104 protein-coding genes (2 of these 104 cut by a window edge) are annotated in these 112,103 nt (G+C 66.6%); 53 read left to right on the forward strand and 51 right to left on the reverse strand.

Translation table 11 applies throughout. The features are described from left to right. The 3 genes from glyS to HCU64_RS12000 all read left to right on the forward strand — a co-directional run. Positions 1–1,984, forward strand: partial view of a glycine--tRNA ligase subunit beta gene (gene glyS, locus HCU64_RS11990; RefSeq protein WP_233384124.1) — the 3' portion only. 221 nt of this gene lie to the left of the window's left edge; 1,984 of the gene's 2,205 nt are visible here — the last part of the coding sequence; its start codon lies beyond the left edge, outside the window; it ends in the stop codon at positions 1,982–1,984. 123 nt (positions 1,985–2,107) lie between these two features. Further along, on the forward strand, positions 2,108–3,301 hold the full coding sequence (locus HCU64_RS11995; RefSeq protein WP_233384125.1) for a L,D-transpeptidase family protein: 1,194 nt from the start codon (positions 2,108–2,110) through the stop codon (positions 3,299–3,301). Between the two features lie 190 nt (positions 3,302–3,491). After that, positions 3,492–4,391, forward strand: a complete 900-nt coding sequence (locus tag HCU64_RS12000) for an MBL fold metallo-hydrolase (protein ID WP_233384126.1) — start codon at positions 3,492–3,494, stop codon at positions 4,389–4,391. 87 nt (positions 4,392–4,478) lie between these two features. Here the strand turns inward: HCU64_RS12000 and HCU64_RS12005 are convergent, their stop codons facing one another. Together HCU64_RS12005 and HCU64_RS12010 are read right to left on the reverse strand one after the other, a co-directional pair. After that, entirely contained in the window at positions 4,479–6,605 is a 2,127-nt protein-coding gene (locus tag HCU64_RS12005) for a protein-disulfide reductase DsbD family protein (protein WP_233384127.1), read from the reverse strand. An 81-nt stretch (positions 6,606–6,686) separates the two neighbouring features. Next, a complete protein-coding gene (locus HCU64_RS12010) occupies positions 6,687–8,567 on the reverse strand; it encodes an AsmA family protein (protein WP_233384128.1) in 1,881 nt (626 codons plus the stop codon). Positions 8,568–8,858: 291 nt separating this feature from the next. Between HCU64_RS12010 and HCU64_RS12015 the strand changes: the two genes are divergently transcribed. From HCU64_RS12015 to HCU64_RS12025, 3 genes are all read left to right on the forward strand, one after another. Continuing rightward, the gene (locus tag HCU64_RS12015; protein ID WP_233384129.1) at positions 8,859–9,593 is read left to right on the forward strand and encodes a CoA transferase subunit A; all 735 of its coding nucleotides are present in this window, start codon (positions 8,859–8,861) and stop codon (positions 9,591–9,593) included. A gap of 206 nt (positions 9,594–9,799) precedes the next feature. After that, positions 9,800–10,459 carry a 3-oxoacid CoA-transferase subunit B gene (locus tag HCU64_RS12020; protein ID WP_233384130.1) on the forward strand — a complete coding sequence of 220 codons (660 nt, stop codon included), beginning with the start codon at positions 9,800–9,802 and terminating at the stop codon, positions 10,457–10,459. Positions 10,460–10,606: 147 nt separating this feature from the next. Next, on the forward strand, positions 10,607–11,014 hold the full coding sequence (locus tag HCU64_RS12025; RefSeq protein WP_233384132.1) for a hypothetical protein: 408 nt from the start codon (positions 10,607–10,609) through the stop codon (positions 11,012–11,014). Between the two features lie 69 nt (positions 11,015–11,083). On the opposite strand, the gene HCU64_RS12030 is transcribed toward HCU64_RS12025, so the two are convergent. Together HCU64_RS12030 and HCU64_RS12035 are read right to left on the reverse strand one after the other, a co-directional pair. Then, positions 11,084–11,911: an alpha/beta fold hydrolase gene (locus HCU64_RS12030; protein WP_233384291.1), complete on the reverse strand. Its 828-nt coding sequence runs from the start codon at positions 11,909–11,911 to the stop codon at positions 11,084–11,086. A 73-nt stretch (positions 11,912–11,984) separates the two neighbouring features. Further along, entirely contained in the window at positions 11,985–12,731 is a 747-nt protein-coding gene (locus tag HCU64_RS12035; protein WP_233384293.1) for a trypsin-like peptidase domain-containing protein, read from the reverse strand. 599 nt (positions 12,732–13,330) lie between these two features. On the opposite strand from HCU64_RS12035, the gene HCU64_RS12040 reads away from it, so the two are divergent. From HCU64_RS12040 to HCU64_RS12105, 14 genes are all read left to right on the forward strand, one after another. Then, positions 13,331–15,208, forward strand: a complete 1,878-nt coding sequence (locus HCU64_RS12040) for a methanol/ethanol family PQQ-dependent dehydrogenase (protein WP_233384134.1) — start codon at positions 13,331–13,333, stop codon at positions 15,206–15,208. A gap of 146 nt (positions 15,209–15,354) precedes the next feature. Next, positions 15,355–16,272 (forward strand): methanol oxidation system protein MoxJ, encoded by a 918-nt coding sequence (moxJ, locus tag HCU64_RS12045; RefSeq protein WP_233384295.1) that lies wholly within the window; start codon positions 15,355–15,357, stop codon positions 16,270–16,272. 91 nt (positions 16,273–16,363) lie between these two features. Beyond that, complete coding sequence (gene moxG, locus HCU64_RS12050; protein WP_233384136.1) at positions 16,364–16,966, forward strand: cytochrome c(L), periplasmic; 603 nt, start codon at positions 16,364–16,366, stop codon at positions 16,964–16,966. An 84-nt stretch (positions 16,967–17,050) separates the two neighbouring features. Continuing rightward, positions 17,051–17,341, forward strand: a complete 291-nt coding sequence (locus HCU64_RS12055; protein ID WP_233384138.1) for a methanol dehydrogenase [cytochrome c] subunit — start codon at positions 17,051–17,053, stop codon at positions 17,339–17,341. Between the two features lie 151 nt (positions 17,342–17,492). After that, positions 17,493–18,524 (forward strand): AAA family ATPase, encoded by a 1,032-nt coding sequence (locus HCU64_RS12060; RefSeq protein WP_233384139.1) that lies wholly within the window; start codon positions 17,493–17,495, stop codon positions 18,522–18,524. Next, positions 18,521–19,366, forward strand: coding sequence for a DUF58 domain-containing protein (locus HCU64_RS12065; RefSeq protein WP_233384140.1), 846 nt, complete (start codon positions 18,521–18,523; stop codon positions 19,364–19,366). The genes HCU64_RS12060 and HCU64_RS12065 overlap by 4 nt, the downstream gene beginning before the upstream one ends. Beyond that, entirely contained in the window at positions 19,366–20,307 is a 942-nt protein-coding gene (locus HCU64_RS12070; RefSeq protein ID WP_233384141.1) for a nonribosomal peptide synthetase MxaA, read from the forward strand. Before HCU64_RS12065 ends, HCU64_RS12070 begins: the two co-directional genes overlap by 1 nt. A 4-nt stretch (positions 20,308–20,311) precedes the next feature. After that, positions 20,312–21,370 carry a vWA domain-containing protein gene (locus tag HCU64_RS12075; RefSeq protein WP_233384142.1) on the forward strand — a complete coding sequence of 353 codons (1,059 nt, stop codon included), beginning with the start codon at positions 20,312–20,314 and terminating at the stop codon, positions 21,368–21,370. After that, positions 21,367–21,993 (forward strand): MxaK protein, encoded by a 627-nt coding sequence (locus HCU64_RS12080; RefSeq protein ID WP_233384143.1) that lies wholly within the window; start codon positions 21,367–21,369, stop codon positions 21,991–21,993. The genes HCU64_RS12075 and HCU64_RS12080 overlap by 4 nt, the downstream gene beginning before the upstream one ends. Then, complete coding sequence (locus HCU64_RS12085; protein WP_233384144.1) at positions 21,990–22,991, forward strand: vWA domain-containing protein; 1,002 nt, start codon at positions 21,990–21,992, stop codon at positions 22,989–22,991. The genes HCU64_RS12080 and HCU64_RS12085 overlap by 4 nt, the downstream gene beginning before the upstream one ends. A gap of 3 nt (positions 22,992–22,994) precedes the next feature. Continuing rightward, a complete protein-coding gene (locus HCU64_RS12090) occupies positions 22,995–23,540 on the forward strand; it encodes an SRPBCC family protein (RefSeq protein WP_233384145.1) in 546 nt (181 codons plus the stop codon). A gap of 152 nt (positions 23,541–23,692) precedes the next feature. Next, complete coding sequence (locus HCU64_RS12095; protein ID WP_442785948.1) at positions 23,693–24,652, forward strand: YVTN family beta-propeller repeat protein; 960 nt, start codon at positions 23,693–23,695, stop codon at positions 24,650–24,652. Next, complete coding sequence (locus HCU64_RS12100) at positions 24,649–25,170, forward strand: hypothetical protein (protein WP_233384147.1); 522 nt, start codon at positions 24,649–24,651, stop codon at positions 25,168–25,170. Before HCU64_RS12095 ends, HCU64_RS12100 begins: the two co-directional genes overlap by 4 nt. A 47-nt stretch (positions 25,171–25,217) precedes the next feature. Next, a complete protein-coding gene (locus HCU64_RS12105; protein ID WP_233384298.1) occupies positions 25,218–25,880 on the forward strand; it encodes a response regulator in 663 nt (220 codons plus the stop codon). 43 nt (positions 25,881–25,923) lie between these two features. On the opposite strand, the gene hisN is transcribed toward HCU64_RS12105, so the two are convergent. From hisN to HCU64_RS12130, 5 genes are all read right to left on the reverse strand, one after another. Next, complete coding sequence (gene hisN / locus HCU64_RS12110) at positions 25,924–26,715, reverse strand: histidinol-phosphatase (RefSeq protein WP_233384148.1); 792 nt, start codon at positions 26,713–26,715, stop codon at positions 25,924–25,926. Between the two features lie 113 nt (positions 26,716–26,828). Continuing rightward, complete coding sequence (locus HCU64_RS12115) at positions 26,829–27,254, reverse strand: SufE family protein (protein ID WP_233384149.1); 426 nt, start codon at positions 27,252–27,254, stop codon at positions 26,829–26,831. An 80-nt stretch (positions 27,255–27,334) separates the two neighbouring features. Next, positions 27,335–28,384 (reverse strand): PAS domain S-box protein, encoded by a 1,050-nt coding sequence (locus HCU64_RS12120; protein WP_233384150.1) that lies wholly within the window; start codon positions 28,382–28,384, stop codon positions 27,335–27,337. 182 nt (positions 28,385–28,566) lie between these two features. Continuing rightward, on the reverse strand, positions 28,567–30,045 hold the full coding sequence (zwf, locus tag HCU64_RS12125) for a glucose-6-phosphate dehydrogenase (protein ID WP_233384151.1): 1,479 nt from the start codon (positions 30,043–30,045) through the stop codon (positions 28,567–28,569). Between the two features lie 139 nt (positions 30,046–30,184). Beyond that, positions 30,185–31,012 (reverse strand): SDR family NAD(P)-dependent oxidoreductase, encoded by an 828-nt coding sequence (locus HCU64_RS12130; RefSeq protein ID WP_233384152.1) that lies wholly within the window; start codon positions 31,010–31,012, stop codon positions 30,185–30,187. A gap of 254 nt (positions 31,013–31,266) precedes the next feature. Between HCU64_RS12130 and HCU64_RS12135 the strand changes: the two genes are divergently transcribed. Together HCU64_RS12135 and HCU64_RS12140 are read left to right on the forward strand one after the other, a co-directional pair. Then, a complete protein-coding gene (locus tag HCU64_RS12135) occupies positions 31,267–32,895 on the forward strand; it encodes a L,D-transpeptidase family protein (RefSeq protein ID WP_233384153.1) in 1,629 nt (542 codons plus the stop codon). 202 nt (positions 32,896–33,097) lie between these two features. Then, positions 33,098–34,033: a peptidylprolyl isomerase gene (locus HCU64_RS12140; protein WP_233384154.1), complete on the forward strand. Its 936-nt coding sequence runs from the start codon at positions 33,098–33,100 to the stop codon at positions 34,031–34,033. A gap of 178 nt (positions 34,034–34,211) precedes the next feature. Here the strand turns inward: HCU64_RS12140 and HCU64_RS12145 are convergent, their stop codons facing one another. The 4 genes from HCU64_RS12145 to HCU64_RS12160 form a co-directional block, all read right to left on the reverse strand. Next, positions 34,212–34,898, reverse strand: a complete 687-nt coding sequence (locus HCU64_RS12145) for a DsbA family protein (protein WP_233384156.1) — start codon at positions 34,896–34,898, stop codon at positions 34,212–34,214. Between the two features lie 50 nt (positions 34,899–34,948). Continuing rightward, on the reverse strand, positions 34,949–36,259 hold the full coding sequence (locus HCU64_RS12150; RefSeq protein WP_233384157.1) for an AmpG family muropeptide MFS transporter: 1,311 nt from the start codon (positions 36,257–36,259) through the stop codon (positions 34,949–34,951). A 73-nt stretch (positions 36,260–36,332) separates the two neighbouring features. Continuing rightward, positions 36,333–36,929, reverse strand: a complete 597-nt coding sequence (locus tag HCU64_RS12155; protein WP_233384158.1) for a PadR family transcriptional regulator — start codon at positions 36,927–36,929, stop codon at positions 36,333–36,335. 150 nt (positions 36,930–37,079) lie between these two features. Beyond that, on the reverse strand, positions 37,080–40,499 hold the full coding sequence (locus HCU64_RS12160; protein ID WP_233384159.1) for an acyl-[ACP]--phospholipid O-acyltransferase: 3,420 nt from the start codon (positions 40,497–40,499) through the stop codon (positions 37,080–37,082). A 335-nt stretch (positions 40,500–40,834) separates the two neighbouring features. On the opposite strand from HCU64_RS12160, the gene HCU64_RS12165 reads away from it, so the two are divergent. The 5 genes from HCU64_RS12165 (at position 40,835) to HCU64_RS12185 (ending at position 44,068) form a co-directional block, all read left to right on the forward strand. Further along, the gene (locus tag HCU64_RS12165) at positions 40,835–41,392 is read left to right on the forward strand and encodes a TetR/AcrR family transcriptional regulator (RefSeq protein ID WP_233384299.1); all 558 of its coding nucleotides are present in this window, start codon (positions 40,835–40,837) and stop codon (positions 41,390–41,392) included. A gap of 66 nt (positions 41,393–41,458) precedes the next feature. Beyond that, positions 41,459–41,902: a MarR family transcriptional regulator gene (locus HCU64_RS12170; RefSeq protein ID WP_233384160.1), complete on the forward strand. Its 444-nt coding sequence runs from the start codon at positions 41,459–41,461 to the stop codon at positions 41,900–41,902. Between the two features lie 27 nt (positions 41,903–41,929). Beyond that, positions 41,930–42,493 carry an isochorismatase family protein gene (locus HCU64_RS12175; RefSeq protein WP_233384161.1) on the forward strand — a complete coding sequence of 188 codons (564 nt, stop codon included), beginning with the start codon at positions 41,930–41,932 and terminating at the stop codon, positions 42,491–42,493. A 1-nt stretch (position 42,494) separates the two neighbouring features. Continuing rightward, positions 42,495–42,824, forward strand: coding sequence for a hypothetical protein (locus HCU64_RS12180; RefSeq protein ID WP_233384162.1), 330 nt, complete (start codon positions 42,495–42,497; stop codon positions 42,822–42,824). After that, positions 42,821–44,068: an MFS transporter gene (locus HCU64_RS12185; protein WP_233384164.1), complete on the forward strand. Its 1,248-nt coding sequence runs from the start codon at positions 42,821–42,823 to the stop codon at positions 44,066–44,068. The genes HCU64_RS12180 and HCU64_RS12185 overlap by 4 nt, the downstream gene beginning before the upstream one ends. Before the next feature lie 3 nt (positions 44,069–44,071). Here HCU64_RS12185 and HCU64_RS12190 read toward each other — a convergent pair whose 3' ends face one another. Then, the gene (locus HCU64_RS12190; RefSeq protein ID WP_233384165.1) at positions 44,072–45,094 is read right to left on the reverse strand and encodes a gamma carbonic anhydrase family protein; all 1,023 of its coding nucleotides are present in this window, start codon (positions 45,092–45,094) and stop codon (positions 44,072–44,074) included. Between the two features lie 107 nt (positions 45,095–45,201). Between HCU64_RS12190 and HCU64_RS12195 the strand changes: the two genes are divergently transcribed. Further along, entirely contained in the window at positions 45,202–45,672 is a 471-nt protein-coding gene (locus HCU64_RS12195) for a molybdenum cofactor biosynthesis protein MoaE (protein ID WP_233384167.1), read from the forward strand. A 63-nt stretch (positions 45,673–45,735) separates the two neighbouring features. Then, positions 45,736–46,902: an AI-2E family transporter gene (locus tag HCU64_RS12200; RefSeq protein ID WP_233384168.1), complete on the forward strand. Its 1,167-nt coding sequence runs from the start codon at positions 45,736–45,738 to the stop codon at positions 46,900–46,902. Between the two features lie 103 nt (positions 46,903–47,005). Here HCU64_RS12200 and HCU64_RS12205 read toward each other — a convergent pair whose 3' ends face one another. Continuing rightward, positions 47,006–48,226, reverse strand: coding sequence for an LL-diaminopimelate aminotransferase (locus HCU64_RS12205; protein ID WP_233384170.1), 1,221 nt, complete (start codon positions 48,224–48,226; stop codon positions 47,006–47,008). A gap of 158 nt (positions 48,227–48,384) precedes the next feature. Beyond that, a complete protein-coding gene (locus tag HCU64_RS12210) occupies positions 48,385–48,741 on the reverse strand; it encodes a hypothetical protein (RefSeq protein WP_233384172.1) in 357 nt (118 codons plus the stop codon). A gap of 137 nt (positions 48,742–48,878) precedes the next feature. Between HCU64_RS12210 and HCU64_RS12215 the strand changes: the two genes are divergently transcribed. Further along, on the forward strand, positions 48,879–50,681 hold the full coding sequence (locus HCU64_RS12215; RefSeq protein WP_233384173.1) for a PHA/PHB synthase family protein: 1,803 nt from the start codon (positions 48,879–48,881) through the stop codon (positions 50,679–50,681). Positions 50,682–51,112: 431 nt separating this feature from the next. Here the strand turns inward: HCU64_RS12215 and HCU64_RS12220 are convergent, their stop codons facing one another. Together HCU64_RS12220 and hmpA are read right to left on the reverse strand one after the other, a co-directional pair. Next, positions 51,113–51,778: a GntR family transcriptional regulator gene (locus HCU64_RS12220; protein ID WP_233384175.1), complete on the reverse strand. Its 666-nt coding sequence runs from the start codon at positions 51,776–51,778 to the stop codon at positions 51,113–51,115. A 185-nt stretch (positions 51,779–51,963) separates the two neighbouring features. Beyond that, on the reverse strand, positions 51,964–53,205 hold the full coding sequence (gene hmpA / locus HCU64_RS12225) for an NO-inducible flavohemoprotein (protein WP_233384177.1): 1,242 nt from the start codon (positions 53,203–53,205) through the stop codon (positions 51,964–51,966). Between the two features lie 93 nt (positions 53,206–53,298). Between hmpA and HCU64_RS12230 the strand changes: the two genes are divergently transcribed. Next, positions 53,299–53,754, forward strand: a complete 456-nt coding sequence (locus HCU64_RS12230) for an Rrf2 family transcriptional regulator (RefSeq protein ID WP_233384179.1) — start codon at positions 53,299–53,301, stop codon at positions 53,752–53,754. 52 nt (positions 53,755–53,806) lie between these two features. On the opposite strand, the gene HCU64_RS12235 is transcribed toward HCU64_RS12230, so the two are convergent. Both HCU64_RS12235 and HCU64_RS12240 read right to left on the reverse strand, forming a co-directional pair. After that, on the reverse strand, positions 53,807–54,544 hold the full coding sequence (locus HCU64_RS12235) for a cysteine hydrolase family protein (protein WP_233384181.1): 738 nt from the start codon (positions 54,542–54,544) through the stop codon (positions 53,807–53,809). 71 nt (positions 54,545–54,615) lie between these two features. Next, on the reverse strand, positions 54,616–55,182 hold the full coding sequence (locus HCU64_RS12240) for a TetR/AcrR family transcriptional regulator (protein ID WP_233384183.1): 567 nt from the start codon (positions 55,180–55,182) through the stop codon (positions 54,616–54,618). 370 nt (positions 55,183–55,552) lie between these two features. Between HCU64_RS12240 and HCU64_RS12245 the strand changes: the two genes are divergently transcribed. Then, positions 55,553–55,978 carry an organic hydroperoxide resistance protein gene (locus tag HCU64_RS12245; RefSeq protein WP_233384184.1) on the forward strand — a complete coding sequence of 142 codons (426 nt, stop codon included), beginning with the start codon at positions 55,553–55,555 and terminating at the stop codon, positions 55,976–55,978. Between the two features lie 76 nt (positions 55,979–56,054). Here the strand turns inward: HCU64_RS12245 and HCU64_RS12250 are convergent, their stop codons facing one another. The 3 genes from HCU64_RS12250 to HCU64_RS12260 form a co-directional block, all read right to left on the reverse strand. Then, on the reverse strand, positions 56,055–57,590 hold the full coding sequence (locus HCU64_RS12250) for an aspartate ammonia-lyase (protein WP_233384186.1): 1,536 nt from the start codon (positions 57,588–57,590) through the stop codon (positions 56,055–56,057). A gap of 112 nt (positions 57,591–57,702) precedes the next feature. Then, positions 57,703–58,590: a dihydrodipicolinate synthase family protein gene (locus HCU64_RS12255; RefSeq protein WP_233384188.1), complete on the reverse strand. Its 888-nt coding sequence runs from the start codon at positions 58,588–58,590 to the stop codon at positions 57,703–57,705. Beyond that, a complete protein-coding gene (locus tag HCU64_RS12260) occupies positions 58,590–59,303 on the reverse strand; it encodes an RlmE family RNA methyltransferase (RefSeq protein ID WP_233384189.1) in 714 nt (237 codons plus the stop codon). Before HCU64_RS12260 ends, HCU64_RS12255 begins: the two co-directional genes overlap by 1 nt. A 218-nt stretch (positions 59,304–59,521) precedes the next feature. On the opposite strand from HCU64_RS12260, the gene HCU64_RS12265 reads away from it, so the two are divergent. The 3 genes from HCU64_RS12265 (at position 59,522) to HCU64_RS12275 (ending at position 62,139) form a co-directional block, all read left to right on the forward strand. Further along, positions 59,522–60,688 (forward strand): multidrug effflux MFS transporter, encoded by a 1,167-nt coding sequence (locus HCU64_RS12265; RefSeq protein ID WP_325169970.1) that lies wholly within the window; start codon positions 59,522–59,524, stop codon positions 60,686–60,688. A 176-nt stretch (positions 60,689–60,864) separates the two neighbouring features. Continuing rightward, positions 60,865–61,539, forward strand: coding sequence for a metal ABC transporter permease (locus HCU64_RS12270; RefSeq protein WP_233384191.1), 675 nt, complete (start codon positions 60,865–60,867; stop codon positions 61,537–61,539). Positions 61,540–61,626: 87 nt separating this feature from the next. Further along, complete coding sequence (locus tag HCU64_RS12275; RefSeq protein WP_233384192.1) at positions 61,627–62,139, forward strand: DoxX family protein; 513 nt, start codon at positions 61,627–61,629, stop codon at positions 62,137–62,139. On the opposite strand, the gene HCU64_RS12280 is transcribed toward HCU64_RS12275, so the two are convergent. Then, a complete protein-coding gene (locus HCU64_RS12280; protein ID WP_233384193.1) occupies positions 62,096–63,568 on the reverse strand; it encodes an MFS transporter in 1,473 nt (490 codons plus the stop codon). The two genes, HCU64_RS12275 and HCU64_RS12280, sit on opposite strands and share 44 nt — an antisense overlap. A gap of 260 nt (positions 63,569–63,828) precedes the next feature. Here HCU64_RS12280 and HCU64_RS12285 point away from each other — a divergent pair, with 260 nt between their 5' ends. Continuing rightward, positions 63,829–64,716, forward strand: coding sequence for a DUF3313 domain-containing protein (locus HCU64_RS12285; RefSeq protein WP_233384194.1), 888 nt, complete (start codon positions 63,829–63,831; stop codon positions 64,714–64,716). Between the two features lie 231 nt (positions 64,717–64,947). After that, positions 64,948–66,438, forward strand: coding sequence for an IMP dehydrogenase (gene guaB / locus HCU64_RS12290; RefSeq protein WP_233384195.1), 1,491 nt, complete (start codon positions 64,948–64,950; stop codon positions 66,436–66,438). Between the two features lie 56 nt (positions 66,439–66,494). On the opposite strand, the gene HCU64_RS12295 is transcribed toward guaB, so the two are convergent. Then, positions 66,495–66,758 (reverse strand): hypothetical protein, encoded by a 264-nt coding sequence (locus HCU64_RS12295; protein ID WP_267922297.1) that lies wholly within the window; start codon positions 66,756–66,758, stop codon positions 66,495–66,497. A 399-nt stretch (positions 66,759–67,157) separates the two neighbouring features. Here HCU64_RS12295 and panE point away from each other — a divergent pair, with 399 nt between their 5' ends. Both panE and HCU64_RS12305 read left to right on the forward strand, forming a co-directional pair. Then, entirely contained in the window at positions 67,158–68,102 is a 945-nt protein-coding gene (gene panE, locus HCU64_RS12300; protein WP_233384196.1) for a 2-dehydropantoate 2-reductase, read from the forward strand. Between the two features lie 243 nt (positions 68,103–68,345). Further along, positions 68,346–68,630, forward strand: coding sequence for a hypothetical protein (locus HCU64_RS12305; RefSeq protein ID WP_233384197.1), 285 nt, complete (start codon positions 68,346–68,348; stop codon positions 68,628–68,630). A 10-nt stretch (positions 68,631–68,640) separates the two neighbouring features. Here the strand turns inward: HCU64_RS12305 and HCU64_RS12310 are convergent, their stop codons facing one another. After that, complete coding sequence (locus tag HCU64_RS12310; protein ID WP_233384198.1) at positions 68,641–68,829, reverse strand: hypothetical protein; 189 nt, start codon at positions 68,827–68,829, stop codon at positions 68,641–68,643. 162 nt (positions 68,830–68,991) lie between these two features. On the opposite strand from HCU64_RS12310, the gene HCU64_RS12315 reads away from it, so the two are divergent. After that, positions 68,992–70,293 (forward strand): RsmB/NOP family class I SAM-dependent RNA methyltransferase, encoded by a 1,302-nt coding sequence (locus tag HCU64_RS12315; RefSeq protein ID WP_233384302.1) that lies wholly within the window; start codon positions 68,992–68,994, stop codon positions 70,291–70,293. A 138-nt stretch (positions 70,294–70,431) separates the two neighbouring features. After that, entirely contained in the window at positions 70,432–71,508 is a 1,077-nt protein-coding gene (locus HCU64_RS12320; RefSeq protein ID WP_233384200.1) for an alpha/beta hydrolase, read from the forward strand. Between the two features lie 131 nt (positions 71,509–71,639). Here HCU64_RS12320 and HCU64_RS12325 read toward each other — a convergent pair whose 3' ends face one another. The 12 genes from HCU64_RS12325 to coxB all read right to left on the reverse strand — a co-directional run bounded on the left by HCU64_RS12325 (position 71,640) and on the right by coxB (position 82,067). Next, positions 71,640–71,870, reverse strand: coding sequence for a hypothetical protein (locus HCU64_RS12325; RefSeq protein ID WP_233384201.1), 231 nt, complete (start codon positions 71,868–71,870; stop codon positions 71,640–71,642). Positions 71,871–72,081: 211 nt separating this feature from the next. Further along, positions 72,082–73,374, reverse strand: coding sequence for a M16 family metallopeptidase (locus tag HCU64_RS12330; RefSeq protein ID WP_233384202.1), 1,293 nt, complete (start codon positions 73,372–73,374; stop codon positions 72,082–72,084). A gap of 7 nt (positions 73,375–73,381) precedes the next feature. After that, positions 73,382–74,794 carry a threonine synthase gene (gene thrC / locus HCU64_RS12335; protein WP_233384203.1) on the reverse strand — a complete coding sequence of 471 codons (1,413 nt, stop codon included), beginning with the start codon at positions 74,792–74,794 and terminating at the stop codon, positions 73,382–73,384. A gap of 57 nt (positions 74,795–74,851) precedes the next feature. Beyond that, positions 74,852–75,268: a DUF4864 domain-containing protein gene (locus HCU64_RS12340; RefSeq protein ID WP_233384204.1), complete on the reverse strand. Its 417-nt coding sequence runs from the start codon at positions 75,266–75,268 to the stop codon at positions 74,852–74,854. Between the two features lie 98 nt (positions 75,269–75,366). Next, positions 75,367–76,125 (reverse strand): SURF1 family protein, encoded by a 759-nt coding sequence (locus HCU64_RS12345; protein ID WP_233384205.1) that lies wholly within the window; start codon positions 76,123–76,125, stop codon positions 75,367–75,369. Next, positions 76,122–76,493 (reverse strand): DUF983 domain-containing protein, encoded by a 372-nt coding sequence (locus HCU64_RS12350; RefSeq protein ID WP_233384206.1) that lies wholly within the window; start codon positions 76,491–76,493, stop codon positions 76,122–76,124. Before HCU64_RS12350 ends, HCU64_RS12345 begins: the two co-directional genes overlap by 4 nt. Before the next feature lie 127 nt (positions 76,494–76,620). Continuing rightward, positions 76,621–77,484: a cytochrome c oxidase subunit 3 gene (locus HCU64_RS12355; protein WP_233384207.1), complete on the reverse strand. Its 864-nt coding sequence runs from the start codon at positions 77,482–77,484 to the stop codon at positions 76,621–76,623. Between the two features lie 158 nt (positions 77,485–77,642). Next, entirely contained in the window at positions 77,643–78,233 is a 591-nt protein-coding gene (locus tag HCU64_RS12360; protein ID WP_233384209.1) for a cytochrome c oxidase assembly protein, read from the reverse strand. Further along, on the reverse strand, positions 78,230–78,394 hold the full coding sequence (locus HCU64_RS12365) for a hypothetical protein (protein WP_233384210.1): 165 nt from the start codon (positions 78,392–78,394) through the stop codon (positions 78,230–78,232). The genes HCU64_RS12360 and HCU64_RS12365 overlap by 4 nt, the downstream gene beginning before the upstream one ends. A gap of 6 nt (positions 78,395–78,400) precedes the next feature. Further along, positions 78,401–79,357, reverse strand: a complete 957-nt coding sequence (locus tag HCU64_RS12370) for a heme o synthase (protein WP_233384211.1) — start codon at positions 79,355–79,357, stop codon at positions 78,401–78,403. Between the two features lie 169 nt (positions 79,358–79,526). Then, complete coding sequence (gene ctaD / locus HCU64_RS12375; RefSeq protein WP_233384212.1) at positions 79,527–81,152, reverse strand: cytochrome c oxidase subunit I; 1,626 nt, start codon at positions 81,150–81,152, stop codon at positions 79,527–79,529. Positions 81,153–81,230: 78 nt separating this feature from the next. Continuing rightward, positions 81,231–82,067 (reverse strand): cytochrome c oxidase subunit II, encoded by an 837-nt coding sequence (gene coxB, locus HCU64_RS12380; protein WP_233384213.1) that lies wholly within the window; start codon positions 82,065–82,067, stop codon positions 81,231–81,233. Between the two features lie 284 nt (positions 82,068–82,351). Between coxB and fdhD the strand changes: the two genes are divergently transcribed. Next, a complete protein-coding gene (gene fdhD / locus HCU64_RS12385) occupies positions 82,352–83,212 on the forward strand; it encodes a formate dehydrogenase accessory sulfurtransferase FdhD (protein WP_233384214.1) in 861 nt (286 codons plus the stop codon). 73 nt (positions 83,213–83,285) lie between these two features. Here the strand turns inward: fdhD and HCU64_RS12390 are convergent, their stop codons facing one another. Further along, positions 83,286–84,530 (reverse strand): hypothetical protein, encoded by a 1,245-nt coding sequence (locus HCU64_RS12390; protein ID WP_233384215.1) that lies wholly within the window; start codon positions 84,528–84,530, stop codon positions 83,286–83,288. 633 nt (positions 84,531–85,163) lie between these two features. On the opposite strand from HCU64_RS12390, the gene gltB reads away from it, so the two are divergent. After that, positions 85,164–89,864 (forward strand): glutamate synthase large subunit, encoded by a 4,701-nt coding sequence (gltB, locus tag HCU64_RS12395; protein WP_233384216.1) that lies wholly within the window; start codon positions 85,164–85,166, stop codon positions 89,862–89,864. Positions 89,865–89,958: 94 nt separating this feature from the next. After that, a complete protein-coding gene (locus tag HCU64_RS12400; protein ID WP_233384217.1) occupies positions 89,959–91,392 on the forward strand; it encodes a glutamate synthase subunit beta in 1,434 nt (477 codons plus the stop codon). A gap of 55 nt (positions 91,393–91,447) precedes the next feature. On the opposite strand, the gene HCU64_RS12405 is transcribed toward HCU64_RS12400, so the two are convergent. The 3 genes from HCU64_RS12405 to HCU64_RS12415 form a co-directional block, all read right to left on the reverse strand. Then, on the reverse strand, positions 91,448–91,654 hold the full coding sequence (locus tag HCU64_RS12405; RefSeq protein WP_233384218.1) for a hypothetical protein: 207 nt from the start codon (positions 91,652–91,654) through the stop codon (positions 91,448–91,450). A gap of 280 nt (positions 91,655–91,934) precedes the next feature. Beyond that, the gene (locus tag HCU64_RS12410) at positions 91,935–93,302 is read right to left on the reverse strand and encodes an SGNH/GDSL hydrolase family protein (protein ID WP_233384220.1); all 1,368 of its coding nucleotides are present in this window, start codon (positions 93,300–93,302) and stop codon (positions 91,935–91,937) included. Between the two features lie 168 nt (positions 93,303–93,470). Further along, positions 93,471–94,154, reverse strand: a complete 684-nt coding sequence (locus HCU64_RS12415) for a GntR family transcriptional regulator (protein WP_233384221.1) — start codon at positions 94,152–94,154, stop codon at positions 93,471–93,473. Positions 94,155–94,513: 359 nt separating this feature from the next. Between HCU64_RS12415 and frc (HCU64_RS12420) the strand changes: the two genes are divergently transcribed. Together frc (HCU64_RS12420) and HCU64_RS12425 are read left to right on the forward strand one after the other, a co-directional pair. Next, complete coding sequence (frc, locus tag HCU64_RS12420; protein ID WP_233384222.1) at positions 94,514–95,794, forward strand: formyl-CoA transferase; 1,281 nt, start codon at positions 94,514–94,516, stop codon at positions 95,792–95,794. A 140-nt stretch (positions 95,795–95,934) separates the two neighbouring features. Next, on the forward strand, positions 95,935–96,120 hold the full coding sequence (locus HCU64_RS12425) for a hypothetical protein (protein ID WP_233384223.1): 186 nt from the start codon (positions 95,935–95,937) through the stop codon (positions 96,118–96,120). 34 nt (positions 96,121–96,154) lie between these two features. Here HCU64_RS12425 and HCU64_RS12430 read toward each other — a convergent pair whose 3' ends face one another. The 4 genes from HCU64_RS12430 to HCU64_RS12445 all read right to left on the reverse strand — a co-directional run bounded on the left by HCU64_RS12430 (position 96,155) and on the right by HCU64_RS12445 (position 99,182). Further along, on the reverse strand, positions 96,155–96,316 hold the full coding sequence (locus tag HCU64_RS12430) for a hypothetical protein (RefSeq protein WP_233384224.1): 162 nt from the start codon (positions 96,314–96,316) through the stop codon (positions 96,155–96,157). A 182-nt stretch (positions 96,317–96,498) separates the two neighbouring features. After that, positions 96,499–98,271: a zeta toxin family protein gene (locus tag HCU64_RS12435; RefSeq protein WP_233384225.1), complete on the reverse strand. Its 1,773-nt coding sequence runs from the start codon at positions 98,269–98,271 to the stop codon at positions 96,499–96,501. Between the two features lie 30 nt (positions 98,272–98,301). Beyond that, positions 98,302–98,628, reverse strand: coding sequence for a hypothetical protein (locus HCU64_RS12440; RefSeq protein ID WP_233384226.1), 327 nt, complete (start codon positions 98,626–98,628; stop codon positions 98,302–98,304). Beyond that, complete coding sequence (locus HCU64_RS12445) at positions 98,625–99,182, reverse strand: CBS domain-containing protein (RefSeq protein WP_233384227.1); 558 nt, start codon at positions 99,180–99,182, stop codon at positions 98,625–98,627. Before HCU64_RS12445 ends, HCU64_RS12440 begins: the two co-directional genes overlap by 4 nt. Positions 99,183–99,436: 254 nt before the next feature. Between HCU64_RS12445 and oxlT (HCU64_RS12450) the strand changes: the two genes are divergently transcribed. The 4 genes from oxlT (HCU64_RS12450) (at position 99,437) to HCU64_RS12465 (ending at position 105,069) form a co-directional block, all read left to right on the forward strand. Continuing rightward, positions 99,437–100,720: an oxalate/formate MFS antiporter gene (gene oxlT / locus HCU64_RS12450; RefSeq protein ID WP_233384229.1), complete on the forward strand. Its 1,284-nt coding sequence runs from the start codon at positions 99,437–99,439 to the stop codon at positions 100,718–100,720. A gap of 295 nt (positions 100,721–101,015) precedes the next feature. Then, positions 101,016–102,344, forward strand: a complete 1,329-nt coding sequence (gene oxlT / locus HCU64_RS12455) for an oxalate/formate MFS antiporter (protein ID WP_267922298.1) — start codon at positions 101,016–101,018, stop codon at positions 102,342–102,344. Positions 102,345–102,519: 175 nt separating this feature from the next. Continuing rightward, positions 102,520–104,259 carry an oxalyl-CoA decarboxylase gene (oxc, locus tag HCU64_RS12460; protein ID WP_233384230.1) on the forward strand — a complete coding sequence of 580 codons (1,740 nt, stop codon included), beginning with the start codon at positions 102,520–102,522 and terminating at the stop codon, positions 104,257–104,259. An 87-nt stretch (positions 104,260–104,346) separates the two neighbouring features. Then, complete coding sequence (locus HCU64_RS12465) at positions 104,347–105,069, forward strand: alpha/beta hydrolase (protein ID WP_233384231.1); 723 nt, start codon at positions 104,347–104,349, stop codon at positions 105,067–105,069. 4 nt (positions 105,070–105,073) lie between these two features. On the opposite strand, the gene HCU64_RS12470 is transcribed toward HCU64_RS12465, so the two are convergent. From HCU64_RS12470 to HCU64_RS12480, 3 genes are all read right to left on the reverse strand, one after another. Further along, the gene (locus HCU64_RS12470; protein ID WP_233384232.1) at positions 105,074–106,255 is read right to left on the reverse strand and encodes an HPP family protein; all 1,182 of its coding nucleotides are present in this window, start codon (positions 106,253–106,255) and stop codon (positions 105,074–105,076) included. Positions 106,256–106,513: 258 nt separating this feature from the next. After that, positions 106,514–107,764 (reverse strand): formyl-CoA transferase, encoded by a 1,251-nt coding sequence (gene frc, locus HCU64_RS12475; RefSeq protein WP_233384233.1) that lies wholly within the window; start codon positions 107,762–107,764, stop codon positions 106,514–106,516. A gap of 84 nt (positions 107,765–107,848) precedes the next feature. Continuing rightward, a complete protein-coding gene (locus HCU64_RS12480; RefSeq protein WP_233384234.1) occupies positions 107,849–108,289 on the reverse strand; it encodes a PAS domain-containing protein in 441 nt (146 codons plus the stop codon). 256 nt (positions 108,290–108,545) lie between these two features. Between HCU64_RS12480 and HCU64_RS12485 the strand changes: the two genes are divergently transcribed. Continuing rightward, positions 108,546–108,989: an OsmC family protein gene (locus HCU64_RS12485; RefSeq protein ID WP_233384235.1), complete on the forward strand. Its 444-nt coding sequence runs from the start codon at positions 108,546–108,548 to the stop codon at positions 108,987–108,989. A 16-nt stretch (positions 108,990–109,005) separates the two neighbouring features. Further along, complete coding sequence (locus HCU64_RS12490; protein ID WP_233384236.1) at positions 109,006–109,368, forward strand: YybH family protein; 363 nt, start codon at positions 109,006–109,008, stop codon at positions 109,366–109,368. Positions 109,369–109,375: 7 nt separating this feature from the next. Here HCU64_RS12490 and HCU64_RS12495 read toward each other — a convergent pair whose 3' ends face one another. After that, complete coding sequence (locus HCU64_RS12495) at positions 109,376–110,614, reverse strand: lytic murein transglycosylase (RefSeq protein ID WP_233384238.1); 1,239 nt, start codon at positions 110,612–110,614, stop codon at positions 109,376–109,378. 11 nt (positions 110,615–110,625) lie between these two features. Further along, complete coding sequence (galE, locus tag HCU64_RS12500; protein ID WP_233384239.1) at positions 110,626–111,618, reverse strand: UDP-glucose 4-epimerase GalE; 993 nt, start codon at positions 111,616–111,618, stop codon at positions 110,626–110,628. A 211-nt stretch (positions 111,619–111,829) separates the two neighbouring features. Between galE and HCU64_RS12505 the strand changes: the two genes are divergently transcribed. Then, positions 111,830–112,103: the start of a UTP--glucose-1-phosphate uridylyltransferase gene (locus HCU64_RS12505; protein WP_233384240.1), read on the forward strand. It continues 587 nt past the right edge of the window; only the first 274 of its 861 coding nucleotides appear in the window; its start codon is at positions 111,830–111,832; its stop codon lies off the right edge, out of view.

Below are 112,103 nucleotides of genomic sequence, written 5' to 3' on the forward strand. Positions count from 1 at the left end.
GGTCGGCGCGCCAGATGCCGCCGTTCAGGGCTTTTTGCGCGGCGCAGGGCTCACCAGCCTCGACCAGGCGACGACGATCACCGACCCGAAGAAGGGCGAGTTCTACCTTGCCGTGATCGAACGCCCCGGCCGCGAGACGCTCGACGTGCTCGCCGAGATCCTGCCGGCAATCATCAAGAGCTTCCCCTGGCCGAAATCCATGCGCTGGGGGGCGGCCTCGGCACAGCCCGGCGCCCTGCGCTGGGTGCGGCCTCTGCAATCCATCGTCGCAACCTTCGGCCCCGAGACCGAGACGCCGGAAGTCGTTCCCTTCGAGGTCGACGGCATCAAGGCCGGCACGCTGACCCGCGGCCACCGCTTCCTGGCGCCCGAGGCCTTCGAGGTGCGCCGCTTCGACGATTACGTGCAGGCGCTGGAGCGGGCCAAGGTCGTGCTCGATGCCGACCGGCGCAAGGACATCATCCTGCACGATGCCAAGGACCTTGCCTTCGCCCGCGGGCTCGACCTTGTCGAGGACGAGGGGCTGCTGGAAGAGGTCGCCGGACTGGTCGAATGGCCAGTGGTGCTGATGGGCTCGTTCGACGAGGCGTTCCTGGACATCCCGGCCGAGGCGATCCGCGCCACCATCCGCGCCAACCAGAAATGCTTCGTGCTGCGCAAGTCCGGCTCGGACGCGCTGGCCCCGGCCTTCCTGCTGGTCTCGAACCTCGTCGCCACGGATGGCGGCCTCGCCATCACCGCCGGCAACGAGCGCGTGGTGCGCGCGCGGCTCTCGGACGCAAAGTTCTTCTGGGAGACCGACAAGGCCATCAGGCTGGAGAGCCGGCTCTCGAAACTCGACACGATCGTCTTCCACGAGAAGCTCGGCACCCAGGGCGAGCGCGTGAAACGCATCGCAGCACTCGCCAAGGAACTCGCGCCGCTGGTCGAGGCCGATCCGACCCTTGCCGAGCGCGCCGCAAACCTCGCCAAGGCCGATCTCGTCACCGAGATGGTCGGCGAGTTTCCGGAGCTGCAGGGCCTGATGGGGCGCAAATACGCCGCGCTCCAGGGCGAGCCGGAAAGCGTCGCAGCGGCCATCGAGGAGCACTACAAGCCTGTCGGCCCCTCCGACCGCGTACCGACCGACCCGGTCTCCATTGCGGTGGCGCTGGCCGACAAGCTCGACACATTGGTGGGCTTCTGGGCCATAAACGAGAAGCCGACGGGGAGCAAAGACCCATATGCGCTGCGGCGTGCGGCGCTGGGTGTGATCCGCTCGCTGATCGAGCGGTCGCTGCGCCTGTCGCTCGGCGGCATCGTCGCGCGCCAGTTCGCCATCGCCGAGCGGCGCGGTTCTCCGGAATCTTCGTCAGCCGGCGATGAGGAGCTCGGCGCCTCCGGCTTTCACTTCTCGGGCGTCGTCGAGACGGAGGGACAGGCCGCGAACAGCCCCCTGGCACAGCGGGTCTCGGACCTGCTCGCCTTCTTCGCCGACCGTCTCAAAGTCTATCTCCGCGACCAGGGCGCCCGTCACGACCTGATCGACGCCGTCTTCGCCCTGCCCGGCCAGGACGACCTGCTGATGGTGGTCCGCCGGGTCGAGGCGCTGGGCCAGTTCCTCGGCACCGATGACGGAAAGAACCTGCTCGCGGGGGTCAAGCGCGCCTCGAACATCCTGCGCATCGAGGAGAAGAAGGACGGCCGCGCCTACGAGGCCGAGCCGGATGCCGCGCTCATCGCCTCCTCCGGTCAACCGGAGGAGCAGGCCCTCGCGCAGGCCTTGACGGTGGCGCGGGCCGACGCCTCGGCCGCCGTCGCATCGGAGGATTTTGCGGGCGCGATGCGGGTGTTGTCGCGTCTGCGGGCGCCCGTGGACGCCTTCTTCGACAAGGTCACGGTCAACGCCGACGATCCGGCCGTGCGGGCAAACCGCTTGGCGCTGCTCAACGCGCTGCGCGCCGCCACGCGCGAAGTCGCGGACTTTTCGCGCATCGAGGGCTGAACTCACCGGCCCTCCACAGCCGATTCCGACCCCTCAAATCCGCCTCAAAGCGCGGCCATTCATAGGAAGCTCCGCCCTCACCTCGCGAAGCCCGCGTGATTCGCGTCTGTCCCATGGCGGTGCATGCGACCTTTGAGCCGGATCTCCCTCAGCCTTCGACCACTTCTCCGCCTCCTCGCCGTCACGCTCTGCCTCGGCGGCGCGGCGCGAGCGCAGGCAGACAAGGCGTCGGCTCCGATTCCGGCGCCGACCCTCGCGCTCATCAAGGCGAAGGGCAGCAGCGCCGAGGCACCGATCCTGATCCGGGCCTACAAGAAGGAATCCGAGATCGAGCTCTGGAAGCGGGCAGGCAACGGTCGCTTCGTCTTCGTGAAGACCTACCCGATCTGCCGCTGGTCCGGTCAGCTCGGACCGAAGACCAAGAACGGCGACCGGCAGACGCCGGAAGGGTTCTACACCGTGGCCAAGAGCCAGATGAACCCGAACTCGCACTACTACCTGTCCTTCGACGTCGGCTATCCCAACGCCTTCGACAAGGCGCACGGCTATACCGGCTCGGCAGTGATGGTTCACGGCATCTGCTCGTCGATGGGCTGCTTCGCCATGACCGACGCCGTGGCGGGCGAACTGTTCGCGGTGGCACGCGAGGCCTTCGCCGGCGGCCAGACGGCGTTCCAATTCCAGTCCTTCCCGTTCCGGATGACCGCCGCCAACATGGCGCGCTACCGGAGCGACACGAACATCGCCTTCTGGCGCCAGCTCAAGGAAGGATCGGACCGCTTCGAGGCCACCGGTCAGGAGCCGGTCGTGGCGGTGGCCGCCGGCCGTTACGCCTTCGCGCCGCTGAAGGACAAGGACCAGGAGGCGCTGGCCAGCGCGCGGGTGAAGGAGGAGGCTGCGCATGTCGCGCATCTCGTCGAGGACGGCGCAGCCGCCATCCGCACCACCTATTCCGATGGAGGCCAGCACCCGTTCTGGGCGGCTCTGATCAACCGGGGCGTGCCCGTGGGTGAAGTCAGCCGGCCCGAGGCCCTGGCCTATGCGGGGCAGGAGGTCGTCCTGATCCCGGCGCGCCGCAAGCCGCCGCCGATTCTGCCTCTGCCGGAGGCGGTCTGGAGCGTCGCCATCGGCCCGGGCGCCCCGCTATCGAGCATCCGCACCCTCGGCTTCGTTCCGCCTCAGGACCGGCCGCCGGCCCGCATAAGCTTCGATCTGGTCACCGGTTTCAGCGCCGGCCTGCCGCAGCTCGCCTTGGATGACGGGCTCTCGGCACCCACATTCCGTCGAGTCACCGCTGATGCCGTTGCCCAATGGTGACACGACACAGGAATCGAGGTGATGAATCCTGGTGCAGTGTGCGGGCACGCACACGGACCGGAATGGCCGCCGACTATCTCTTCTCTATAGATACTCCACAAAGGCACCGGCTCTCGTGGCCGCAGTTGAACCCATGTCGACGCGTCGGAAAGCGCTCGCCGCAAACGGTCGGAGCGACTGGTACACACGCATGAAAGAGACGAGCTCCGTATCGGACGGCGCGCTCACCCTGCGTTTCTGGGGTGTGCGCGGCTCCACGCCGGTCAGCGGATCGGAATTCGTCGAGTTCGGCGGCAATACGCCATGCCTGGAGATTCGCTGCGGCGATCGCCTGTTCGTGATCGACGCCGGCTCGGGCATCGGCCCCTTCGGCCGCGCCAATGCCGAGACCCTGCCACAGGAGATCGATCTCCTGTTCAGCCACCTGCATCTCGATCACACCGCCGGCCTGCCGTTCTTCAAGCCCGCCGTGTTCGATCAGAACCGCACGATCCATACCTATTGCGGCAACCTCGACGGGGCCTGCGCCGGCGAGGCGCTCGGACGCCTCTTCTCGCCGCCGCTCTTTCCGGTCGAGCTCAGCGTGCTCCCCTGCAGCATGGAGCATCACGGCTTCAAGGCCGGCGAGTCGCTGACCTTCGCCGATGGCTCGCGTGTCGACACGATCCTGCTGAACCATCCGCAGGGCTCGGTCGGCTATCGCTTCGAGCATGGCGGCAAACGGCTATGCGTGATCAGCGACATCGAGCATTCCGATCCGTGGCCGGACACGGCTCTGCTCGAATTTGTCCGGGACGCCGACCTCATCGTCTATGACGGCATGTTCACCGAGGGTGAGTATTGCCGCTGCGCCGGCTGGGGCCATTCCACCTGGCAGAAGGGCGTCGAGCTGGCACGGGCCGCCAACGCCAAGGCGCTGGCCATCATCCACCTTCACCCGGCCCACACCGATGCGCAGCTTCGGCAGGTCGAGGCGGACATGCAGGCCGTGATGCCGGCCTCCTTCATCGCCCGCGAGCGCCAGAGCATCGACGTCGGCGCGGCGATGACCTCGGCGCGGCCGCAGCTCGCCCTGGCACTGACCGCCTGAGCCGCTCCGCCTGCTCACAGGCGTTTGGCGTTGAGATCGAGGTGACGGCGGCCTCGATCGTCCCGCGGCTTGGCCCGCTATACGCCGCTACCGCTGCGCCAATCCCGGCCGCTTCCCGATCTCCGACAGCACGATCCCCTCGGTGAGGATCTGCGGCAGCACCACCGCCTCCGCCTTGCCGCGGTAGACGAGATAGAGCGGCACGCCGCTGCGGCCGTAGCGCTCGAGAAGCGCGGTGATCTCGGGGTTCTGGTTGGTCCAGTCTCCGCGCAGCAGGGCGACGTCGTTGGCGCGGAAAGCCTGCCGGACCGGGTCGCGAGACAGCGTGGTGCGCTCGTTGATCTGGCAGGTGATGCACCAGGCGGCCGTCATGTCGACGAAGACGGTGCGGCCGTCGCTGCGCAAGCCGTCGAGCCGCGCCTGCGTGAACGGCTCGAACCCGTCCGCCGTGACCGTCGCGCCGGCCCGGGCGCGATCCGCGTCGAGGGCGACGACGAGGCCCGCCGTCGCCACCAGGGCCGCGAGCGCCGCCGCGCGGGCGAGGCCGCCGCTCCAGCCCCCGGAGGAGCGGGCACGCTCCCAGGCCCAGGCCGCAAAGCCGACGAGCACGAGGCCCGAGAGGCCCGCGAGCAGGCCGTTCGGCCCGACCTGCTGGGCCAGCACCCAGACCAGCCAAGCCACGGTGGCGTAGACGGGGAAGGCGAGGACGCCCTTGAGCGTGTCCATCCAGGCGCCGGGGCGTGGCATCAGCCGCAGCGCGCCCGGCCACAGGGTCAGCATCAGGAAGGGCAGCGCGAGACCAAGACCGAGGCTCGCGAAGACGACGAGCCCCACGGCCGGCGGCTGCGTCAGCGCGAAACCGACCGCCGCGCCCATGAACGGCGCCGTGCAGGGGGTCGCCACCAGCGTCGCCAGGACACCGGTGAAGAACGAGCCCTGGTACCCGGCACGCCGGGTCAGACCGTCGCCAAGTCCGGCAATGCCGCCCCCGAGATGGACGACACCCGACAGGCTGAGCCCCATGGCCAGGAGACCGTAGGCGAGCAGGGCCACCACGATCGGCGATTGCAGCTGGAAGCCCCAGCCAAGGGTCGCGCCGCCGCCCTTCAGCGCGATCAGCAGGCCGGCGAGGGCGAGGAAGCTCGCAAGCACGCCCGCCGTGTAGGCGAGGCCGTGGATGCGCACGCGGCGCGTCGACTCGCCGGCCTGCTTCACCAGGCTCAGCACCTTGATCGAGAGCACCGGGAAGACGCACGGCATCAGGTTCAGGACCAGACCGCCGAGCAGCGCGAGCCCGGCCGCGCTCCAGAGGGTCAGCGTCTCCTCGGGTGCCGTTGCCGGCACGGGCGCTGGCTCCGGCGTGGCCGCCGCAGCGGGGGCCGCTGCCGGCGCTTCGCCGATGGCGAAGGCGCGCCGTGTGCCGTTCTCGCTGAAGGCGAGCACGCCTGGCAGCTCCGCGGGCGCAGCAGCGGGGTCTGAGGGTTTCAGCGCGAGATGCAGGCCCTTGTCGTCGACCGTCAGCGTCTGCGCGGCGGCATTGTCGAGGACCGTCTCGCCGTAAGGGAAGAAGGCGGCGTCGCTCACCGCACCCGCCGTCAGGCCGGCATGGTCGAGATGCAGCACCAGCCCGTCGCCCTCGCGAGTCAGGCGCGACGGCCAGGGCGAGGGCTGCGGCAGCGCCGCGCGGGCCTCGGCGAAGAGGCCTGCCTGGGCCGGATCCGGCGAGGGCGTCGTGCCCGGCTCGGCGACCGGCAGGTCGAGGGCGAGATCGGAGGAGCCCGGGATGCAGATCTCCTCGCAGACGAGGTAGGAGAGCTTGCCCTTGAGATGCAGCGGCTGGCCGGCGGGACTCTCCTTCGGCACGCTGAGCGGCATGAGCAGCGTGACCTCGCCCTCGTAGCCGTAGTTCATCAGGGTCTGGACCGGCAGACGCTCCGGCACCGGCCAGTCGATGGCGCCGATGGCGACGCCGGGCGGCAGCACCCAGGCCATCTCGGGCGGCAGGCCGGAATCGCCGGGATTGCGCCAGTAGACGTGCCAGCCCGGCTTCATCGCCATGTGGATGCCGACCGTCACCGTCGTGCCCGGCGCGACGGTCGCGGTCTCGGCGACGAGGCTGGCCCGCACGAGGTCTTTCGGCTGCTTCGGCACGAGCGCGCCGGCCTCGGTGAGGCCGGCCAACAGAAGGACGAGCGCCGCCAGAGTCCGCATCATCACTCTTACCTACTCGACCTTGCTCATCCGGCGCACGTCTTCCCTACGCCCCCCGGCGCCGGAGGGTTACGCGCGAAAAGGTCACGGCGCGTAGGCGCGCACCTGCGTAGGCAGGCCGGGAACCGCCGACGGAGCCGCGCGCACCAGCGCCGCGAGCGGATCGGCAGCCTCGGCCTGGGCGCCGGCATGCACCGCAATGGCGCTCCAGGGACCGGTGATCTCGAAGAAGGTGGGCACCGTCAGCGGATCCGGGTCCGCCGTGCCCTTGCGCGGCAACAGGGCGGCACGCGCCAGGATCGTCCGCTCGGGCAGCGAGACGCGGCCGATCAGGCGCGCCGCCAGCACCCGCGAGGTCAGGCCGCCCTCCTCGATCTCGCCGACGCCGTCGGTGAATGCGACCGAGGCGGTGGCGCGGTCGAAGGCTGTGCGGCCGTTGCGGCGGGCCAGCGCACCCTGCGCCAGGGCGCCCCCGCGATGAATCACGTCGGAGAGGTCGAGCCCGGCAATGGTGCCGCCATCGATCGCGGCGGCGGCGCGGCCGGTCAGCCGGCGCACAAGGCTGGCGGCGTCGCGGCCGCGCCCGTCGAAAGCGAAGCTGCCCTGCGTCGCCCCGAGCATCCAGCCAGACTCACCGAGGTCGACCAGCAAGCTGCCGAGGTCCAGCCCGTCGAACACGCCCTGCGTCTTCAGCTCGATCTCGTCGCTGGCGCCTCCCTCCGCTTTGGAGAGCGCGAGGCGGCCCTTCATCGATCCGCCGTGCAGATTCGCCCGGCCCAGCGTCACGTCGATGCCATCAGCCCGCACGATCACGCTGGAGGCGAGGTTCTCGAACACGAGCGGCCCGAGCCGGGCACTGCCGCCCGACAGCCGCAGGTCGAGGTCGCCCCCGGTCAGTGGCCCGAGCGCCAGCGGATGCCGGCTCCAGCCGTCGTCGCCGTCGAGGCCGGTGACGCGCAGCAGGCCGCCGAGGACCGGCGCGAGGTTGATCTCCGGCGCGTCGAGCGTCGCGCGGATCGAGGGACGGCGGCCGCTCATCTCAGCAGATCCCGCGCCTTCGAGTACGGTGCTGCCGGCAGCGACCCGCATCGCGGGCATCCTGACGCCGTCCTTTGACGCCTCGAAGCTGCCTTCGATCGAGAACGCCTCCAACAGGGGCGACAGGCCGACATCGCCGCCGATCCAAGCAAGCGTCTCGGGCAGCGAGCGGGTCTCCAGCCTGCCCTGACCCGAGAGGGCCATGTCCTGCAGGCGTCCGTTGCCATCCGCGCTGAGCGAGCCGGCCGGCCATGTCAGGGACACGGTGAACGGCGTCTCGCGGCCGGCGACGAGATCGACCGGGCGCAGCGAGGTGAGCTGGATGCGCGCAGAGGCGCCGTTCCAGGTCAGGCTGCCGGAGACCGAGGCCTCGGCGCTCCAGAGCGGCCAGGACAGGGCGAGGTCGACGTCGCTCGCCCGCTCTGGCCGCCCGTCGCGCGGGTCATGGCCGCTCATCGTGGAATGGCTGAGGATGATCCGGCGCGGATGCGGGACGTCGCCGCCGGACAGGTTCTCGGCGATGCGTTTCGCCGGCCCGGCCCAGCGGGCGTCAGCGTCGTTCTCCGGCAGCATCACATGCGCGCCGTCGAGGCTGAGCGAGACCACCTCGGCGCGGCCGAGGAGCAGCGCGGCGAGGCTGAGCTGCACCGTCAGGCTGCCGCCCTCGGAAAGCGCCGCGCCGTCTGGCCCGCCGGCTGTCAGCCGCACGTCCGAGAAGCCGATCCGAGGCAGCGGCAGCAGCGAGACCTCGGTCCGGCCGCGGGCAGTGAGCCCGATGCCGTAGGCCTCGCGCAGCCCCCGGTCGACGAAGGCCGCCGCGCTCGGCAGGTCGAGGAGCCACGGCACGCAGCCGCCGGCCAGCGCGCAGAGCGCGAGGCCGATCGCGGCAGCCGGGCCGAACGACTTCAGGATACGGCGCGGCGTCATGGCACTCCGTAAAGGGCGCACGATGGCGTGAACGGTCCGGTGGGACCGGCGGAATGCCATCGAGCCGGTTTCGAGACGGCGCTCGACACAGATCCCTACCGGGTTCCGAGCGACGTGTCTCTTCGCTGCTGTCCCCGAGAGCCGTGTCTTCACAGCGTCCTGAGGTTCAGGCATGCCGCGTCCTCACGCGCAAATGCGTCGCAGGTTTGACGAGACCCGTGCTGCGGTGCACATCAGGCACGCGCCCGCCTCATCGCGATGGGGCGGCCGGATCTTTCGAGGACGGTGTCGATGAAGAAGGTATATCCCGATCCGAAGGCGTCGCTCGAAGGCCTCCTGCGCGACGGGATGACGATCATGGCCGGCGGTTTCGGCCTGTGCGGCATCCCCGACGAGCTGATCGCCGCGATCCAGGCTTCAGGCGTCAAGGATCTCACCGTCGTGTCGAACAATGCCGGCATCGACGGCGTCGGCCTCGGCAAGCTGCTCGAGACCCGTCAGGTCAAGAAGATGATCTCGTCCTATGTCGGCGAGAACAAGGAGTTCGCCCGCCAATTCCTCGGCGGCGAGCTCGAGATCGAGTTCAATCCGCAGGGCACGCTGGCCGAGCGCATCCGCGCCGGCGGCGCCGGCATCCCGGCCTTCTATACAAAGACCGGCTACGGCACGCAGGTCGCCGAGGGCAAGGAGACCAAGGAGTTCGATGGGCATCACTATGTGATGGAGCGCGGGCTCTTCGCCGATCTCGCCATCGTCCACGCCTGGAAGGGCGATACCGAGGGTAACCTCGTCTATCGAAAGACCGCGCGAAACTTCAATCCGATGATGGCGACCGCCGCCACGGTGACGGTGGCACAGGTCGAGCACCTGGTTCAGCCGGGCGAACTCGACGCGGATCACATCCACACGCCGGGCATCTTCATCAAGCGCATCATCCACGTGCCGGTGCGCGAGAAGCGGATCGAGCAGCGTACCGTGCGCAAGCGCGGCGACGCTGCTGCTGCGGCTGGTGGCGGAACGCATTGAAGGATCAATCGTCATTCCGGGGCTCGCCAAAGGCGAGAACCCGGAATCCAGAACCGCTTCTCGTGCCGGATGTTACGGGACGCCGCGGCTTCTCTGGACAACATTGGCGGTTCTGGATTCCGGGTTCCGCTGCGCGGCCCCGGAATGACAGGGCCGGATCTCAACCAGCCCGGACTCGATGAAGTTTTACGGGAAGGAGCAAGACGATGGCCTGGACCCGTGAACAGATGGCGGAGCGCGCCGCCAAGGAGCTGAAAGACGGCTTCTACGTGAATCTCGGCATCGGCATTCCGACGTTGGTGTCGAACTACATCCCCGACGGCATGACCGTGCAGCTCCAGTCGGAGAACGGCATGCTCGGCATGGGTCCCTTCCCCTACGAGGGCGAAGAGGACCCGGACCTGATCAATGCCGGCAAGCAGACCATCACGGCGCTGCCGACCACGAGCTACTTCACCTCGGCCGATTCCTTCGGGATGATCCGCGGTGGGCACATCAACCTGTCGATCCTCGGCGCCATGCAGGTCGCGGAGAACGGCGACCTCGCCAACTGGATGATCCCCGGCAAGATGGTGAAGGGCATGGGCGGCGCCATGGACCTCGTGGCCGGCGTCAAGAAGGTCGTCGTGGTGATGGAGCACGTCGCCAAGAACAAGGACGGCTCCGAGTCGGCCAAGCTCCTGAAGTCCTGCGACCTGCCGCTCACCGGTACCCGCGTCGTCGACATGGTGATCACCGATCTCGGGGTCTTCACCATCGACAAAGAGGGGAATGGCGGCATGACGCTGGTCGAGCTCGCCGACGGCGTCACCGAGGACGAGATCAAGGGCAAGACCGAGGGCGCCTACGCCGTCGCCCTGCGCTGAGGCCGGCGTCCCGACCCAGGACGATCCGGGACAGCCGCGTCCCGGCATGGCTAAGCAGGCATTAAGCCGACTCGGGCCATTGTTTCGAATACCGGAAGGGCGCCGCACGAGCGCCTCCCGCCAGTGTTCGAGACGAGGGTGTTGCGTATGCGTAGTTCGGCGGCGACGGACAACGTCATTCCCTTTCGCCGGCCGGCCGGCCTGATGGCGAATGCGGCCCGCTCCGCGGAGAGCGTGGCACTCGGAGCCCGCGGCCGCGAGCGCGCCCACCAGCGCAGCCTGATGGACGCGGTCTATGCCACCGGTACCATGATGATCGCCGCCGACGAGCGCGACACCAAGCTCGTCGCCTCCCGCCTGCAGGTTTACGGCTTCCTCACCATCGAAGAGATCGCCGAGGACGGCACCGCCCGCCGCCTGCGGCCCTCCGAGGCCATCCGCGCCCGCGCCGAACGCCCCTGGCGGCTCAGCAAGGCGTCCTATGGCGCCGGCCTCTCGGTGACGATCCCCTCGGCGGACGACTTCCTGTTCGAAACGTCCGGCCTGCCGGCCTGAATTCCGGCAGCGGATACGCGCGCAGACCGACGCGACCGGGCCGTTCGATCACGAAGGTGATCCGGCCGATCAGCCCAGGAACGCGCGCAGCTCCGCCAGAACCTCGTCGGGCCGCTCCTCCTGCAGAGTGTGTCCGCAATCGAGCGCGCGACCTGAGACGTCGCGGGCCTTCTCGCGCCAGGTTTCGAGGACGTCATAGGTTTGCCCGACCGTGCCCCTGGCGCCCCAGAGGGCCAGGAGCGGCGCCTCGATCCGCTTGTCGGCGTCCTCGGCATCGTGCTCGAGGTCGATCTCGGCTGCGGCGCGGTAATCCTCGCAGATCGCGTGGATCGCACCCTCGCTGGTGTAGCAGCGCAGATATTCGGCGAAGAGCTCCGGCGGCGTCGAGCCTGGCGTCTTCGACTGCCCATCGATATGCGTGCGCAGAAAGAATTCCGGATCCGCCGCGATCAGCTTTTCCGGCAATGGCGCCGGCTGGATCAGGAAGAACCACCAGAAATAGCGTGTCGCGAACGCCTTGTCGGTGAGGGCGTACATCGTCGCCGTCGGCGCGATGTCGAACACCGCCAGCCGCTCCACCGCCCCCGCGTGATCGAGCGCCAGACGATGGGCGACCCGGCCGCCGCGATCATGCCCGACGACGGCGAAGCGCCCGTGGCCGAGGCTGCTCATCACCGCTACGGCATCCGCGGCCATGGCGCGTTTGGAATAGGCCGCGTGTCGCTCGCCACCGGGCGGTTTCTGCGAGTCGCCGTAGCCGCGCAGATCCATCGCCACCACTTTGTGCCGCTCGGCGAGGCGCGGGGCGATCCGCCCCCAGGTGGCGTGGGTCTGAGGGTGACCATGCATCAGCAGCAGCGGCGGCCCCGAGCCACCGAGCGAGACGCGGATGCGCATGCCCGCAGCATCGATGTCGTGCAGCGCGAAGCCGGGCAGGAACGGGTCGGATTCGGGCAAGCGCAGTCCCCCGTCAGCGGGTCACGCGGCTCGTGCCGGCGATCGCCGTGATCTCCTGGCGGATGGCTTTGAGCAACTCGCCCTCGAACAGCAAGGCCGAGCCATAGTGGAACTCGATGTCGAAGGGCCGGCGCGAATTCATCGAGAGAGAGGCGCTCTGCATCGCGAGCAGCCGGCCAGTCGGATCGAACAGGCCGGACCCGGAGCCTCCGAAGCCGTCGTTGCAATCGTGACGGACACGGCGGATCTCGTCCTCGCTCGGGGGATCGATCTGGCGAATGGAGCAGTTTTCGATGCTGCTCGGCCCGCGATAGTTCTCGTGGCCGCCTGGCGACACCATCACCACGGGCCGATCGCCGGCTCCGGCGGCCAGATCCGAGGCATCGGGCACCGGCTGCGGGACGGCACCCTCCGCCGGCTTGGCGAGGCGCAGCAACGCCCAGTCGTCGGTGATGTGGAGCGATCGCGCATCCGGCGGCGTGCCGAGGCGAAGGCTGCCCGATTCGAAATCGTGGTTGCGGCCGGAGATCTGGAAGAAGCAGTCGGCGACCTCGCGGGTCGTCTCCATCCGCCGGTTGCGAAAATTGTGCGCATTCAGCACCACGAGGGACGGATCACCGATCAGCCAGGCCGCTGCGGCCTTTTGCGGCACCCCGTCCGGGCGCCGGCAATACAGGACTCCGGCGCCGGGATAGCGCCCGTTATCGGCACCCGTCATGTCGCGGCGGCCGTCATGCGGATAGAGCGCCGCCAGCGCCATTCCGCAACCGAGCAGGCCTGCCGCCCCGGCCGCGCCGAGGGTTCCGACCGGACCCGCGAAATATGGTGTCCTGTCGACCATGTTGCGCAGCGGTACGGCGATCCGCAGACGAATCCAAATCCTTCGGAGTAAATCCGGCCCAGACATCGCGCCGCAACGTAAAATACTGCGCACGCGAAGATGTCGTGACGGCTCATGACTTCGCCGTCCGTCCGGCCGTTCGCCCATCGGCCCCTCTCCAAGAACGACCGGGCGACCCGGCGCCGGCTGCTGCCCTCAAGTGGTGCGACGGAGCCGGCGAACCGTCAAGCACTGCCTCTCTCGATAGGGAGGTTACGCAATGCCCATGTTTCGAATGCCAATTCTTCCTGCCTACAAATGTCGAACTTTCTAAAGACTTTTGTCGAGGGTGCTGCCTAGAAATAACAGGACGAGAGGCAGTAATAAGTATCTCATAAGACTTAGCTAGATATATCTCGATCTTATTGACCGAGGTTAATCGGCGAAGTTGCATTGAGATCTGCTTCCGGCCCTTGAGGGAAATAGCCACGCATGACCGCGAGGTCGAAAGACGCGGCGGACAGGCTAGGAGACGCAGGATGAGCAGACTCTTAAGTTCGGTTTCTCTGTTGGCGGTGATGGCGCTCGCGCCGATCGCCGTGTCGAGCATCGCGGCCGCGGCCGACGACAAGCTCGTCGAGCTCTCGAAGAGCAATGACAACTGGGTGATGCCCGGCAAGAACTACGACTCGAACAACTACAGCGAATTGAAGCAGATCAATAAGAGCAACGTGAAGAACCTCCGGGTGTCCTGGACGTTCTCGACCGGCCTGCTGAATGGTCACGAGGGTGCGCCGCTCGTCGTCGACGGCAAGATGTACATCCACACCTCGTTCCCGAACTATACCTTCGCCCTCGGCCTCGACGATCCGGGCCACATCCTGTGGCAGGATAAGCCGAAGCAGAACCCGGCCGCCCGCGCCGTGGCCTGCTGTGACCTCGTCAACCGCGGCCTCGCCTACTACCCGGGCGACGGCAAGAGCCCGGCTCTGATCCTCAAGACCCAGCTCGACGGCCACGTCGTGGCGCTCAACGCGCAGACCGGCGAGACCGTGTGGAAGGTCGAGAACTCCGACATCAAGGTCGGTTCGACCCTGACGATCGCTCCCTACGTCGTGAAGGACAAGGTGATCGTGGGTTCCTCGGGCGCCGAGCTCGGCGTGCGCGGCTACCTCACCGCCTACGACGTGAAGACCGGTGCCCAGGTCTGGCGCGCCTACGCCACGGGTCCGGACAAGGACCTGCTGCTCGCCGACGACTTCAACGTCAAGAACGCACATTACGGCCAGAAGGGCCTCGGCACCGCGACCTGGGAAGGCGACGCCTGGAAGATCGGCGGCGGCACCAACTGGGGTTGGTATGCCTACGATCCGGGCACCAACATGATCTACTTCGGCACCGGCAACCCGGCGCCGTGGAACGAGACCATGCGTCCGGGTGACAACAAGTGGACCATGACCATCTTCGGTCGTGACGCCGACACGGGCGAGGCCCATTTCGGCTACCAGAAGACCCCGCACGACGAGTGGGACTATGCCGGCGTCAACGTGATGATGCTGTCCGAGCAGAAGGACAAGGACGGGAAGATGAGGAAGCTCCTCACCCACCCGGACCGCAACGGCATCGTCTACACCCTCGACCGGACCGACGGCTCGCTGGTCTCGGCCAACAAGATCGACGACACCGTCAACGTGTTCAAGTCGGTCGATCTGAAGACGGGCACCCCGGTGCGCGATCCGGAATACGGCACCCGGATGGACCACCTCGCCAAGGACATCTGTCCGTCGGCGATGGGCTATCACAACCAGGGTCACGACTCCTACGACCCGAAGCGTGAAGCCTTCTTCATGGGCATCAACCACATCTGCATGGACTGGGAGCCCTTCATGCTTCCGTACCGCGCAGGTCAGTTCTTCGTCGGTGCGACGCTGAACATGTATCCGGGCCCGAAGGGTGACCGCCAGAACTACGAAGGACTTGGCCAGATCAAGAGCTACAACGCGATCACGGGCAAGTTCAACTGGGAGAAGATGGAGCGGTTCGCCGTGTGGGGCGGTACGACGGCAACCGCCGGCGACCTCGTCCTCTACGGAACGCTGGACGGCTACATCAAGGCGCGTGACTCCGACAACGGCGACCTTCTCTGGAAGTTCAAGCTGCCGTCGGGCGCGATCGGCTACCCGATCACCTACACCCACAAGGGTGATCAGTACGTCGCCATCAACTACGGCGTCGGTGGCTGGCCGGGCGTCGGCCTGGTGTTCGATCTGCAGGATCCGACCGCCGGTCTCGGCGCGGTCGGCGCCTTCAAGAAGCTCGCCAACTACACCCAGATGGGTGGCGGCGTGGTGGTGTTCTCGCTCAACGGCAAGGGTCCCTACGACGACCCGAACGTCGGCGAGTTCGTCTCCAAGTAAGTCGACCTGACGATGAGGCTCCGCCGGTCATCCGACCGGCGGAGCCTCCCACGCGGAACGGCATGAACGACGGCTCAGGGAGCGCCATCCCGGCCCGCGCGCCGAACCTCACAACACGATCTTTCGAGGAAACGGGTTTCACAGCCATGCGGCTCGTCACCGGACGACATCTCGCGGCGGTTTCCGCTGCGGCCCTTCTCGCCCTCGCCTCGGGCGCCGCCTTCGCGGCCGGCGAGTCCGAGTCCCAGGTTCCTCCATCGGAGAGCGCGGCGCCCGCCAAGACCGCGGATGCGGTGCCGGCCGATCCGTCGATCCTGCGCATCTGCGCATCCGAGAAGCAGGCTCCGCTCTCGATGAAGGACGGCTCCGGCCTCGAGAACAAGATCGCCGCCGCGGTGGCCGAGGGCATGGGCCGCAAGCCGGTCTTCGTCTGGAACGCCAAGCCGGCGATCTATCTGGTCCGCGACGGGCTCGAGAAGAAGCTCTGCGACGTCGTCGTCGGCCTCGACAGCGACGATCCGCGGGTCCTCACCACCAAGCCCTATTACCGCAGCGGCTACGTCTTCATCACCCGCGCCGACAAGGACCTCGACATCAAGTCCTGGACCGATCCGCGCCTGAAGACGGTGGACCACATGGTGGTCGGCTTCGGCACGCCCGGCGAGGCGATGCTCAAGGACATCGGCCGCTACGAAGAGGACATGGCCTATCTCTACTCGCTGGTGAACTTCCGCGCGGCGCGGAACCAGTACACGCAGATCGATTCCGGCCGCATGGTCAGCGAAGTCGCCAACAACAAGGCCGACGTCGCCGTGGCCTTCGCCCCCGATGTCGGCCGCTACGTCAAGGATTCCACGACGAAGCTGCGCATGACGCTGGTGCCCGACGATACCGTGCGCAGCGACGGCCAGAAGATGCCCCAGAGCTTCGATCAGTCGATGGGCGTGCGGAAGGGCGACGAGGCCCTGCGCGACGCACTCGATGCCGGCATCGCGAAGGCGAAGCCCAAGATCGAGGCGATCCTGAAGGACGAGGGCGTGCCGACCGCGCCGGTCTCGAACTGACGGCTCCCAGGCCCACCAAAACCCGTTTCCGCGGCACCCGCTCGAGGCGCGCGATCGCCCCGGCCCGCCAAAACCGCACCATGGATGGACGATGATCAGGTCAGTGAAAGTTACTGCGTACGCGCTTCTCAGTTCGGTTCTGCTGTCTTCTCTTGCAACCTCCGCCCTGGCTCAGCCGCAGGCAGGCCCGTCGACGACCGGTGTCGAGTTTCGGAACACCATCACCGGCGAGATCATGAAGACCGACGAAGGCAAGCCGGGCGGGCGCGACTCGGAAGGCATCAAGACCTTCCTGCAGACCGGCGTGAACAAGTACATCGACGACAAGTCCTGCCTGAGGAACGGCGAGAGCCTGTATCTCACCTCTTGTTCGGGCTGCCACGGCCACCTGGCCGAAGGAAAAGTCGGGCCGGGCCTCAACGATAATTACTGGACCTATCCGTCCAACACGACCGATGTCGGCCTGTTCTCGACGATCTGGGGCGGCGCCAACGGGATGATGGGTCCGCATAACGAGGACCTTAACCCCGAAGAGGCGCTGCAGGTCATCACCTGGATCCGGCACCTCTATACTGGTCCGGCTCAAGATGCCGTCTGGCTCACTGCCGACCAGAAGAAGAATTACAAGCCCTACAAGGAGGGCCAACACTTCTCGAAGGACGAGAAAGGCCAGTGCAAACCGCTGGAAGAGTAATCGTTCTCGACAAGCATGCCGTCAACAGGAGCGGCGAATAAGCGGCTGCAGAGCCGCGATGTGGGAAGAGACGGAGGAGTGATCATGCGGACATTCGTTTACGCTGCGGCCCTCGTGGTCGGCTCGACGCTGGCTCTGCCGGCGGTCGCCTATGACGGCCAGAAGTGCAAGGCGCCGGGCAATTGCTGGGAGCCGAAGCCCGGCTTCCCGGACAAGGTCGCGGGTTCGAAATACGACCCCAAGCACGACCCGAAGGAGATCGCCAAGCAGGCCGAGTCCATCAAGCAGATGGAAGAGCGCAACAAGGCGCGCGTCGAGCACGCCAAGAAGACCGGCAAGTTCGAGTACGACGTCAGCAAGCTCTCAGCGAACTGATCGGACTTCAATCGGCGTCGCGCGGTCCCGGCTTCGCGACGCCAATTCGGCACTGGACGGCCATCGGCACGAACGCGTCGCGACGGCTCCGACGCACGACGCGCGTGGTCCGAAGGAGCATGTGGCGCAAGGCGCCCAAGGTTCAGAACAAATGAACACCATTCGCCACGGCGACGCGATGCTCACCGATTGGCGCGAGGCCGCCTCCCGCTTCCAGAGCGAGGTCGGCAAGGCGGTCGTCGGTCAGGAACGGGCCGTGCGGCTCGTCACCATCGCGATCTTCGCGCGCGGCCACGTGCTCCTTGAAGGCGATGTCGGCGTTGGCAAGACCACCTTGCTGCGGGCCGTGGCCCGAGTGCTCGGAGGCGCCTACGAGCGCGTCGAGGGCACGGTCGACATGATGCCCTCCGACCTGATCTACCACACCTATCTCGCCGATGACGGGCGCCCACGTGTCGAGCCCGGCCCGGTGCTGCGCAAGGCCGAGGACCTGTCGGTCTTCTTCTTCAACGAGATCAACCGCGCCCGGCCCCAGGTGCACTCGCTGCTGCTGCGCCTCATGGCCGAGCGCAGCCTCACCGCGTTCAATCGCGAGTACCACTTCCCCGATCTTCAGGTCTTCGCCGACCGCAACCGGGTCGAGCGCGAGGAGACCTTCGAGCTGCCCGCCGCCGCCCGCGACCGCTTCCTCATGGAAATCGGCATGGAAGCGCCGCGCGATTCCAAGGCGCGGCGCGATCTGGTCTTCGATCCGCGCTTCCACGACACCGACACACTGATCGAGGGTCTTCAGCAGGGCGTGATCGATCACGCGGCCGTCGGCGGCATCGCGAAGGCCATCCAGCACACGATCCAGGCCAGCCCCGAGATCGAGGCCTACGTCGTCTCGCTCTGGGAGGCGCTGGTGCGGCCTGCCGAAGCCGGTATCCGCCTGCCAGGCGTCGACATGGCCGCGCTCATAAAGGGCGGCGCCTCTCCGCGCGGCCTCGCCTTCCTGGTGCGTGCCGCCCGCGTACGCGCTTGGCTGGAGGGTCGCGACTTCCTGGTGCCAGAAGACATTCGCGACATCTTCCCCGAGGTAATGGCCCATCGCGTCTTCCTCGAGCCGGTCTACGAGATGCGCCGCGAGACCATCGTGCCCGGGCTCATCCGCGCCGTGTTCGAGACGGTACCGGCACCGTGAAAACCGGCGAGATCGTCTATCTCCCGCGCTGGCGGCCGGGCGGCAGCAGGGTCGGCGCCCATCGCAGCCGCGATGCCGGCGGCCTCGGCACCTTTCGGGACCAGGTGTCGTTTCTGCGCCTGCCCGATGCGCGCCGCATCGACATCCGCGCAACCCTGCGCGACCCGTTCGAGGGCACCTACGTCCGCCGTTTCGAGACGCGCACCGCCATCGAGGTCTGGGCGCTCGTCGACCTCTCGGCCTCCATGCGCTTCGAGGGCGAAGCCAGCCGCGCCGAGCTCGTCGCCGACCTCTGCATGGGCCTCGCCGATTCCGCGACACGCATCGGCGACGCCTTCGGGCTGATCGGCTGCGACGACCGCATCCGCGAGGACGTCGTCCTGCCGGCGACCCGGCAGAGGGGGCTCGCCACCGAGCGCGCCGCAGGGCTCACGGAGGTCGACTTTCGCGGCGGCAGCGCCCGCGGCCTCGTCGACGCCGCCACCCGCCTCGCCGGCCGGCCGAAACTGATCTTCGTGATCTCGGATTTCCGCTGGCCCGAGCCACTGATCGAGGAGGTGTTTTCGGGTCTCGCCCTGCACGACGTCGTACCGGTGCTGCTCGCCGACCGGGCCGAGGACGAAAACCTGCCCAGCTTCGGCCTGATGGAATTCGACGACCTCGAAGGCGGCGGCCGGCGCATGGTGTTCATGCGCCCGAGCCTGCGCCGGCGCTGGCACGCGCGCGAACGCGCCCGGCTCGACACCCTGCGCCGCATCGCCTCGGCCTATGGCAGGCCGCCGTTCCGGCTCGAAGGGCGGTTCGATGCCGAGGCGCTGAGCCGCCATCTGATGGCGACGTGATGCGGCGCCTCGCTCACTTCGCCATCCTCGCGGCCCTCCTCCTGGTCGCGCTGCCCGGTGCTGCCCTGGCCCAGGTCCGCTCGGTCGAGATCCGCGCGCCGCGCGCCTTCGGCTATTTCGTCGGCGACCTCCTGCGCGTCCAGGTCGACGTGCTGGTGGACGAAGGCTTCGCCGTGCAGGCCGCCTCGCTGCCGCAACCCGGGCCCGTGACCTATTGGCTCGACCTGCGCAGTATCACCACGGAGAGCACGGCGCAGGGCGACGCGCGGCGCATCCGCCTGAACCTCGTCTATCAATCCTTCTATGCGGCGCTCGACGCGCGCGCGCTCGAGATCCCGGCTTTCACCCTCACCGTGGCCAATGAGCGCCCGGAGGGCGCCACCACCGCGAAGGCGCAGGTGCCGGCCTGGTCGATCAACGTCTCGCCCCTGCGCGAGGTGCAGCCGCCCTCCCGCGAGGACCCGCTCGACTACATGCGACCGGATGGCCGGGCATCAGCACTCGACATCGAGCCGCCCCTGCGCTGGGCCGGGACCTTCGCCGTCTTGGCGCTGCTGGCACTCGTCCTACTCGCCCGCGACAGGGCCTGGGCGCCGTTCGGCCGGCGACGGGGCCGGTCTTTCGCCGGGGTCCGGCGGACCCTGCGACGTCTCGCGGCCCGCCCCGACCATGATGCCGCCTACCGCGAAGCCTTGATCGCGCTCCATCGCGGTCTCGACGAGACCGACGGGCGGCGCGTGCTGGCCGACGACCTGCCCGCCTTCCTCGAGCGGCACCCCGGCTTCCGCGGGCAGGAGGGAACTCTGGCGCGCTTCTTCACCGCCTCCCGCCTCGCCTTTTTCGGCCGCGAGACCGCGGCTGCCCGCAGCCAGTGGCCTTTCGCGGAGGCGGAAGCTGCCGCGAAGAACCTCGCCGCGGCCGAGCGGACGGCGCGGGACTGACGCGATGACCTTGCTCTCCCGCCTCGGTGCGACGCTCCCGCAGATCCTCTGGCTGCTGCCGCTGGCGCTCCTGCCGCTCGTCGTCTCCAGCCAACGCAGGACCCTCGTCTCGGCCATCGCCGCCGCCCCCGCCGACGCCCTGTCGCGGACGATCGGCTGGGCGCTGAGGCTCGCCGGCATCGTCGCGATCGGCGGCCTGATCCTGGCTTTGTCCGGTCCCTACCGCTCCGGTGAAACCATCACGCGCACCGGGATCGGCGCCCAGATCTCGATGCTGATCGACCGCTCTGGCTCGATGAACGAGACCTTCGCCGGCAAACAGCCTTCGGGCGCCGAGGAATCCAAGGCGGCGGCCTCGCGCCGACTGCTCGCCGACTTCGTCGGCAGCCGGGCGCACGACCAGTTCGCGGTGACCGCCTTCTCGACCTCGCCGATGCTCGTCGTGCCGATGACCGACCGCCACGACGCCGTGCGCGCCGCCATCGCCGCCATCGACCGGCCGGGCCTCGACTACACCAATGTCGCCCGCGGGCTCGGCATGGCGCTGCCGCAATTCGGCGCCGGAGCCGCGCAGGTCTCGCGCGTGGTGCTGCTCGTCTCGGACGGCGCGGCCGTGATCGATCCCAAGATCCAGGGGCCGTTGCGGGCCGAGTTCGCCAAGATCCACCCCAATCTCTACTGGCTGTTCCTGCGGACCAAGGGCTCACCCTCGATCTACGACAAGCCCGCCGGCGAGGACACGCCGCAGGCGGCGCCCGAGCGCCATCTCGATCTGTTCTTCAAGAGCCTCGGCGTGCCCTATCGCGCCTTCGAGGCGGAGGGTCCGGAACAGGTCGCCGAAGCGATCCGCCAGATCGAGAGCCTGGAGCGCGACCCGATCCCCTATACGGAGCAGCGTCCGCGACGGGACCTGACGCCGTGGGCCTATGCTCTGGCGATGGCCGGGCTGCTCGTGCTGGTGGCGGGCAAGCTCCTGGAGGCGGATCTGCAGGGCGGCAGCCGAGCCGCGGCCGGGCGGACGGCGCCGGACGATGCCGCCGACGAGCGGAGGCTGGCCGCATGAGCTCAGGCCCCCTCGCCCTCTCCGGCTCCGCGCCGCTCGCCCGCCTGGGCGCGCTCTTCGCCAGCGGGCTGCGCCGCCTTCGGCCGTCTCTTCTCCTCGCCTTGCCGATCCTCCTCGCGCTCGCCGCCCTCGCCTGCGCCGGGCTCGCCTGGCGCACGGCGCAGGCGAACTGCGCCATCGCGGATCTCGCCGGCAACCGGGACGTCGCGGTCTCCACCGAGGCGCCCTCCCCCATCCTGGTCGCCCGCATCCTGTTCCTCGCCCGCCGCGACCGGCTGGAGGAGGCGGAGACGCTCGTCCAGACCCTCGAACGGCGCGACGAGGCGGACGGCTCGGCCCGCGCCCGCTATGCCATGGCGAATTCGCGCTTGCGCCAGGCCTTCGGCCATCTCTCGCGCAACGACATCGACCCGGCCGGCCCCCTCGTCATCCTCGCCCGCCAGGACTACCGGCGCGCGCTGCAGGCCCGGCCCGATTTCTGGGACGCCAAGTACAATCTCGACGTCGCCTCCCGGCTGATCCGCGACTTCCCGGATTTCGACCGCAAGCACGGCGACGACCTCAAGGCCGAACCGAAGAAGATCTGGACGGACATCCCCGGCCAGCCGCGGGGGGCGCCGTGAACCGGTTCCTCACCCGCAATTTTCGCGACCGGCGCCTGCAGGCGCTCGCCGCGGCGCTGCTGCTGCTCGCGATGACCTTCGTGGTGAGCACGGTGACGCTCACCCGGAACATGGTCGACGTGCTCGCGGTGGTCGACATCACCGGCAGCATGAACGTGCGGGACTACAAGCGCCCGGACGGCACTCCCACGAGCCGTCTCGAGACCGCCAAGGCGGCCCTGCGCGATCTGGTGACCCGCCTGCCATGCGGCTCGCGGCTGGCGCTGGGCATCTTCACCGAGCGCCGGCCCTTCCTGCTCTTCACCCCGATCGAGGTCTGCCGCGACTTCTCGCCCCTCGACGGCGCCCTCGACGCGCTCGACTGGCGCATGGCCTGGGAGGGCGACAGCAGGATCTCGGCCGGCTTCTACCGCGCCATCGAGATGGCGGCCGGCCTCGGCACCGACCTGATCTTCATCTCGGACGGCCACGAGGCCCCGCCGCCGCCGAGCACCGGCGGCGCGGGCTTCGAAGGCAAGCCCGGCGCCGTTCGCGGCCTGATCGTCGGAGCCGGAGGCTACGGCCTGTCGCAGATCCCGAAATTCGACGATCGCGGCCGCGAGACGGGTTTTTACGGCGAGACCGATGTCCAGCAGGAGAACCGGTTCGGCCCGCCGCCGGCCGACGCCGAGAGCCGTCCGGGCTACGAACCGCGAAACGCCCCTTTCGGCGCAACGGCTGCACACGGCACCGAGCACCTCTCCTCCGTGCGCGAGCCGTATCTGAGAAAGCTCGCCGGCGAGACCGGCCTCGCCTACGCGCATCTCGAAGGCCCCGGTGGCCTGTTCGCGCCAGTGATGCAGGCGGCCACGCCCAGGCCGATGCCCGGAAGCTTCGACCTGCGCCCCCTGCTCGGCAGCGCCGCCCTGGCGCTGCTTCTCGCCGTCTACGCCGTGCCGCCGCTCCGTGCGCGGCTTAGGCGTCGCGGCACCCCTGCCCAGAGATGGAAGAAGGCCTGATACATGTTTCGTGCGACCCTGCGTTTCGCGTGTCCCGCCCTGTTCGCCCTCACGGCGACGGCTGCCCTCGCTCACGGACCGACGCCGCAGAAGATCGACCAGTCGGTCTCTATCAAGGCCAAGCCGGACGCGGTCTGGAAGGTCGTTGGCGATTTCGGAGGCATCAAGAATTGGCATCCCGACCTTGAGAAGAGCGTCGGTGAGGGCGGAAACAAGGAAGGCGGCAGCCGCACGCTGACCTTCAAGAGCGGCGGCGTGCTCAAGGAAGGCCTCGACGAGTGGAAAGCCGACGGCTTCACCTATTCCTACCGCTCGGGCGATCCGGACTTGAAGGCGCTGCCGGTCTCCTCGTACTCGGCGACGATCACCGTGACCCCCGAGGGCGATGGCTCGAAGGTCGAGTGGATGGGACGCTTCTACCGCGGCGACACCGGCAACGAGCCGCCGGACAACCTCTCCGACGCCGCCGGCAGGGAGGCGATGAACAAGTTCTTCGCCGACGGCCTCAAGGGCCTGAAGGCCAAGATCGAGGGCGCGGCGACGCAATGAGACCTGCCCGGATGGAGGGCGATGGACAAGGCGCCAGTCTCTTCCCCCTCTCCACGTGCGCGGGGAGAGGGCTGGATGCATCGCGTCGTAAGTCCGGCACACCGAGACGAAACCGGAGCGGCGATAAGGGGGGTCGTGGATCCGTGCGCTCCGTGTGGTTGGGCTTGATCCTGACCGGCCTACTCCACGCTTCGAGCGCCCCCGCCTTCGCAGCATCGGTCTTCGTCGCGAGCCAGGAGGCCGGCCAACTCGCCCGCATCGAGACCGACGCAAACGCCGTCACCGCGACGATCGACGTCCAGGCGGGACCGGCGGCAGCCGCGACGGACGCGCAAGGCCGGATCTACCTCTCTCACCCGGACCACCACGCGATCACGATTGTCGATGGCGGTACGAACCGAGTGCTGAAGCGCCTGCCCTATGCGGGCCAGCCCTTCGGCATCGCTGCCGATCCAGACGGCCGCGTCGTCTATGTCGGCGATTGGAAGGCCGGTCACGTGGCACGGCTCTCCACCGAGACCGGTGCCATCGAGGCCACCGTTGCAGTCGGCAAGGACCCGGCGAATCTGGTCATCGATCGGGGCGGCCGGCTCTGGGTCGCCGACCGTGAGAGCCACCAGATCAGCGTGGTCGACGGGGCGCGAATGGAGCGGATCGCCACGATCCCCGTCGGCGAAGCCCCATTCGCCCTCGGCCTCAGCCCGTCGCAGGACCGGCTCTACGTGGCCAATGTGCGCAGCAACGATCTCAGCGTGATCGACACGGCCAAGCTGAAGCTTCTCTCCACCGTGCCCGTCGGCGCGATGCCCTACGGCGTGGCGACGAGCGCCGACGGCAGCCGCATCCTCGTCACGAACCAGCATGCGAGCACGGTCTCGGTGATTGACGCCGCGAGCCTGACGCTCGCCGGCACCGTGAAGGTGGGGCGCTATCCGGAGGGCGTCGTCGTCAGCGGGGGAAACGCCTACGTCGCCAACTGGTTCTCCGAGGACGTTTCGGTCATCGATCTGGCCAGCCTCACAGAGCGCGCCCGGATCCATGTCGGAGAGGGCCCGCGCTATCTCGCCGTAGCCACCGGCAACCGGTCCCGGCACAGCGAGGCCGTGCCATGAACCGCCCCGCGGTTCTTCCACTCGCCGTCCTGTTCGCCCTCGGCGGCTGCGGTGGCAAGGACGAGGATCAGGCGAAGACCGAGGAGCAGTCGGTCGTCGCCACGCAGTCTGACGCAGATATCCCTGCTTGGCTTTCACCGACCGATGCGATGGATACGGGCCGTTGGCTCGCGAGCCGTGAAGCCGGCCGCGCTCTGCCGAACGATGACGCCGCGAGCGCGCAGATGCGGCGCAGCCTCGGCCGGGCGCAGTCCTTCTTCATCGAGGATCCGAGAATGATCGCCAACCGGACGGTTCAGCTCGGCCAAATGCTCGGCGAGGCAGGCAAGACCGAGCGCTACGAGGATCTGCTCGAGGGCCTCACCCGCGTCGCGCAGGGCGCCAAAGGCCGCCAACTCTATGGCGAGATGTGCCAGCACTACTTCAACACCCGCAAGCAGGGCGACGAACCCGCGGCCGCCTTCGCCAAGCTCTCGGAGCGCTACGGCGCGCAGCGCGATGGGGAGACCAAACCGTGAGGGCCGTCGAGCGTAGCACGCGACCTCGGCGCGAGGCTGCCGGCGACGTGAAATCGCCTGGCAACGTCCTGCTCATCGACGATCATCCCGTCGTGCTGGGCGGCTTCCGCCGTGTTGTCGAGGACCTCGCCGACGATCTCGGCATTGGCCAGATCCACGAGGCGACGGACATCGTCTCCGGCTATCGCAGCTTCCACAAGCTGCGTCCCGACCTCGTGGTGTCGGATCTCAGCTTCCAGGACCGGGATCTGTCAGGGCTGTCGCTGGTCCGGCGGATGCGCGCCTTGGAGCCGGACGTACGCATCCTCGCCTTCAGCATGCACGACGATCCTGTCGTGGTTTCGCGGGCGCTCGAATGCGGCGCGCTCGGCTACGTCCTCAAGGATGCGCCGACCGCGACCGTGATCGAGGCCTTCGAGACGGTGCGGGCCGGCCGCGGCTATCTCGAACATCGCCTGGCGACCAGCGTAGCCATGCTCAACATGCGCGGCCATGGCCCGACACTCGGCACGCTCAATGCCCGCGAGTTGCAGATCCTATCGCTGCTGAGCAAGGGGAAGTCCTACCGCGTCATCGCCGACAACCTGTCGGTGAGTTATCGGACCGTGATCAGTGCCTGCTCGAGCATGCGACAGAAGCTCGGCGTACGCACGCTCGCGGAGCTGATCCACGTTGCCGTTTCGCGCAACAAGCTCGATGTAGGGACCTGACGGCTGCCGCTTCACCACGCTCTCGAGCATGGCTGGCAACTCGTCAGGGGTTCAGCATCGCCAGCGCCTGCTCGTGCAGCCTGCGGTCACCAGCGGCGACGATACGGCCGCCGCCCGTCGCGGGACCGCCGTCCCAGGCAGTGACAACGCCGCCGGCACCCTCGACAATCGGGATCAAGGCGACGATGTCGTAGGGCTGCAGGCCGGCCTCGACCACGAGGTCGATTTGGCCGGCGGCGAGCATGCAATAGGCGTAGCAATCGGCGCCGTAGCGCGACATCTTCACCGCTGCCTCGACCTGAAGGAAACGCTCGCGCTCCTCGCCTTCCGCGAAGAGGCGCGGATCCGTCGTCGCCAGGATCGCGTCGGCGAGCTTTTCCGTGCGCCGGGTGCGTAGCTTGCGCTCGCCCTTCGCCGTCCTGATCGTGGCGCTGCCGCCATCCCCCAGAAAGCGTTCGCCGAGATAGGGCTGGTGCATGAGGCCACGCACCGCCGCGCCGTTGCGGGTCAGGCCGATCAACGTGCCCCAGGTCGGCAGGCCCGAGATGAAGGCCCGGGTTCCGTCGATCGGATCGAGCACCCAGACGCATTCGGCATCGGTCTGCTCCGAGCCGAACTCCTCGCCGAGGATGCCGTGGGTGGGAAAGGTCGCGCGGATCATCCGGCGCATGGCGACTTCGGCCGCGCGGTCGGCCTCGGTCACCGGATCGAAGCCGCGACCCGAGCCGATCGCCTTGTCATCCATGCCGAAATGCGCGCGGAAAAACGGCAGGATCGCCGCGCCCGATTGCGTGGCGAGATCCTCCATGAACCGGGCGAGATCGACGACGCTCATGCAAGGCTCATCGGTAAGGCTTCGCGGCAGGCTGACGAGCCTGATCGTGGGGGCCGACGAAGGCGACTTCGGCAGCGCAGGTCAAGCCGCCGAGCCGAAAATTCGCCGATCCCTCACCCTGCAGCCAAGCGTCGTGCGTCGTGCTGGATGCGCGCCACCATGGCGCGGACGCCGTTCGATCGCTTCGAGGTGACATGGGCACCGAAATCGAGCTGCCGGAAGATGTCGAGCCCATCGGTCTCGGCCGCGTCTTGTGGCGTCTTGCCCTGATAGAGCGCCACCATCAGGGCGACGAAGCCTCGCACGATGCTGGAATCGCTGTCTCCGCGCAGCGCCAGACGGGGCTCCGGGGCGGTCTCGTCCAGACCGACGTCCAGCCAAACTTGGCTCTCGCAACCGTGGACCCGATTTTCCTCGCTGTGCAGCGCATCGGGCAGAGCGTCCATCTCGCGGCCGAGCTCGATGATGTAGCCGTAGCGTTGCTCCCAATCCTCGATCAGATCGAAATTCTCGACGATGTCGGCAATAGGCGGCAGCATGGAGGGCGTGGGACTCTTTGGAAGCGGATATCGGGCCGATATTGGCGCTCAGGACACGGGACGCGACCGGCGCGCTTGGGTCAACCGGGACCGGGCGCCCGAGCCTCGGGCAGTTGCAGCTCAAGGGGATGGGCGCGCGTGGCGTCCCCGCTTACCGCGATCTCGGCTTGAGCCGCGTAAGCCGCGATCAGACGCGGCCCGAGCTTCGGCACACCGGGCCGGCCGGCCGCGGCGGCCTCGCCATGCCCGGAAACGATCGAGAGCCCGACCGGCTCACCGAAGCCCGCGACGATGGTAATGGCCACGCTGCAGGTGACCGCATCCGTCGTGGCGTCGAGGCACTCCGCCACCACCTCGGCGACAATCATTCCAAGCGCGTTGGCAGTGCGCGGCTCGACGACGCTGGTCCCGCTCCCGTCGACCGTGACGCCGATGCGCCCGGCCCGGCGCAGCTGGCCGAGGCCAGAGGCGAGGCGGTGCAGATAGTCGCGCAGGTCGATCGAAGCGATGTGAGGCGCCTCGTGCAGGTGCTGCTGCACCAGCGCGATGGCGCGCACGCGCTGGCCCAGCGCATCGAAACTGCCGCGGCAGGGCTCCGGCGCGGCGCGGCCATAGAGGCCGATCAGGCTCACCATGACCTGCAGATTGTTGCGGACCCGATGGTAGATCTCGGCGAGAAGCGTCTCCTTCTCGACCAGTGCAGCCTCTGCATGGTCCTCGGCATTCTTGCGGTCGGTAATGTCGAAGCAGGAGCCGAGATAGCCAGTGAAGCGCCCGTCCTCCGTAACCGGCCGAGCGGTGTCGAGCAGCCATCGATAGGCGCCGTCGTGACGGCGCAGGCGGAACTCCACGCTGAACGGCTCTCGCGCCCTGAATGCCTCGGAGACGATTTTTGCGTGGCGCTCGAAATCGTCCGGGTGGAGTCCACGGCGCCAGCCGTCACCCAGTTCCTCCTCCAAGGGACGACCTGTGAACTGCAGCCAGCGCTCGTTGTGGTGGAGTGCCCGACCTTGATCGTCCGAGCGCCACATCATCTGAGGCACGAAGTCGGCAAAGCGGCGGAAATCGTCGCCCAGCCCCTGTGGCGGGTCGTGATCCGGCCTGTCCGTCGAGGGTCTGTCCGAATCCATGCCTGCCGTTCGATCCGCCACTCTGTCCCGGCCTGCCCTCATCGAATCTGGACACGCGGCGGTCAACGTGTCGTCCGTAGGGGCGTTCCGGGGGAAAAGGTCAATGTCTTGTGCTGTTGTAGACAGACTTGTTCACGCCGTACCGGGAAGGCCGGTCATCGCGTCGTGCAAGCGATGCCCCATCAGCGTATCTCCTCGTGCCATGTCCGCCCATCACGCTCGATCAGGGCGATCGCGGCGGTCGGTCCCCAGGAGCCTGCCGCGTAAGGGCGCGGCGGCTCCGGGCGGTCGGCCCAGGCCTGCAGTAGCTTGTCGGCCCATTCCCAGGCAGCCTCGACCTCGTCGCGACGCATGAACAGCGTTTGGTTGCCGCGCACCACGTCCATCAGCAGGCGTTCGTAGGCGTCGGGATAGCGCTGCTTGAAGGTCTCCTCGAAGGAGATGTCGAGATCGGTCGGCCGCAGCCGCATGCCGCCCGGACCCGGATCCTTCGTCATCACCTCGAGCTTCATGCCCTCCTCCGGCTGGAGCCGGATGACGAGGCGGTTCGGATCGCGCCCAAAGGCTTCATCGGGAAAGATCGAGAAGGGGGAGGCGCGAAACTGCACCACGATCTCGGAATGCTTGCTCGGCAGGCGCTTGCCAGTCCGCAGGTAGAACGGCACGCCGGCCCAGCGGGCAGACCTGATTTCGAGCTTCAACGCGACGAAGGTCTCGGTGCGGCTCGTCGTCTCGCCGCCGAGATCGGCCTGGTAGCTCGGCACGCCCCTCCCGGCCACCGCACCGGCCGCGTATTGGCCGCGTACCGTCACGGCCTGGACCTCGGCCGGCGTGATAGGCTTGAGGGCGCGCAGGACCTTCAGCTTCTCGTCCCGCACCGAATCGGCGTTGAGGGAGAGCGGGCTCTCCATGGCGGTCAGGCAGAGCAACTGCAGCAGATGGTTCTGCACCATGTCGCGCAGCGCGCCGGAGGTGTCGTAGTATCCGCCGCGGCCTTCGACGCCGACGGTCTCGCCCACCGTGATCTGGACGTGATCGATGACGTCGGCGTTCCAGAGGCGCTCGAAGATCGTGTTGGCGAAGCGGAGCGCCAACAGGTTCTGGACCGTCTCCTTGCCGAGATAGTGGTCAATGCGGAAGATCTGCCCCTCGGGAAAGACCGCTCCCACGGCATCGTTGATGGCTTTGGCCGATTTCAGGTCCTTGCCGATCGGCTTCTCCAGGACGACGCGGGTCTTTTCGCCCACGAGGCCGCAGCGTTCGATGTTGCGGCAGATCGCTCCGTAGAGATCGGGGGAGGTGGCGAGATAGAACGGCCGGATCTGGTCGGGGCGCTCGTCGAGCAGCGCCTTGAGCGCGTCCCAACCATCCGTGCCCAGCGCATCGACCGCGACGTAGTAGAGATGGTCGAGGAAGCTCGCGAGCGCGGCCTCGTCGAGATGGCTCGGCGGGATGAACTCGCGCAGGGCCTCGCGGGAACGGTCGCGAAACTCCTCCCTCGAGAGTTCCGAGCGCGAGGCGCCGATGATGCGGCTGCTGCCGGGGATCTGGCCGTCGCGGAAGCGGTAATACAGCGCCGGCAGGAGCTTGCGGCGTGTCAGATCGCCCGTGGCGCCGAACACCACGTAGTCGAAGGAGGCGACGGGGATGATGGTGGCCAAGGGCTCTTTCTCCCGCTTCAGTCGAAGGGCCGCCTCGTCCGACGGCATCGCGCCGGACGCAAGGCGCCGGCGCGTCGGTCGAGCGGCCTGATGCAAGTGCATCGCCAGCCGCAGGCGCCAGGATGGGCCGTGCCGGCGATCACCTCATATGCCGAGCGAAGGCCTCGGCGAAACCCGGGTGCCAGCGCGACAGGGCCGGACGGTTCTCGATGACGTCGCCGGCCGCCCAGGCGATGCGGCGGCGATCCTGCTCCGGGCTCGTCTCGTTGTCGGGGCACAGGATGTAGAAATCGCCGCGCGCCATGCGCTCCAGCATGAAGGACACCGTCTCCTCCGGCGTCCAGGCGCCCTCGGGCTTTTCCGAGACGCCGCGCGCACGGGTCAGGCCGGTATAGACGAAGCCGGGGATCAGAAGATGAGCGCTGACCGGCGCGCCGCTGTGGCGCAGCTCGTGGGCGAGCGCCTCGGTCACGACCTTCACGCCGGCCTTCGAGACGTTGTAGGGCGCGTTGCCAGGCGGCGTGGTGATGCCCTGCTTCGAGCCGCTGACGATGATCGCGGCGGGCCGGTTCGCCGCGATCATCCCCGGCGCGAATGCGCGGATGCCGTCGACGACACCGAACAGGTTCGTGTCGATGATGCGCCGCCATGTTCCCGCGTCCGACAACAAATGACCGCCTGCCTCGATGCCGGCATTCAGCATCAGCACGGCTGGGGCACCATCGCGCGCGGCTTCCGACGCGAGAGCCTTCAACGCAGATTCGTCACCGACATCGGTAGGACAGGCCCGGGCGTCGGCCCCGGAGGCGGCGAGCGCGGCGCATGCGCTCTCCAGTGGCTCTCCGGGAAGGTCGGCGAGAACCAGCCGCATGTCTCGCGCGGCGAAGGCTTTCGCTGCCGCAAGGCCGATCCCGCTCGCCGCCCCGGTGACAACGGCCGTCGCGCCAGCGCAAAACGCAGGATGCATCGTCGGTTCGGCCATTTGTCCCCCCGCTGATCGTGCCTGTGGCCGAAGCTAGGGCGTCGATCGCCGGATGTGAGGGGCAAAGGGTTCGACCGGCGGCGCAGGGGGTTGCAACGCGGACAGCGCTGATCCTGCATTCGGTCGATTGGATCGGGGACGCGCGCGTGCGCACAGCCTTCTCGGCAAAGCCTCCCGCGGTGAAGAGAAAGATAACCATCCCGGTGCATCGTCGAGCAACGACCCGCTTGAGGCCGGACATGTTGCTGCGTAACCACACTCGAACCCGTGCCCTCGGCACGGTGGCTTTCGCGCCGGTCACGGCGCTGATGTTGTTCGGTGCGGCTCACGCCGAGCCGCAAGCGCAGCCCCAGCCGGCGCCCCTGCCGCTCTCCGTTCAGCCCTCTGCACCGGAACATGCCCCGGCCCCCACCCCGCAGCCGGCCGTCGCGCCACAGGCTTCTCAGGGTAGCTCAGTCGCGGCTCCTGCCCCCAAAAAATCGCGCGAGGCCCCGGCTCTCGTATACGCCAAGGTGTCCGAGGACCCGACGCCCACGCTGACTCCGGCGACCTTCCTCGCCACCATGCGTATGGCCGACCACTACAAGGCCCTGGCCGAGGCCGGCGGTTGGAGCCAGGTCCCGACTGGCCTCAGCCTGAAACCGGGCGACCGCGATCCGGCCGTCGCCGCGCTGCGCGGCCATCTCGTTATGACCGGCGATCTCGCCGCGAACGCCACGCATTCCGATCTGTATGACGAGACGCTGGTGGCCGCGGTGAAATCCTTCCAGGCGCGGCATGGCCTGCCGGAGTCGGGCCTCGTCCAGCGCCTGACCGTTGCCGCCCTGAACGTGCCGGCGAGCGTGCGCCAGCGCCAGCTCGCCGCCTCGGCGGAGCGCCTGATGGGCTCGAAATTCCCGTTCGGCGAGCGCTACGTCGTCGTGAACATCCCCTCGGCCACGGTCGAGGCGGTGGAGAACGGCGCCGTCGCGCGCCGCTACGTCGCCGTGGTCGGCAAGCCCGACAAGGCGACGCCTTCGGTCGAGACCCGGGTCACCGACGTCAACCTCAACCCGACCTGGACCTTGCCCGTCTCGGTGATCAAGAACGAGATCATCCCGACGATGCGCAAGAACCCGGGCTATCTCGCCAAGAATCACATCCGCATGCTCGGTCCCGGTGGCGTCGAGGTCGATTCCACGACCTTCGACTGGAGTGGCGAAAAGGCGGTCAACTACACGCTGCGCCAGGATTCCGGTTTCGACAACTCGCTCGGCCAAGTCCGTATCGACATGCCGAACAAGTTCGCCGTCTACATGCACGATACCCCGTCGAAGTCGCTGTTTGCCGGCAACGTGCGTTTCCACTCGCATGGCTGCGTGCGCGTCGGTCAAGTCAAGGAATTTGCAGCTTGGCTCCTCCAGGGCACCGAGGGTCCGAACGGCCCCGGCTCGGCCTGGGGTCCGATCGAGATCGAGAGCGGCATCGCCACGGGCGAAAAGCGCGACATCAAGCTCGTGAAGCCGGTGCCCGTGATCTTCGTCTATCTCACCGGCTACGCCACGCCCGACGGACGCGCACATTTTCGCGACGACATCTACGGCCTCGACACGCCGGGCACGCCCGTTCCGTCCGCAGCCACCGATGTCGTGACCACCGGGTCGATCACGCCGCGTGCGGTCATCAAGCCGGCGCGCGCCGGGCAGCCGGTGCCGAGCACCGCCGATCTTGCACCGGCGGTCCAGCCGATCACACGTTCGAAGCCCGCGGCCGCGCCTGCGCCGAAGCCCGAGGCCGCACGCCAGGCCCCGGTCGCACGCGCGGTCCCTCGGCCAGCTTCCCGCGAGCCGGATCTGTTGCCCCCGGGCCTCGTCGGCCCGCGCGGCTGAGGAGACTGGGCCGCGGGTCCTCTCTCGGCAATTCCTAAGGGCGCCGCCAAGCCAATTCGGACGGCCACGCTTGCGTTTGGCGTTGCGAGCTTCCACCTGTTTCGCGGTTGCCTGCGGCCCGCGGTCGCTTCCTCACGCCGATGCGAGAGCCGACCGACAGAGCTGGCCCGCACCGACGATGCCCAAGGACGAATCTCTGTTCATGCCGATTCTTTCCCGCTTCCTGCGTCCGAGCGCGTTCGTGCTCGCGCTCACGCTTCCCGCCGTCGCTCTGGCCCAGGAGCCGGCCGCGGCCCCCGCGACACCCGCGACGCCGGCCGCTCCCGCCGCGAAGCTTTCGCCTGACACTGTGGTGGCCAAGGTGAACGGTGTGCCGGTCACGCAGGGCGATCTCACCATCGCAGGAGAGGACCCCGCCCTGTCGCTGCCGGGCGTCGACGAAGCCGGCAAGAAGGGCCTGTTGGTCGACTACATGATCGATCTGCGCGTCGGCGCGCAGGCGGCCGACGCCGCCAAGGTCGGCGAGACACCCGAGTTCAAGCGCAAGCTCGCCTACTTTCGCGACAAGCTCCTGCTCGACGACTACCTGGAGCAGGAGGCGAAGAAGGCGGCGACGCCCGACGCGGCCAAGGCGCTCTACGACCAAACCGTCAAATCGATGAAGCCGGAGGAGGAGGTCCACGCCCGGCACATCCTCGTCGACAACGAGGCCGACGCGAAGAAGATCGCAGCCCGTATCAAGGGCGGCGAGGACTTCTCGAAGATCGCCGGAGAGCTCTCCAAGGACCCCGGCTCGAAGGCAGAGGGCGGGGATCTCGGCTGGTTCACCAAGGAGCGCATGGTCGCTCCTTTCGCAGAAGCCGCCTTCAAAATGAGCCCCGGCCAGGTCTCAGATCCGGTGAAGACGCAGTTCGGCTGGCACGTCATCAAGGTCGAGGAGAAGCGCACCAAGCCGATCCCGAGCTTCGACGAGATGAAGGAGCAGGTCGATCAGTACCTGACCCGAAAGGCGCAGCAGGACATCATCCTGAAGCTGCGCGAATCTGCCAAGATCGAGCGTACCGACGCCGCGCCGACCGCGCCTGCTCCTGCCACGCCCACCCCGGCCACGCCGCCAGCGGACGCGAAGAAGCCCTGAGGCATGGGCGCGGGTGGGTCACACCGCCCGCGCCAAGGCCCGTCCGGCATTCCAGCTGCCGACAGTGCGCTACACCGAGCGCTCGCCGTGCATGCCGATACCGGCCAATTCGCCGACCGCAAAGAGCGCCAGTACGATCGCGCCGTCCTAGACGCGGCAGTCGAGATCGGTCTCGGCGCTACCCGCAGGCGATCTGATCGCAGCGGCGCATAGAGGCGATCATGCGGGCGAGAGCCTTCGGCCCGGGATGGCCAAGGATGCCGATATTGCCGAGCACGTAAGACGGCGTCGCAGTGAGGCCGAGATTGGCCGCGAGGTGCATCTGCGCGCTCAGTGCCTCGCGCACCTCCTCGCTATCGCCGATGGATTCCAGCTCGGCGCGCGGCACGCCTGTCTTGGCGGCAATCGTCAGCGCCTTGAGACCGTCGATCTGGCCCGGTGTGCCCAGCAGCTGGCCGTACAGCTTGAAGGCGGCAGCCGAGCCCAGCTTGCGCTGGACGGCGAGCGCCACCTTGGCTGCCTGGGCCGACGTTGGAGAGAGAATCGGGTTGTTGACGAGGCCGATCCGCAGAGCGGGATCGCTGGCGGCCAGCGCCTGGATGTCCGCGGCGGCCTTCCGGCAATAGGGGCAATTGTAGTCGAAGTACTCGTAGAGCACGACCTCGGCATCCCGCGGGCCGATATAGGTGACGCCCTTCAGCTCCGCGGCCTGCCCGGTCAGCTCGCCCGGCAGGCGCATGTTGGCGATCGGGCGCCCCTCGTCGTTGTCGACCTTGAAGGTCTGCCCATAGCCCTGAGCGAGAGCCGGCCCGGCGAGGACGAGGCCGGCGGAGGAGACGAGGAAGCGGCGGCGGTCGACAGTCATGAATGGGCCTGTGCGTCGAGACGATGGCTGAAGTTCGGCCGGCCAACCGCTCAGGTTACTGCTCGGGGCTGGCGGCTCTGCCGCCACCAGATCCACGCGCAGAGCAGGGCCACCGGGATGCCGATCAGCGAGGTGCCGACGAAGAACCCGGCGAAGCCCAGCGCCTTGACCGCGACGCCCGAGGTCATCGCCAGGAGGTTACCGGGCAGCGCCACGAGGGAGGTCATCAGCGCGAACTGGCTCGCAGCATGCTCATCCGAGGTCAGGGTCGACATGTAGGTGATCAGCACGATCGAGGCGAAGGCATAGGCGAAGGCCTCGATCCCCACCGCCATCACGAAGGTCCAGTAGGCGCCGTCGTTGTGATCGCCGTAGAGGGCGAGATAGGCGAGCGCGAGATGCGCGGCCGAGCCGAATACGGTGCCGAAGAGCAGCGTCGGCATCAGCCCGATCCGTGGGATCATCCAGCCGCCGAGGAAGGTGGCGCCGAGTGCCAGCCAGAAGCCGTAGACCTTCACCACCGTGGCGATGTCGACGTCCGAGTAATGCAGCGTCACGAAGAGCGGGTTCGCCATCGCTGTCGAGACGTAGCCGGACATCCGGAAGCCCGCGATCATCAGCAGGATCGGAATGCCGAGCGGCCCTAGGCGGTCGAGCAGATCCTTGATCGGCGCCCAGATCGTCGCGACGAGGTTCAGCGGCTCCCGCAGCTTGTCCTTGTCGGATTTCGGCTCGGGCGCCAGCCAGGCTGCGATCATGCTCGGCAGCATCATGCCGGCCATGACGAGATAGGCGACCTTCCAGCCATGCTCGCCGGCAACGATCAGCGCGCCGGCGCCCGCGACGAGCGTGCCGAGGCGCCAGCCGATCTCGGCCCAGGACGACATCAGCGGCAGCTCGGCCTTCGAGACGACGGCGATACGCCAGCCGTCGACGGTGATGTCCTGGGTCGCCCCGGCAACGCCGAGCGCCAGCGAGAAGGCGATGGTCCAGCCGAGCCAATTCGCCGGATCACCGAAGGCGATGCCCGCCAGACCCGCCGCGACGCCGAGCTGAGCCAGCAGGATCCAGCCGCGCCTCCTGCCGAGCCAGGCTCCGATCAGCGGCGGGTCGTAGCGATCGAGAAACGGCGCCCAGAGGAACTTGAGCTTGTAGGGAAAGGTCAGCCCGAACAGCCAGCCGATGGTCTCGATCGGTACCCCGGCCCGGGTCAGCCAGACGGATTGGGTGGCGTAGATGAGCGGGAAGGCCATCCCCGAACCGACGCCTAGAAAGAGCCCGGCGGCGATTCGGCGATCAGTGAGCAGCGGCGTCAGGAAGGACGCGCGGCTTTTTCCGGCTTCGGCGGCGGGAGCCAGCATGCAGTTTGGGCCTCGCTGTCGTTGGCGAGGCCCTGCATCAAGGTTTCGAGCGCCCGGTCAAGGCCCGAGCCGTTCAGACCCGCTCGATCGCGGTGGCCGCCGCGTCGATCGCCGCGGCGACGGCGTTGATCTGCTCGTCGTCGAGCGCCCCGCGAGAGAGGCGCATGCGCAGCGCCATCCGCAGGTTCTCCATGGCGCGCACGACCTGGGGAGCCGAACCGCCACCGTGGCGTCGCCCGGTCTCGTCCATGCGGGCGAAAAGCGCGTCGAGCGTGGGCCGGTGCGCGTCGAGATAGGCCTTCCCCTCCTCGGTGATGGTGTGCAGCTTCTTGGCGCCCTCTCCATCGCTGACGGTCACGTGACCGAGGTCCTGCAGCATGGTCAGCGTCGGGTAGATCGTGCCTGGGCTCGGGCTGTAGGCGCCGCCGACCCGCTCCTCGATCGCCTTGATGATCTCGTAGCCGTAGCGCGGCTGCTCGCCGATGAGGGCGAGGACGACGAGGCGCAGGTCGCCATGGCCGAAGAAGCGGCCTGGACCCCCGTGGCGACCGAAGCCGCGATGAGGCCCGCGGCCGAACGGCCCGAAGCCGTGGTCGTCGCCGCGCTCGTGTCGGGCGAACATCCAATCCTGGCGGGTGTGGTGAAATCGTCGGTGGAAGCGTCCGAACATGATGTATTCCGATCGTGTTTCGATATGTCGATAGTTTAGATATATCGAAACACGATCGGATTGCAAGCGGGATGGTGCGCGCGCAGCAAAAAGCCCGGCCCGCAGAGCGCACCGGGCTGTTCGGCGGCACCTTGCCGGCGGCTTGTTGGGTTAGGCGGCCTCCACCGCAGGGGCCCGCTCCTTGGCGATCTTCATCACACCGACCTGGTCGACCTTGCCGGTGCCGAGCATCGGCAGCTTGTCGAGGATCACCACCTCGGCTGGCACGGCGATCTCCGGCGCGCCCTTCGACTTGGCGAAAGCTTGGTAGCCGGGGCGTGTCGCGCCCTTGGCCTCGGTGAACAGGATCAGGCGCTCGCCCTTGCGGGCATCGGGCACCGCGGCGACCGCGCTCGGAGCATCCGGCCAGAGCTCGGCGGCGAGCGACTCGACGGTGGCGAGGGAAACCATCTCGCCGGCGATCTTGGCGAAGCGCTTGGCGCGGCCCTTGATCGCGACGAAGCCCTCCGCGTCGATCGCGACGATGTCGCCGGTATCGTGCCAGCCGCCGGGCGGCGGTTCGAGCACACCGGGTTTCTCGGCGCGATAGTAGCCGAGCATGATGTTCGGCCCCTTCACGAAGAGCCGCCCGCCCTCGTCGATGCCGGGCACGGCCTCGAGCCGATACTCCATGCCGGGGAGGATGCGGCCGACCGTGCCGAAGCGGTTGAACATCGGCGTGTTGAGCGCGACGACCGGGCCGCATTCGGAGACGCCATAGCCTTCAAGGATGCGCAGGCCGAACTTTTCCGCCCAGGTCTTGCGGGTGGATTCCTTCACCTTCTCGGCGCCGGCGACGACGTAGCGCAGCGAGCGCAGGTCGTAGGGGTGGGCGGCCTTGGCGTAGCCAGTGAGGAAGGTGTCGGTCCCGAACAGCACGGTGGAGTTGGTGCCGTAGATCAGCTCCGGCACGATCCGGTAGTGCAGCGGCGACGGGTAGAGATAGACCGGCACGCCGGAGACCAACGGCAGCACGAGGCCCGCAGTCAGGCCGAAGGCATGGAAGACCGGCAGGGCGTTGAACACCTTGTCCTGGCGGCCGAAATCGATGCGGGCTGCCGCCTGGGCGGTATTCGCCAGCATGTTGCGGTGGGCGAGCACGACGCCCTTTGGCGTACCCTCGGAGCCCGAAGTGAACAACACGGCGACCGGGTCGTCCCCCTTGCGCTTCACCAGCGGCTTGCGGGGGGCGATGAGGCCCTTGAGCTTGTCGCCGGTGGTGACGGTGGCGCGCACGTCCTCCAGGTAGACGAGCTTCACCTTGCCTTCGAGGCCCTCGATCAGGCCGCCGAGGCGGCCCTTCTCGATGAAGGCGCGCGAGGTGACAATGGTCGTCACTTCGGCAGCCTTGCAGGCGGAGAGCACGTTGGCGGCGCCGGCCGAGAAGTTGATCATCGCCGGCACCCGGCCCGCGCTCGCCAGGGCGAAGAAGGTCACCGCGGCGCCATTGGCGTTGGGCAGCATCAGCCCGATCGTCTTGCCCTCGGGGGCCAGCGGCATGAGCTTGCGGCCGAGGATGTTGGCGCCCATCACGAGGCGCGAATAGGTCAGCGTACCGGTGACCGGGTCTTCGAGGGCGATGCGGCCCCAGCCGTGGCGGTCACCGGCCTCGATCAGCGCGGACATCACGCTGCGGTCGATGTCGGTGGTGTCGAAGACGAGGTCCGACATGATGTCGTAGAGGGCAGCACCCGCCGCGCGACGGCGGTTCTTGCCCTTCAGCTCCGGATCCACCTCGAGCTTGACCGGCTCCATGATCGTCACGGTGACCTTGGGCCACCAGCGGCGGCGGACCTGGGCCCGCGAGAGCCGCGAGAAGGCGGTCTGTTCGAGGCCGTCGATCTTCACCGGCACGACCATCGCGCCCGACTTGTCGGCGATGAGGCCGGCCCCGTCATAGACCTTCATCAGGCTGCCGGTGACGGTGAGGCGCCCCTCGGGGAAGATGATCAGCGTCTCGCCGTTCTTCACCGCGTTGATGAGCGAGCGGGTGGCGAGCGGCCGGGTCGGGTCGAGCGGCATCGCCTTGGTGATCTTGAGGAACGGCTTCACCCACCAGCGCTGGGCGATGCCGTGATCGATGGCGAAGACCGGCTCGGTGTCGAGGAGCGACAGGGCGAGCGGCGCATCGAGGAAGGAGACGTGGTTGAGCGCGATGATCGCGTTCGGGCCAGCCTTCTCGACGTTCTCCAGGCCCTTCACCTCCAGGCGGTAGAAGGCGCGGAACAGGATCGAGAGGAAATCGCGAAACGGGCTCGTCGGCATGATCTTGAAGACGATCACGCCCACGACGAGGTTGAGCCCTGCGACGAGCGTCAGCAATTGGGCCATCGACAGGCCGGCGGCCTGCAGTGCGGCCAGTGCCAGGGTGCCGCCGACCATGAAGGCGGCGGTGAGGATGTTCACGGCACCGATGACCCGGGCGCGCTTCTCCTTCGGCGTCCAGGCCTGCACGGCGGCGAAGGACGGCACGATGTAGAGACCGCCCGCGACGGCGAGGCCAGCGAAGTCGATCAGCAGGCGAAGGCCGGTGACGCTGCCGATGAAGGCGAGCGCGCCGATCGGCTCGCCGACGGCCGGCTCGATATGCGCGACGGTCCAGGCGAGGTCGAGGCCGAAGATGCCCATCAGGATCGCGCCGATCGGGGTCGGCAACAGCACGATGCGCCCGCTCGCCAGCCAGGAGGCAAGGGCCGAGCCCACAGCGATGCCGATGGAGAACACGGCGAGCAGGGTCGTGGCGACGATTTCGGTGCCGTTCAGCGTCTGTCGCACCAGCACCGGCAGAAGCGAGAGCACCACCACGCCGACGACCCAGAACCAGCTCACGATCACCGAGCCGCGCCACAGGCGCGTGTCGTTCCAGAGGTCGCGCAGCAGCTCGACGGTGGAGCGGGCGACGTTGGCGTCGATCTTGAGATTGGGGTCGCCCTCGCCGGTGCGCGGGATCTGCCGGGCGGCGAGCCAGCACAGCACCGCGAAGGTCATCAGGCCGGCGCCGAGGCCGAGCGCATGACCGCCTGCCGCCATGGCGAGGCCGGCGGTGATGGTGCCGAGCAGGATGGCGAGGAAGGTCGCGGCCTCGACCAGCGCGTTGCCAGCGGTGAGCTCCTCGCGCTTCAGATGGTCGGGCAGGATGCCGTATTTGATCGGCCCGAACAGGGCGGCGATGATGCCGAAGGAGCCGAGCGCCGCGAAGAGCAGCGGCACCGATTGCAGCCAGAAGCCGAGCACCGATAGCAGGGCGGCGAAAATCTCCGCGAACTTCAGGCGCTTGGCCAGCACCGCCTTGTCGTAGCGGTCGGCGAGCTGGCCGCCGAGGCCCGACAGGATGAAGAACGGGCCGATGAACACGGCGCTCGCCAGCGTGACGAGCACGCCGCCATGGCCGGCATCCGTGCCGCCTTCGCCGACCTTGAACAGGATCAGCAGGGCCAGGGCGTTCTTGAGGAAGTTGTCGTTGAAGGCCGAAAAGAATTGGCACCAGAACAGCGGCGCGAAGCGCTGCGTCGTCATCAGGGAAGCGAACATGGACCTCTCTCCCGGCTGACCCATGACTGCCCGGCGATAGCTTGGGCGTCAAATCCAGCCTGTCCGACCTTCCGGCCTTGCCAGTCATCGGATGATTTGCACGACGTTCAAAATATCCAGCCGGAGCCGCGGCGCAATGTTGATTTTGCACGACGTGCAATCTAGACGACTCGTGAGGTGCGACGACACACCCGGAACCAAGGGCGGCCGAGAATGCCTCGGATGTCCTAAGGTTCTGTTGTGTCGCGAGATTCGACGACGGAGACTGGTGCGTGACGAGAGGCAAGCGGGCCGCCGGGCCGCGAGGCGAACATGACCGCGAAGGCTTCACCGAGATGGTCGCCCAGGCGGCTGAGAGCCTCGTGCGGAATGAGGGCTTCCGCGGTCTCGGCATGCGACGGCTCGCCGCCGCGATCGGCTATGCACCGAACTCGATCTACAACGCCGTAGGCGACCTCGATCAGGTCATTCTGCGGGTCAACGCGCGCACCTTCCGCCGCCTGTACACGACACTGCAGAATGCGATCGACCCGCAGAGGCCCGCACGCGACAACGCCCTGGCGCTCGCCGACGCCTATCTCGTCTTCGTCGCCGCCGATCCGCGGGTCTGGAGCCTGGTCTTCGAGCATGTCGCCGCGCCCGATGTACCGTTTCCCGAGTGGTATGCCGAGGCCCTGGCGGAAGCGGTCGGTCTCGTGGACCAGGTTCTGACACCGATGCTGCCGGACCCGACCGAACGCCGGCAGGCCGTCGCCACCCTCTGGGCCGGCCTGCACGGCCTCGCCTCGCTCTCGACCTCGAACAAGCTTGCCGTGCTGGTACCCGGCTCTCCGCGCGTGCTGGCGCAGATGCTTGTGGGGCGGTTCCTCGCAGACGGTGCCGAGCCGACCTGATCGATGGCGAGGGCAATACTCATCAGGAAAACTTGCAAGTTTAGCTGATGAGTTTTATGGAGGGGCATGGCCGATCCCTCTGATCACGCCGCGTCGCTGGCGGCCGATGTCGAAGACCTGCTCCAGGCCACCGGCCTGCTGCTGCGCCGGCTGCGGGCGGAATCGAACCCTGGCGAGCTGACTTGGTCGCAGTTCGCGGCGCTGGCCCGACTGGGCAAGCTCGGCCCCGCGACCACCGCCGATCTCGCCCGCGCCGAGACGGTGAAGCCGCAATCCATGGGCGCGACCCTCGCGGCCCTGGAGCAGGCTGGCTTCATCGAGCGTCGGGCACATCCGACAGACGGCCGCCAAGTGCTCTTCGCCCTCACCGAGGGCGGAGATGCAGCCTGGCAAGACGGCCGCCGCCTGCGCCGTGCCTGGCTCGGCCAGGCCCTAAACCAACTCGATCCTGCAGAGCGCGATGCCGTGGCGGGCGCAGCCGCCGTCATCCGTCGCCTCGCCACCTCCTGACTCCCTCTGGAACCCACGGAGACCGCCATGGCCCTCACGGCCCTCGACCCGACGACTGCTCTCGTCCTCATCGATCTCCAGAAGGGCATCGTCGGCATGCTGCCCGGAGACGAATCCGCCCCGCTCGTCGCGCGCGCGGCCGCGCTCGCCAAGGCCTTTCGCCGCCACGGATTGCCGGTGGTCCTGGTAAATGTCGCCGGCGGCTCGCCCGGCCGGGTCGAGCAGCGCCCCAACCTCGCCGACCTGCCGCCCGACTGGACCGAGATCATCCCCGAGCTCGATCCGCAGGAGAGTGATCATCGCGTGACCAAGCGCAGCTGGGGTGCCTTCACGAACACGCATCTCGACGCGCATCTGCGTGAGCATGGTGTGACCCAGATCGTGCTTGCCGGCATCGCCACCAGCGTCGGCGTCGAATCGACGGCTCGGTTCGCGCATGAGCTCGGCTACAACCTCACCTTCGCGCGGGACGCGATGGCGGATCGCTTCGCCGAGGCCCACCAGTACAGCCTGACGCGCATCTTCCCGCGCCTCGGCGAGATCGGCACCAGCGCGGAGATCGTCGCCCTGCTCGACCGGGGACACGCCTGAGATGGATGCCCTCTCCCTTCTCGCGCATGGCCTCGGCGGTGTGGTTCTCGCCAATGCCATGCCGCACCTCGTCTGCGGCCTGCAGGGCCGGCCGTTCCAGAGCCCCTTCGCCAAGCCGCGCGGCGTCGGGCTGTCGAGTTCGACGGTGAACGTCGCCTGGGGCTTCGCAAATCTCGTGATCGCCTACCTGCTGGTCCTGCGGGTCGGCAGGTTCGACCTCGGCGTTACCGGAGACGCCCTCGCCTTCGGCCTGGGCTTTCTGCTTTCCGGCCTCGGGCTAGCGAGGATGTTCGGACGCCTGCACGGCGGCAATCACCCGGAGAGTCCGTGAACGCGATCGCCCCGGTGCCCGCGACGGGAACCTTCCGCTCGCTGCGGGTCCATAATTTCCGGCTCTGGGCGGCCGGCGCCCTCATCTCGAACATCGGGACGGGGATGCAGCGCACCGCGCAGGACTGGCTCGTCCTCACCCAGCTCACCGACCACAACGCCACGGCGGTCGGGATCGTCACCGGCCTGCAATTCGCCCCGCAGGTGCTGCTGCTGCCCTGGACCGGCACCGCGGCCGACCAGCTCGACCGGCGCAAGCTGCTGCTGGCGACGCAGTCCGTGCTCGCGGTGCTCGCCCTCGCGCTCGGGCTGCTCGCCGTGAGCGGACTCGTGCAGACTTGGCACGTCTACGGGCTGGCACTGCTCCTCGGCTGCACCACGGCGTTCGACATCCCCGCCCGGCAGACCTTCGTCGCCGAGCTCGTCGGCGAAGCCGATCTGGCGAACGCCGTCGCGCTGAACTCGGCGATGTTCCATGGTGCGCAGCTGGTCGGCCCCGCCGCGGCCGGGCTGCTCGTCGGCGTCATCGGCACGGGCGCGGTGTTCCTGATCAACGCGGCGAGCTACCTCGCTCCGATCGTCGCCCTGGCCCGGCTCCGACTCGACGCGCTTCACCGCAACGAACGGGCCGCGCGCCGCCGCGGCAGCATGAGGGAAGGGCTACGCTATGTCGGTGGCCGCCCGGATCTCCTAGCTGTGCTCGGGATGCTGTTCCTGATCGGCACCTTCGGCCTCAACTTCCCGATCTTCATCTCGACCATGTCGGTGAAGGTGTTTCACGCCGATGCGAGCGCCTTCGGCCTGTTGGCCTCGAGCATGGCGGCGGGCTCAGTGGTGGGCTCGTTGCTCGCGGCGCGGCGCGAACGGCCTCGGATGGGCTTCCTGGTCGGCGGTGCGGCGCTCTTCGGCATCGGGCTTGGCCTCGCCGCTTTGACGCCGAACTACGTCCTCTTCGGCATCGCCTTGGTCCTCGTCGGATTGGCCTTCCAGACTTTCACCACCTCGGCCAACGGCGCGATCCAGCTCGGCACCGAGCCGGCCATGCGCGGCCGGGTCATGGCGATCCTGATCGCGATCACGCTGGGTGGCACGCCGATCGGCGGCCCCCTGGTCGGATGGGTGGCGGACCATCTCGGGCCGCGCTGGGCGCTCGCCGTCGGGGCGACGGCCGGACTGCTCGCGGCACTCGTCGGCCTTCTGCAGCTGTCGTCCCGCCGGTCGCGGCAGATGAGCGCGACGCTCTAGTGTTCAGACGGCCTCGGCCGCCTGCGCCTGCCGGTACTCGTTGCCATGCGCGCAATAACCCTCGACGATCCGCGCCATCATCGTGCGCTTGGCCGCGTCGAGCGGCGCGAGGATCCGGGCGGGACGGCCGCCCCAGAGATGGCCCGAATCGAGGAGCTGGCCCGGATCGGTGGTGGCGCCGCCGGCGAGCATGACGTCGTCGGCGATCACGGTGCCCGGCGCGATCGTGGCGCCGATGCCTATCAGGCTGCGGGCGCCGATCCGGCAATCGGCCATGCGCACGTTGTGGGCGATGGTGGTGTCGCGCCCGATGACCACGCCCTCGCCGCGGGTGCGGATCACCGAATTGTCCTGGATGTTGGTGTCGGCGCCGACGACGATGGGACCGACCTCGGCACTGAGCAGGCAGGAAAACAGTACGGTCGAGCCAGCCCCGAGCATGATCCGCCCGGAGAGCCGCGCCGTGCGAGCCACGAAGACCGTCTCGTCCGTCTCCGGCTCGTCACTCGCCGCAGGTGCAGAAGCCGCGGCAGCGGCTTCGCGCAGGCGCTCCGCCCGCTCGGCGAGATCCTCGCGGGTGATCGGGCGCTGAGGCTTGGCCGGGCTGCCTGCATAAAGGTAGCCAGCCTCGAGGGTCGAGCGCGGAAACACCGTGGAGCCAGCCTCGATCAGCACACCGTCGCCGACCACCGAGCCGTCGAGCACGATGACGTCGTCCTCGATCACCACGTCCGAGCCCACGGTGCAGGCATGCACAACCGCGTTGCGACCCACCGTGACCCTGTCGCCGATCACGGTTGGATGCGTGTCGGTGGCGATATGGACCGTGGAGCGGCTGCCGAGCCAAAATCGGTCACCAACCGTGACGGTCTGCCCATCGGCCCGGATCACGCTGTCGTCGCCTAGCCAAGCCTGGGCCCCGATCGCCGCGGCGCCGATCACCGCACAGCCCGTGCCGCACCAGACCGGGCGGGCAGAGAAGATCGGCAGGATGCCGTCGTGAGGCAGGATCAGGTCAGGGGTCACGCGCAACGTCCTTATCGGGGCAGACGCGCGATGGCGCCCGAGGCCGAGCAGGGACATATAGGCGCATGCGCGGCAGGGTAAGCCGTGCCTTTCGTTTCGAGGAGCGCATGAGCCGCGTCAGCATTCAGCCCGAACCCTTCGACGTTGCAGCCGAACTCGCGGCGGTCGAGGCTGGCCTGCAAGGCCGCGCCGGAGCGGTAGTGAGCTTCACGGGCCTGTGCCGCGACGAAGACGGCCGGCTGACGGCGCTGGAGCTCGAGCACTATCCCGGAATGGCCGAGGCCGAGATCGAGCGTGTCGTCGAGGAGGCCGAGGGACGCTGGCCGATCCAGGCAGTCCGCGTCATCCATCGGCACGGGCTGATCCGGCCGGGCGCGGGCATCGTGCTGGTGATCACGGCCTCGGCGCATCGCAAAGCGGCTTTCGAGGCAGCAGACTTCCTGATGGACTACCTGAAGGCCCGTGCACCGTTCTGGAAGCGAGAGCATCTCACCGACGGGACGACGGGCGGCTGGGTCGAGGCGATAGAAGCCGACGCGCAGGCGGCCCAGAGCTGGGCCGCAGGATCCCGAGGGTGATGGACGCCGCCGCCATTTGCGTCCATGCCGCGGGCAACAGCCGGATCGGCGGGGGACATGTGTATGGCGACCGAGGAGTTCGAGGCGCAGCCAGCCGCACCGCCCGCAGACGGGGTGGCCGGTTCCGAGCGTAGCACCCGCTCGCTCGTGGTCTCAGGCATCGCCGTCGTCGCCTTCATCGCCCTGCTCGCACTGGCCTGGACGGCTTCAGCGACGCTGCTCCTGATCTTCGCCGGCATCCTGCTCGGTGTGTTCCTCGATGGGCTGACGCGCGGCCTCGGTTATGTCCTGCGGCTTCCGCGCGCTCTGCGCCTCACCGCCGTCAGCATGGCGGTGGCCGGGCTGCTGCTCGGGATGAGCGCCTTCGGGGGCGCCACGATCGCCCAGCAGGCGCGCGATCTCGGCCAGACCATCCAGAGCCAGTCCGGCACGGTACGCGATTGGCTGAAGAGCCACGGCATCGATGTCGGCAAGCTCGAAGCCCTGCAGGGCACGGGCGAGCCCAAGCCCGGCGGCGAGGAGGAGCAGAAGGGCGGCTTCGGCAGCTTCGCCTCGGGCGTCCTGAAGAGCCCCGGCTCGCTGCTTTCCGATGCCGGAAACGTGCTTGGCCCGGCTGCGGCGGTGCTGCTCGAACTGTTCAACGCGCTCGGCAACGTCTTGGTAATCGTGTTCCTCGGCCTCTCGGTTGCGGCCGATCCGAGCGCCTATCGCAACGGCCTCGTCCGATTCCTTCCGCCGCGGCATCGCAAACGCGGCGGCCAGGTGCTCGACGGCATGGGCGAGACGCTGCGGCACTGGCTGTTTGGCCAGCTCATCACCATGGCGGTAATCTTCCTCTTCACCTGGGCGGGTCTCGCCTTCCTCGGCATCGGCGGCTCGCTGATCCTGGGCCTCCAGGCGGGTCTTCTCGCGTTCATCCCGACGGTCGGTCCGCTGGTGGCGGGTGCGATCATTCTGCTGGCGAGCCTGGCGTCGGGCTTCAACGCCCTGCTCGGTGCGCTCGGCGTCTATCTCGCAGTTCAGACGCTGGAGAGCTACGGCCTGACGCCCTTCATCCAGAAGCGCGCTCTGGACATCCCGCCCGCCACGATCTTCGCCGGGCAGCTCCTGCTTGGCGTGCTGTTCGGGCTATGGGGCATCGCGCTGGCGCTGCCCATGATGGCGGTGATCAAGGTGCTGCTGGAGCAGCTCTACATCGAGGACACGCTCGGGGAGCAGGCAGAGGTTTGAGGCCAGGAGCTTCCGTCATCGCGAGCCAATCGAGGCGATCCAGGGTGAACGCGTCAGAAGTCTGAGCATGATGTCCTGGATCGCCCCGCAATGACGGAGAGGCTCAGACAGCCTGCTGCAGCGGCACCACGTTGTGCAGCGTCTTGTCCGCCGTATCGAAGAAGCGGCGCACGTTGCGCGCGGCCTGGCGGATGCGCTGCTCGTTCTCGACGAGGGCGATGCGCACGAAGTCGTCGCCATGCTCGCCGAAACCGATGCCCGGCGCGACGGCGACGTCCGACTTCTCGAGCAGGAGCTTGGAGAATTCCAGGCTGCCCATCGGCTTGTACTTCTCAGGGATCGGCACCCAGGCGAACATCGAAGCCTGCGGCGGGGGGATCACCCAGCCGGCCTTACCGAAGGACTCGACCATCACGTCGCGGCGCTTCTTATAGGTGGCGCGCATCTCCTTGATGCAGTCGTCCGGCCCGTTGATCGCGGCGGTGGCGGCGACCTGGATCGGGGTGAAGGCGCCGTAATCGAGATACGACTTTACGCGCGTCAGCGCCGCGAGCAGGCGCTCGTTGCCGACCGCGAAGCCCATGCGCCAGCCGGCCATGGAATAGGTCTTCGAGAGCGAGGTGAACTCCACCGTCACGTCGATGGCGCCCGGCACCTGCAGCACGGATGGCGGCGGGTTCTTCTCGTCGAAATAGACCTCCGCATAGGCGAGGTCGGAGAGCAGGATGATCTCGTGCTTCTTCGCGAAGGCGACGAGGTCCGTGTAGAAATCCAGGCTCGCGACATACGAGGTCGGGTTCGACGGGTAGCAGACCACGAGCGCGACAGGCTTCGGGATCGAGTGCAGCATTGCGCGTTCCAGGATCGGGAACATCGCGGGCGTGGGCTCTGCCGGCACGGAGCGCACGACGCCGCCGGCCATCAGGAAGCCGAATGCGTGGATCGGGTAACTCGGGTTCGGCACGATCACCACGTCGCCCGGCGCCGTGATCGCCTGCGCCATGTTGGCGAAGCCTTCCTTCGAGCCGAGCGTCGCCACGACCTGTGTGTCCGGGTTCAGGCTCACGCCGAAACGGCGCTGGTAGTAGCCGGCTTGGGCGCGGCGCAGGCCGGCAATGCCCTTCGAAGCCGAATAGCGGTCAGTGCGTGGACGGCCGGCCGTCTCGACGAGCTTGGCGATCACGTGCTTGGGGGCATCGAGGTCCGGATTGCCCATGCCGAGATCGATGATGTCGGCGCCGCGGGCTCGGGCGGCGGCCTTGATCCGGTTGACCTGCTCGAAAACGTAGGGCGGGAGGCGCTTGATGCGGTGAAAATCGGTCATGGCGTTCTTGGCGTCCAGAGCATACGAGCCTCCGTTGCGAGGCCCGTCATCACGCACGGCGATGAATCGTTATTCCTATCACCGTCCGGCGCGAACGCCGACCCCCCGAGCCGGTGATCAATGCCTTCGATGCTCGATGGGCGGCCGGGCCAGTGCGGCTATTCGGCCGGCGGCTGGGCCGGTTTCAGGCCCTTGGCGACACCCTTGGCCGCGCCCTCGGCAGTCTTGCCACGGGCCTCGTTGCGCGTGCGAGCCGCTTCGAGATCCGCCTCGAGCGATTTCTGGGCCGTCGCGTTGCGGGCGCGGATCTCGCGCTTGGGCTCGTCCTTGCCCACCGGCATGTAGGTGCCCGAGCGGCGCGACGACTCGATGAACTCGGGCGCCTCGACCGCCTTCGGTCCGTAGCCGGCACCGACCATGGCGGCCTTTATCGGATTGACGTCGCTGGAGCAGCCGGCGGCGTTCGCGGCGGCGAGCAGGACAACGGCAAATCCCAGGAGTCTGGACGAAAGCATGGGGGTGCGCGATCTGGACAATGTCGGGCGGACTGGCGACATGTTCGGGTGAAGCGCTAATTTGTCCGAAACGAGGCCCACCGTCGCACGGTTGACGTGAAGAGACGGGAGAGAGCCGACAAGGGAGGATCAAACGCGTGTCGGACGTTCCGAAGCCGGCCAGTCCGGATCTGGAAGCGATCTCGCGCAACGCCGCGGCCTTGGCCGAGGGGTTCGGGCGCATGTCCGCCAGCTATCTCGCCCCGCTCGACAGTAAGCCGAACGGGCGCGCATCTGGCGGCCAATCCGACGAAATGGGCGAGATGACCCGCACGCTCACCAAGGTCGCCGAGACCTGGATGAGCGATCCGCAGCGCGCGATGCAGGCGCAGGCGCAGCTCGGCCAAGCTTTCATGTCGCTCTGGACCTCGACCCTGACCCGGATGCAGGGCAACGCCGCCGAGCCGGCCATTCCCACCGATCCGAAGGACAAGCGCTTCGCCGACCCGGAATGGTCGTCGAACCCGGTTTTCGACTTCATCAAGCAGAGCTACCTGATCACGGCCCGCTGGGCCGAGGGGCTCGTCGAGAATGCCGAGGGCATCGACGCGCATACCCGGCACAAGGCCGAGTTCTACCTGCGCCAGTTGCTCGCCGCCTACTCGCCCTCGAACTTCGTAATGACGAATCCCGAGCTCCTGCGGCACACCCTCGCCGAGAACGGCGAAAATCTCGTGCGCGGCCTCAAGATGCTGGAGGAGGACATCCAGGCCGGCGGCGGCGAATTGCGCGTGCGCCAGACCGACGTGACCGCCTTCACCTTCGGCGTGGACGTGGCGGTGACGCCCGGCGAAGTCGTCTACCGCAACGACCTGATGGAGTTGATCCAATACGCGCCCAAGACCGAAACGGTGTTGAAGCGCCCGTTCCTGATCGTGCCACCCTGGATCAACAAGTTCTACATCCTCGATCTCAACCCGGCCAAAAGCCTGATCGGCTGGATGGTCAGCCAAGGTCTGACGGTCTTCGTGATCTCGTGGGTCAATCCCGATGAGCGTCACCGCGAAAAGGACTTCGAGTCCTATATGCGCGAAGGGATCGAGGCGGCGATCGACCAGATCGGCATCGCCACGGGCGAGACCGAGGTCTCGGCCGCCGGCTACTGTGTCGGCGGCACGCTGCTCGCGGTGACCATGGCGGCGCAGGCGGCCACCGGCAACACCCGCATCAAGAGCACGACCTTCCTGACCACGCAGGTCGACTTCACCCATGCCGGCGACCTCAAGGTCTTCGCCGACGAGGAGCAGATCCAAGCCATCGAAGAGCGCATGAAGGAGCGCGGCTACCTCGACGGTTCGCGCATGGCGAGCGCCTTCAACATGCTGCGCCCGAGCGACCTGATCTGGAGCTACGTGGTCAACAACTACGTGAAGGGGAAGGCGCCGCTCCCCTTCGACCTACTCTACTGGAACGCCGATTCCACGCGGATGCCGGAGGCGAACCACTCGTTCTACCTGCGCAATTGCTACCTCAACAACAACCTCGCCAAGGGCAAGATGGTGCTCGGCAACGTCAAGCTCGACCTCAAGAAGGTGAAGGTGCCAATCTTCAACCTCGCTACCCGCGAGGACCACATCGCCCCCGCTCTCTCGGTGTTCGAGGGGTCCTCCAAGTTCGGTGGCAAGGTCGATTACGTGCTCGCCGGCTCGGGCCATATCGCCGGCGTGGTCAACCCGCCGGGCAAGAAGGCGAAATACGGCTTCCGTACCGGCGGCCCCGCCAAGGGCCGGTTCGAGGATTGGCTGGCGGCTGCGACGGAGCACGAGGGCTCGTGGTGGCCCTACTGGTTCTCCTGGCTCGAGGCCCAAGCGCCCGAGCGCGTGCCCGCCCGGGTGCCCGGCGAAGGCGCGCTGCCTTCCCTCGGGCCGGCGCCGGGAACCTATGTCCGCATGAAGTGCTGACCAGCAGCGAGCGTTTGCCTCAGCGCGATTGAACCCGTTCCCGGAGCCCGCAGCGAAGCGGAAGGCGATCCGGGACCCGGAGGAGGCAATCACCTCCTCTGCGGGGGCATCGCTGCTTCCGCGAGGCCCTCGACGAGGGGCCGGCCCAGTCCGCTCCTGCCAAAACTCGAATGTCCGCTTCTTCACGCTGGTGCCTGAAAAACGGCCCGACAGCAGCCACTCGACCCGGCCATCGTTTGCTTGGCGCGGACGGTCGCTTGGAGGTGCCCGCTGGCTCTGGGGCCGGTCAGTCCCTCCAACTGCAGGGGAAGGCCGCCTCTATGAAGGCGAGCGGGACCAATGCTCCTGACACAGCCGATTGTTACCGGACTCAGGATCCTGATGCGCAGGATTCGAATAGCGCGGCAGAAGCTTCGATATCGTCGGCTAGCCTACCCTCGCTCGCGGACGAGCTGGGCTGCATGATCGGCATCCCGATGCTCCAGAGCGGCAATGATCGCGACATAGGCAGCGCGAAGGTATTCGGGCTTCGTCTTCCGACGGAAGAACACGTCGTGGACGCTGCGAAGGTGCAGGAGAAGGTGATCGAGCATCGCCAGGATCTCGCCGGTCTGGGCGAGGATCGCGACGTGCCGGCAGAACCGCCAACGAGCCTCGAAGTAGATCTCGAACTCGGTCGGGCGATCGGTCTCGTAGAACGCGCCGAACTCATTTCGTAGGGCCCCAAGCTGTTCGTCGGTCGCCCTTTGGCAGGCCAGCCGAACCGCCATCGCCTCGAGAGCCGCGCAGGCATGGATCATGTCGACGATCTCGCCCTTGGACTTCCGGATCACATAGATGCCGCGGCGGGGTTCTGCACGAACGAAGCCCTGATGTTCGAGAATCGTCAGAGCCTCTCGAACCGGCGTCCGGCTGACACCGAGCTCCACGGAGAGCTTGCGCTCGTCGAGCCGGATCTCATCCGGTCGGTCGTATATCTCGAGATCCGTGATGGCGCTCTTCAACGCCTTGTAGGCCAAGGAGCGAAGGCTTGGTTCGACAGTAATCGGAATCAAGTTTGCCGGGCCGCCGCGCGACGTTGCCGGGACCGAAGCCATCTCATGCTCGTCCGACGTCGGTCCGGTCATAGTGATCCCGAGCTAGTTCTGGCCCGAAGCCCGGGTGAAAGCATGCTAGTCGCCTGTCATCGCTTTCCAGACGCCGAGCGTATCGATGTGCTGCTTGAAGCATCTTGGCCTCCTCGCGGCGGAGCTTTGCTTGCGTCCAGGCGCCCCCAGCTGCTTCAAGCGGCTTGCCGCGGCTCGTCGACCAGTTCGTCCGCCGGCCCGAAGAATTCGAACTTGATGCGTTCCGCAGGCACGCCCTGCCGCTGAAGCCCGTTGACGAGCGACGCAAGGAACGGCTTCGGCCCGCAGAGATAGTAGGTAGCGGCGTCGCCCGGCGTTTGAGCCACCAGCCAGTCGGCCGTGATGAGGCCGGCATCGTCGAAGTGGATCCCGAGCCGATCCTGGGCCTCCGGCTCAGCATAGAACGTCCGGATGCGGATGTTCTCATTGCTGCCGGCTAGAGCCTTCGCACGGCCGCGCATCGCATGGACCCGACCATTCAACGCTCCATGAACGTACCAGGTCGGCCGCCTGGATTTCTCGCCGACGATCGCCTCCAGCATGCTCATCATCGGCGTCAGACCGACGCCCCCACTGACCAGCACGATGGGCTCGTCGGATTTTGTGTCGAGGAAGAAGTCGCCCGCCGGCGGCGCCGCCCGAAGGATCGTCCCGAGCTTGGCCCGATCATGCAGCCAGTTTGAGACGATCCCGGCCGGCTCGTTCGCTCGGCCTTCCCGCTTCACCGTGATCCGGTATGCGAAGTCGTTTGGCGCACACGAGATCGAATAGTTGCGCTTGAGAACACCCTGCCCCGGTAGATCGAACAGGAAGCCGAGATACTGTCCCGGCTCGTGCCGCAGGATCGGCCGACTGTCGACGGGCAGGAGCACGAACGAGCTGATCGTTTCGCTTTCCTGCGTGATACTTTCTACCGCGAATTCCCGCCATCCGTTCCAGCCGCCCGGCTTCGCGGCGAGTTCCCGGTAAATCGTGGCCTCCCGCCCGATCAGAAGTTCTGCCAGGAACCAATACGCCTCTCCCCAGGCTGCGCAGATCTCGGGGGTGGCAGCTTCGCCGAGGACATCCCCGATCGCCGCGAGCAGCGCGTCGGCCACGTGCGGATAGTGCTCGGGCAGGATGTTCAATGCGACATGCTTCTGGGCGATGCGTTCGACCGCCCCCGAAAGCGCGCCGAGATTGTCGATGTTCCGGGCATAGGCCAGCACAGCCTGCGCAAGTGCCTTCGGCTGCGAGCCGGTTTCGCCGTGATGGGATTGATTGAAGAGATCTCGGATCTCCGGGTTCCGGAACAGGCGCTCGTACATGAGCTTCGTGATGTCCAGGCCGTGTGCTTCTAGTGCCGGGACCGTGGCCTTGATGAGCGCGATGGTGGTGGGTTCGAGCGAAGCAGGCATCGGGAGGCCTTAAAAGGTGCATCAATCATGCATCTTTTAAGAGGGTGGCTCATAAGGTGCAAGTGGAATATACCTTCTCGGGTAGGATCTTTGATGCGCCTGACCCGCTACACCGATTACGCGTTGAGAACGCTGATCTATCTTGGGCTGAACGAGCCGCGGCTGAGCTCGATCGCTGACGTCGCGCAGGCCTACGGCATCTCCGAAAGCCATCTGACGAAGGTGGTTCACCAACTCGGAAAGCTCGGGCTGGTCCATACGATGAGGGGTCGGGGCGGCGGTCTGCGACTCGGTAAGCAGCCTGAGGACATCGTCATTGGAGCCGTCGTCCGTCAGACGGAGGACGACCTTGCATTGGTGGAGTGCTTTGCGTCCGGCGCCTGCGCGATCACGGCGCCATGCCGCCTACGGAAAGCTCTTGGAGAGGCTCTGGCAGCTTTCCTGGACGTGCTCGACGGCTACACCTTGGCAGATCTGTTGGGCGACGGAGCCGGAGCCGAGATTGCAAGGCTGCTGCATCTTCCTCCGGCAACCGAGATCACCTCCTAGACTGGCATTTCGCGGCAACAGAACTCACGAAAGCGTAAGCGATGTGACCCGACTATTTGTTCAGCATCTCGAGCGTTTCGTCGGTGGTCCAGATCGCATGGGCGATGAAGCGGAAGTTGATCATAGCCGCGAGATAGCCATCACCTTCGGGGACGCGCGGTCCAGCCGTGGCGTCACGCACAACGACGACTTCGAAACCCTGCTCGACGAGTTCGCGCAGGTGCGATTCGATGCAAAGATTTGCGGCCATCCCAGCCAGAATTACCTGGGAAACCCCATGCTTACGCAATTGGAGCGCCAAATCGTTTGTTTCAGGCCCAAAAACCTTGTGCGGCGACGCAATGATTGTGCGGCCGTCAAGAATGTATTCCTTATAAGCCGGTAGAAAATCGGCGCCCGAACCTTCGAAGTTCTCGAGAGTTACGGAGCCCTTCCGATCGAACATCTTTATTTGATGCATGGCCAGTTCAAGCGGGCCGCCGAAATGCCAATGATGATCGCAGGGGTAATAATAGTGTGGCGAGATTGCCACTGCGATGTCAGCTGCCTTGGCGCCCGCGAAGAGTCTTCCGATGTTTGAAACCGTGTTGTTCTCGGTAATGCTCTCGCCGAAGAACGGCCAGCTGACACCGTCGGGACTCAAGAAATCGTTCTGTGGATCTACGACGACGAGAGCTGCGGCTTTGAGATCTAGCTTGAATGCAGGTTTTGGAAGAGCGCCATCTCCAGCTGACTCATAGAGTTGATGCGCGAGGTCGTCCCGTCGAGTGGATTCTGCGTTGTTGGACATTTCCTACTCCCGATTTGGTTGCCGCGGATGACAAACATAAACGACCGGTCAGCTATAAATGAGACACGAGATCAGGCGAGAAGCCGCGGCAGGGACTGCTCCTGAAAGCGGAGGAGAGCCCGATCGGTTCTCTCGACCTTCGCGCGCATCACTGCTCCTTCGAAGGCGTCGATCAGCGATGCCGCGAGTTCGCTCGCGCTATCCTGCGATGCGATCTCGCCGCGAACCTGAGCATCCCCGATGCAGTCCGCGAGAAGCCGTGTCCATTCATCGAACAGGCCGAACAGGCGCCGTCGCATCGGCTCGCTCGAAAAAGATACCTCGAGCGCGAGATTTCCGATCAGACAGCCGATAGCGAACCCGTGATCTCGATGGTAATCCACAAGCCCTTCGAAGTGCAGACAAATTCTCCGATAAGGATTGATGTTTTTATCTTCTAGGAATTTTCCGTAATTATTCGAGATCTCAAACCAATATTCTGAGGCAATCTCTGTTCCGAAAGCATCTTTGCTGTCAAAGTAACTGTAGAACGACCCTTTGGGGACCGAGGCAGCTAAGGCGATATCCTGGACGCCGGTCGCATTGAATCCGTGGCGCTGGACAAGATCAGCGCCCTTGGCAAGGAGGCGAGAACGCACCGCTGGATTGGCTGGCCTGGGCATGAAAAATAGATGACCGGTCGGCTATCGAATGTCAACGAGCTTCTGATACCTGGAGTCGCATTGAGGAGAGGGCCCTCAATTCGACACTCAGGACGTCCTCGTCGTCCGAGGCGCCGATGCTATGGGAATTCGCGATGACGCTCCAACCCTCTCGCCAACAGGCGTCGACGATCGCTGCACCGAGGCCCTGAGAACCGCCCCAAGCCAGATTCGATCCTCCCATGTGCGCCAACACACGTGAATAGATTGTGCGCAATCTATATGCCTGTCAGTAACGGCAGCCGAAGACGAGATGGTCCCGGCGGCCGCGCAAACATCCGAGCTGGATCCAACCCAGGAGATCCCCATGAGCGTCGACGTGAAGTACCGCACCTCCGCCACTGCCACCGGCGGCCGTGACGGCTCTGCAAAGACCGATGACGGCAGCTTCCAGGTGAAGCTCTCGACCCCGAAGGAGCTCGGCGGTGCGGGGGGTGACGGCGCCAACCCGGAGCAGCTCTTCGCCTCCGGCTATTCGGCCTGCTTCCTCGGCGCGCTCAAGGTCGCCGGTGCCCAGGCCAAGGTGAAGATCCCGGCCGAGACCACCGTGAACGCCAAGGTGGGCATCGGCCCACGCTCGGAAGGCGGCTTCGGCATCACGGCCGATCTCACCATTACCCTTCCGGGCATCGACAAGGCCGAGGCGCAGAAACTCGTCGAGGCTGCACACCAGATCTGCCCGTATTCCAACGCCACCCGCGGCAACGTGGATGTCGGCTTGACGGTCGCCTGAGGCGTCTACGGCAGGCCATTATCGCCATAGGGGTTCCTCTCTCGCATGCGGGAGGGGAACTGGCGCGCGTGCTCCGTTAGATCGTGCCCTTCTTCTGCCGGCGCGTCGGATGGGTCATCGCCTCCAACTCCAGCAATTGGTTGAGCTGGGCCTCGGTCAGAAGGCCTTCCTCCAGCACGAGTTCGGCGACGGAGCGGTTTTCCTTGAGCGCGCGCTGCGCGATGCGAGAACTCGCCTCGTAGCCGAGTGTCGGCGCCAGCGCCGTAACGAGCCCGATCGAGCCCTGGACCAGGGCGCGGCAGCGCTCCCTGTCGGCTTCGACACCCTCGACGCAGCGCTTCGTCAGGGTCTCGATCGCTGCCGTCAGCATGCGGATCGACGAGAGCACGCAATAGCCGATGGTCGGCTCGAAGGCGTTGAGCTGGAGTTGGCCGCCCTCGGCGCAGAGCGTGACCGTGAGATCCTGCCCGATCACCATGTAGGCGACCTGATTCACCACCTCGGGGATCACCGGATTGACCTTGCCGGGCATGATCGAGGAGCCGGCCTGCACGGCGGGCAGCCGGATCTCGCCGAAGCCCGTGCGCGGCCCAGACGAAAGCAGCCGCAGGTCGTTGCAGATCTTAGAAAGCTTCACGGCCACGCGTTTCAGCACGCCCGAGAACAGCACGAAGGCGCCGAGATCCGAGGTCGCCTCGATGAGGTTTCCAGCAAGCACCATCGGCTGGCCCGAGACCCGCGACAGTTCCTCGACCGCGAGCGCTGCGTAGCGCGGATCGGCGTTGATCCCGGTACCGATGGCGGTGGCGCCAAGATTGACCTCTCGGAACAGCGCGCTGGTTTCCGTGAGCCGGCCGACATCCTCCTTGATGGTGGCGTGGAAACCGTCGAATTCCTGGCCGAGCGTCATCGGCACGGCGTCCTGGAGCTGCGTACGGCCCATCTTGAGCACGTCGGCGAATTCCACCGCCTTGCCCTTGAAGGCGTAGGCGAGGTCGTCGAGCGCCCGCGTCAGCGGCTGCGTCGCGATGATCACCGCCAGCCGCAGAGCCGTCGGATAGGCGTCGTTGGTCGACTGCGCCATGTTGACGTCGTCGTTTGGATGCAGCTTCCCGTAGGTACCGGGGGCGTGGCCCATCAGCCCTAGGGCGACGTTAGCGATCACCTCGTTGGTGTTCATGTTGGTCGAGGTGCCTGCACCGCCCTGGATGGCATCGACCACGAAAGCCTCGGCATAGGCCTTGTCGGTAGCGACCAGGGTGCAGGCCCGGTCGATGGCATCGGCCTTGACCGCGTCGAGATAGCCGAGCCGTTTGTTGGCCCGCGCCGCGGCCTGTTTCACCAGAGCCAGGGCTTGCACGAACTCCGGAAAATGCCCGACCGGCACGCCAGTGATGGGGAAGTTCGTCACCGCGCGCTTGGTGTGGATGCCCCAGAGTGCATTCGCCGGCACCTCGTCATAGCCGAGCAGGTCATGCTCGGTGCGGCTCTTGGCGGTCTCCATCTCGACAGTGCGGACCGTTGCGACGGCAATGTCGTCGGAGGTCGTGCTGTCGTCGACCGGCGCCGCCTTGCCCGTCTTGCCCTTGGCCGATGCTTTTGCCCTGGTCATCGCTGGCCTCCGTCCGTCGCCGAAGGCGGAAGGCTAGGCTAAGGCCGCGCCAATGCACGCGGATTCTGTCCGTGCACGCCGTCGGCTCACGAAAGAATGATCCTGACGGCGCTCAGCTCAACGCCAACGCCCGCAACGTCTCGGCGACGCGCGCCCGAACCTCTTGCGGCAATGGCAGGATCGGACGGGGCAGCTCGGCGTCGGTCAGGCCGAGAATCGCGGCCGCCGCGTAGACGACGCGCAGGCTCGAATGCTCGCGAAACAGGCCCCAGAGCGGTTCGAGCGCGGCATTGAGGCGGCGCGCCTCCTCGGCATCCCCGTGTTCGGCAGCGCGCACGATCGCAAGGCACGCCTTCGGAAACAGCCCGGCCGCGACGCTGTACCAGGCATCGGCGCCTGCAATCAGCGCTTCAGTGACGTGCCAGTCGCCGCTGCAGCCGACGGAGAAGCCGTCGGGCACGGCGTGACGCAGGCGGTCGAGATGCGGCGCCACGGCCGGCGCGGCCGGAGCGGGGCTCTTGATCGCGATCACCCCCGGCAGCCGACTGACGCGGGCGACCAGGTCCAGGCCAAAGCTGAAATGCGTGGTGCCGGGATTGTCGTAGATCACGAGCGGCAGCCCGCTTTCGCGCGCCACCACGGAGAAGTGCTCGAACACCTCGTCATCCGTGAGAGGCGTGTAGGAGACCGGCGCAAGCAGCCCGGCCGTCGCTCCGATCGCTCTGGCATCCTGGGCGAGCCGAACCGTCTCGTCGGTGCGCAACGCCCCGATCCCGACGAGAATCGGCATGCGGCCCGAGACCTCGTCGATCGCCGCTTCGAGCGCTCGGCGGCGCTCCTCGCGGCACAGATAGGCATAGGTGCCGGTGCTGCCGAGCAGCCCGATGGAATCGACACCAGCGTCCCGCAGCGGCGCGAGCAGGCTGCGCAGGGCCGCTACGTCGACGCGGCCCTCGGCGCTGCAGGGCGTGATCGGAAAGGCAGAGAGCTTCTTGCCCATCAGGCTTCCGATTCTGTCGGCTGGGCTGCCCGTCCGCGAAAGCCGGTCGCCAGAACATAGAGCTCGCTCGAATCCGCGCGGCTCGCATTGGGCTTCACATGACGCACGGTGGCGAAGTCGCGCTTGAGGTCCGTGAGGAGTTCGCCCTCGGTGCCGCCCTGGAACACCTTGGCGAGGTAGCTGCCGCCGGGCGCCAGGATCTCGCGGGCGAAGTGCGCGGCGACCTCGGCCAGCCCGATGATGCGCAGGTGGTCGGTCTTCTTGTGGCCCGTCGTGTTGGCGGCCATGTCCGACATCACGAAATCAGCCGGTCCGCCGAGCATCTCGGTGAGAATGCCGGGGGCGGTCGGGTCGAGGAAGTCGAGGGTGATGAATTCGACGCCGGTCATCGGCTCGATCTCGAGGAGGTCGATGCCAACCACCTTGCCCTCTGCCCCGATCTTCTTCGCAGCGACCTGCGACCAGCCACCAGGCGCCGCTCCGAGATCGACGATCTTCTGCCCCGGCTTGAGCAGATTGAAGCGCTCGTCGATCTCGATGAGCTTGAAGGCGGCGCGCGAGCGGTAGCCCTCGCGCTTGGCCCGCGCCACATAAGGGTCGTTGAGCTGGCGCTCGAGCCAGCGCTTCTGGGACAGGGTGCGCCCGCGCCCGGTCTTCACCCGCTGCTTCAGGTCGCCCCGCAGGCCGCCGCTGGCACCGCGCCGGTCGGTCATCCCAAGTCCTTCTCGAATGATGCGGCCCATGGTCCGCACGGGTCAGCCCTGCGGACGGAACGGCCCACCCGGCGCCGACCGGGCTTAAAGGCTACACCAGCAACCCGCCAATATCGCAAGGTGCGATCGTGACAGCACCCATTCGGCCAGACACCGTCGCCGTTCCCGAAGCGGACCGCCCCGGCTTCCGCGAGTTCGTCGGCATCGTCGCGCTGATGATGGCCGTCACCGCGATGTCGATCGACAACCTGCTGCCGGCCTTTCCCGTGATCCAGGATCGCTTCGCCGTCGCGGACCCGAACCGGCTGCAGCTCCTGATCTACGTCTACATGGTCGGGTTCGGCGTCGGGCAGATCCTTTATGGGCCGCTCTCCGACTCGCTCGGACGGCGCAAGACGCTACTGGCGAGCCTCGTCATCTATCTCGCCGCGACGGTGATCGCGATGTTCAGCCCGAGCTTCGGCTGGCTACTCGCCGCCCGCTTCATACAGGGGACCGGTGCCGCCGGCGGGCGCGTGCTGTCGCTGGCCATCGTGCGTGATCGCTATGCCGGCCGCGCCATGGCGCGCGTCATGTCGCTGATCATGATGGTCTTCCTGATCACGCCGATGCTCGCGCCGGCCGTCGGCCAGACCATGTTGCTGCTGGGTTCATGGATCTGGGTCTTCGTCTCGATGCTGGCTCTCGGCAGCATCCTCACGGTCTGGTTCACGCTGCGGATGCCGGAGACGCTGCATCCGGAATACCGCCGCCCACTCTCGCTCGGCGCCATGGCACAGGCGCTGCGCCTGACCGTGACCAGCCGCGCGACGATCGGCTACGGCACAGCGCTCGGTCTGATGGTCGGCTGCATCATGGGCTATGTCGGCTCGGCCCAGCAGGTCTTCGATTCGGGCCTGTACCATCTCGGCGGCTGGTTTCCGCTGGCCTTCGCCGTGGTGGCCGGCGCCATGGGCACCTCGACGCTGATCAATTCGCGCCTCGTCGAGCGGCTCGGCATGCACTGGCTTTCGCATGCCGGCCTGATAGCCTTCCTCGCCGTTGCTCTCGCGCAGGTCGGAATCGGGCTCGCCTGGGAGGGGCAGCCGCCCCTTTGGCTGTTTCTCGCGGCTTTGTGCCTCAACCAGTTCCTGATCAGCTTCACCATGCCGAACTTCCAGGCGCTCTCGATGCAACCCGTCGGCGAGGTTGCGGGTACGGCCTCCTCCTTCCTCGGCTTCTACACGACGTTGCTCGGCGCGGCCTTCGGTGCGCTGATCGGCCAGAGCTTCGACGGCACCGTGCTACCGGTGGCGATCGGCTATGCCGGGTTGTCTGCGCTAGCCCTGCTGGTCGTCGTCTGGACCGAAAGCGGTCGGCTGTTTCGCGCCGGAGCGTCGGGATAGCGCGCCTCCGCCTCCTGGAGGTGCCGCGCGATCATGTCGGCTGAGGCGTCCCGCCGCAGTTCGATCGGGATCCGTATCCGTAACCCGCGCGTCTCTCTCGGCGAAGAGCTTGGCGATCGGCCGGTCAGGCCGGCGATCGACGCTCCGCTTCAGAAAAAGCCAATCAGGACAACGATATGCTTCGCTTCACCATGATCGCCGCGCTGGCAGCACTGTCGACGGCCGCCGTCGCGGCGCCGGTCGAAAGGGTCCGCGGCACGATCGAAAGCGCCAATGGGACGACCTTCACGCTCAAGCAGGATGATGGCAGCTCGAAGAGCATCAGCCTCGGCTCCGACACCACCTACGCCTCCGTGGTGAAGTCGAGCCTCGATCAGATCAAGGACGGCGTCTTCGTCGGCACGGCGACCAAGGGCGACAATCCTCCGACGGCCCTCGAGGTGGTGCTGTTCCCCGAAAAGATGCGCGGCACGGGCGAAGGTCACTACGATTGGGACGAGATCCAGGACACCACGACGGGGGGCTCCAAGGTCAAGAGTTCGATGACCAACGGGACCGTGAAGGCCGCGACCGGCGGGATGCCGAAGGTCAAGAGTTCCATGACCAACGGCACGGTTGCGAAGAGCACCGGCGCGACCGGCGCCAAGACCCTCACCGTCACCTACGGAAAGGATGGGGGCACCCAGACGATCACCGTGCCGCCTTCCGCCCCGATCGTGACTTTTGAGCCAGCGGATGCGGCCATAATGAAGCCGGGCGCGAAGGTGTTCGTCATCGCCGGCAACGAGGACGGCAAGCTCAGCGCCAAGCGCGTCGCGGTCGGCAAGGACGGTCTGCGGCCGCCGATGTGAATCGCGTATCCGGAGGCTGATGCTTAACCGGACCTTCAGGCGAACGTCGGAAGCTGGGCCGTCTCGCCCGCTTCCGGAGTTCCCGCCGTGACCGATCGTGCCCGCAACGGTGCCTTTCTGACGGCCCGGCTGCTCATGGCCGCAGCCCTGCTGCCGACGGGGATTGCACGGGCGCTCAACGTCTCGGGCTTCGCCGTTACCCTGGCCAGCGCAGGCCTGCCCGCGCCGAATGCGCTCGCCACCGCGACCGTGATCATCCAGGTCTTCGGTCCGCTCGCCCTGATCCTCGGCGTGATGCCACGGGTCACGGGGCTTGCGATGGCCACGTTCGTGGCGGCCTTCGCAGTCCTGCTGCACCCGTTTTGGCTCTTCTCCGGAGCGGCTGCCGTCACCGAGCGGACTTTCCTGCTGTCCGATCTCGGCCTCGCCGGCGCCTTCCTGATCTACGCCATGGCCGGCCCCGGCGGCTGGAGCTGGCAAGGCTGGCGCTCGGGCAACGCCGCTCCAGCCAAGCCGCGGGCGAGCGCGGCCAAGGCCCCTGCGAAAAAGGCTCCGGTCAAGCGCTCGGGCGGCCGGGCTCCGATGCGTGAAGCGGCGTGATCGGACCCAGGGTCTGAGGTGATCCGTCGCCCGGCTTCGTTGCCAGGACCTTCTGACCCGACACCTCCGCCCCCGCATCCGGTGCAAGGCGCGCGAAAGAGAAAATCGCCGCGGCCGAGATCAGCGCCACCGTGAAGAAGGCCGGCGTGAAATCCGACGCCGTGATGTTCGTGTGTCCCTGCACCCTGGCCGAGGTCTCGAGCGCCAGCGCGCCGATGGTGACGCCGAGGCTGAGCGAGATCTGCTGCGCCACGCTGGCGAGGCTGGTCGCAGCGCTCATCTCGCGGCTGTCGAGATCGGCATAGGCGATGGCGTTCACGCAGGTGAATTGCAGCGAACGGCAGCAGCCGCCGAGCAGCAGCGCGCAGACGATCAGCCAATGCGGCGTGCCGGCGGTGAACAGACCGTTGAGCGCCAGGAAGGCCGAGGCGATCAGGGCATTCGTGAGCATGACCCGGCGGAAGCCGTAGAGGCGTAGGATGCGCGGGCCGATGATCTTGATGAGCAGCGCCCCCACCGCCGAGGCGAAGGTGATCAGTCCCGAGCGCAGCGGATCGAGCCCGAAGCCGATCTGCAGCATCAGCGGCAGCAGGAACGGAATCGCCCCGGTGCCGATGCGAAACAGACTGCCGCCGGTGACGGAGGCGCGGAATGTGCCGTGCTTCAGGAGGTCGAGCCGGATCACCGGATTCGCCACGCCACGCGAGTGACGGAAATACACGACGAGCAACACAGCTCCGAGCGCGACGCTGCCCCAGGACAACCAATCCGGCAACAGGTGCCGCCCCGTCGAGGCGAGTCCGAGCATCAGCAGGGCCAAGCCGGCACCGGAAAGAAGGAAGCCCAGCACATCGAGCGGCGGCCGCTCGGGCTCTCTGACGTTCTCGAAGAAGATCGTCGCGAGCGCGATGCCGGCAAGCCCGATCGGGATGTTGATGAAGAAGATCCAGCGCCAATCGAAATAGGTCGTGATGAAGCCGCCCACCGGGGGCCCCAGCACAGGCCCGATCAGCGCGGGGATCGTGAGATAAGCGAGAGCGCCGACGAGCTCGTTCTTCGGCACGCTGCGCAGGATCACCAGACGCCCGACGGGCACCATCATCGCCCCGCCCATGCCCTGCAGGAAGCGCGCGGCGACGAAGCCGGCCAGCGAACTCGATCCGGCGCAGGCGAGCGAGCCCGCCATGAAGACACAGAGGGCGGCGCGAAACACCGTGCGCGCGCCGTAGCGATCGGCGGCCCAGCCCGAGACGGGAATGAAGATCGCGAGGCTGACCAGGTATGACGTCAGCGCGAGCTTCAGCGCGATCGGATCCTCACCGAGGCTCTTCGCGATCACCGGGAGCGCCGTGGCGATCACCGTGGAATCGGTGTTCTCCATGAAGAGCGCCGTGGCGACGACGAGGGGGACGATCTGGGAGGGACGCATTGTTGCCCGAAATAGCGCCAACTGGCCCCTCGTGGATTCCCTGGGGATGAATTCGCCGCGTGAATCGTGTTTCGGAATCGTGTCTGACGGGCCACAGGAGTCCCCGCTTGAGCGGCCCGCGACGCCGTTAGCCCTTCGCAGGGACCAAGCTCGGCCTTAAGTTCAGAAACAATTCGCGGTGGCGTGGGCGGCGTCGCGGCTCCGCATGATCGTCCCGATCGATCGAGGACGATTGCAAGACGATCCATGAAAGGCATCGGATGCCATCCCGGCACGATAAGCCACGTTTTGCCCTTCGCCTCGCCCTGGCTTCCGCCATGCTCGCGTTGGTCGCCGGCTGCGGCCAGGTCGTCCTCACCGACGGCCAGTCGCTGACGCGTCGCGACCGCCTGTCCGGCAGCGACGCCGTCGCTTCGGATTCGCGCCTGTTCGTCGATCAGGCCGCGCTGTCGCGCACGCGCACCGTGCGCATCATCCCGACTTCCTTCCCGGCCAACGCCTTCGGCGCGTCGGTGCTGACACCGGAACAGCGCGCCCTCGCTGCGAACGCCGCCGACCGCGCCATGTGCTACGAGCTGTCGCTGAAATACGACGTCGTCTCGACGCCCGATGCCGACCTCACGGTGCGCTCGCGGATCACCCGCGTCGATCCCACGGACCTGCTCGGCGCCGGCTCGACCATCGGCCTGTCGGCGGCGATCTCGATTGCAGGACAGCTCGGCGTCAGTGCGGCCGAGGGTCTCGGTCGCATCCCGGTACCGCGCATCCCGATCGGACTGGGCAGCCTGACCGTCGAGGCCGAGGCGATCGACCGCCATCGCCAGCAACGCGCCGCGATGATCTGGGGCGGCGCGGCCAACTCCTTCACCAGCCAGCCGCGCTTCTCGAAAGACAGCGACGCCTACGACCTCGCCGGCGAGTTCGGGCAGGATTTCGGTTTCTTCGTCGCGACCGGCAAGGACCCGTTCAAGTCCGAGCTGTTCATCCCGAACTGGAACCGCATCCGCATCACCGTGCTCGGCGAGGCGCCCCTCGACCCGGATTGCGCGCGCTTCGGCCGGGCTCCCGGCGTCGATGGCATCCTGACCGACTATATCGGCCTGCCGCCGGAATACGGTGACAAGGGAACGGCCGGGCGGAGCGAGTGACACCGTAGCCCGCGGCTTCGGGAAAGCTCTGCCACCCTCAAGGCTCCGGCCAATGGCCGCTGCGCATGCACAGCAGCCGTGCGCGTCATTTCCCCGTGTCCAGAACATGGCATCTGCGCATTCGCGTCTTTGCGCGGGGCCGTTCCGCATGATACTGGCACGCGCCAACCTGAGACCGTCGACGCGACGCAAAAACCGCGCGGCCGACCTTCACATCACCGGAGTTGGCACATGGCCCTGATCAGCGCGGAATCCATCATCGAGGGCCTGACCTTCGACGATGTCCTTCTGCGTCCCGCGGCCTCCTCCGTGATGCCCGGCGAGGTCGACATTGCGTCGCGGCTCACCCGCACCATCCGGCTGAACCTGCCGATCGTCTCCTCGGCCATGGACACGGTCACCGAGGCGCCCATGGCCATCGCCATGGCGCAGAATGGCGGCCTCGGCGTGATCCACCGCAACCTGGAGCCGCCGGAACAGGCCGAGCAGGTCCGCCTCGTCAAGAAATACGAGTCGGGCATGGTGCTGAACCCGATCACCATCTTCCCCGACGAGACCCTGGCCGACGCCTTCGAGGTGATGAAGGCCAACCGCATCTCCGGCATCCCGGTGGTCGAGCGCGGCCCCAACGGCTCGCGCGGAAAACTCGTCGGCATTCTCACCAACCGCGACTGCCGCTTTGCCACCAATTTCGGCCAGCCCGTCTCCGAGCTGATGACGAAGGACCGGCTGATCACGGTGCGCGAGGGCGTGACGCAGGACGAGGCCAAGCGCCTGCTGCACCAGTTCCGCATCGAGAAGCTCCTGGTGGTCGACGACCACTACCGCTGCATCGGCCTGATCACCGTCAAGGACATCGAGAAGCAGGTCGCCCACCCCAACGCCGTCAAGGACGAGCAGGGGCGCCTGCGCGTCGCCGCCGCGACGACGACGGGTGACGGTGGCTTCGAGCGCGCCGAGCGCCTGATCGATGCCGGCTGCGACGTGGTGGTGGTCGACACCGCCCACGGCCATTCGATCAAGGTGCTCGACGCCGTGCGCCGGGTGAAGTCGCTCTCGAACGCCGTGCAGATCATCGCCGGCAACGTCGCCACGCGCGACGGCGCCAAGGCGCTGATCGATGCCGGCGCGGACGCCATCAAGGTCGGCATCGGCCCGGGCTCGATCTGCACCACCCGCATCGTCGCGGGCGTCGGCGTTCCGCAGCTCACCGCCCTGATGGAGGCGGTGGAAGCGGGTCACGAAGCCGACATTCCCGTGATCGCCGATGGCGGCATCAAGTATTCCGGCGACCTCGCCAAGGCGATCGCGGCCGGCGCCTCGGTAGCCATGCTGGGCTCGCTGCTCGCCGGCACCGACGAGGCGCCCGGCGACGTCTTCCTGTACCAGGGCCGCTCCTACAAGAGCTATCGCGGCATGGGCTCGGTGGGCGCCATGGCCCGCGGCTCGGCCGACCGCTACTTCCAGGCCGAGGTCAACGACACCCACAAGCTCGTGCCCGAGGGCATCGAGGGCCAGGTTCCCTACAAGGGTCCGGTCTCGGCGGTGCTTCACCAGCTCGCCGGCGGCCTTCGGGCGGCCATGGGCTATGTCGGCGCGCCGACGGTGCCGGAGTTGCAGGAGCGGGCCCAGTTCATCCGCATCACCAATGCGGGCCTGCGCGAGAGCCACGTCCACGACGTGACCATCACCCGCGAGACGCCGAACTACCCGAGCCGGTAAGGGCTTCCAGTCCGTCCGGCGACCGGGTTTCCGACTGCCGGACGGTGTGACGGCGCCTACTTCACCGTCTTGAGCAACTCGTCATAGGCCTGACAGGCCTGGGCATTGTTGCCTGCCGCCTGGAACTTCGCGCCGACCTCCTGGAACTTCTTCATCAGCTCCTGACCGCTCGCCGGGTCGGCGGTGATCTTCTGCTGAATTGCGGTCATCAGCTCCTGCGATTTCTTGGTGATCATATCGGGAGTGCACTCGTTGCTCTTCGAGCAAGCAGCCACCCCGCCGGCCAAAGCTACCGCAACGATCAAGTTCACGATCTTCAACGCTCAGTCCTCCCTGTCATTCGGACAGCCAAGACGGCGGGCCGAACGGCCCGTTGCCTGAAGCCATCTCGAATTCTTCAAATGCGACCTCCCTTCACCTCTCCGGATATTGATAATCCGCAAGCAGGAGAATCGCAGGGACTTTCCCTATAGGGGGCGCCCTCTGTGAGAGCGAACGCTTTGTCGCACATATGAAGCTTCGCCGTGCCGTTGCTCACACGTGACCGGTGCGGGGTTCAGACCCCCCGCCATTCGAGAGTGTCGAAAGCGAACCCGCAATCCGCCCTCGATGCGCGGCTTCCGAACGCCGTCGTGCTATCGCCGCCCCGGAATGATGAGGCGTTGTTGCGCCGGGGGCCGAAGGCTGCATAGAGACGCGGAAACAGGCGGAGGATGACGATGCGGGTTCTCGTAGTCGGCGCAGGTGCAACCGGCGGATATTTCGGCGCACGGCTTGTCGAGGCCGGGCGCGACGTCACCTTCCTGGTCCGGAAAGCGCGGGCCGAGAAGCTTGCGGCAGAGGGCCTCCAGATCCGAAGCCCGGTCGGCGACTATAAGATCGATGCCCCGCAGACCGTCACTGCCGACACGCTCGCGAGTGCCGGGCCGTTCGATCTCGTGCTCCTGTCCTGCAAGGCCTACGACCTCGATAACGCCATCGCGGATGCCGCGCCGGCTGTCGGACCGCAGACCGCGGTGCTGCCGATCCTGAACGGCATGAACCACCTCGACGCCCTCGACGCGAAATTCGGCGCAGAGCGCGTGCTCGGCGGCAGCTGCGCCATCGTCGGGACGATGACCAAGGCCGGCGAGATCCGCCAGATGACCGACCTGCATTCGCTGACCTACGGCGAGCGCGACGGCTCACGGTCCGCGCGCATCCAGGCCATCGAGGCGCTGATGGAGGGCGTGCGCTTCCAGGCCCGGTCGAGCGACAAGGTGCTGCTCGAGATGTGGGAGAAGTGGGTTTTTCTGGCGACGCTCGCAGGCAGCACCACCCTGATGCGCGCCGCGATTGGCGACATTCTCGCCGCTCCCGGGGGCAAGGCCCTCATCGAAGGGCTGCATGACGAATGCCGGGCGGTGGCCGTCGGCTCCGGCTACGGTCCGCGCGAGAAGGTGTTCGAGGGCGCGCGCAAGACACTGACCACCGAAGGCGCGCCGATGACCGCGTCGATGCTGCGCGACATCGAGGGCGGCGCCCGCGTCGAGGCCGACCACATCATCGGCGACCTGATCGCTCGCGGCGTCAAGGTCGCGCCGGGTTCGCCCCGACCGTTGCTGGAGATGGCCTATACGGGGCTGCGCAGCTACCAGAACCGCCGCGCGCGCGAGGCCTCCTGAGCACTTCGGCGCTCGCTTTGGCGGCAAAGGAAGCAATGACCGCCGCTCACGACAGGCGTGGCGCTCGTTGCGCCCGTAGTGGCGCCTCGCCGGCCCCGGCGAGATACACCGATTACGGCTGCGCGAGCCTCTACGCGAAGAAATGACCGTCCGGCGGCGGTTTGCCAAGCTTCGGCAACCCGTTAGGGTGCGGGGCAACGTTCGGCGCTCGTCCGGCACACGCGACCTGGGATTGCCGACACCATGACCAAGGCAGACTGCATCGAGACTCTGCGCGCGCTGATCGAGCGCAGCGATCGAAACGAATTGGCGGAAGTTCAGGCCACGATCATCCAGTTCGCGCTGGCTTCGGCCGACCTGAAGAGCCGCACCGAGGCGATGGCAGACCTGCAGACGTCCCTCGAAACCGAGATGCTGGCGGCCAAGCTCGCCCCCGACCAGGCCGCCTACTACGCGGTCGTCGAGGCGATGATCGACCGCACGCGGGATGCGGTCTTGAACTATTCGAGCCGGCCAGCGACAGCCTAAGGCGCGCGATTCAATAGCGCTGAGGCGGCGCCACGGGGCGCGGATCGCCGTATTCGAGCTGCGTCTTCGCGTCGTAGGGACGGCGCGGCGGCGGCACCGGGTCCGCGATCGGTTCCGCAGGAGCGCGCGAGCAGGCTGCGGCGGCCAGGGCGAACAGGCAGGCTGCGGCCAGGGGGTACAGGGGCGATCTGGGCTTCATCGGATACTCCCGCTCGAACTCATACGGGAACCGTTGACGAAAACGGCTCATCGCATGTCTTGAGGGACGAACGCGCTTTTAGCTCGGCCGTATCGTGACCAAGCCTAGGGTTAAGCGTGGCCGTATCGTGGCAGAGTCAACGAGATCTTTCCGGAGCCGATCCTGACCCCTTCCGCTCGCCTTTCTGCCGCCATCGAGGTGCTCGCCGACATCGCCGCGCGCCGCCGGCCGGCCGCCGATGCCCTCAAGGATTGGGGCCTCGCTCACCGTTTCGCCGGCTCGGGCGACCGGGCCGCCATCGCGAGCCTGGTCTATGACGGGCTGCGCCGCCGCGCCTCTGCGGCCTGGATCATGGGCGAGGACACGCCGCGCGCGGTGATGATCGGCATGCTGCGCCTGCAGCGGGGGCTCGCCGCGCCGACCATCGGCGGATTGTTCGACGGGTCGCGCTTCGCGCCGGAGCCGCTGAGCGGCCACGAGCAGGAGCGCCTCGCGAATGGAACCCTCGACGATGCGCCGCCGGCGATCGCGGGCGACGCGCCGGATTGGGTGCTGCCCTCGCTACAGGGACTTTTCGGCGACGACCTTCTGCCGGAGTTGCGCGCTCTGGGCCGGCGTGCGCCGCTCGACATCCGCATCAACGGCTTGAAGCTCGATCGCGACGCCGCGCTGAGCCGACTCGCCCACCTCTCGCCCGAGCCGACGCCGCATGCGCCGATGGGTCTGCGCATCCCGCTCGGCGAGGATGGGCGGGGGCCGGCACTCCATGTCGAGCCGGAATTCATCGAGGGCCTCTACGAAATCCAGGACGAGGGCTCGCAGCTCGCAACGCGACTTTCCGGGGCGCAGCCGGGAGAGACGGTGGTCGACCTCTGTGCCGGCGGCGGCGGGAAGACTCTGGGCTTGGCCGCGCTCATGCGGAACCAGGGCCGCATCATCGCCACCGATGCCGATCCGCGTCGACTGGCGCCGATCCACGAGCGACTGCGCCGGTCGGGCGCCGAGGCCGAGATCCGCACGCCGCGCGTGGGCCGCGCTCGGGCGGACGTGCTGGAGGATCTCGATGGTACCGTCGACCGGGTACTGGTCGACGCGCCCTGTACCGGCACCGGGACATGGCGGCGCAATCCGGACGCCAAGTGGCGCCTGCGCCCGAACAGCCTCGCCTTGCGCGTCTCCGAACAGGCGCAGGTGCTCGACCGGGCGGCACAGCTGGTGCGGCCGGGTGGGCGCATCGTCTACATCACCTGTTCGCTGCTTCCCGAAGAAAACGACGACGCCGTCGCAAGCCTGCTGAAGCGCCGGCTGGGGAATCTCACCGTCATCGACTCCTCCACCGTTCTGGCGGAGGGCGCATCAGCGCTGGCGCCTTTCGTGCGCCTGACGCGTCACGGCGTGCAGATGAGCCCCGTGCTCACAGGAACCGACGGCTTCTACGTCTCCATGATCGAGCGCGCAGGCTGACGCGTCGCGAGACTCGCCTTATCAGTCATGCTGCCCCCCGATGCTGGCAACGGACCAGTTCGGCAAGGATCACAAGCGCTTCTGAGCCGTTTGTCAGGAAGAGCCTCGCGCCTTCGGAGATTCTCGGATGCTTCGCTCATGACGCTCGATCGCAGGGCCCTGATGGCGGCCGCGGCAGCGCTGCTGACGGCGGAGCGGGTGAAAGCTCAGGAGAATCCGGGAGAACCAACGGTTCGGGCCCTTCGGCCGATCGGCGATCCTGCGATGCAAGCCCTTCCGCAGGTCCCGACGCAGCCGCCTGTTCGGGAGACCGTGCAGGCCCTGCCGAAATCGGCACCGGGCTCCGAACTCGAAGTCATCGACCTCTGGCCCGGCCTGCCGCCTGGCGGTGGCGGTCCGTTTCGCAGTGATTACCGCTTCGACGAGACCCTGGGAGGTGTGATCACTGGCGTAACGCGGCCATGCCTCATGGTCGTCCGGCCGGAGCGGCCGAATGGCGGCGCCTTCCTCGTTGCGGCGGGCGGCGGCTACCGCCGGATCGACATCAGTGGTGAAGGCCTGCCTGTGGCAGCCTGGCTCGCCAAAGCCGGCTTCCACGTCTTCGTGCTGATCTACCGCCTGCCGAGCGAGAAATGGGGCGACGGACCCGATGCGCCGCGCCAGGACGCGCAGCGAGCGGTGCGCCTGATCCGCGCCAACGCGGCGCAGTACGGCATCGACTCGGAGCGGATCGGTCTGCTCGGCTTTTCTGCCGGCGGCCATCTGATGGGAGAGACGGCGGTCGATTCCGAAGTCGATCTCTACGACGACGTCGATGAGGCGGACCAGCAGAGCGCGCATGTGGCGCTGGCTGGCCTGATCTACCCGATCATCACGCTGAAGGCGCCGTTCGACCGGACGATCTCCAGCCGCGTCGTGCTCGTGGGCGAGAACCCGTCGGAGGCGCAAAGGCGCGCCTATTCGGTTGATTCGCAGGTGACGAAGCGAGCGCCCCCGATCTTCCTGGCGCAAGCCGCGGACGATCCGGTCGGGACGGTCGATCATCCCTTGCGGATGTACAATGCCCTGCGCGCGGTCGGCGTGCCGGTGGAGATGCACCTATTCGAGCGCGGCGGCCATGGGTTTGGCCTCGGCGTGCCCGGCATGCCGGCGGCGGCCTGGGCCAACCTGTTCCTGAGCTGGATCCGCGCCCGCGGCTTCATGCGCAATGTCTGAGCCGCGAGCGCTGTCCTCTTCACGCTACTGGGAAGAGAAAGATCGTCGGTCGATCAGAAGCACTGACGCTTGGTCTGAGCCGCGAGCGCTGTCCTCTTCACGCTACTGGGAAGAGAAAGATCGTCGGTCGATCAGAAGCACTGACGCTTGCGCACGATCACGACGCGGCCCATGGGCCCACGGCGCTTGGTGACGACGGTCCGGCAGCGCGGACCGCGGATCACCGTACGGGACACGACCCGAGCCTGCTCGATGCTGCTGCCGGGCGCGATGCCACCGGCGAGCGGCATGGCCGAAGCGGGCGCAGCAGCGACGAGGCTGCCGAAGGCGAGGGCGGCGATACCGAGGAGAGATGATCTCATGGTGCTAGGCTCCTTGCTTTTTGTGGGGCGGGCGCTGTCGCAGGCATGGCATGAATGTGCAGTTAATGCTCAGCTTACAAACCGAAACCAAAGCGAGGAACAAGCCGGCAAAGTTTTTGATCGATGCTTGTCGGGCACGCGTGTGTACCCGCATGGCTTCGCTCGCGGGTAAATCGATCGACCCGCGTACGGATCACAGATCCAGAGCCGGCTATCCGGCGAGGGACGCCGCAACCTGCTTCAGCGCCGGCAGCTTGCGGATCGGCCCGATCGCCGCGAGCGTCGGCGCACCGGCGATGACGGCGCGGCCGGCCGCACGGACGTCGTCCACCGTCACCGCATCGACCTTGGCGATGACTTCGCCCGAGGGGATCACGCGGCCCCAGGCCAGGAGCTGCCGGGCATTGCGCTCGATGCGGCCACCGGGCGTCTCCAGGGCCGAGAGCAGCGAGACCTTGAGCTGCGCCTTGGCCCGGGCCAGCTCCGCTTCGTCGAGCTCTTCCGTCGCTGTGCGGGTGGTAGCGATGGCCACGTCGACGAGTTCGGGCAGATCCGCGCCGGAGGTGCCCGCGCCGATGCCGAACAGGCCGCAATCCGAAAAAGGCCAGTGGAAGGCCTGGATGTCGTAGGCGAGCCCGCGGGTCTCGCGCACCTCATGCCAAAGCCGCGAGGTCAGGCCACCGCCGAGGATCTGCGCGAAGAGGTGCAGCGCGTAGTAGCCGTCGTCGCGGAACGACAGACCGGGCAGGCCGAGGACGAGGTTGGCCTGTTCGAGCTTACGCTGCATGCGCCGCTCGCCGCCGCCGTAGAGGCCCGGCACGACAGCCGGCACCGAAGCCGGCTTCATGCCGCCGAACAGCCGCTCGCCGGCCTCGACGATCTCCTCGTGCGACACGGCGCCGGCGGCGGCCAGCACCATGCGCTCGGGGACGTATTCGCGGGCGATGAAAGCCTCGATCCCGGCACGGTCGAAGCTCGTAATGGTCTCGGGCCGGCCCAGGATAGGACGGCCGATCGGCTGGTCAGGAAAGGCCGTCTCGACGAAGGCGTCGTAGACCACGTCGTCCGGCGTATCCTCGACCGCGGCGTATTCCTGCAGGATCACGCCCTTCTCGCGGGCGAGCTCGCCGGCCTCGAAGGTCGAACGGGTCAGGATGTCACCGAGCACGTCGAGGGCGACGCCGACATCCTCGCCGAGCATGCGAGCGGTGTAGCTGGTGCTCTCGGTGGAGGTCGCGGCGTTGATCTCGCCGCCGACATTCTCGATGTCCTCGGCGATCTTGCGCGCCGAGCGGGTTTGCGTGCCCTTGAAGGCCATGTGCTCGATGAGATGGCTGAGGCCATGCTCTTCGGGCCGCTCATGGCGCGAGCCGGCGCCGACATAGACGCCGAGTGAGGCCGTCGCCACGCCGGGAATCGCTTCCGTCGCGATGGTCAGGCCGTTGGAGAGCCGCGCGATCTTAAGGTCGGGCGAGGCGCCGAAGGTCGTGAAATGCTCGTTCATGACCGGATCAAGCACCTGCCGTGATGCGGGCGCGCTCGCGGATGTAGCGCTCCACGGCGGCCTGATCATTCGGGAGATTGGCAACCAGCTCCGGCCGGTCGAGGAGATCGGCGAGATGCGGCGGCAGCGCCGGGCGGCCGGCGCCGGTGGCCAACGAGACCGCGTCCGGGAACTTGGCTGGATGCGCCGTGGCGAGCGCCACGACCGGCGTCGCGGAATCCTTCTCGAGCAACTTGCGGCCAGCCCGCACGCCGATCGCACTGTGCGGATCGAGCACCACGCCGGTCTTGCGGTAGGTGCCGGCGATCTCTTCCACCACCTCCGGTTCCGGGACGGCGGTGGCATCGAACTCGTCGCGCACGGTCTGCAGGACGGCCGGATCGAGGCTGAAGCCGCCGGATTGCTTCAGCCCGTCCATCAGCCGGCTGAGTGAGGACGAATCGCGGCCGAGCGCCTCGAAGAGCAGCCGCTCGAAATTCGAGGAGATCTGGATGTCCATCGAGGGCGAGGTGGTCGGCTGTACGCCGCGCAGCTCATAGGAGCCGTGCTCCAGGGTCCGCGCCAAAATGTCGTTAGCGTTGGTGCCGATCATCAGGCGATCGATCGGCAGGCCCATGCGCTTAGCGACCCAGCCAGCGAGGATGTCGCCGAAATTGCCGGTCGGCACCGCGAAGGAGATTGGGCGATGCGGCCCGCCCAGCGCCACGGCGCTGGTGAAGTAATAGACCGCCTGTGCCGCGACGCGCGCCCAGTTGATCGAGTTCACGCCCGAGAGGTGCACGTCACGCGCGAAGTCGCCGTGCTGGAACATCGATTTCACGATGTTCTGGCAGTCGTCGAAGGTGCCGTCGATGGCGAGCGCATGGACGTTCGGCGAGGACACCGTCGTCATCTGGCGGCGCTGCACTTCGGACACGCGGCCGTGCGGATACAGGATGAACACGTCGACCTGATCGAGGCCCTTGAAGGCCTCGACTGCCGCCGAGCCGGTATCGCCCGAGGTCGCGCCGACGATGGTCGCCCGCGAGCCGCGTTTGCGAAGGACATGGTCCATCAGCCGCCCGAGCAGTTGCATCGCCACGTCCTTGAACGCGAGCGTGGGGCCGTGGAAAAGCTCGAGCAGGAAGAGATTGTCGTCGAGCTGGGTCAACGGGCAGATCGCCGGGTGACGGAAGCTCGCATAGGCATCCTCGATCATGCGATCGAGGGCCTTGTCCTCGATCTCGCCGTCGATGAGCGGGCGCAGCACGCGCTTGGCTGCCTCGGCGTAGCGCACGCCGCTCAGGGCCGCGATTTCGGATTTCGCAATCTGAGGCCAGTTTTCCGGCACGTAGAGACCGCCGTCGCGGGCGAGGCCAGCGAGGAGGGCATCGGAAAAGCTCAAGGGCGCAGCGGCGCCGCGGGTCGAGACGTGCAGCAAAGGGGCCTCCGGGAAGGCGCCCGCTCTACACGATCGGAGTTCGGCTGTCGAAGCGGATCAGGCGCTGGTGCCCGGCGCCTTCTTCAAGTGGCAGCCGGTGATGCGCCACTGACCGTCCGCCTGCTTCTGGAGAAGGTAGAGGGCCATCCAGTCGACGCCCTCGTCGTCCTGCAACGTCACCGCCTGCGCAAGCTGATCGCCATCAGCGTCCTCGGTCTTGTCGAAGCTATAGCTGCGCGGGTGCAGGACCGGCTTGTAGCCCTGCTCGACCATGGCGATGAACGTCTCGGGCGACGAGAACATGCTCTGGATCTGCGGGGCGGCCTGGGCATAGGCGGTCGCCGGGTCGTTTTTCTTGAAGGCTTCGAGCTGCCGCTCGATGGTGGCGCGCGCCGCGCTCCGGTCTCCGTCGTCGACGGCCCAGGCGGCCGTGCCCACCATCACCAGTAAGAGACCACCAACGAGACTGCGCATCGTCGCTACCCTCCAAGGCCAGCCGATACAAAGGTATCGCGCCGCCTAAGAAGGACAAGCAGGGGTCATGCCGCAGGGTTGCCGCTGACCCTCCTCCGTCATTCCGCCGGATCGTACAGCCGTCGCCAGGCGAACACCGAAAATACGCCCACGAGGCACGCCGCGATGCCGAACCAGGTGAAGGCGTATTGCAGGTGGTTATTCGGGAGATCGACGCGGAGCTGCCCTCCCCGCGGCCAGCCACCGGGATTGGCCGTTGCGTCGACCTCGATCATGTAGGGCGGCACATCGCCGAGCCCCTTCGCTGCGGCGATGCCGGCGATGTCGCGGTTGAACCACTCGCCGCGGGCCGGATCGGGGGCTGGCACGAACATGGTGCGCGGCTCCGAGGCACGCAGGATCCCGATGACGGTGGTCTCGCCCGCGATCTGGCCGGCTTGTCGGTCCGCGGGGTTCTTCAGCTCGGTCGGGATGAAGCCACGATTGACCAGGATCGTCGGGCCATCGGAGCGGGCGAGGGGCGTGATCACGTAAAAACCCTGGAGGGCGCGGCCGGGCGAATCGCCGGGGGCAAGGCCGTGGACGAGGGTCTCCCTGTCGTTCTGAAAGGTGCCGCTAACACGGACTCGGCGAAATTCGTCGGCCTTCGGATCCCAGGCTCCGGGCGCGGGCAGCGCGCCCGGTGGATCCTCGTGCGAGCGCTCGATGATCCGGGCAATGAGCGCTTCTTTCTCGCCCTTGCGCTCGATCTGCCAGATGCCGAGCCCGATCAGGATCACGAGGCAAACGAGCGAGGCGAGGCCGGGAGCGATCAAGCCGCGCCAGCGGCGATCCGGGGGTGAAGCCGAGGCACTCACGACCGGAAACGTCCCTGCTCGGCCTTGTTGTGGTACTGTAGGGCGGCGAGCATCCCCTTGAGCGGACGCACCAGCGCCAGGCTCAGGCCGATCGAGAGCGATCCGGCGACGACGGCATGGACCCAGATCGGCGGCTCGAAGGTGATCTCCATCCAGAGCGCGAGGCCAACCACCACGACGCCGACGATGGACATCACGAAGAAGGCCGGTCCGTCGGCCGAGTCGAAGGCCGAAAAATCCTGGCCGCAGACCTCGCAAGTCGGCCGGAAGCTCAGGAAGCCGTTGAACATGTGACCCTCGCCGCAGCGCGGGCAGCGGCCTCTGAGGCCTGTCGGGATCGGCGGTGGAGCGTTGCTCGATACGGGCACGGAGGGGACCTTCTTCGGCTCGCCCCTGATATGGGCAACGCCCCGCCTTCGGGCATGAAAAAGGGCGGCTCGCGCCGCCCTTCAGGGTTGTCCGCCGCGCAAGGCGGGGACGGGTCTGCGCGACGCCTCAGCCGTGAGCGGCAGCGTGGCCGAAGCCGGAACCCCACACGTAGATGGCGGCGAAGAGGAACAGCCACACCACATCGACGAAGTGCCAGTACCAAGCGGCGAACTCGAAGCCGAGGTGCTGCTTGACGGTGAAGTCGCCGGCATAGGCGCGCATCAGGCAGATCGCGAGGAAGATCGTACCGATGATGACGTGAGCGCCATGGAAGCCCGTCGCCATGAAGAAGGTCGACGAGTAGATGCTGCCCGAGAAGCCGAAATGCGCGTGGCTGTACTCATAGGCCTGGCACGCGGTAAACAGCACGCCGAGGATGATGGTCAACCAGAGGCCGTATTTGAGGCCCTTGCGATCGTCATGCAGCAGAGCGTGGTGCGCCCAGGTGATTGTGGTGCCCGAGGTCAGCAGGATCAGGGTGTTGAGCAGCGGCAGGTGCCAGGGGTCGAAGGCTTCGATGCCCTTCGGCGGCCAGGTGCCACCCGTGAACTCGACGCGCTGCGTCTGGATCGGGTCGGCCGTGTAGAGCGCGGCCTCGAAATAGGCCCAGAACCACGCGACGAAGAACATCACCTCGGAGGCGATGAACATCATCATGCCGTAGCGGTGATGGAGCTGGACGACGCGGGTGTGATCGCCCGTATTGGCCTCGTGCGCGACGTCCTTCCACCAGGAGAGCATGGTGTAGAGGATGCCGAGGAAGCCGGCGCCGAACATGTACGGGCCGACCGCGAGGCCGCCGAGCGTCAGGCTCTTCATCCAAAAGACCGCGCCGGTCGTGGTGATGAAGCCGGAGAAGGCACCGATCAGCGGCCACGGGCTCGGATTGAGGATGTGGTAGTCGTGATTCTTGGCGTGCGCCTCGGCCATCGAAAAGCTCTCCTCTCCCCGGCCTTCGCCGCCACCGGCTGGCCCCGTTTCACCTTGTCGACGATCGGCTTAGCACCGGCCTTCGAACTTGAAGCTCTATCTTGGGCCTCGGCCCATTGTCACGCTTGCGCGTGGAAGAAAGTCGTCCGCGTCCCCGCTCAGCCGCCCTTCTTGCCGTCGGCCGCCGCCACGGGCGTGCCGTTGCGGGAAGGGAAATAGGTGTAGGACAGGGTCATCTCGCCGAGATCGCCGATATCGGGATCCTTCCGAAGACCCTGGTCGACGTAGAAGACCAGCGGATAATCGGCACTCTCACCCGGCTGCAGCGTGTGCTCGCTGAAGCAGAAGCACTCGACCTTCACGAAATAGCTGCCCATCAGCCCGGGCTGCACGTTGAAGGCCGCGATCCCCGTCGCGGGCTTCGAGCCCGTGTTGGTCACCTTGAAGAACACGGTCTTGGTTTCGCCCGGCACGGCGTCGACGCTCGTCACCTCGGGCTGGAAGCGCCAGGTGAGGGTCGGGGCAACATTGGTGTCGAAGTGGACCCGCAGGGGCTTGGAGGTCGCATCCGCAGAGGCAGTCGGCGCGGCGCCTGTCCGCGGCGTGCCGTCATAGCCCGTCGCCTTGCAGAACATGTTGTAGAGCGGCACCGAGGCGAAGGCGAGCCCGGTCATCCCTGCGACCACACCGGCACAGGCGAGCGCCGTCCAGCGCGCTCCATTCTGCGGAGGCCGGCCCGTGGCGCTCACAGCGGGCGCTCCAGGATCTGGGGGCCGAGCTTGGCGATCGTCAGCACGAAGAACAGGATCACCAGGGCGCCGAGCGTCAGCGCGATGGCGACGGAGCGCTTGCGGCGCGCCTTCTCCTCTTCGGGCGTCAGCGCTCTGACCTGAAACTTCGGTTCCATCATGGCGCGTCAGGCGATGACGGCGCGGAACAGGCCGAAGCCGTGTTCCACCAGAAGCCCCGCGAAGAGCAGGAGCAGGTACAGGATCGAGAAGCCAAACAGGCCCATTGCTGCCCGACGCTCGGCCTCGCCCTCGCGCAGGCGGAAGACCTGCATGGCGCCCGCGAGCATGCCGAGGCCGCCGAAAGCCGCGATCACCGCATAGAGCCAGCCGCCGAAGCCCATGGCGACGGGGACGAGGCCGAGCGGGGCGAGCAGCAGCGTGTACCAGACGATCTGGCGGCGGGTGGAGTCAGGACCGGCCACGTTCGGCATCATCGGGATGCCGGCCTTGGCGTAGTCGCCGCTCTTCACGAGCGCCAGCGCCCAGAAATGCGGCGGCGTCCAGATGAAGATGATCAGAAACAGGACAACGGAGTCGAGGCTGACATGGCCCGTCACCGCGGCCTGCCCGACGATAGGCGGGAGTGCTCCGGCAGCGCCGCCGATGACGATGTTCTGAGCGGTCGCCCGCTTCAGCCACATCGAATAGACGACGGCGTAGAACACGATGGTGAAAGCGAGAAGCCCTGCGGCGAGCCAGTTCGAGGCGAGGCCGAGGATCAGCACAGAACCGACCGAGAGGACCATCCCGAAGGCGAGCGCCTCGTTCGGCAGAATGCGGCCGTCGGGGATCGGACGCTTGGCGGTGCGCGTCATCAGCGCGTCGATGTCGGCATCCCACCACATGTTGAGACAGCCCGACGCGCCAGCGCCCACGGCGATCATCAGCAGCGAGATGGCGGCGATGATCGGGCTGACCTGCGGGTGCGAGATCACCATGCCGACCAGCGCGGTGAAGATGACGAGCACCATCACCCGCGGCTTCAGCAGGGCGAAGAAGTCCGAGACCTCACCGCCGGCCGCGCTGGCGGTCGGATTGAAGGCTTGCGCCTCGCCGGAGAGGCTGTTCGACAGGCTCGACATGAAAACCGCGTTTCGGATCGGTTGAACCAAAGTCCTTTCAGGCTCGCGCGGCCCTCGGGGGCCGAACCGCCCTTTCCGGGATGCCGTCGCCGCGAGGGCCTGGGGCATCCGGGAAAGAGCGAGGACCGCCGCAGCGGTCCTCGCGATGTTTCGTCGTCGTCTGAGCGGCTTAGTGGGCCGGCTCGTCGACGATCTGCGGAAGCGTCTCGTACTGGTGGAAGGGAGGCGGCGACGACAGGGTCCATTCCAGCGTCGTGGCGCCCTCGCCCCACGGATTGTCGGCAGCGCGAGTCTTCGAACGGAAGGCCAGGATGATGCCGATGAAGAACACCACCATGCCGAGCGCGAAGATGTGGCCGCCCCAGGTCGCGACCTTGTGCCAGGGCGCGAAGGCTTCCGGATAGTCCGCGTAGCGGCGCGGCATGCCGGCGAGGCCGAGGAAGTGCATCGGGAAGAACAGGACGTTCGCACCGATGAAGGCCAGCCAGAAGTGCAGCTTACCGGCCCATTCCGGGATGACGTGGCCGGTCATCTTCGGGAACCAGTAGTAGACACCGGCGAAGATGATGAACACGGCGCCGAGCGAGAGCACGTAGTGGAAGTGCGCGACGACGTAGTAGGTGTCGTGCAGGTACTTATCGACTGCCGAGTTCGCGAGCACGACGCCGGTGACGCCGCCGACCGTGAACAGGAAGATGAAGCCGACTGCCCAGTGCATCGCAGCGGTGAAGCGGATCGAACCGCCCCACATCGTCGCGATCCAGGAGAAGATCTTCACGCCAGTCGGGACCGCGATCACCATCGTGGCGAACACGAAGTAGGACTGCGTCTGGAGCGACAGGCCGACCGTGTACATGTGGTGCGCCCACACAACGAAGCCGACGACGCCGATCGCGACCATGGCATAGGCCATCGCGAGGTAGCCGAAGACCGGCTTCTTCGAGAAGGTCGCGATGATGTGCGAGACGATGCCGAAGGCCGGCAGGATCATCACGTACACCTCGGGGTGACCGAAGAACCAGAACAGGTGCTGGTAGAGAACCGGGTCACCACCGCCCTCGGGCGCGAAGAAGGTCGTGCCGAAGTTGCGGTCCGTGAGCAGCATGGTGATCGCGCCGGCGAGCACCGGGAGCGAGAGCAGCAGCAGGAAGGCGGTGACCAGCTCGGCCCAAGCGAAGAGCGGCATCTTGTGCAGCGTCATGCCCGGGGCGCGCATGTTCAGGATCGTGGTGATGAAGTTGATCGCGCCGAGGATCGAGCCGGCACCGGCGAGGTGCAGCGAGAAGATCGCAAAATCGACGGCCGGACCAGGATGGCCAGCAGATGACAGCGGCGGATAGACGGTCCAGCCCGTACCCGCGCCGGCGGCGCCGGGTGCGCCCTCGACGAAGAGCGAGCAGACCAGGCTGCAGAAGCCTGCGACGGTCAGCCAGAACGAGATGTTGTTCATGCGCGGGAACGCCATGTCCGGCGCGCCAATCATCAAGGGCACGAACCAGTTGCCGAAGCCGCCGATCAGTGCCGGCATCACCATGAAGAACACCATGATGAGGCCGTGACCCGTGACGAACACGTTATAGGTCTGCGGATTGGTGAAATACTGGAGCCCCGGCTCCTCCATCTCCATGCGGATGCCGAAGGAAAGGAACGCGCCTACGCAGCCCGCGAAGAACGCGAACAGCAGGTAGAGCGTGCCGATGTCCTTGTGGTTGGTCGACAGGAACCAACGGGCGAAGAAGGACGGCTTGTGATCGTCGTGGGCATCATGCCCGGCATGTGCTGCGGCGGTTGCCATCGGGTCTGACCTTAAATCGGGTATCGTATGATCAGGCGAATGGGATCGGGCGGATGGCCGCCCGTCCCGCGTGCGTCCTTACTTGGCCGAAGCGAGCCGTGAGCCACCGTCGATCGCGGCGTACTTGGTCTTCGCTTCCTTGAGCCAGGCCGCATAGGCCTCATCGCTGACCACCTTCACGACGATCGGCATGTAGGCGTGGCGCATGCCACAGAGCTCCGAGCACTGGCCGTGATAGGTGCCCTCGCGCTCGGCCTTGAACCATGTCTCGTTGAGGCGGCCAGGGATCGCGTCGATCTTGCCGCCGAAGGAGGGCATCGCCCAGGAATGGATCACGTCGGTCGAGGTCACCTGGACCCTCACGACCTTGTTCACCGGGACGACCATCTCGTTGTCGGTCTGGAGGAGCTTGGGCTCCTTATCCTCGTCGATATTGGCGTCGAAGGTGAAGCCGCCATCCTCGCCGACCTTCGGGTACTCGTAGGTCCAGTACCAGGCATGGCCGGTGACCTTCACGGTCACGTCCGAATTCGGCACGATCAGCTGAGTGCGCAGCATGCGGAACGAGGGAATGGCGACGGCGACGAGGATCAGGACCGGGATGATGGTCCAGGCAATCTCGATCGCGGTGTTGTGCGTCGTGCGGGAAGGCGTCGGGTTGGCCTTCTCGTTGAAGCGGACGATGCAGTAGATCAGCAGCCCCAGCACGAAGACCGAGATCACGGCGGCCAGCACGTGGAGCCAGCCCTCGAACGAGGCGAGCTGGGCGGCTTCGGCCGTCACCGGCGTCTGGCGATCCATCTGCCACGGCACCGGCACGCCGGGCTCCGCGAAGGCAGAGGTGGTGGTGACGAGCAGGGCGCCGAGCGCGGCGAATCCCCATTTAGACCGATGTTTCGCCTGCGCCGTCCGCATGTGCCTTCCCTGGCTCCCCGTTATTCTCTTGATTTCGCGACCGCCCGTTCGCAGATAGCGACTGTGCAGTGCGAGGTCCTGTCACGCGGGGAGAGCCCAAGGCGAGGCTATCACTGCGAGATCGTCGGACCGCGACGTAGAACCATACTGATCACAATCACGCAACCGCCAAGAGTGCCGCACGGCCAAGTTCCGCGCATGACTTAAGGCGAACGCTGCATGCCGCCCCAACACTCGTTAGTATTTTGTTGGGTTTTGCGCTCTGGGATGCGAGCCTGACGCCGATGGCAACGACCGAATTGGCCGCCCCCGATTCCGAAGGCTGCGACACAACGTTGCCGGGTACCAGCCTGTGCGTGTCGGTGCTCGTTGTCGCCTATGACGATCCCGAGCCGCGCGCGGACAGCCGGCCGCTCGCGGTCGAGATGCCGGTCAACATCGTCTATGGCAGCGTGCCCTACGCGGTGATGATGACGAGCCCGGCGGATCTCGAGGATTTCGCCTACGGTTTCAGCCTGACCGAGGGCATCGTCGAGGCTGCGGACGAGATCCGCTCGGCCCTCGTCGAGCAGGGTGACGGCGGCTTGCGGCTCCTCGTCGATCTCGCGCCGGGACGTCTGCGCGAACACCTCGCCCGCAAGCGCGCGATCAGCGGCCGGACCGGCTGCGGCGTCTGCGGCATCGACGACCTCGCCGCCCTGCCCCTTGCCTCACCACGCAGTGGCAAGGGCCCGGATGTCGCGATCTCGGCCATCAAGACGGCGCTCGACGGGCTTCACGAGAAACAGAGGCTCAACCGCGAGACGCGCGCGGTTCATGCCGCAGCCTGGGCGCGGCTCGACGGGAGCGTCTTTGCGGTCCGCGAGGATGTCGGTCGCCACAATGCCCTCGACAAGCTGATCGGGGCGCTGATGCGGGCAGGCGAGGATCCGGACCAGGGCTTCCTCATCATCACGAGCCGCTGCTCGTTCGAGATGGCCGAGAAGGCGGCGACCTTCGGCGCCTCCGTCATCGTGGCAATCTCGGCGCCGACTTCGCTGGCGATCGAGCGAGCCCGGCGCCACGACCTGACGCTCTGCGCCATAGCCCGCTCCGACACGTTGACGGTTTTTTCCGGCCGCGAGCGGCTGCTGCTCGGGGCATAGGCCAGACATCTTTCCGGCATTCCCGGACGCCGACGGCGAACCCGGAATGCCGGCGCTGGAACCGGGAGTTCCGTCAGTTGGCCGCTGGCGGTGGCGTGTCGCCGCTCGGTGCAGGGCTGGCACCCGGCACCGTCGACGTCCCACCGATGATGCGGACCTTGCGCTTGGCATCGCCGCTCGGCGGGTCCTGCCACTGCTGATTCGCGGCTTCCTTGGCCTCCGGTTTCGGAGCCTCGGCGGCGGAGGGCACAGCCGTCGACTTGGCTTCGGAAGGCTTGGCTTCGGTCGAGCCTCCCTCGGCCGCTGGCTTGTCGACGACCTGCGGCACGGCGGGGGCCTCGGGAGGCTTCTCCGCTGCCTGGGCCGGTGCCGGAACCTCGGCTGGCTTCTCGGAAACCGGGGGCGCAGCCAGTTTCTCCGCGGGAGCAGGCTCGGCCGGCTTCTCGGCTGCCTTCTCCTCGTGCACAGGCAGCTTCGCGGCCGGCAGCAGCGGCGCGGCTTCGCCCTTCGGCAGGCCGACATCAGCCTTGGCCGGATCGGGCGCATTGGCGACGTCGGGTACCTTCGCGGGCTCGGGCGTTGCGGCGGTATTCGGGGCGGCCTGCTCGGTCGGCGCCACCGGCGGGACCGGCGCCTCCGGAGCCACGCGCGGCGCGGCGGGCTTTGCCGGCGGGGTGAGCTTAGCGGTTTTGCGCTGTGCAGCCTTTTCGGCCTTCCGAGCATCCGATTTGGCGCTCGGGCGGCCATCGGGATTCACGCCGAAGGTGTCGGGATTACCGGCTCCAGGTCGCGCGGCGAGCCTCGGAGCCCGCTCGACCTCGGTGTGCAATGACGGGCGTGGCAGCGGGATGTCCCCCGGCGGCAGCATCGCGTCGGGATCGCGGGAACGGTGGCGTGCGGCAACATCGTCCTCGGTCCAGCCATAGCCAGGGGCAGCCCGTGCTACCCGGTTCGGCGGTGCATCGAGGCGCTGGCGACCGAAGATCGCGCCGTCCCCGGCATCGACATAGAGCCGGACGCGGTTGCCGGCCGGATTCGTCGCATCGACGACATAGGCGCGTCCGTCGAACCGGGGCCGGCCGATTTCGCTGAAGCCGCGATCCTGCAGCCGGTAGACGACGGCGCGTGGCGGAATTGGGGCCATCTCGTCCTCGTAGACCGGCGCCCGGTAGGTCCCGACATAGCCGTAGGCGTACTGGGCGGAGGCCTCGCGTGCGCCCAGGAGCGACAGGACGGTCGCTCCGAGCATCGCGGCGCGAAGGACACGGGTGTGGCGGGAAATCGTGCGGAACGTCCGCGTACGGCGCATGGATGCCATGTGGCTTCTCTTTCGCCCCCTCATCGTTGCTCGTCTCAGCCTCGACCGGCGGCGGATCTTGAAGACCCTGTTGCCTCCGGTCCGATCAGCGGAGCCGTTACTCCGCATTCCCCTCGTGATCGGCAGACTCGCTTCAAGCAGCCGATCGGGGCAGAAATGCGGGACGAAAGTGGCAAGCGGTCTCGGCGCTCGATTCACGATTTGCCAAGGCTGATGCGCAGCCCCGGCCGCGCCCCTTGGCGGAAGCGTGTTTGCCGTTGCGATCGGGCTCTTGCTGGAGTTGATAAAATCTGGCAACGTCACCTTATAGGACAGTGAGACTGTCCTTTTCTCGAACTGCCGAAGGCCGGCAGGAGCGGTTGGCGTGAACGACACGACGTCGAAACGAACCGAGATGCCGATTGCCGACGTGGCGATCTGGGCGAACGCCGGCTGAGCGAGACAGCCGGTGTGGCGCCCGCGGGTTGCGGGCGCCCTTTCGAGATGGTGCCGAGCCGACCCGATCGCGACGACTGAACGATCCCCGACCGCTTCTCTGGCGTTCGGGCACGAAACATGCTCGCATCCTCGCCGGATCCGGCGGGACGATCGGAGAACGGTTTGGACATGAGCGGAATCGCATCCGGAGGGTCGATGCCCCACGTCGCCGCTGAGAGCGAGCGCGCCGTGCCGTCGCGCCACGCGGGGCCGGCCCCGATGATCGTGCGCGACCCGGCAATGCCGAAGGCGCAGGGCCTATACGACCCCGCCCGTGAGCGTGATGCCTGCGGCCTCGGCTTCGTCGCCGACATGCACGACCGCCGCACGCACACCATCGTGCAGCAGGGTCTCAAGATCCTGGAGAACATCGACCATCGCGGCGCGGTCGGCGCTGATCCGACCATGGGCGACGGTTGCGGTATCCTCACCCAGATCCCGCACGATTTCTTCGCGCAGGAATGCGCCGGGCTCGGCTTCGAGCTGCCGCCGGCGGGTCAGTATGCGATCGGCCAGTTCTTCATGCCGAAGAACGATCAGGCGCGCGCCGTTATCGAGGACATCGTCGAGAAGGTGCTCGCCGAGGAAGGCCTGCCCCTGGTGGGCTGGCGCGACGTGCCGGTGGATTCCGAAGATCTCGGCCATGCGGTGAAGGAGACCGAGCCGCATCATCGGCAGCTCTTCATCGGAATGCCCGCCTCGACGAGCGACCAGGACGCCTTCGAACGGCGCGTCTACATCGCTCGCAAGGTGATCTCGAACAAGGTCTACGCCCTCGACGATCAGCGGGTGAAGGAGTTCTACCCGGTTTCCGTCTCGAGCCGGACCATCACCTACAAGGGCATGGTGCTGGTGCACCAGCTCGGCCACTACTACCTCGACCTGAAGGACGAGCGCTTCATCTCGGCGATCGCCCTCGTGCACCAGCGCTTCGCCACCAACACCTTCCCGACCTGGCGCCTGTCGCACCCCTACCGGATGGTCGCGCATAACGGCGAGATCAACACGCTGCGCGGCAACGTCAACTGGATGAAGGCGCGCCAGGCGAGCGTCGATTCCGAGCTGTTCGGTAACGACATCTCGAAGCTCTGGCCGATCTCCTACGAGGGCCAGTCCGACACCGCCTGCTTCGACAATGCCCTCGAGTTCCTCATTCAGGGTGGCTATTCGCTCAGCCACGCGATGATGATGCTCATCCCGGAGGCCTGGGCGGGCAACCCGCTCATGAACGACGAGCGCCGCGCCTTCTACGAATATCATGCCGCGCTGATGGAGCCGTGGGACGGCCCTGCCGCCGTGGCCTTCACCGATGGCCGCCAGATCGGCGCCACTCTCGACCGTAACGGCCTGCGCCCCGCTCGCTACATCGTCACCGATGACGGGCTCGTGGTGCTCGCCTCGGAGATGGGCGTGCTGCCGATCCCGGACGAGAAGATCGTCCAGTCCTGGCGCCTGCAGCCGGGCCGCATGCTGCTGATCGACCTCCAGAAGGGCCGCATCGTCTCCGACGAGGAGCTCAAGAAGGAGCTCGCCGCAGCGCATCCCTATGCCGAATGGGTCAAGAACACCCAGATCGTGCTAGAGGACCTGCACCCGATCCAGCCGCGCGCCTCGCGCACCGACGTGTCGCTGCTCGATCGCCAGCAGGCGTTCGGCTACACTCAGGAAGACCTCAAGCTGCTGATGGCGCCCATGGCCGTGACCGGCCAGGAGGCCGTGGGCTCGATGGGCTCCGATACGCCGCTGGCGCCGCTCTCGGACAAGTCGAAGCCGCTTTACTCCTACTTCAAGCAGAACTTCGCGCAGGTCACCAACCCGCCGATCGACCCGATCCGCGAAGAGGCCGTGATGAGCCTCGTCTCGTTCATCGGGCCGCGTCCGAACCTGCTCGACATGGAGGGTGCCTCGCGTCGCAAGCGGCTGGAGGTGCGCCAGCCGATCCTGACGAACGGCGACCTCGAGAAGATCCGCTCGATCTCGCATTTCGAGGACCGCTTCGACACCAAGACGCTCGACATCACCTTCCCCGCCGAGACCGGCGCGGAAGCGATGGACGGCGCCCTCAACCGGCTCTGCGACCGGGCCGAGGTCGCGGTGCGTGGCGGCTACAACATCATCATCCTGTCGGACCGCGCGGTCGGACCGGATCGCATCCCGATCCCGGCGCTGCTCGCCACCGCCGCCGTGCACAACTACCTGATCCGCAAGGGGCTTCGCACCTCAGTCGGCCTCGTCGTCGAGTCCGGCGAGCCGCGCGAGATCCATCATTTCGCGTGCCTGGCCGGCTACGGCGCGGAGGCGATCAACCCGTATCTCGCCTTCGAGACGCTGATCGAGATGAAGGACGAGTTCCCTCCGGACGTCACCAACGACGAGATCGTCTACCGCTACATCAAGTCGATCGATAAGGGGCTGCTCAAGGTGATGTCCAAGATGGGCATCTCGACCTACCAGTCCTATTGTGGCGCGCAGATCTTCGATGCGATCGGCCTGAATTCCGAATTCGTCGCCCGCGACTTCTTCGGGACCGCGACCACGATCGAGGGCATCGGCATGGCCGAGGTCGCCCAGGAGACCGCGCTCCGTCACCGTGATGCCTTCGGCGACGCTCCGATCTACCGCAACGCGCTCGATGTCGGCGGCGAATACGCCTACCGCCTGCGCGGTGAGACCCATACCTGGACACCCGACACCGTCGCGACGCTGCAGCATGCGGTGCGTCTGGGCGCGGCCGAGCGCTACCGCGAATATGCGCGGCTGGTGAACGAGCAGGAGAACCACCTCAAGACCCTGCGTGGCCTGTTCGTCGTCAAGACCGCCGCCGATCTCGGCCGCGAGCCCGTCGCCCTCGATCAGGTCGAGCCGGCCTCCGAGATCGTGAAGCGCTTCGCCACCGGTGCGATGTCGTACGGCTCGATCTCGAAGGAGGCGCACGAGACCCTCGCCATCGCCATGAACTCGTTCGGCGGCCGCTCGAATTCGGGCGAAGGCGGCGAGGAGCCGCGCCGCTTCGTCACCGGGCCGGACGGCCGCTCGCGGCGCTCGTCGATCAAGCAGGTCGCTTCGGGCCGCTTCGGCGTGACCACCGAGTACCTCGTCAACTCGGACATGATGCAGATCAAGGTGGCGCAGGGTGCCAAGCCCGGCGAAGGCGGCCAGCTGCCCGGCCACAAGGTCGACGCCAAGATCGCGAAGGTCCGCTACGCTACCCCGGGCGTCGGCCTGATCTCGCCGCCGCCGCATCACGACATCTACTCGATCGAGGATCTCGCCCAGCTGATCTTCGACCTGAAGAACGTCAATCCGGCGGCCGACGTCTCCGTGAAGCTCGTCTCCGAGGTCGGCGTTGGCACGGTCGCGGCCGGCGTCGCCAAGGCGCGCGCTGACCACATCACCATCTCTGGCTTCGACGGCGGCACCGGCGCGGCGCCGCTGACCTCGCTCAAGCATGCCGGCGGCCCCTGGGAAACCGGTCTCGCCGAGACTCAGCAGACGCTCGTCCTGAACAACCTGCGCGGCCGCGTCGCCCTGCAGGCCGATGGCGGCATCCGCACCGGCAAGGACGTCCTGATCGCCGTGCTGCTCGGGGCCGATCAGATCGGCTTCTCGACCGCGCCGCTGATCGCGGCCGGCTGCATCATGATGCGCAAGTGCCATCTCAACACCTGCCCCGTCGGGGTCGCAACGCAGGACCCGGTTCTGCGCAAGCGGTTCAAGGGCACGCCCGAGCACGTCATCAATTACTTCTTCTTCGTCGCCGAAGAGGTGCGCGAGTTGATGGCCGCGATGGGCTTCACGAAGGTCGAGGACCTGATCGGCCGCTCCGATCTCCTCGACAAGCGTGAGGCCATCGAACACTGGAAGGCCCGCGGCCTCGATTTCAGCAAGCTGTTCCACCGGCCCGAGGTCGGCGAGAACGTCGCGATCCGCTGGGTCGACCGTCAGCACCATCCGATCGACTCGGTGCTCGACCGCCGCCTGATCGAGGGCGCCAAGAGCGCCATCGAGACCGGCGAGCCGGTGGTCTTGACCGACGTCATCAAGAACTCCGACCGTGCCGCAGGCGCGATGCTCTCGGGCGCCGTTGCCAAGGCGCATGGCCATGAGGGCCTGCCCGACGACACCATCGTGGTGAAGCTCACCGGCACCTCCGGCCAGAGCTTCGGCGCGTGGCTCGCCGCGGGCGTGACCATCGAACTGACCGGCCATGGCAACGACTACATCGGCAAGGGCCTGTCGGGCGGCAAGCTGATCATCCGTCCAAGCGAGGGGCTGAAGTCTCCCGGCGAGCGGACGATCATGGCCGGCAACACGGTGCTCTACGGAGCCATCGCCGGCGAGTGCTACATCCGCGGCTCCGCAGGCGAGCGTTTCGCGGTCCGCAACTCGGGCGCGATCACCGTGGTCGAGGGCATGGGCGACCATGGCTGCGAGTACATGACCGGCGGCGTTGTCGTGTCGATCGGCGAGACTGGGCGCAACTTCGCGGCCGGCATGTCGGGTGGCATCGCCTACGTGCTCGACGAGGATGGCTCGTTCACCGCGCGTTGCAATCTCTCGATGGTCGATCTCGAGCCCGTGGAGGAGGAGGACGACATCATGCGTCGCTTCCACCAGGACGGCGATCTCGAGACCAAGGGCCGCGTCGATCTTCTCGGCGACATGTCGGGCCATGATGAGGAGCGTCTGAGCCAGCTCCTCACCAACCACTTCAAGTATACCGGTTCGCCGAAGGCCAAGGCGATCCTCGACAGCTGGTCGGAGTATCGGACCAAGTTCGTCAAGGTCATGCCGGTCGAGTACCGCCGGGCGCTCCGCGAGATGGAAGCTGCCCGGATGCCGATCGCGGCGGAGTGAGATCATCTGCGCTGCCGGACCATCCGGCAGCGTTGGCTACGAAACGGACGCGGCAAGCCGCGCCATGGGCGCGCGTTCCGCGAAGGGCTGATCGATGGGTAAGATCACGGGTTTCCTCGAATTCGACCGGCAGGAGCAGAAGTATCAGCTCGCCGCCGACCGCGTTCGCCATTTCCGCGAATTCACGCTGCCGCTCGACGAGCACGACCTCGCCAAGCAGGCCGCACGCTGCATGGATTGCGGCATCCCGTTCTGCCACGGCCCGACCGGCTGCCCGGTGCACAACCAGATCCCGGACTGGAACGACCTCGTGTTCCAGTCGGACTGGGAGGAAGCTGCGCGCAACCTCCACTCCACCAACAACTTTCCGGAGTTCACCGGTCGCGTCTGCCCCGCGCCCTGCGAGGAGGCCTGCACGCTGAACCTCGAGAATCAGCCGGTGGCTATCAAGACCATCGAGCAGGCCATCGCGGACCGCGCCTGGAACATGGGCTGGATCAAGCCCGAACCGTCCGCCACCAAGACCGGCAAGCGCGTCGCCGTGATCGGATCGGGACCGGCGGGTATGGCAGCGGCCCAACAGCTCGCCCGCGTCGGCCACGACGTCCACGTTTTCGAGCGCGAGCCGAAGGCCGGCGGCTTGCTCCGCTACGGCATCCCTGACTTCAAGATGGAGAAGCGCCATATCGACCGGCGCGTGAAGCAGATGGAGGCCGAGGGCGTCCAGTTTCACTACAAGGTCAATGTCGGCGTCGATAAGACCGTTGACGAGTTGGAGGCCGAATTCGACGCCGTGCTCTTCGCCGGCGGCGCCGAGGAGCCGCGCAACCCGCAACTGCCGGGACAGGAACTCGACGGCGTCCACTACGCCATGCCCTACCTCGTACAGTCGAACCGTCGCGTCGGCGCCGAGCCGATGCCCGGCAACGGCGAGCTTCCGATCATCGCCGCAAGCAAGAACGTCGTCGTCATCGGCGGCGGTGACACGGCGTCGGACTGCGTCGGCACGGCCTTCCGCCAGGGTGCGCTCTCGGTGACGCAGCTCGACATCCGGCCGCGTCCGCCCGAGCGCGAGGACAAGCTGACGGTATGGCCCTATTGGCCGACCAAGATGCGCACTTCCTCGAGCCAGGCCGAGGGCGCCGAGCGCGAGTTCCAGGCGGCGACACTCGGTCTCGAAGGCGACCGCAAGGGCCGGCTGACCGGCGTCCTCTGCGCGCGCGTCGACGAGAAGCGCCAGCCTATCGCTGGCACCGAGTTCACTCTGCCGGCCGATCTCGTCTTCATGGCGATTGGCTTCGCAAGCCCCCTGCACAAGGGCCTGGTCGAAGAGTCCGGCGTGACACTCGACAAGCGTGGCAATGTGCTCGCCAACGAGGACGACTACCGCACGTCACGCGAAAAAGTTTACGCGGCCGGCGATATGCGGCGCGGCCAGTCTCTCGTCGTCTGGGCGATCCGCGAAGGCCGTCAGGCAGCCCGCTCGATCGACGAGATGCTGATGGGCGAGAGCATCCTGCCGCGCTGAGTCGACTGAGCGAGCTTACCGGAGCAGGTCCAGGCGTCGCGTACGCCGCGATCGGTCAGCCGGGCTTCCGGCCGCCGGCCTGATTGCGGGTGCCCGCAGTCCGGACTTGACCTACGCGCCCTCCACGGAAGCGATCGGCTGCGCGAAAAAAGGCGGCGAAGTTCGCCGCCTCATCCTCGCAGAGTCCGCCCAACAGGATCGTGCGGCCGCTATAGACCGCTTGGCCGCCGCGCTGATCTTCGCGAATGCTGATCTTCGGCATGCCAGCGCTCCCGCACTTCGCGTGAATATTTCACTGATTCGGGCCCAACATTCGCAGTGCCGGGTTTTGGGGTAAAGCTGCAACTTTAGGCAGCTTACCCCGCCGTTAAGACTTCACGCGAATGTTGAGGCAAATGCGTCGCGCAATCGGCTCTAGCGGCATGGCTGCCGCTGACATCGGCTCGGCAATGAGAGCTGCTCTTGGCCCGAACCTCGCTGGTGACCGCCTTAGAGCCAGACGCATTTCGCCCGTCCCGAGGAGGGGCGTCGGAAAGCCGATGCTATCCTGGCGGCCACTTGAAGTCGTCGGCGCGGCCAGGCTGCGGCATCGGGGCGGTTCCACGCTGGAGCGTGCGCTCGACGGTGCCGGCGGCGTCTCCCTCGCGGGGGCGGCCCGTGGCGAGCGCGCCGCCAGGCGAGATCTCGGCGCGGCCGAGTGGGATGACAGGGCCGGCAGCCGGTTTCACCGGCAGGCTCGGGATACCGGGTGGCTCGGGCAAGCTCGGTAGCATCGCCGTGATCTTGCGATCGATTGCCGAGCTGTCGTCGAGGCTCGGACCAGCATCTGCGGGCAAGCCTGAGGGCACCGTCGCGACGGTCGGCTGCTCCGGTTGCAGCGTACCGTTCGCCCCCATCAGACGCTTCAGTTCAATGTCGGCGAAATGCGCGGCCTTGCGTGCGCCGGGGAAGGTGAAGTGGATGCCGTCCGCCGTGCGCAACGTGGCGCGCTGGCCGTCGAGGTCAGGGCCGGTCGCGGTGTAGCGGTTGCGGTCGTCGACGAAGCCCGGCCAGATGTCGACATAGGTCTGCCCGGCTTTCTGGACGCGCTCGCGCGCGATGTCGTTGATCGTGGCGAGATCCTTGGTCAGCATCTCGAAACGCACGGGAGGCACACCGACCCAGACCAGCGGAATCTTGTGGTCGGTGAATACCTTGATCACCGCGTCGATCCGCGCAGCGTAGACCTCGCGCCATTTGTCGGTGAGCGGCTCGAAGCTGTCTCCGCCCTCGCGGATCGCCTGGCGGTCGTTCACGCCAACCATGAAAAGGGCATAGGCGACCTTCGGGTTGGTCTTGAGGTAGTCCTCGACGGCCTTCGGCCAATCGACCACATCCTTGCGCACGATTCCGCTATCGCCACGCGAGCGATCGACCACCGCGACGTCCGCATTTTCGCGGAAGGCGTCATCGAGCCCCTTGGCGAGATAGGAGGCGAGCGAGTCGCCGAACACGGCGACCTGGACGTTTGGCGAGATCTTGGTGGGGGCCGGCGGCGCCTGCCGAGCGACGCTCGGTGCGGCTGCCGGCGTACGTCGCCGGACGGTCTGCCCCTCTTGCCCGCCGCGTGATCCGATCGACGGCGCGCGCGGGTGAGAGGGCCGAACATAGGTCCGCGGAGGCCGCTGCGGCTGCGGCTGCACCTGCTGCTGGGGACGCTCCTCCCAAGGCCAGTAGAACTGGCGAGGCGCCTCTTGCTGCGGGGCGTAGCGGCGATCCTCGCGGGCGGCGCGACGGCGCGGGGCGTAGTAGGAATCGCGCGGCACATCGTAACTGTCGCCCCACTGCGCCCTCGCCTCCTGCAAAGGCGTCAGGCATGCGGCCAGCGCGAAAAGCGCGAGTACGGCGATCTGTTTCGGCGCGAAGGCCATCGGGCTCCTGAATGCCGGCCGCCGGGGCAAGGACGGCTCGTCCCGGCACAGGGCGCGATCATAGCGGGGAACCGCGACGTGTCGAATGCCGGGCGGAACGTCTTTCGAGATCGAGCCGAGGTGTCGTTCCGGGCTCCGGAGCGAGATCAGTTCAGCTCCGGAGCGAGATCAGTTCAGGTGGTGACCGTAGCGCTCGACATGGACGGCGAGGCCGAGACCATGGTCACGCACGAGGCGTTCGGCGAGGTCTGCGTTGCGCGCCTCCAGCGCCTCGATGATGTGGACATGCTCGGCGATGGAGGTCGAGGCGCGGTCGCCCTCGCGCAGGGCAATGTTGCGCACGCCCTTCACGTGCATCAGCAGGTTGCTGCACAGGTCCTGGATCACCTCGCAATGGCCGAGGGAGATGATCTTCTGGTGGAAGCGGATGTTGGCCTCCGAATACTCGGCCAGATGGTCTGCCGGCTTCCCCTCGAAAAACTCGGGAAACATCTTGCGCATGCACTGGAGGTCTTCGTCCGAGGCGCGCGTGCAGGCGAGCCGCGCCGCCATGCTCTCCAGGGCCGCCCAGGCCTGGATCATCCCGACGATCTCGCGCTTTGTCTTCTTGACGACGAAGACCCCGCGCCGCGGCTCGTTGCGCACGAAGCCTTCCTGCTCCAGCACGGTCAGCGCTTCGCGGATCGGTGTCCGGCTAACGCCAAGCGTCTGTGACAGGCCACGCTCGTCCAGACGGATATCGCCGCTCTGGCCGTAGATATCCATATTGGTGATGGCCGACTTCAACGCTTCGTAGGCCAGAGTCCGCAGACTCGTCGCCGGAACGAGCGGCTTGATCGTGAAGTTCTGCATGGCGTCAGTATCGGTCTGGTACTGGCTACGGATCGGTGATGTCGACGTCGTTTCCCGGCGCGGACCTTGGCGATTCGGCTTGGGAAACACAAGACGCGCGTCAAGCATAGCCGGGTATAGCCTCGTTCTGGCTCGACGCCGCGGATTGGCGCAACGCCGGGTTTCAGCCGGCAAAATTGACCGCTGGTATTTGGTATGCCAATATTGCGCCGTCGTCAAAAGCGAATCCATCGCCCCGCGCCGCGCCTGTCGAGACGCAGGCCGTTAGGGCTCCCCGCTTCCGGGCGGCGCATGGCTCGGCACGGGATCGCTGAAATCCCGGCCGGAGAATCGTAGAAGTATCTCCCTGGGAGGAGAGGATGACGAGCACGCCACTCCACGGAGTGAGGATCTTGGACTTTACGCACGTCCAGTCCGGTCCGACCTGTACGCAGCTTCTCGCCTGGTTCGGCGCCGACGTCATCAAGATCGAGCGGCCGGGCACGGGCGACGCCACGCGCCAGCAGCTTCAGGATCTTCCGGGCGTGGACAGCCTCTATTTCACGATGCTGAACCACAACAAGCGCTCGATCACGATCGACGCGAAGAACGCTCACGGCAAAGAGGTGCTTTGGCGGCTCATCCGGGAATGCGATGTGCTCGTCGAGAACTTCGCCCCCGGCGCGCTCGACCGCATGGGCTTCACCTGGGAGAAGCTTCAGCAAGCCAATCCAGGCCTGATCCTCGCCTCGGTGAAGGGTTTTGGACCGGGCCGCTACCAGGATTGCAAGGTCTACGAGAACGTCGCGCAATGCGCGGGCGGCGCCGCCTCGACCACCGGTTGGCGCGACGGCGTGCCGATGGTGACCGGTGCCCAGATCGGCGATTCTGGCACCGGTCTGCATTTGGCACTCGGCATCGTCACAGCGCTCTACCACCGCACCCAGACTGGCCAGGGCCAGCGCGTGGACTGCTCCATGCAGGACGGCGTGCTCAATCTCTGCCGTGTGAAGCTGCGCGACCAGCAGCGCCTCGAACAGGGGCCGCTCAAGGAATACAGCCAGTTCGGCGAGGGCGTGGAGTTCGGCGAGTCCGTACCGCGTGCCGGCAACGATTCAGGCGGGGGCCAGCCTGGCCGCATCCTGAAGTGCAAGGGCTGGGAACAGGATCCGAACGCCTACATCTACTTCATCACGCAAGGAGCGGTGTGGGACCCGATCTGCGACATCATCGGTGAGCCCGGCTGGAAGACCGATCCGGACTACATGACGCCGAAAGCGCGCCTGCCGCACTTGAACGAGATCTTCACGCGCATCGAGGCGTGGACGATGAAGCACGACAAGTTCGAGGCGATGGACATCCTCAACGAGTACGACATCCCTTGCGGGCCAATCCTCTCGATGAAGGAGATTGCCGAGGATGAGGCTTTGCGTGCCAGCGGCACGGTCGTCGAGGTCGAGCATCCGGCCCGAGGCAGCTATCTGACCGTCGGCAATCCGATCAAGCTCTCGGCGAACCCGGTGGAGATCAAGCGCTCCCCCCTACTCGGCGAGCATACCGACGAGATCCTGCGCGAGGTGTTGGGCTGCTCAGCCGTCGAGGTCGACCAGATCCTCGGATCGGGCGCAACGGGACCGGTTCAGCGAGCTGCAGCCGAATAATAGCGCAACCAGTCAACGAACTGGCTGCACAATATTGACAATCCCAGCGCTGGCATGCCATATACCAGAATGCCGCATCGGCGCCGACGGTGAGACCGTCGCGCAGCTCGGGCTACTTGGGCAACCATCAGGGGACGGCGATGATCGACTTCGCTCTCGACGAACCGCTGGCCCTACTGGCCGAGGCCTTCGGGCATGAGCCGGATAGCGTGAGCTTGCTCGCTCCAAACGGAGAAATCGCCGCACCGATGATGGTGCCGAACGCGGCCGTCATCCCCGTCGCGGCGCTCGGCGAAATCGGCGTCTCCGCCACCCACGCAGACTAGCTGCCCGGCAGCCGCCATAGGCGGCTGGTGTGCTTTAGGCGGCGAGCTGCGCGTAGCGGCCAGCGCCCTGCAGATTGCCGTTGCGGCCGTCCTGGCTGGTCGCGGCGTCGGCGGTCAGCTTGTCGGCGACCTTGACCACCAGCAGCGCCTGGAGAGCAAACAGAAGAACGAGAGCGAAGAGTGCGGTGCCGAGCATGGTAGCCTCTCTGGGGACAATGTTGCGTTGCGACAGAGATAGACCCAGCGTTTTTGGATATGAAGTACAAAATACCAGATACCGTTATGCGCATAACGCATGACGTAGCACTTTTATGCAGATTTTAATCCTTTTTTGAGCCAGCCTGGCTGAACCATGCATTGCAGTGCAACATAACCCCGTCACGAGGCGTCGCCACCCCACAGGCCAAGTGTCGAGGTTTCGGAACAGCGCAGGGTCTCTTCGATCGGCGGCACATCCGGCCAACCCGGATCGAGCCCGGCGGCCAACAGGGCGGCGCGCATTTCATCGTCCTCGCAGACCCGGTCGAGGATGACCCGATCGAGCCCGATCAGCCGCTTGTGCTCAAAACGGGCGAAGACGCGTCCCGTCCGCTGCTCCGCAAAACGCACGCTCGATAGGCGCGCAAGGCATTCACGCAGAAAGCCGGCGTTGCGCTCCGGCGCGAGGTCGGCGCCATCGTAAACCTCATCGGGCGAACGGGCGTGAATGTTGATCCGCCGGAATCGATCGACGTCGAGCAGTCGGCGGGGATCGAGAATGGTGATGGCACCATTGCTGCCGAAGGCGATCGTGCGCGGTGTCTCGCCCAGGGCCACGGTGTTGTCGAGGAACTCGAACACCACCGCCTTGTCGGTTCGCAGTGCCCAGAGGAAGAATAGGCGCGGCATGCCGGCAAAGGCCTCAACGTTGTGCGCGAGCAGGTCCTCGACCGCCTTGTAGCGGCCGAACTGCTCACCACGCTTCCAGGCGCGCTCCACGGTCGCCTCGGGCGGCGTCACCATGAATTGCAGGTAGATGCGGTGGCCGAAGCGGGTCAGGAGCTGGCTGGTCCCGTCGCCGCGGGAATCGGCGGAGAAACTGTCGAAGCGGAAGCGATCGATCAGCAGGTGTGAGATGCGCCCCTCGGCCGCCTTCCGCGTCATGTAACGGTCGAGCTTGGAATCGACGACCTCAACCTCGTGGCCTGTCAGCGGGCCGGCATAACGCCGCGCCGGACCGAGACTGTCATAGTCGAGCAGAAACTTGCGCCAGACGTCGGGTGTGATCACGGCAAAGTCGGACCAGTCGGTGCCGTTCCGCTCGGCGAGGCCACGCTGGTACGGACGAATCGTGCTCTTGCCGGAGGCCGAGGCCCCCTTGACGTTCATCACCACGGGATGGCTCTGGGCACCGACACGACGGTAGCCCTCGCGGGCGACGATCTCAGCGATCCACGGGTCGATCGTCTCGCCGATCCGCCGGCTGCCATGGGCGTTCGAGACCAGAATGGCGGCAAGCTTGGCCAGCAACGCCCTGTCGCGGATCAGAAAGCCCTGACGGCCTATCAGCCCGGCGGCGACGCAGCGCAACGCCTCGCGAACCTCCTGCTCGAGGCTGCCCACCGGGCCCGCCGGCTCGTTGAGCCGGCGGCAGGCGCGCGTCTGCCAATCCTCGACAGGTTTCGATGCTTCTCGTCGTTGAAATGGCCACAGGCCCCGGCTGCGGGCCGGGACGGCCACAGGCTCGTCGAGGAGGACGGCGATCTCGCGCTCGATGAGAGCAGCCGCTTCGGCGCGAACGTTGTGCAAGGTCTCGGCGACCTGCGGCATGCGGTCCCCGATCCCGTCACGCAGGATCGTCGTCACGATGCGCCGGAAATTGACGCCGAGATCCGCGTACACTGCGCCGAGCGGCACCGAGAGATCGGCCATCACGCGGATCAGCACCGCATGGACGACTAGGCGCTCGGGGCGGAACAGGGCCAGTTGGGTGGCCTGGAGTCCACTGAAGTCGCTGAGCTCCTGGATCTCCGCGTAGGAGTTCTCGATGTTCTCGGCGCGGAAGATCGTGGCGAGCGGCCGGACATGGCGCGGCAGTCCGGAGACGATGCCCGGGTTCCAAGCGTGGAACCCTGCATCCTCGTCCTCAAAGTCAGGGTCGGGCGCCGGCATCGTCGTACCAGCTCCCAGGCCCCGACCGGATCAGGCCGCCGAAGCGTCGTCGATCGGCTCGAAGCGAGTCTGGTAGGCGTCGCCCCAGACGTCGTCGGCCTTCTTGTGCCAGTCCTTGTCGAAGAACCGCTTGGCCAGGAACTCGCTGTTCCAGATGCAGACCGCGGTGATGCGGTTGTCCAGCACTCGCACGTGCCGGCTCTCCAGGCCGGCGGTGACACCCGCACGGGGCAGCATGTCCTTGCTCGAAAATCCGTGTTCGTTCTCGGCCGGGAACACCACCGGGCATTCCACGACGGTCAGATACTTCATCGGGCGCTCTTCCGGCTCTCTCGATTGATCGGTTGGGTCGGTCATGCACTTAGGTCCGCGCAGGCGCAGTCCCAGATACTAAGGACACTGCTAACCCGAAATCCATCCATCAGTGCGATATGATCGACCTTTCGGTCACAGAAGGCCTGCAGGCGGTCCCGGGGGGAGGCGGTCACGTCGATCGCCGGGAAATCGTGCTCGGTGATGAGCCAAACGCAGTGGCCGTAGACGTCCGGTCCGCGGGCGGAGAGCGCTCGGAATATGTCACGCTCCGTCAGCAGCCCGACGACGCTTGCCTCCGGCTCATGGCCATCGACTACGAGCAGTGCGCCCACACCCGACCGTGCGAGCAGCCGGGCCGCATCCCCCACGGAGCTGTCCATGTGAATACGCGGTACGCCGACAGCGTCGCGCGCTTGGCCCGTCCGTCGGTCCACGGCGCTTCTCCCAATGGCCGCCATCATAACGTGGGGACGATCCATGCCTTTCATCCTGGTATACAACATACCTGTTGTCAATTCTGGATTTTGAATTATGGTGCCAGAGTCGGTCAACGCAAGCGGAAGAATACAGCCGCCGGCGATGATCGAAGCATTCATGTGTTTCGGTGTGGTCCGAAAGATTGATCGGGCCTAACCCTCGTTCTTCGTCATGCTGGCGAAGACGATCATGGAAGACGCAGGAGTGGTTAGAGAAGTTCAGCTTGAAACCGGCTTTCTGCCCGAGGCGATTGCGCAGAGGTGAAGCCGTCCAACACGATTACAGGCCTTCGACGATTAACGATCGAAGCCAAAGAACACAAAAATATCGGCCCAGTAACGCCAGACATCCCAAAGGCCTACGGAGAAAAGCAATGGCTACCCCTTCTGTAACAGCAAGCTCGCCGCCGAGCAGCCGATGGCTGCAACTGATCTTCGGCGTCATCTGCATGTGCATGATTGCGAACATGCAGTACGGCTGGACTTTCTTCGTGAACCCGATCCAGGAGCGCCACGGCTGGGACCGCGCTGCGATCCAGGTCGCCTTCACGATGTTCGTTGTCACCGAGACCTGGCTTGTCCCGATCGAGGGCTGGTTCGTCGATAAATACGGCCCGCGTATCGTCGCACTGGTCGGCGGCCTGCTCTGCGCCATCGGCTGGGTGATGAACTCCTACGCAGACTCGCTGACGATGCTCTACATCGCCGCTGCTGTCGGTGGTACGGGCGCCGGCGCCGTCTACGGCACCTGCGTCGGCAACTCGCTCAAGTGGTTCCCGGATCGTCGTGGTCTCGCCGCCGGCATCACTGCGATGGGCTTCGGTGCAGGCTCGGCTCTGACCGTCGTGCCGATCCAGGCCATGATCAGGAACTACGGCTACGAGTCGGCCTTCTTCTACTTCGGCATCGGCCAGGGCGTGATCGTCATGCTGCTGGCGCTGTTCCTCGTCGCCCCGAAGAAGGGTCAGGTTCCGGAAGTTGCCAAGGTCAGCCAGAGCAAGCGCGACTTCACGCCTGGCGAGATGGTGCGTACGCCGATTTTCTGGATCATGTACGCGATGTTCGTGATGATGGCGGCTGGCGGCCTGATGGCTACCGCGCAGCTTGGCCCGATCGCCAAGGACTTCCACATCATCGACACGCCGGTGAGCCTGCTCGGCATCACCCTGCCGGCGCTGACCTTCGCGGCGACGATCGACCGCGTGCTCAACGGTGTCACGCGTCCGTTCTTCGGCTGGGTCTCCGACCATATCGGTCGCGAGAACACGATGTTCCTCTCCTTCGCCATCGAAGGTGTCGGCATCTACCTGCTGAGCGTGTTCGGCAACGACCCGTTCATGTTCGTGATCCTGACCGGTCTCGTGTTCTTCGCCTGGGGTGAGATCTACTCGCTGTTCCCGGCGACCTGCGGTGATACCTTCGGTTCGAAGTATGCCGCGACGAATGCGGGCCTGCTCTACACGGCCAAGGGAACGGCGGCTCTGATCGTGCCCTTCACCAGCGTCCTGACGACGATGACGGGCTCGTGGCACGCAGTGTTCCTTGCCGCCGCCGGATTGAACATCCTCGCTGCGATCATGGCACTCTTCGTGCTCAAGCCGATGCGGGCCTCCTACACCAAGGAGCCGGCTGCGGTGGGTGCAGTCCAGACCGCGTAAGCGGCTCTCGAGAACCGGCGCCGGTCCATCAGACCGGCGCCCGATATCCGACACAGACGCGCGCTGCGGCAGAGACGCCCGGCGCGCGTATTCGTTCGAGCGGTCGGCTCACGCTTGCTGATTCGTCGATCAGCCGATGAGAGCTTGCGGGGAGCCCTGCAAAAAATCATCAATCAGCAATGCAGGATATTACGTCCGAACAACAAACTTAATCCTGGTATATTGCATACCTAGCAATCCCGTGCATGATGCGCCGCCAAGGGCTCGAAAAGACCCTCAACGGAAGGAATCCGGGATGGAACGTCAGGACGGGCTGACCTCAGCCGCTACTCCCGCGGCCACGCCGCACGATGCACCCTCGGCCAAGTGGTGGCAGCTCGCCTTCGGCGTGCTCTGCATGGCGATGATCGCCAACCTCCAGTACGGCTGGACACTCTTCGTCGATCCGATCGACCAGAAATTTCACTGGGGCCGCGCGGCCATCCAGTTCGCCTTTACGCTCTTCGTCGCCACCGAGACCTGGCTCGTTCCAGTCGAGACCTGGTTCGTCGACCGCTACGGCCCGCGCGTCGTCGTGTTCTTCGGCGGTATCATGATCGGGCTCGCCTGGTTCCTGAACGCGCACGCCGATTCGCTGGCCCTGCTGTATCTCGCTGCCGTGATCGGCGGCATCGGCGCCGGCTCGGTTTACGGCACCTGCGTCGGTAACGCCCTGAAGTGGTTCCCCCACCGCCGCGGCCTCGCCGCCGGCGCCACGGCGGCCGGCTTCGGCGCGGGCGCTGCCATCACCGTCGTGCCGATCGCCAAGATGATCGCCACCAGCGGCTACCAGGATGCCTTCCTGTATTTCGGCCTCGGCCAGGGCATCGTCGTAGTCTTTCTCTCGCTGCTGCTGCGCAAGCCGTCGGTCGCCGTGCCGGTCCAGCGTAAGAGCCTGCGCCTGCCCCAGACCAAGGTCGACCGCACTCCGAAGGAAGCCGTGCGCACACCCGTGTTCTGGGTGATGTACGCCATGTTCGTCATGGTCGCTTCGGGTGGCCTGATGGCCGCCGCGCAGATCGCCCCGATCGCCCACGACTACAAGGTCGCGGATGTGCCGGTGAGCCTGTTCGGGCTGCAGATGGCGGCTCTGACCTTCGCGATCTCGCTTGACCGCATCTTCGACGGCTTCGGTCGCCCGTTCTTCGGCTGGGTCTCGGACAATATCGGCCGTGAGAACACGATGTTCATCGCTTTCTCGACGGCGGCGATCGCCATCATCGCGATGCTGAACTTCGGCACCAACCCCTACGTCTTCGTCTTCGCGACGGCGGTGTATTTCGGCGTGTTCGGCGAGATCTACTCGCTGTTCCCGGCAACCTGCGGCGATACGTTCGGCTCGAAGTTCGCAGCCAGCAACGCCGGCCTGCTCTACACGGCAAAGGGTACCGCGGCCTTCCTCGTGCCCTTCGCCAGCATGCTCTCGGCGGCCTATGGCTGGTCGGCGGTCTTCGCGCTGATCATCGTCCTCAACGCCATCGCGGCCTCGCTCGCGATCTTCGTCCTGAAGCCGCTGCGTCGCCGCTACCTCACCGAGGGTGAGCAGGCGAGCGACGGCAAGGTCAGCTCCCTGACCCTGGCCTGACCACGCCACCCACATGTTATGACGCCGGCCGGATCAAATCCGGCCGGCGTTTTCATTGACCCCTATTTGGTATCTGGTATACCAGATGCTCGGTTGAAGCGCCGCCTACGCCGATTCGGTGTCCACCGGTCCGGAGAGCGCGGTACGCCGATAAAATCACTCGGGAGGAATAGAAATGTCCGCAGTGGCACAGCTCGTTGATACGTCCGCCGACACCGAAGCCGAACAGACCGATGGCTTCCACCTCGTCATCGATGCTCTGAAGCTCAACGGCATCGAGACCATCTACGGCGTGCCCGGCATTCCGATTACCGATCTCGGGCGCATGTGCCAGGCCGAAGGCATCCGTGTCGTGTCGTTCCGCCACGAGCAGAATGCCGGCAACGCCGCCGCCATCGCCGGCTTCCTCACCAAGAAGCCGGGCATCTGCCTCACCGTCTCGGCGCCTGGCTTCCTGAACGGCCTGACCGCCCTCGCCAACGCCACCACCAACTGCTTCCCGATGATCCTGATCTCGGGCTCCTCCGAGCGTGAGATCGTCGACCTGCAGCAGGGCGACTACGAGGAGATGGACCAACTCGCCATCGCCAAGCCTCTCTGCAAGGCCGCCTTCCGCGTGCTGCACGCCTGCGACATCGGCATCGGCGTCGCCCGCGCCATCCGCGCTGCCGTGTCCGGCCGTCCCGGTGGCGTCTATCTCGACCTGCCCGCCAAGCTGTTCTCCCAGGTGATGGACGCCGAAGCCGGCGCCAAGTCGCTGGTGAAGGTGATCGATGCGGCCCCGGCCCAGATCCCGGCTCCGAGCGCCATTGCCCGCGCCCTCGAGGAACTCAAGAACGCCAAGCGTCCGCTGATCGTGCTCGGCAAGGGCGCCGCTTACGCCCAGGCCGACGACCTCGTGCGCGACCTCGTCGAGAAGAGCGGCATCCCCTACGTGCCGATGAGCATGGCAAAGGGCCTGCTGCCGGACACCCACCCGCTGTCGGCCGGTGCCGCCCGCTCGACCGCGCTCAAGGATTCCGACGTCGTCCTGCTCGTCGGCGCCCGACTGAACTGGCTGCTCTCGCACGGCAAGGGCAAGACCTGGGGTGAGCCCGGCTCCAAGCGCTTCATCCAGATCGACATCGAACCGCGCGAGATGGATTCGAATGTCGAGATCGTCGCTCCGGTGGTTGGCGACATCGGCTCCTGCGTCGCTGCCCTGCTCGATGGCATGAACAAGGGCTGGAAGGCCCCGCCGGCCGACTGGATCGAGACGCTGCGCACGAAGCGCGAGGCGAACGTCGCCAAGATGGCGCCGAAGCTCATGAAGAACACCTCGCCGATGGACTTCCATTCGGCTCTCGGCGCCCTGCGCACCGTGATCAAGGAGCGTCCGGACGCCATCCTCGTCAACGAAGGCGCCAACACCCTCGATCTCGCCCGCGGCGTCATCGACATGTACCAGCCGCGCAAGCGCTTGGACGTCGGTACCTGGGGCGTGATGGGCATTGGCATGGGCTTCGCCGTCGCCGCCGCCATCGAGACCGGCAAGCCGGTTCTCGCCGTCGAGGGTGACTCGGCCTTCGGCTTCTCGGGCATGGAGGTCGAAACGATCTGCCGGTACAACCTGCCGGTCTGCATCGTGATCTTCAACAACAACGGCATCTATCGCGGCACCGACACCGACCCGACCGGTCGCGATCCGGGCACCACGGTGTTTGTGCCGGGCTCGCGCTACGACAAGATGATGGAGGCCTTCGGCGGCGTCGGCGTGAACGTCACGACCCCGGACGAGTTGAAGCGCGCAGTCGACGCCGCGATGGATTCGGGCAAGCCGACCCTCATCAACGCCGAGATCGACCCGGCAGCCGGCAGCGAGAGCGGCAATATCGGCAGCCTCAACCCGCAGAGCGTGGTCAAGAAGAAGAAGTAAGGCGGCGCATCAACGACGCCTGAACCGGGGCCGCAGCGTCACGCGCTGCGGCCCTTTCCATTTCACTCACCAGCGCAAGGGACGGCCATGAGCTCCACTGCGACGGACACCCCTCCCCTCGATCCTCATCTCGCCGGACGCCTCAGCTTTCTACACCGGCTACCGACCGCTGAGCCCATCCCTCCGGGACGTCACGAGCTCGGGCTTTTCACCGAGCGAGACGCGGTCCTCGTCGTTCCCGAGGGCATCGACGCACGTAAGCCCGTGCCGCTCGTCGTTCTGTTTCACGGTGGCGGTGGCAGCGCGGAAAAGATCCTTCCGATGCTGCAGGGGCAAGCCGAGGCGCGCGGCTTCCTGTTGTTGGCCCCGCAATCGATGCATCCGACATGGGATCTGGTCATCGCCGGCAACGGGCCGGACCGCGCGCGCCTCGACCTCACACTGGCCGTGGTCGCCCGCCACTTCCTGCTCGACCCTGCGCGCTTCGCCTTCGCGGGCCATTCGGACGGTGGCAGCTATGCCATGTCGATCGGCATCACCAATGGCGACATCGTCAGCCACGTGATCGTGTCGTCGGCCGGCTTCATGTCCGTTCAGGCCCAAGCTGGGTCGCCGCGCATCTTCATCTCGCACGGAACCCAGGACGAGCAGATCCCGATCGACCGGAGCGGCCGGACGCATTCCCGCGTGCTGCGCGAGGCGGGCTACGACGTCACCTACGTCGAATATGACGGTCCGCACGCCTACAATCCGGGCGTGGTGCGCCAGGCCGTCGACTTCTTCCTGCAGGATCCGCCGACGGCGGGCTGATCGCTCAGCTGGCGGCGGAGAACAGCGTCGCGTCGTTGTCGCCGTGGCTCGCCATATCGGCTAGCATCGCCCCGACGAGATCCGTCTGGGCGACGACGCCAATCAGGCGGCCATCCGGCGCGACGACGGGCGCGTGATGGAAGCCCGCCTGGGTCATCTCCAGAACTGCCTCGCTGGCGACGGTCTCAGGACGCAGTCTGGCGAAATGTCTCGTCATCACGTCTGCCACCGAGCCGTGAGGCGCGCGGCCTCGCTCGAGGGTAAGTTGGACACGGCGATCGAAGGCCAGGCGAGGGCCGCGCTTGTCCCAAACCGCCTTGTCGATCAGGTCGGTCTGCGTGACGACGCCGAGCACCCTCGCCTTCTCGTCGGTCACTGGCAGCATGGTGACGCGGTAGCGCCGTAAGGTATCGAGTGCCTCGCGGAGCTTCGTCTCGGGAGCGATGGCGCGCACTTCCAGAGACATCACGGCGGCGCAGGTCGTCTGCCCCGAGCGGCGAAGGGACGCGTGGATTTGCGCGCGCCGCAAGATCGCCCGCAGATCTGCACGGCTGATATCGAGGACCTCGTCGACCTCGCTCAGGGCGGCGTCGACGTCAGCCGCCGTCAGGCCTCCCGCTGAAGCGGGCCCGGCGCCGACGTCGTTCGCCGGCTGGCTCGGAGCCACGTGCGGGTATGAGCGTCCGGTCAGGTTGTTGAAGACCAGTGCGGAGAGCAGCAGCAGAACCGAGTTCACGCCGACGGGCCAGAGCACGAACCCATATCCGAGGTCGTGGACCACCGGGCCTCCGAGCACGGCCGTGAGCGCCACGGCCCCGCTCGGCGGGTGAAGGCAGCCGAGCAGCATCATCGATGCGATCGCGACGGAGCCCGCAACGGCACACGCGATCACCGGATCGGCGATGCTCGCCGCGGCAGTGACGCCGACGATCGCCGACACGAGATTGCCGCCCAGAATCGACCAAGGTTGAGCGAGCGGGCTCGAGGGTACTGCGAAGAGAAGGACGGCGGAGGCGCCCATCGGGGCGATCAGGGTCGGCAAGGCCGCTCCCGAGCCGATAGCGAAATGCGAGATCAGGCCGGTCAGAAACAGCCCGATCATGGCCCCGCAAGCGGAGCGGACACGCTCACGCGGACTGATGGAGGGCAGTTCCGGCACGAAACGGCGCAGGAAGGAGCTCTGCATCGGCAGGACCTCGGTGTGGCGGTGACGATCCTGAAACGGAACCGCGCAGCTCGTCATGCGTGCGCCGGCGGAGCGGAAAGCGCTAAGGTTGCATCGTTGGGTAAAGAAAAGCCGGGCCGACGAATCGGCCCGGAGTTGAAAAGACGCGCCTTGGGCTCTCCCCACCGGCGCACCCTTCCTGGGAGAGGAAGATCCAGGATGGTCCGAACTGAGGGCGGCGCGCTTCGCCGCCCTCTCGCCGGGCTTCAGACCGTCGCGTCAGACGGCCTTCGCGTCATGCAGTTCTGCGATCTGCTGCTGGGTGTAGCCCAGATCCTTCAGAACCTCGTTGGTGTGCTCGCCGAGAAGCGGCGAAGCCTTGATGTTGACCTTCAGGTCCGAGAACTTGATCGGGCTTCCGACGGTCAGGTACGAGCCGAGCTTCGGGTGCGACACCTCGGCGATGGTGCCGCTCTCGCGCAGCGACTTGTCCGCAGCGATTTCCTTCATCGACAGGACCGGCGAGCACGGGATGTCGAACTTGCGCAGGATGTCGACGGCCTCGAACTTGGTCTTGTCGGCCAGCCACTCTTCGATCGTCTTGAAGATGTCGAAGATCTTGTCCTGGCGAGCGCGGGCGGTGTTGTAGGCCGGATCGTCGATCCACTCCTCGCGGCCGAGAGCCTTGCAGATCGGCGCCCAGGCATGGCCCTGGATCGTGAAGTAGATGTAGGCGTTCGGGTCGGTCTCCCAGCCCTTGCACTTCAGCACCCAGCCCGGCTGACCGCCGCCGCCCGCGTTACCGCCGCGCGGCACCACGTCCGTGAACTCGCCGTGCGGGTACTGCGGGTACTCTTCGAGGTAACCGACAGCGTCGAGGCGCTGCTGGTCGCGCAGCTTCACGCGGCAGAGGTTGATCACGGAGTCCTGCATCGACACGGCGACCTTCTGGCCCTTGCCGGTCTTGTCCTTGTGGCGGAGCGCCGTGAGGATGCCGATGGCGAGGTGCATACCGGTGTTCGAGTCACCGAGAGCGGCAGCCGACACGGTGGGCGGGCCATCCCAGAAACCGGTGGTCGAAGCGGCACCGCCGGCGCACTGGGCGACGTTCTCGTAGACCTTCAGGTCCTCGTAGTGGTGGCCATCCGAGAAGCCCTTCACCGAGGCGAGGATCATGCCCGGGTTCAGTTCCTGAATGCGTGCCCAGGAGAAGCCCATGCGGTCGAGGGCGCCGGGGCCGAAATTCTCGACCATGACGTCCGACTCGCGGATCAGCTTCTCGAGCACTTCCTTGCCCTTGGGGGTCTTGGTGTCGAGCGTGAGCGAACGCTTGTTCGAGTTCAGCATCGTGAAGTAGAGCGCGTCGGCATCTTCCACGTGACGCAGCTGGCTGCGGGTGACGTCGCCGGCGCCGGGGCGCTCGACCTTGATCACGTCCGCGCCGAACCAGGCGAGGAGCTGCGTGCAGGCGGGACCGGCCTGGACGTGCGTGAAGTCGATGATCTTGATGCCTTCCAACGGCTGGGTCATTCTCGTCTTCTCCCTTACTTCGATCTCTTTGCCGGTCTCGGTGAACTGTTGCAGAAACTGCCGAGAAAGGCGGCTTCTACGGATCTAGACTGAAGCTGGCTTCAGCTCTGCCTCGAGGTCGGAGACCCGGCGCCGCAGGCGCCGCTCCTCCTCCCAGCGTGCGGTCTCGTCGCGGATGATCGCGGCGATGCCCGTGACGTCCCCATCGTCACCGCGGAGCATTCCGACGGTGAAAGCGATCGAGAGTTGATGCCCGTCCTTGTGCAGGGCGGGGACCTTCAGCACGTCGGCGCCATACTTCGTGGTGCCGGTGCTCATGCTCTTGTGGTAGCCGTCCCAATGGCGACGGCGGTGGCGATCTGGCGTGATCAGGTCGAGGCTCTGACCGAGCGCTTCGGCTTCGGAAAAGCCGAAGATCCGCTCCGCGGCCGGATTCCAGACGACGATCAAACCTTCTCGATCGGAAATGACGACCGCATCGCCGATCGCATCGACCAGTCCCGAAACGTCGAAATTCGACGGCATGTCAGACCGAGTGCCGCGCGCGCCGATGGGCTGGGCAAGGATCGGTCATGGCGTTTGTCCTCCCGTTTGCCGAGACGAGGGCTCTCCCCAACGTCCGGTGACTCGGTGATTGGCATTTGGTATACCAGACCCAGAAGAGCGGTCAAGGCCGCCATTCGAGCGGGCTAGACCAACGCTGGGGATACCGGCGGCGCGACCGATCGTTGTCCCACCGACGATCGCACGCTGGACCGGGATCGGGAGGAGATGAGCCGGGATGGCGTCGAAGCCGAGTATCATCATCACCCAGGTCGAGGGCTTCAAGTTCCTGATCGATTTCGGCGAGGCCTTTCCGGCTCTCGTCTCGGACGAGCCCGAGCCGATTGGCCGGGAAGCCGGTCCATCACCGGAGCAACTGATGATCGCTGGTGTGAGCAATTGCCTCTGCGCCAGCCTCGCCTTCGCGCTGGGCAAGTTCCGGCAAGAAAGTGGCGGCGTCTCGGCCAAGGCCTCGGCCCAGGTCGCCCGAAACGCGGAGCAGCGCCTGCGCATCGTCGGGATCGACGTGGAGATCAGCCTCGGTGCCGAGGCCGCGCAGATGCCGCGGATCGAGCAGGTGCTCGCTCAATTCGAGCGATTCTGCACCGTCTCGGAGAGCGTGAAGATGGGCATCCCCGTTGCGGTCTCGGTCACGGATTCTCGGGGCGAACGCCTGAAATAGAGAGAGGAGACACCTGATGCAGGACGATCATCGCAAGGGTGCGCAACAGCCCAACGAACTGGCCGGGCTCTTCAACGCCCGCGCCAATGCGGGCGACGCCGAAGGGCTCGTGGCCCTTTACGAGCCGACTGCCATCGTCGCCGCCGGCCGGGTCGTCGCGACAGGACACGAGGAGATCCGACGCTTCTACACCGACCTGCTCGCCAAGAAATCCGACTTCCCGATGGCCGAGGAGTTGGAACCGATCGTCAACGGAGACCTCGCGCTCACCTTCGCGCGCCTGCCGAACGGCAACCTGTCCGTCGAGCTGGCCCGCAAGCAGGGAGACGGCTCCTGGCGCTGGGCGATAGACCAGCTGAAGATCAAGCCGCAGGGTTGAGCGGGGGTCAGCGGCCACCGCTCACATGGGCGAGGAGTGCCGGGCTGGCATAGCCGTCGGCCGGCAGCCCGGCCTTGATCTGGTATTGCCGAACGGCCTCGCGCAGCTTCGGCCCGGCGCGGCCGTCGAAATCGCCCTTGTAGAAGCCGGCTGCCGCCAGCCCTTCCTGCAGCGATTTCAGACCGGCATTATCGAGCCGCGCAGCATTGGTCGGCCATGGGGCCGCCAGAGGGGGGGCGCCCGAGAGCCGGTCAGCGAGATGACCGACGGCGAGAGCGTAGGAATCGCTCGTGTTGTAGACCCGGATCACCTCGAAATTGTCGGTGATCAGGAAGACCGGAGCGCCGAGGCCACCGGGCAGGAACAGACTTCCGGACCCCGTCGCGGGCAGCGGCTTGCCATCGGTGCGCTTGACGCCGCGCCGGCCGAACTCGGCGAGATCGCCCTTGTAGCGGGTCAGATCAAAATCCTGCGGCAGCCGCACCTCGTAGCCCCAGGAATAGGCCGGATTCCAGCCGATCTGTTGCAGGTAATGCCCGATCGAGGCGAGCGAATCCGTCTGTGACCCCCAGATGTCGCGATGCCCGTCGCCATCGAAGTCCACCGCGTATTTCAGGAAGACCGAGGGCAGGAACTGCACCTGCCCCATGGCACCGGCCCAGGAGCCCTTCATCTTCTCGGGCGTGATATCGCCCCGCTGAAGGATCTCGAGGGCAGCGAGCAATTCGGGGCGAAAGTAGTCGCCGCGGTGCCGGGCATAGGCGAGGCTTGCCAGCGAGCGCACGATCGGCAGCGTGCCGGGGCTGGTGCCGAAATCCGATTCGATCCCCCAGAAGCCCAGCATGACCCAGCGGGGGACGCCGTAGGCTTTCTCGATCCTGCCGAGCGTGTCGGAGAGCCGTGCGGCATGGGCACGGCCCCGGTCGAGCCGGCCAGGTGAGATCGCGCCAACGAGATACTCCCAGACCGGCCTGCTGAACTCACCCTGTTTCTTGGTGCGTCCAATGACATCGGTATCGGGAGCGGTGACGTCGCGGAAAGCGGCATCGAAGGTCGCCTGAGAGATGCCGCGGGCCTGAGCCTCGGGGCGCACGCCCTCGATGAAGGCTCGGAAATCTGCGTCGGCCGCGAGGGCACGGCGCGTGCTCCCGCAGGCGGCGAGAGCAAGAGCGGCCGTCAGGAGGGAGCGACGATCAAGCCGATCTTCTCCCCCCTCTACGGGGGGAGGGATAGGTTTACGTACCATCCCTGCCCCCATCACGTCCGGTTCCGCTTTCCCAGCGCATCCTCCCAATCGAGCGCCTGACGCACGATGCCGTCGAGATCGTCATGCTTCGGCGTCCAGCCGAGCTCGTTCCGGATGCGATCCGCCTTGGCGACGATCCGGGCCGGGTCGCCGGCACGACGCGGCGAGAGCCGCACTTCGAAATCCTTGCCCGAGACGCGCTTGACCACGTCGATCACCTCGAGGACCGAGTAGCCCTGGCCGTAGCCGCAATTGAGCGTCAGGCTCTCGCCGCCGTTCCGCAGGTAGTTCAGCGCCACGAGATGCGCCTCGGCGAGATCGGAGACCTGGATGTAGTCGCGCAGGCAGGAGCCGTCCGGCGTCGGATAGTCGGTGCCGTAGACGTCGAGATGCGAGCGCTGGCCGAGGGCAGCCTGGGTCGCGACCTTAATCAGGTGCGTGGCGTTCGGCGTCGACTGGCCGGAGCGCCCGCGCGGATCGGCCCCGGCGACGTTGAAGTAGCGCAGGATCACGTAACTGAAGCCGTGCGCCTTCGCGGCGTCAGCGATCATCCACTCGCTCATCAGCTTGGAGCGGCCGTAGGGGTTGATCGGGTTGGTCGTCAGGTTCTCCGGCACTGGCACGATTTCCGGCTCGCCATAGACTGCCGCGGTCGAGGAGAAGATGACGTGCTTCACTCCCTCCTTAACCGCGGTCTCGATCAGCGCCCGCGTCTTCACGGTGTTTGCGAGATAGTAGTGCAGAGGGTCGGCCACCGAATCCGGCACCACGATCCGCGCTGCGAAATGCGCCAGCGCCTCGACCTTGTGCTCGCGGATGGTCTTCGCGACGAGATCATGGTCCGCGACGTCGCCGACGACCAGGGTCACCTCGGGCGGCAAGGCCCAGTCAAAACCCGTGGAGAGGTCGTCGATCACCACGACCTCATCGTGCCCGGCATCGATCAGCGCGAGCACCATATGGCTGCCGATATATCCTGCACCGCCCGTAACCAGTACCGCCATGATGTGAAACGTCTCCTCCAGCGTCGCTCGACGCTACACAATGGCAGGTGCTTGATGAAGCGAGTTTGTCTCGTCCCACGCGCGGCCAATTGTGAAGAGATCCGTAATTCTCAATCGGTGAAGGCGCCTAGACGGTGAACCGTGCGGGCCCCATGCTATGTGAAGCTCAGCAACACCCCATCCGACGCACGCCACAACGGATCGCCTATCGATGAAGAAAATCCGGAAAGCCGTCCTCCCCGTCGCCGGCCTCGGCACGCGCTTCCTGCCCGCCACCAAGGCGGTGCCGAAGGAAATGCTCACGGTGGTCGACCGGCCCGTGGTGCAGCACGTCGTCGACGAGGCGAAGGCCGCCGGCATCGAGCACTTCATCTTCGTCACCGGCCGCGGCAAGGCGGTGATCGAGGACCATTTCGACATCGCCTACGAGCTCGACGCCACCCTGCAGGAGCGCGGCAAGACGGCCGCCTTCGAGGAGCTGAAGA

The organism is Methylobacterium sp. C25, from assembly GCF_021352225.1.
Taxonomy (GTDB): domain Bacteria; phylum Pseudomonadota; class Alphaproteobacteria; order Rhizobiales; family Beijerinckiaceae; genus Methylobacterium.

What these genes read in the sequence shown, in the direction of transcription:
- guaB (WP_233384195.1), top strand. Translation starts at nt 64,948, where the DNA reads ATGGCCCTGATCAGCGCGGAATCCATCATCGAGGGCCTGACCTTCGAC.
- HCU64_RS12410 (WP_233384220.1), bottom strand. Translation starts at nt 93,302, where the DNA reads ATGGCCTTCGCGCCGAAACAGATCGCCGTACTCGCGCTTTTCGCGCTG.
- HCU64_RS12235 (WP_233384181.1), bottom strand. Translation starts at nt 54,544, where the DNA reads ATGTCCAACAACGCAGAATCCACTCGACGGGACGACCTCGCGCATCAA.
- HCU64_RS12230 (WP_233384179.1), top strand. Translation starts at nt 53,299, where the DNA reads ATGCGCCTGACCCGCTACACCGATTACGCGTTGAGAACGCTGATCTAT.
- ctaD (WP_233384212.1), bottom strand. Translation starts at nt 81,152, where the DNA reads ATGGCAACCGCCGCAGCACATGCCGGGCATGATGCCCACGACGATCAC.
- HCU64_RS12195 (WP_233384167.1), top strand. Translation starts at nt 45,202, where the DNA reads ATGAGCCGCGTCAGCATTCAGCCCGAACCCTTCGACGTTGCAGCCGAA.
- HCU64_RS12150 (WP_233384157.1), bottom strand. Translation starts at nt 36,259, where the DNA reads ATGCTGGCTCCCGCCGCCGAAGCCGGAAAAAGCCGCGCGTCCTTCCTG.
- HCU64_RS12140 (WP_233384154.1), top strand. Translation starts at nt 33,098, where the DNA reads ATGCCGATTCTTTCCCGCTTCCTGCGTCCGAGCGCGTTCGTGCTCGCG.
- gltB (WP_233384216.1), top strand. Translation starts at nt 85,164, where the DNA reads ATGCCCCACGTCGCCGCTGAGAGCGAGCGCGCCGTGCCGTCGCGCCAC.
- HCU64_RS12120 (WP_233384150.1), bottom strand. Translation starts at nt 28,384, where the DNA reads ATGGATTCGGACAGACCCTCGACGGACAGGCCGGATCACGACCCGCCA.
- HCU64_RS12030 (WP_233384291.1), bottom strand. Translation starts at nt 11,911, where the DNA reads ATGCGCATCCGCGTCTCGCTCGGTGGCTCGGGGCCGCCGCTGCTGCTG.
- HCU64_RS12020 (WP_233384130.1), top strand. Translation starts at nt 9,800, where the DNA reads ATGGCCTGGACCCGTGAACAGATGGCGGAGCGCGCCGCCAAGGAGCTG.
- HCU64_RS12280 (WP_233384193.1), bottom strand. Translation starts at nt 63,568, where the DNA reads ATGCGTCCCTCCCAGATCGTCCCCCTCGTCGTCGCCACGGCGCTCTTC.
- HCU64_RS12000 (WP_233384126.1), top strand. Translation starts at nt 3,492, where the DNA reads ATGAAAGAGACGAGCTCCGTATCGGACGGCGCGCTCACCCTGCGTTTC.
- HCU64_RS12310 (WP_233384198.1), bottom strand. Translation starts at nt 68,829, where the DNA reads ATGAAGCCCAGATCGCCCCTGTACCCCCTGGCCGCAGCCTGCCTGTTC.
- HCU64_RS12250 (WP_233384186.1), bottom strand. Translation starts at nt 57,590, where the DNA reads ATGACCAGGGCAAAAGCATCGGCCAAGGGCAAGACGGGCAAGGCGGCG.
- HCU64_RS11995 (WP_233384125.1), top strand. Translation starts at nt 2,108, where the DNA reads ATGCGACCTTTGAGCCGGATCTCCCTCAGCCTTCGACCACTTCTCCGC.
- HCU64_RS12480 (WP_233384234.1), bottom strand. Translation starts at nt 108,289, where the DNA reads ATGCCGTCGAATTTCGACGTTTCGGGACTGGTCGATGCGATCGGCGAT.
- HCU64_RS12175 (WP_233384161.1), top strand. Translation starts at nt 41,930, where the DNA reads ATGGCCCTCACGGCCCTCGACCCGACGACTGCTCTCGTCCTCATCGAT.
- HCU64_RS12100 (WP_233384147.1), top strand. Translation starts at nt 24,649, where the DNA reads ATGAACCGCCCCGCGGTTCTTCCACTCGCCGTCCTGTTCGCCCTCGGC.
- moxG (WP_233384136.1), top strand. Translation starts at nt 16,364, where the DNA reads ATGATCAGGTCAGTGAAAGTTACTGCGTACGCGCTTCTCAGTTCGGTT.
- HCU64_RS12435 (WP_233384225.1), bottom strand. Translation starts at nt 98,271, where the DNA reads ATGCCGGCGCCCGACCCTGACTTTGAGGACGAGGATGCAGGGTTCCAC.
- HCU64_RS12365 (WP_233384210.1), bottom strand. Translation starts at nt 78,394, where the DNA reads ATGATGGAACCGAAGTTTCAGGTCAGAGCGCTGACGCCCGAAGAGGAG.
- HCU64_RS12025 (WP_233384132.1), top strand. Translation starts at nt 10,607, where the DNA reads ATGCGTAGTTCGGCGGCGACGGACAACGTCATTCCCTTTCGCCGGCCG.
- HCU64_RS12155 (WP_233384158.1), bottom strand. Translation starts at nt 36,929, where the DNA reads ATGTTCGGACGCTTCCACCGACGATTTCACCACACCCGCCAGGATTGG.
- HCU64_RS12465 (WP_233384231.1), top strand. Translation starts at nt 104,347, where the DNA reads ATGAGCTCCACTGCGACGGACACCCCTCCCCTCGATCCTCATCTCGCC.
- HCU64_RS12010 (WP_233384128.1), bottom strand. Translation starts at nt 8,567, where the DNA reads ATGACGCCGCGCCGTATCCTGAAGTCGTTCGGCCCGGCTGCCGCGATC.
- HCU64_RS12075 (WP_233384142.1), top strand. Translation starts at nt 20,312, where the DNA reads ATGACCTTGCTCTCCCGCCTCGGTGCGACGCTCCCGCAGATCCTCTGG.
- hmpA (WP_233384177.1), bottom strand. Translation starts at nt 53,205, where the DNA reads ATGCCTGCTTCGCTCGAACCCACCACCATCGCGCTCATCAAGGCCACG.
- HCU64_RS12200 (WP_233384168.1), top strand. Translation starts at nt 45,736, where the DNA reads ATGGCGACCGAGGAGTTCGAGGCGCAGCCAGCCGCACCGCCCGCAGAC.
- HCU64_RS12340 (WP_233384204.1), bottom strand. Translation starts at nt 75,268, where the DNA reads ATGCGCAGTCTCGTTGGTGGTCTCTTACTGGTGATGGTGGGCACGGCC.
- HCU64_RS12070 (WP_233384141.1), top strand. Translation starts at nt 19,366, where the DNA reads ATGCGGCGCCTCGCTCACTTCGCCATCCTCGCGGCCCTCCTCCTGGTC.
- galE (WP_233384239.1), bottom strand. Translation starts at nt 111,618, where the DNA reads ATGGCGGTACTGGTTACGGGCGGTGCAGGATATATCGGCAGCCATATG.
- HCU64_RS12430 (WP_233384224.1), bottom strand. Translation starts at nt 96,316, where the DNA reads ATGCTCGGCACCGCACTCTTCGCTCTCGTTCTTCTGTTTGCTCTCCAG.
- HCU64_RS12165 (WP_233384299.1), top strand. Translation starts at nt 40,835, where the DNA reads ATGGTCGCCCAGGCGGCTGAGAGCCTCGTGCGGAATGAGGGCTTCCGC.
- moxJ (WP_233384295.1), top strand. Translation starts at nt 15,355, where the DNA reads ATGCGGCTCGTCACCGGACGACATCTCGCGGCGGTTTCCGCTGCGGCC.
- coxB (WP_233384213.1), bottom strand. Translation starts at nt 82,067, where the DNA reads ATGCGGACGGCGCAGGCGAAACATCGGTCTAAATGGGGATTCGCCGCG.
- frc (WP_233384233.1), bottom strand. Translation starts at nt 107,764, where the DNA reads ATGACCCAGCCGTTGGAAGGCATCAAGATCATCGACTTCACGCACGTC.
- HCU64_RS12205 (WP_233384170.1), bottom strand. Translation starts at nt 48,226, where the DNA reads ATGACCGATTTTCACCGCATCAAGCGCCTCCCGCCCTACGTTTTCGAG.
- HCU64_RS12285 (WP_233384194.1), top strand. Translation starts at nt 63,829, where the DNA reads ATGCCATCCCGGCACGATAAGCCACGTTTTGCCCTTCGCCTCGCCCTG.
- HCU64_RS12445 (WP_233384227.1), bottom strand. Translation starts at nt 99,182, where the DNA reads ATGAATGCTTCGATCATCGCCGGCGGCTGTATTCTTCCGCTTGCGTTG.
- HCU64_RS12440 (WP_233384226.1), bottom strand. Translation starts at nt 98,628, where the DNA reads ATGACCGACCCAACCGATCAATCGAGAGAGCCGGAAGAGCGCCCGATG.
- HCU64_RS12390 (WP_233384215.1), bottom strand. Translation starts at nt 84,530, where the DNA reads ATGGCATCCATGCGCCGTACGCGGACGTTCCGCACGATTTCCCGCCAC.
- fdhD (WP_233384214.1), top strand. Translation starts at nt 82,352, where the DNA reads ATGGCAACGACCGAATTGGCCGCCCCCGATTCCGAAGGCTGCGACACA.
- HCU64_RS12270 (WP_233384191.1), top strand. Translation starts at nt 60,865, where the DNA reads ATGCTTCGCTTCACCATGATCGCCGCGCTGGCAGCACTGTCGACGGCC.
- HCU64_RS12265 (WP_325169970.1), top strand. Translation starts at nt 59,522, where the DNA reads ATGGCCGTCACCGCGATGTCGATCGACAACCTGCTGCCGGCCTTTCCC.
- HCU64_RS12060 (WP_233384139.1), top strand. Translation starts at nt 17,493, where the DNA reads ATGAACACCATTCGCCACGGCGACGCGATGCTCACCGATTGGCGCGAG.
- oxlT (WP_233384229.1), top strand. Translation starts at nt 99,437, where the DNA reads ATGGCTACCCCTTCTGTAACAGCAAGCTCGCCGCCGAGCAGCCGATGG.
- HCU64_RS12490 (WP_233384236.1), top strand. Translation starts at nt 109,006, where the DNA reads ATGCAGGACGATCATCGCAAGGGTGCGCAACAGCCCAACGAACTGGCC.
- HCU64_RS12220 (WP_233384175.1), bottom strand. Translation starts at nt 51,778, where the DNA reads ATGGCTTCGGTCCCGGCAACGTCGCGCGGCGGCCCGGCAAACTTGATT.
- oxc (WP_233384230.1), top strand. Translation starts at nt 102,520, where the DNA reads ATGTCCGCAGTGGCACAGCTCGTTGATACGTCCGCCGACACCGAAGCC.
- HCU64_RS12370 (WP_233384211.1), bottom strand. Translation starts at nt 79,357, where the DNA reads ATGTCGAGCCTGTCGAACAGCCTCTCCGGCGAGGCGCAAGCCTTCAAT.
- panE (WP_233384196.1), top strand. Translation starts at nt 67,158, where the DNA reads ATGCGGGTTCTCGTAGTCGGCGCAGGTGCAACCGGCGGATATTTCGGC.
- HCU64_RS12180 (WP_233384162.1), top strand. Translation starts at nt 42,495, where the DNA reads ATGGATGCCCTCTCCCTTCTCGCGCATGGCCTCGGCGGTGTGGTTCTC.
- HCU64_RS12400 (WP_233384217.1), top strand. Translation starts at nt 89,959, where the DNA reads ATGGGTAAGATCACGGGTTTCCTCGAATTCGACCGGCAGGAGCAGAAG.
- HCU64_RS12495 (WP_233384238.1), bottom strand. Translation starts at nt 110,614, where the DNA reads ATGGTACGTAAACCTATCCCTCCCCCCGTAGAGGGGGGAGAAGATCGG.
- HCU64_RS12470 (WP_233384232.1), bottom strand. Translation starts at nt 106,255, where the DNA reads ATGCAGAGCTCCTTCCTGCGCCGTTTCGTGCCGGAACTGCCCTCCATC.
- HCU64_RS12305 (WP_233384197.1), top strand. Translation starts at nt 68,346, where the DNA reads ATGACCAAGGCAGACTGCATCGAGACTCTGCGCGCGCTGATCGAGCGC.
- HCU64_RS12035 (WP_233384293.1), bottom strand. Translation starts at nt 12,731, where the DNA reads ATGGCGCTGGCGGCGCTCTATCCGCATGACGGCCGCCGCGACATGACG.
- HCU64_RS12160 (WP_233384159.1), bottom strand. Translation starts at nt 40,499, where the DNA reads ATGTTCGCTTCCCTGATGACGACGCAGCGCTTCGCGCCGCTGTTCTGG.
- oxlT (WP_267922298.1), top strand. Translation starts at nt 101,016, where the DNA reads ATGGAACGTCAGGACGGGCTGACCTCAGCCGCTACTCCCGCGGCCACG.
- frc (WP_233384222.1), top strand. Translation starts at nt 94,514, where the DNA reads ATGACGAGCACGCCACTCCACGGAGTGAGGATCTTGGACTTTACGCAC.
- HCU64_RS12040 (WP_233384134.1), top strand. Translation starts at nt 13,331, where the DNA reads ATGAGCAGACTCTTAAGTTCGGTTTCTCTGTTGGCGGTGATGGCGCTC.
- HCU64_RS12255 (WP_233384188.1), bottom strand. Translation starts at nt 58,590, where the DNA reads ATGGGCAAGAAGCTCTCTGCCTTTCCGATCACGCCCTGCAGCGCCGAG.
- HCU64_RS12355 (WP_233384207.1), bottom strand. Translation starts at nt 77,484, where the DNA reads ATGGCCGAGGCGCACGCCAAGAATCACGACTACCACATCCTCAATCCG.
- HCU64_RS12415 (WP_233384221.1), bottom strand. Translation starts at nt 94,154, where the DNA reads ATGCAGAACTTCACGATCAAGCCGCTCGTTCCGGCGACGAGTCTGCGG.
- hisN (WP_233384148.1), bottom strand. Translation starts at nt 26,715, where the DNA reads ATGAGCGTCGTCGATCTCGCCCGGTTCATGGAGGATCTCGCCACGCAA.
- HCU64_RS12330 (WP_233384202.1), bottom strand. Translation starts at nt 73,374, where the DNA reads ATGAACGAGCATTTCACGACCTTCGGCGCCTCGCCCGACCTTAAGATC.
- HCU64_RS12015 (WP_233384129.1), top strand. Translation starts at nt 8,859, where the DNA reads ATGAAGAAGGTATATCCCGATCCGAAGGCGTCGCTCGAAGGCCTCCTG.
- HCU64_RS12210 (WP_233384172.1), bottom strand. Translation starts at nt 48,741, where the DNA reads ATGCTTTCGTCCAGACTCCTGGGATTTGCCGTTGTCCTGCTCGCCGCC.
- HCU64_RS12090 (WP_233384145.1), top strand. Translation starts at nt 22,995, where the DNA reads ATGTTTCGTGCGACCCTGCGTTTCGCGTGTCCCGCCCTGTTCGCCCTC.
- HCU64_RS12055 (WP_233384138.1), top strand. Translation starts at nt 17,051, where the DNA reads ATGCGGACATTCGTTTACGCTGCGGCCCTCGTGGTCGGCTCGACGCTG.
- HCU64_RS12485 (WP_233384235.1), top strand. Translation starts at nt 108,546, where the DNA reads ATGGCGTCGAAGCCGAGTATCATCATCACCCAGGTCGAGGGCTTCAAG.
- HCU64_RS12115 (WP_233384149.1), bottom strand. Translation starts at nt 27,254, where the DNA reads ATGCTGCCGCCTATTGCCGACATCGTCGAGAATTTCGATCTGATCGAG.
- HCU64_RS12325 (WP_233384201.1), bottom strand. Translation starts at nt 71,870, where the DNA reads ATGAGATCATCTCTCCTCGGTATCGCCGCCCTCGCCTTCGGCAGCCTC.
- HCU64_RS12320 (WP_233384200.1), top strand. Translation starts at nt 70,432, where the DNA reads ATGACGCTCGATCGCAGGGCCCTGATGGCGGCCGCGGCAGCGCTGCTG.
- HCU64_RS12005 (WP_233384127.1), bottom strand. Translation starts at nt 6,605, where the DNA reads ATGATGCGGACTCTGGCGGCGCTCGTCCTTCTGTTGGCCGGCCTCACC.
- HCU64_RS12425 (WP_233384223.1), top strand. Translation starts at nt 95,935, where the DNA reads ATGATCGACTTCGCTCTCGACGAACCGCTGGCCCTACTGGCCGAGGCC.
- HCU64_RS12135 (WP_233384153.1), top strand. Translation starts at nt 31,267, where the DNA reads ATGTTGCTGCGTAACCACACTCGAACCCGTGCCCTCGGCACGGTGGCT.
- HCU64_RS12145 (WP_233384156.1), bottom strand. Translation starts at nt 34,898, where the DNA reads ATGACTGTCGACCGCCGCCGCTTCCTCGTCTCCTCCGCCGGCCTCGTC.
- HCU64_RS12170 (WP_233384160.1), top strand. Translation starts at nt 41,459, where the DNA reads ATGGCCGATCCCTCTGATCACGCCGCGTCGCTGGCGGCCGATGTCGAA.
- HCU64_RS12130 (WP_233384152.1), bottom strand. Translation starts at nt 31,012, where the DNA reads ATGCATCCTGCGTTTTGCGCTGGCGCGACGGCCGTTGTCACCGGGGCG.
- HCU64_RS12245 (WP_233384184.1), top strand. Translation starts at nt 55,553, where the DNA reads ATGAGCGTCGACGTGAAGTACCGCACCTCCGCCACTGCCACCGGCGGC.
- HCU64_RS12080 (WP_233384143.1), top strand. Translation starts at nt 21,367, where the DNA reads ATGAGCTCAGGCCCCCTCGCCCTCTCCGGCTCCGCGCCGCTCGCCCGC.
- HCU64_RS12260 (WP_233384189.1), bottom strand. Translation starts at nt 59,303, where the DNA reads ATGACCGACCGGCGCGGTGCCAGCGGCGGCCTGCGGGGCGACCTGAAG.
- HCU64_RS12405 (WP_233384218.1), bottom strand. Translation starts at nt 91,654, where the DNA reads ATGCCGAAGATCAGCATTCGCGAAGATCAGCGCGGCGGCCAAGCGGTC.